The following is a 111,855-nucleotide window of genomic DNA, read 5'->3' as shown; positions in this document are numbered from 1 at the left end:
GGGTTGCATGGCATCGCGCTGCTTGATTCCATGGCGGGCGGAGGTTTCGCCATGGATGATCTGCTGTTGCTGTCCGAGGCGCAGATGCGCCGGATCGAGCCGTATTTTCCGCTGTCTCATGGCGTCCCACGGGTCGATGACCGGCGGGTTCTAAGCGGCATTCTGTTCGTGATCCGCAACGGCTTGCGCTGGCGCGATGTGCCCGCCGCCTACGGGCCGCCCAAGACGATCTACAATCGCTTCATCCGCTGGAGCAGGCTCGGCGTATTCAACCGGATCTTCGCGGAGCTCGCAGCCGAGAGCGATAGCTCGGATCGACTGATGATCGATGCCACCCACCTCAAGGCGCACCGCACCGCCGCCAGCCTGCTCAAAAAGGGGCTCTGCCCCGATCTATCGGGCGCAGCCGCGGCCGCCTGACCTCCAAGCTCCATGCCGTTTGCGACGGCAGCGGTCGCCCGCTGCGCCTGGCGCTGAGCGAGGGGCAGGCCAGCGACTTCAAGGGCGCAAGCCTGGTGTTGGAAGCCCTGCCGGCAGCCAAGGCCATGCTCGCCGACAGAGGCTATGACGCCGACTGGCTCAGAGCCGGTTTCGCCGCGTGCATTCCCTCGAAGATCAATCGCAAAATGCAAATCCCGCACGACCGTGCGCTCTATCGCCAACGCCATCGCATCGAGAACATGTTCGCTCGCCTCAAGGACTGGCGCCGCATCCACACGCGATACGATCGATGCGCTCACACCTTCCTGTCCGCCATCGCATTCGCCGCGGCATTCATCTTCTGGCTCAAACAATGTGTCCTGAGCCTAAGGCGGACCTAACGGACGGGAATGACCGTTGGCGGAACAGAAATCTACAGCACGCACTCGACATATGCCCTCGGTCCGTGGTCGTCGGAAAACGGGTGTGCAGTGCGCGAGCGATGTTAGCGAGATCGCCGTCATTGCGGTTAAATCTCCCGGCTAATTAAATCAGCCCGAGTGTACCGAATTTTCACTCGAGTTTTGCTCAGGGGCGGTTGACGTTTGGCGAAGATCGATGCAGTCGCCCGGCGATTTCGCGCATCCTGATTCGCAAAAAGTGAAAATGTGGAACAGACCCGAAACATCGCTGGACGGATCAGCTTTCTAGTCCATATTTGGCGATAAGCGGCTTCCAACCGCCTCTCTTCACCACCTCAGCCCGTCAGACGGAGCCGGCAAGCCTTGCCGTGCGCCGGATGAGGGAGTGCGCTCAGAATCGGTTCAATATGGTCTCGTACCTGGATAATCTCGCCAATCGTCACCGGCGCTTTCACCAGCAAGCGTCAGGGGCGATTGCTGCCGATGGCGTGGCGTTGGACATCGTGCCAGTCCTGCCGACGCTCCTCGAGCTTCATCGCCAGAGCCTCAGCTCCATCCACGATCCGCGCTACAACTGCCAGCACCAGCCCGTGATAGACGAGCAGGCCATGCGAGAGCTCGTCGACGCCCTGCTGGCAGCCCAGCTGGGTGTCATCGAGGGCGAGGTTGGCCGCCGCATTTCGGTTCATCTCCTGGCCTTCGCTACCGATGTGATGGGGCTCCATCATAAGCCGCAGAAGGAACGATCCCGCCGATCAGCGCGTCGCGATGTTGTCAGAACGGCAGTGTGCGCGGCCATCGTCGAGGCCATGGATGCCGCGCTGAACGCGGTGATCGCCGGCAGGCTGTCCAAAGTGGCGAAGGCGCGGGTCGAGAAGAAGCTGCGCCATGGCTAACCGCAAGAGCTTCCTTGACCTGTTCAAGCCTGGACGGACCCAGGCGCTCCTGGACGTGGCGAGCGGCCCCCTGACGCCCCGTGGAGGCAATGCCGGCGCGGCTCCCGCCAAGAGCAAGCGCAAGGCCAAGCCGACCGATCTGGAAAAGAGGCTTATCCTCGCAGGCCAAGCCGGCGAACTGTCTGATTTCCTCGCGCCTCACCTTCCTCGTCTGTCCAGCATGCACGAATTCTCGCTCGACGAGGCATCCCTGTTTGCGGCCGAACGTGGGGTGACCGTCTATCACCTTATCCGCGATGGGGTGAATGTCGCTGGCCTGCCTCGCGACGATCTCATGGAATTTTCTTCTGAATGCACGGCGGTCGCCTGCGCGCGATCGCAGGCCGTGGCCGACCTGAAAGCCGAAAGCAGTGAACTGAAACAGCCGCCCAAGACCGAGGCGCCTACGAGCGCCCAGTCGAACGAGCCCGCCAAGGTCAGCGACCTCGACCGGCTTCTCCGCAAACTGGGATCGGTGCCCGTCCGCAAAGACGAGTCCGGAACCTTCGAGCTCTAACTCAGACGAGGAGATCAAAAGTGAAACTTCGACCGCCGCTTCGCAACGTCAAGCCGAAAGCCACGTATGATGGCTTCGGCAACCCCATCGATCTGTCTCTCGCCGAAAATGCGACGGCGGATGCTGCGTCGTCAGATTCTGAAGGCGATGATGACCTCTTCGCCGCCTTCGATCACTACGTGGCCGATTTCAAGCGGAATAAGGGTTACGACCCCTACTTCGGAGATGCCGAGTTCGATCGGGAGGCGCTCGCCACTGGGGGGCGCCTGATCATGGTTTCGGGGTTCAAGGGCGGGGTTGGTAAATCGACCGAATGCGCCAGCTTCATCGAGATCGCGATGGAGTTCGGCCACAGGTTCATCGTGATCGAAAGCGACCGCCGAAACAAAGATGTGGGCCCGACCTTCAAGAACATGGCGGAACTGCGCGTCATCGCGCTGGATTTGGCCCTCCAGGAGGGCATGGAGAATCTGCTGAAGATCATGGCGGCCGGACAGTATCTGATCGTCGTGAACACGCCTGCAGGAATGACCCAGCCCTTCGATGAACACGGTGGGGTTCTCAAAGAGGCGCTCAAGATCTTGGGCTATGAGCTGACGGTCTTTTTCCTCATGAACAGCCAGAAGCAGAGCGTCGATGAACTGTCCGATTTCCGGCGCATGATGCCTGATGCGCGCGTTCATCCCGTCCTCAACCTCAAGGAGGCAGCCCGAAACGAGATCGCTGACTTCAAGGACTGGGCCAACAGCGACATTCGCAGCGAAATCGAGGCGCAGGGGCGGACGCTGGTGATGCCGGTAGGGCCCATGGCGCTGATGAATCGGCTTGAGCAGGACAAGGTGCCTTTCGGCACTTTGGCCCAGGATCCACGGTTCGGGCTTTTCGACCGGCACCAGCTGCAGGAGTGGCGTAAGTCCATGCGGGCCGAATTTGAGAGAGTGTTCAAGTTCGGGAGGATTTCTCGATGAGCCAGATCAACACCGTCAGCCTCATCGCTGCGCGCAACATGTCGAACAATGCCCGGAAGGCGATGGCCGAGGCGCACGACGATAGGCGCTTGGCCATGCTGGCCGACGCTGTCGGTATCGACGCAGGCGATCCTCTGTTCAAGATCCTGGTTCTTCAGCACGCAACCGTCGAGCACTCCCGTGATGCCCAGATCGCGTTGCTCCAGGCTGCCGAGGTGTTCAAGGAAGAAGCCGCCGGACTCTTGGAGGAGCGCAAGAACTTCGAGAAGAGGCGTCGACCTTGGGAGCTCGTTAAGGCATTCTGGATGGAGATCAGCCTCGGCTTGGCGACCGCGGCCATCTTCGGAATGTTGATCGGCATTCTGCTGATGAAGGTGAATGGTGTGCCAGCCAATGACGGCCGTGCCGCCGTCGAGCTCGGCCAAGCCATTGAGTCTAAGGTCGCCGCCGCAAGTGACACCGCAAGCGCGGCTCGCCCCAGGCATTCATGAGCCCAACCATGCCGCGGCGCCGAACCATTCACGCAGTCGGCATCGATTGCAGGCGGTGGCACATCGATCTCGACGCAGTGCTGTCATCCTCGGGAGGAGACCGATCGCACGTCTTCTCGCGATTGGCCGAGCAGCTGAATCTCGTCGATGATGCCGCCGTCGCTTTCGTGAAGCTGCAGGTTCAACCTGATGCATGGAGGCACAGCTCCCGCGCCCATGGACCTTGCCGCCGAGCCCTGGTGGTGTTTCCGTTCGATCCGGCCCTGAACCAGGTGCTCAAGGATCTCGGTCCTGACCAGGTCAAATTCGACGGTGCGTCAAAGGCGTGGTCCGTCGTTGTCTACACAGACGCGGCGGTAGAGCGCCTCATCCGGCGGTTGCTTAAAGCGTTCGATGCACTCCTCATCGATGATCTCGGGCGTACGGCTGTCGTCTACCACTAGATGGCAGCCGCCCTCTTCAGGGTCAGCGCGCATATCTATGAAGGCAGATACGGCTACAGAGGGGTTGCCGGCGGCCGACGTTACCCGGTAGACCACCGAGCGGGTTGTCCTGCTCGACCCGGATCAGCATGCGGGCGCTGTCGATGTCGGCGACCTTGAGGTTGGTGATCAGCGAGACACGCCGGCCGCAGCCATAGGCGATACTGAGCGCGCCCCGGTCCTTCAGGCTCCGCGCATGGGCCAGGAGCGCGCGACCTCCTGCGTGTCCGGCGCGACCCGAAGCCGCTCCGGCGTTGGGATCCGCGCCATGCGGTCTCCAAAGCCGGTCCGGCCCGGCGTGACGTGGAAGAAGAACCGTAGCGCGGTGCAGGCCAGGTTCATCCGAGCATAGTTTGCCTCCAGCGAAGCCAGGTGAAGCGGGTAGCGCCGCAGATCCTTCGGCTCGGCCCGATCCGGCGGCAATCCGAGGAAGGCGGTGAACGCGCGGACCTGCCGGCATAGCCGCGCTGCGTATGAGCGCCGAACTGGCGGATGGTCATGTCCTCGATCAACCATCAGCGCTGCCGATCGCGCTGACGGTGCAGTTCACCTCGCCGCGCTCAGCCGTTCAGCTTGCTCAGCGCACCCCAGTCAAATTCCACGCCGTGGCCGGGCCGGTTCGGGGCGAGCGCGTTGCCGTCCCGGATGACCAGGGGCTCAGCGATGTAGCGGTCGAGGCCGAAGCTGTGGACCTCGAGATAGGAGCGGTTCGGGCAGGCGGCGAGCAGATGCACCGTGACGTCATGGGCACCGTGCGAGGTGACCGGCAGGTTGAACGCCTCGGCCAGCCGCGCGATCTTCATGAAGCCGGTGACACCGCCGCAATTCGTGACGTCCGGCTCGGGGAAGGTGACGGCGCCCTCGGCCATGTAGAGCTTGAACTCCCAAGGCGTGCGCAGGTTTTCGCCCGCCGCGATCGGCACACCGCCTTCGCGCACGATCCGCGCGTGGCCTGCGGGGTCGTCCGGAATCGTCGGCTCCTCGAGCCAGACCAACTCCGCCGGCTGCAGCGCGCGGGCGGCGCGGATCGCCTCGTCGACGCTCCACTTCATATTGGCGTCGGCCATCAACGGGAAATCGGCGCCGAGATGGGCGCGCATTGCCTTGACGCGCTCGACATCCTCCGAAAGCCGCGCCCGACCGACCTTCATCTTGATGGCGCGGAAGCCCTTCTCGAGATTGCGGTCGGTCTGCGCCAGCAACGCCTCCAGGCTAAAGTCGAGATCGACGCCGCCTGCATAGCAGGGCACTTCGTCGTCGTAGCCGCCAAGTAGGTTCCACAGCGGCAAGGCGAGCTTCTTGGCCTTGAGATCCCACAAAGCCATGTCGACGGCCGAGATCGCCAGCATGCTCGGGCCACCGCGGCCACCGTAATGCAGCCCCCACCACATCTTCTGCCAGAGATATTCGATCCGGTCGGCCTCTTGGCCGACAAGCATCTCGCCCATCTCGCGGCGGAGGATCGCATCGACCGCCGCGCCGTTGCGGCCGACCGTATAGGTGTAGCCGACGCCGCTGGCGCCGTCCTTGTCGGTCACTACGACCGTATTCAGCTGGAAGGCCGGTATCTCGCCATGCATGCTGTCGCTCAGAACCTGCGGCAGGGGAATGAGATAGAAGCCGGCTTCGACATTCTCGATGGCTGACATGATCGGTCTCTCTTTTGGGACTGCGGAAGGCCGGGCGGCGCCGACGCCGCCCGGCCGTATCGGAAAGTGCCTCAGTTGGTGGCGCGCACCTTGTCGATGGCGGCGAGCAGCTTCGCGACCGTGTCCTTGCCGATCGCCGGAGCATGCTTGTCGAGCACCGACTTGGCGTGGTCGCGCATGCGTGCCTGCTCGGCCTCGGTGAACTCGACCACCTGCATGCCTTGCTTCTTCAGCTTGTCGAGGGCATCGGCGGACTGCTCTCGAGCGATGCGACGCTGCGCATCGCGGCCCGCGATGGTGCAGTCCTGCAGGATCTTCTTTTCCTCGGCCGAGTAGCCGTCCCAGATCGGCTTCGAGAACAGCGCCAGATAGGGCGTATAGGCGTGCCTGGTGACGCTGAGATACTTCTGGACCTCGTAGAATTTCGACGAGTCAATCGTCACGAACGGGTTTTCCTGGGCGTCGATCGCCTTGGTGTCTAGCGCGCTGAACAGTTCGCCGAAGGACATCGGCACGGCATTCGCGCCCATGTTGTTGAAGGTGTCGATGAAGATGCCGTTCTGCATCACCCGGACCTTCATCCCGCTGATATCCTCCCATTTCGTCACCGGTCGGCGGGAATTGGTGAGGTTGCGGAAGCCGTTTTCCCAATAGGCAAGATTGATCAGGCCACGCGAGGGCAGCATCGCCGAGATATCCGCGCCGAACTCTCCGTCCAGCACACCGTCGGCCTCCTTCTCGTTCTTGAAGATGAACGGCAGGTCGAACGCGCCCAGCGCCGGCAGGATGCCGACGAGCGGAGAGGTCGAGGTGATGGTCATCTCCTGCGTGCCGGAGCGCAGCGACTGGGTCTGCTGCTGGTCGGTGCCAAGGGCGCCGCCCCAGAAGGCGGTCATCTTGATCTTCCCGCCCGACTTCTCGGCGATGCACTGGGTCATCACCTTGACCCCGCCGGCGACCGGATGATCCTCGTTGACACCGGCCGAGATACGGATGGTGCGGTTCTTGATCTCGGCCTGAGCGGAGATTGGCAGGGTCGCGAGAACGAATCCCGCGGCAAGGGCAAGCGTCTTCATGGTGTCCTCCCTGGACTTTTTGGGCTGTGGTGGATGGACGTGCGGCGCTAGCGAAGCCAGGCGAGCGGCACGAGGACGAGCTGCGGGAACAGCACGAGCAGCGTCAGCACGATGCAATGCGCGATCAGGAAGGGATTCACCCCCTTGATCACATCCCAGAGCGGGATGCGCGCCACGCCGCTGACGATGTTCAGGACGACGCCGACTGGTGGCGTGATCAGGCCTATGGCGTTGTTCATGATGAACAGCACCCCGAAATAGACCGGGTCGATCCCGGCCTGCTTGATGATCGGGATCAGCACCGGCGTGAGGATCAGGATCGTCGGTGCAAGGTCGAGCGCGGTGCCGACCAGGAAGACCAGCACCATCAGCGCCAGCAGGAGCAGCGTCGGATATTCGATCAACCCGCCGACCAGGCCCATGATCTCCGCCGGAATGTTGGCGGTCGTGATCAGCCAGGCAGAGACCAGCGACGCCGCGACGAGGAACATCACCACCGAGGTCATCTTCGCTGCGTTGAGCAGGATCTCGTAGAGATCGCGGATCTTCATTTCGCGATAGATCGCGAGGCTGACGAAAAGCGCATAGACCGCCGCCACCACCGCGGCCTCGGTCGGCGTGAAGATGCCGAACCTGATGCCGCCCATGATGATCACCGGCATGAGGAGGGCCCAGCCGGCGCGCGTCAGCGCCCGGAGCCGCTCCCGCCCACTCTGGCGCGGCAGCACCGCGACCTTGTCGCGCCGCGCGACGATCTGCCAGGCGACGAACAGGCCGACGCCCATCATTAGCCCCGGCACGATGCCGCCCAAGAAAAGCTGGCCGATCGAGACATTGGCCGCGACGCCGTACATGATGAAGGCGATCGATGGCGGGATCACCGGGGCGATGATCCCGCCGGCGGCGATTAAGCCGCTCGAGCGCGCGAGATTATAGCCGGAATCCCGCATCATCGGGATTAGGATGGCGGCGAGCGCCGCGGTATCGGCGGCAGCCGAGCCCGAGATGCTGGCCATGATGATCGAGGCGACGATGGCGACGATGCCGAGCCCGCCGCGGATATGCCCGACGAGCGACACTGCGAACTCGATGATCCGGCGGGAGAGCCCGCCGCGGTTCATGATTTCGCCGGCCAGCAGGAAAAAGGGGATCGCGAGCAGGGTGAAGGTGTCGGCGCCCTGGATCAGGTTCTGCGCGACGATCTGCGCATTAAACACGTCCATATAGGCCATCAGCGCGATGCCGCAGAAGATCAGGCAGAACGCGATCGGGATACCGATCGACATCGCTCCGAGCAGCGACCCGATGAAGACAACGATGGTCATTCGATGCGCTCCCGCAGCGAGAGGGAGCCACTTTCGAAATCGCCTGCCGCGAAGCGGGCATCGGCCCCGAACCGCAGTGTCGAGACGAGATTTGCCGTTGCCAGGAGGCCGATGCCGATGCTGGTGAAGAAGCCGATGCCGTAGACCCACAGCATCGAGACGCCGACGACCGGCGATTCCATCGTCGCGTTGATCGGCGCCTGTACCCAAGTGCCCCAGAAGAAGATCGCGCAACAGAAGATGATGATCAAGTCGCCGACGATGTAGCAAGCGAGTCGACCCCTGCCGCCGAGCAGGCGCAGCATAATGTCCACGCCGAGATGGCTGTTCTCGCGGAAGGTGACGATCGCGCCGAGGAAGGTCAGCCAGACGAAGAAGTAGCGCGACAGCTCTTCGGAGATCGTGATGCCGGAGTTGAAGCCGTAGCGCAGCACGACATTGCCGAATACCATGACGACCATGCCCGCGAGTAGTGCGACCAAGATGAATTCGAGGCCACGGAAGATCATGTCGGTGACTGTTTTGATCATCGGCGGCTAGTCCTCAGCGATACCGTCGAGCATGTCGGTGCGGGCCTGTTCGACCAAGATCGTCATCGCCTCGCGCGCCCTGGCGCTATCACGCGCCGCGATCGCCTCGATGACCGCGCGGTGGAAGGGGAGCGCGCGATGTGCGTCCTCGGGAGCGCGGATCGACAGCCGGAACGAAAGGCGCAGCGCGTTCTCCACGAACGGGATCAGGTGCGTGAAATAGCTGTTCTGCGTGCCGCGCAGGATCGTCGCATGGAAAGCAAGGTCGGCCTCGGTGAAGACCTGTTCTAGATCGGCCGCCGCAGCCATCCCGGTATACGCGGCCTCGAGAACGGCGATCGGAAAATCCGTCCTCTTGGCCGCCCGCTCGGCCGCGAAAGGCTCGATCGCTAGGCGGAAATCGATCAGATCGCCGATCACGTTCGGCGACATGCCGGCCTCGGTCCGCCATGCCACCACCTGCGCATCGAGCAGCTGCCAGTTCTCAAGTGGCTGGATCCGTGTCCCGTGCCGCGGTCTGGGAGAGACCATCCCCTTTGCCGTCAGGGTCCTGACGGCTTCGCGGACGACGGTACGGCTGACTCCGAGCTCGGCCCCGAGATCTGCCTCGTTCGGTAGTGTCCCCTCCGCGCCGAAGCGGTTTCGCACGATCCAGCGGGCGATGGAGTCGACCGCGTCCTGATGCCGAGTGTTCTGAAGAGCCATGATCCATCATTCGTATGATGATTTTTATCATCATACGAATGATGGATGTGTGAGAAAGCCCCTTTCGTGGAAGCGATGCACCAATTCGATTGTGCGGCGCCGCAGCTACCGCTGGTGACCGCTCTCCGGGACGGAGGATGCGGACGGGGAGGGGGGCTGCTGAGAGCAAATTTCGTCGAGAGCCTATGGAGGCTGGTCGGCGCAGGCGCCCGCAGGCTGGGCTTCAACTGCTCGCTTACGCGCGGTGGATTCGAGAATTTGTTCAGGTGCCCAAATCCAGCGGGCGTACATCAATCGGGGTAACATTGTTGGTAAGAAAGATGGTTATAATCATTGAAGGCAGGCATTCATTAATTTCTTTAAGCATTTGAATTTGTGGTGTATTTTGATATCTGGTTCGATTCCCCATGGGAGCGCCATTCAAGCGCTTAGCTTGAGCGCTGTTCCGATATTCAATCTTCGTGAAATGATGTGCAATGGCTGCCGGCAAGCTTCTGCGGACGCTCTGGGCGCGCATGTTCGGTCGCGCCAATGGCGTCCTGGGGTCAGCCTTTTGGCCGATCGTGATTGCTCTTGAATGATACGCGCCCTGCGCTAGCTGCGCTCGTCCAGCGGAGCCGTGCCTTTGTCTATTGGGTTGATCGCAATCGCCGACCGAAACCTTTTCCGTGGATTTCAGGCCTGTTTCGAGCTGTTCGTATCAGGCGCCGCGAGGATGCTTCCAACCTATCGTCGGCCGCCGGCCCTAGATCGTTGCGTCTAAATAGAAATATTATTTCGATGGGAAATGGGGATGCCTGAGCTTATCAGCGTAAGATTAGAAGGGTGGTTTGGCTGATACGGGTCAATTTCATTATTATGGATACAGTAGATTTCAGTATAACACTGGCGAGAGGGCGTTGGGCGAGCTGACATCGGCAAACCGATGAACCTGGGTCATGGTCATATAGACTCCGCATGGGCCGCCGTGTGGTCCCCAACTACGACCATCCATCCCTCTCCGCCTGCCACGAACTCGCGCATGGCGCCGTCGAAATGTCTTTTGAGAATGCGAGTTCTGATGGCTGGCGTAGTCTGCGGGGTCACCCGGAGGCGCTTCCATGTTGCAGGATGCCGGCCACGATAATGCGAGCAAGGTGATCATTCAGATCACGAGCACCGCGCAATTTCGCCAAGCCTTAGCGAGGCTGCGGTTCCTTGAGAACTCGGCGACGAATTCGACCCTGGGGCGTGAGCGGGCCGCGCTCGAATTGGCAGTGTCGCGATACCTGGCCTGTAGAGAAGGCGGCGCGGCCTGATCCGGCTATATGCCGTCCTCTTCACGCCGCGCGTGACGATGCTAAGGCTGTGCCGGGCTGCGGGACGACCTGGGCGGCCACGTCTAACCTGGCGACCAGCTTGCGCATCGCCTCGATGTTTCGCGTGTGGCTGTAGAGATTGCACATAGCGCGACGCTAGTTGAAGCGGCGCGCTATGTCCGCTCCCAGCCCCAAACGGCCATTACATATGCCGGAAGGCTGGGTCGCGAGTGGACCCACCGTTGGGATCGCGGATTATATGCTCTTCAACTGGAGCGGTGGTCGCGTTTCTTTTAGCCAGCGGAGCGCGGGTGTCGAATGGCACCCTGTGCGTTTCAGCGCCGAGCGGGGCTGGATCGTGAATTGACCCGCCATCGGCGGGGTCGCGGGTTAAACGCCCCAAATTCTGCGCGGAAACGGTTACAGGGATGGCTGCAAGAGCCGCAGCTAACAGAACTCGCTCAATCATGACCGACCTCCGATGTTTGCGTCGCCCGACCATGAGATAGCGATCCCTTTTCGGCACTTTAATGCCGTGAAAATCACAAGAGCGCGAATGGTCCACTCGGGCCGATGGCTGCCGTCAGGCCGTCAGCATTCATCGATATCGCCAACCCTTCGCCTCCGCTCGACCGGCGCCGGCTCCGCCGGCAGCACGTCGCCGCGACCGCCCTCGATCAAGGTCAGGCCGCGCATAGTTGGCGGAAAGTAGGCGCTTCAGGGAAGACGCATGCCTTCCCTGAGTATCCATCAATCGTTACCAGCGAGCCTCGATGATCAGATTGAACGGCGTCTCCACCGCCCTGCGCACCGTGCCAAGCCCCGCTGATTTCAGGATCGCCTCAAGCTGGTTCGGACCCGCCTGGGCGCCGAGAACATGTGTGCCATTCTCCGATATCGCGTGGGCACAGCACATGGTCGTCGATCCAGCATAGTATAGCCGGCCGACCGGGTTGATGTTGTCCTCGACGCGATCCCCGGCGAAGGGTTCGATCAGCATGAGCGTGCCGTCCTCGGCCATCGCCGTGGCGGCATAGCGCGTCGCTTCGATCGGTCGGCCCATGTCGTGCAGGCAGTCAAAGAAGCAAACCAGATCGTAGCCGCGCCTGGCGTAGGTATCCGCCTTTTCGACCTCGAAGATGACGCGATCCTCGACACCGGCCGCCTGCGCCACCCGACGGGCGACCTCAATGGATTCTTCGTGAGCGTCGAAGCCCCAGAACCTGCTCTCCGGGAAGGCCTTCGCCATTAGCACAGTCGAATGGCCGTGCCCGCAGCCGATATCGGCGACCTTGGCGCCCCTCTCCAGCTTGTCCGTCACGCCGGAGAGCATCGGGAGCCACTCCTTGACGAGGTTCGCGCTGTAGGCATTCCGATAAAAGGCTCCGATGCCGCAGAAGAGCCGCTCATCATGCTCGCCCCAGCTCACGCCGTTGCCCGATTTGAACGCAGCAACGGTCTTGGGTTCGTCGGCCCACATGGATGCAACGATCTGCCAGGCATGGGGCAGGAAAACCGGGCTCAGATCGTCGGCAAGGACCGCCGCCTGCTCCTGCGTCAGTTCGTAGGTTCTGGATTTCGAGTGATAGTCGATACAGCCGCCGGCGACCTGCGAATTGAGCCACTCGCGGACGTAGCGCTCCGCGCAACCACTGCGTCTGGCAACCTCCTGCGAGCTCAGAGGTCCGGCGCCCGCCATGGCCTTGTAAAGCCCGAGCTTGTCGCCGAGCCCCACCATGACACCGCCATATCCGGCTGAAATTTCTCCGATGAGGCGCCCGACAAGCGTATCGAGTTTCTGCTGATTGATGGACATTGTTCACCCCGTTGTCTCGATCTCGGGCCCTTTGCGCCGAGGCTCGAAAGCAGGATGGCGATTGGCCGTTCGGCCTTGGAGTGCGAGATCGGCCAGCGACGGTCCGTTCCTGCCAGGAGACTCGCAAATGTCAGCGACGACACGACCGCTGCATGTCAGTTTGATCGCCATTCCCGATGCGGTCATATCGACGCTGGGCGGCATCTACGACGTGCTGAGCGCGTTTCGCATGCTCGGGCGCGCCGAGCCGACACTTCCCGAAGAGCCGCCGTTCTTGGTCGAGATCGTTGCGGCCGAACGCGGCAGTGTCGCTCTGGCGAGCGGCTTGCCTGTAGAGGCCCGGCTGGCGGTATCGGAGGTTGCGGCGACGGACATCGTCATCGTGCCGTCGGTTCTGCTGGGACCCGATGGCTGGACGCCCGGCCGTTATCCCGAAATCGTCGATTGGGCTCGGCGCATGCATGCCGAAGGCGCAGTGCTCTGTTCCGCCTGCTCGGGCATGTTCCTGCTCGCCGAGACTGGGCTGTTCGATGGCCACGAGACGACCATTCACTGGGCTTACGCCGATCCGTTTTCACGCGCCTTTCCGCGCGTGCGGCTGCGGCCCGATCGCGTGCTGGTGATCTCGGGCGAGCGCGAGGAACTCGTTACCTCAGGCGCCTCGATGACTTGGCACGACCTCGTGCTCTACCTGATAGCCCGCTATGTCGGCGCTACGGCAGCGCAGACCGTGGCACGATCCTTTGCGCTTCAATGGCACCACGACGGGCTCGCACCCTATATCGTCTTCCAGGGCCGAACTGATCATGGCGACTCGGCCATTGCAGACACGCAATCCTGGCTTTCGGCGCACTTCTCCATTGCGAGCCCGGTCGAGGAGATGGTGCGGCGTTCAGGGCTGGCCGAGCGCACGTTCAAGCGGCGCTTCGTCGAGGCAACGGGCTTCGCGCCGATCGATTACGTGCAGCGCCTGCGGATCGAGGACGCCAAGCGCCGGCTCGAGCGCACTGATGTACGGGCCGATGAGATCAGCTGGAAGGTCGGCTACGAGGACGCCGCCTTCTTCCGCCGATTGTTCAAGCGCGTCACAGGGATGACGCCGGGGGTCTACCGCCGGCGTTTCCAGGTGCCGGCCTTCACCCGCTCAACAAAGTCGATGTCCGCGAGCGGTTAGAGCAGTTTGTTGCCGCGACGTCCGGTTTCTGGAGTCACGTCAATGTCCGGAACTGGCGCAGGTCGTACGGGCCCACTGTCCCGGTGAAAATCATCGACCATTTGGAGCGCGATATCCGGACGGCTGAAGGCCTACCGATTGGAAGGGCGAGGGAGACATGGCGAGCACGAGAATGCTAGGAATCGCGGATGTCGGATAAGAAGACTGCGCTTCGGCGGAACAACGTGGTGACCGACGGCGGCGGCGACAGGGCGGTCGTCTTCGCTCATGGTTTCGGTTGCGATCAGAACATGTGGCGGCTGGTGGAACCCGCCTTCCGTCCGGATTTCAGGACAATCAGGTTCGATCATGTCGGCGCGGGCAAGTCCGATCTCTCGGCATTCGTCCCCGAAAAGTATTCCACCCTTTCCGGCTACGCGGACGATCTGGTCGAGATCGGCAACGAGCTGGGTCTGGAGGACGCGATCTTCGTTGGACATTCTGTCAGTGCGATGATCGGTGTCCTGGCTTCGCTGAAGTCGCCGGGAATGTTCGGCAAGCTCGTGATGGTCGGTCCGTCGCCGCGCTACATCAACGACGGTGAGTACATCGGAGGCTTCACGCCGGGCGATGTCGAGGACCTACTGGGCTCGCTCGCGGAGAACCACATGGGTTGGTCGAACGCAATGGCGCCCGCGATCATGGGGAACGGGGACCGGCCCGAGCTTGGCGAGGAACTGGCCGCCAGCTTTTGCCGCACCGATCCGGAGATCGCAAAGCAGTTCGCCCGGGCGACCTTCACCGGCGACAACCGCGCCGACCTGCGGCTGGTCTCTGTCCCGACGCTGATCCTGCAATGCCAGGACGACATCATCGCGGCAGAGAACGTCGGCCGTTTCGTGCACAGGAACATCGCCGGCAGCACATTCGTCATGCTCGATGCAACGGGGCACTGCCCCAATCTGAGCGCGCCCGACGAGGTTATCCGTGAAATCCGTGCCTTCCTCTGAGCCGGGGTTCCATTCCGGCGATCTCGACGATCTTTATGAGAATGCACCTTGCGGCTATGCCGTCCTCCAGTCGGACGGCAAGATCGCCAGAGTCAACGCAACGCTATGCTCCTGGCTTGGCGCACCGGCCCATGAACTCTTGGGGAGCAGGTTCCGCGATCGCCTCACGATGCCGGGACGCGTGCTCTATGAGACGCACCTGATTCCCCTTCTGCGGATGCAGGGCTTCGTCACGGAGATCGTCCTCGACCTCGTTACGGCCAACGGCAAGTTCCCCGTGTTCGTCAGTGCCAACGAAAAGCGTGATGCCCAGGAGAACCTGGAATTTACCCGCCTGATCGTCTTCCAGGCCGAGCAACGCCGTACATTCGAACAATCCCTCGTCCGCTCCCGGGATGACGCATTTCAGGGGCTTGCGGACGAAAAGGCGACCGGCGCCCTGCGGGAGCAGTTCATCGCCGTGCTGGGGCACGATCTCCGCAATCCGCTCGCCTCGATCGACGCCGGATTGCGGATGGCAAGCAGGGAACCGTTGAGCCCGAAGCAATCCCGGCTCGTCGGCCTGATGCAGGCAAGCTCCCTGCGGATGTCGGGGCTGATCGACAACGTGCTAGATTTCGCCCGCGGCCAGCTTGGCGGTGGGCTGACGTTATCCCGCGACGCATCGAAACCCCTGGAGCCAACACTTCGCCAGATCGTGAACGAGCTTAGGACCAGCCACGCTGACGTCGAGATCGTCGAGGCGATCTCCATCGAAGTTCCTGTCGACTGCGACCACAGCCGGGTCGGACAGTTGCTGTCGAACCTGCTTGGTAACGCGTTGACCCACGGAGCCATCGGGCAGCCCGTGAGGGTCGAGGTCAGCGCGAATGCCAATGGTCTTGAGCTCTCGGTAGCCAATGCAGGCGACCCCATCCCAACCGCAGCGATGGAGCATCTGTTCCAACCGTTCTTCCGGGGGGACGTCCGGCAGAGCGCGAATGGCCTCGGCCTGGGCCTGCATATCGCCTCCGAGATCGCCAAGGCTCACGGCGGCACGCTGACCGTATCGTCCACCCCGGACGAGACGCGTTTCACCTTCAGGATGCCGCTCGTTGCCTGGCCTGAAGCTGCGCACCCGCTCCCATGACCGTAGGCATTTTCTGGTCTTTTCCGGCCGCTCGCCCGACAGCGGGCTACTTGAGCCTGGGCTTCTGAGCCGGCTGGTTGAAAAGCCGTCGCCCGCGGCGAGGATCGTCACCGGGATCCAGGCTGTGCTTCAGCGAGCCGGCGACCGTTGATCGGCTGGCAATGTCGCCGCGGTGAAGATGCGTTAAGTCAACGCGCCGCTCGGGCCGAAACAGGCCCAGACCAAAGGCGACGCCAAGGAAGAGCTGGATCATCCCGATGTCGCGAACAAAGTGCTGATTGAAGAAGCCGGTATCGGTCACGCCCGGTACCAGCTCGTACCAGGTCAGGGGTGCGACCAACATGAAGGTGCCGTTCGCCGACAAGAACAGCCAACGACCGCCCCAGCGGCTGCTCGGTTTCGAGGCAAGACGGCCTCGCCTTTGAAGAGCGCTTTCATCTCCCGCCTCTTCCAAAAGTGCGCCGACCACCCTGTGGCTAGGAACAGCCCGAAGTAACTCGGCGGCGCGAGGATTGAGAGGGATTGTCCGGGTTCAACGTTCGGACGGATATTGGACCCGCCGACAACCGCTTACGATAATCGCTAGAGGGATCTGTACGAATGTATAGCCAGAGATTAGGTCGCAATTGCTGAAGGTCCGCTTTTGGGCAAGGACCGAGTGTTCGCAGGTCGCGCAGCGCTCCCGCGCTCAAGCAGTGTGGGCAGCGTCATCGCCGAGGCGACGGCTGTTCTCGGCCGAGAACAGCACGGCCTCCGACAGGTTCAGCCCGACCGTAACGGGCTTGCCCCGCGCGAGATCGCTGTAGCCGGATGCCGTGACCATGATCTCGCCTGCGACCTCGCCCTCTTCCTCATGGGCGGTCCGCGCCTGCGCCAGCCCGACCGCAATGACGGACTCCGCGCCGACATGCTCGACGAGGCTGACCGTGCCGGAGAGCCCGCCCGCCTCGCCGGGCGCGCCGATCGTCAACGCGCCTGGGCGGATGCCGAGCAGCAGCGTATTGCCACTCACCGAGCGGGCGGCCGGCAGCAGCCGGGCCGGCAGCGGCAGGAGTGCTTCTCCGATGCGGAGGGCGTCGCCCTCGATATGGGCCTCGATCAGGTTCATCGGTGGGGTGCCGATGAAGCGGGCGACATAGGTGTTGGCGGGCGAGGTGTAGATCTCGCGCGGCGTGCCGAATTGCTGGATGACGCCGTCGCGCATCAGCGCGATGCGCGTGCCCATCGTCATAGCCTCGACCTGATCGTGCGTGACATAGACGAAGGTGCCGCCGACGCGGCCATGAAGCCGCGTGATCTCCGCGCGCATCGCGGAGCGCAGCTTGGCGTCGAGGTTGGAGAGCGGCTCATCCATCAGGAAGACCTCGGGCTTGCGCACCATGGCGCGCCCGAGCGCGACGCGCTGGCGCTGGCCGCCGGAGAGCGTGCGTGGATAGCGATCGAGCATCTCGGTGAGGGAAAGCGTCTTCGCCGTCTTCTCGACGAGTTCGGCCACCTCTGGCGACCGCTCGATGCGCCGCTTGGCGAGACCACCGATGACGGGGATATGGAACCACCACTTGAACTGCCGCATGATCAGCGGAAAGGCGATGTTTCGCCTCACCGTCATGTGCGGGTAGAGCGCGTAGGACTGGAAGACGAAGGCCATGTCGCGCGCGCTCGGCGGCAACTGATCGACCCGCTTTCCGCCGACATGGATTTCCCCGGATGTGACGGTCTCGAGCCCGGCGAGCATGCGCAGCAGCGTGGACTTGCCGCAGCCGGACGGGCCGAGGAGAACGAGGAATTCGCCCTCCTCGATCTTGAGATCGATATCTGCGATCGCGACCTTGGGGCCGAAATGCTTGGCGACGTGATTGAGTGTGATCGAGGCCATGTGGTTGTTCTTTCTCAGCCCAATTCTTGCTCAGCCTTTTACGCTGCCGGCGGTCATGCCGGCCACGACGTAGCGCTGGACCATCAGGTAGAAGGCGACGGCCGGCAGCGTGTACATCACGCCGATGGCCATGACGGTGTGGATCGGTGTCGAGAGCTCGCCGACGAAACTGGCAAGGCCGACCGAGGCGGTCCGCAGTTCCTGGCTCAGGATCAGCGTCTGGGCGAAGACGTATTCGTTCCAGCCGTGGAAGAAGGCGATGACGGCAGCGGCGGCCAATGTCGGCGCCACCACTGGCACGACGATGCCCAGCACGATGTCGAGGCGCGAGCAGCCGTCGATGCGGGCGGCCTCTTCGATCTCCAGCGGCACGCCGTCGATCGCACCCTTCAAAATCCAGGTGATGACCGGGACGGTGAAGGCGGTGTTCGCCAGGATCAGGCCGCCGAGCGTGTCGAGCAGCAGGAGCTTGGCGAAGATCGCATAGAGCGGCACGACCAGCATCGCCTCGGGCAGCATCTGCGTCGCGAACAGGATGAAGCCGAGCACGCCCTTGCCGTGAAAGCGGAAGCGCGAGAGCGCATAGGCCGGGAGGATGGCGAGGAGGATCGACAGCACCATCGTGCCGATCGCGACGATGGCGCTGTTCTTGAGCCAGACCAGCACGCCGGTTTTGCTGAAGGTCTCGGCGTAGTTGAACGCCTGGCTCGGATCGGGAAGCATCTGGGGACGGTCGGCGAAGAGGTTCGCAGAGGAGGTCAGCGAGGTGACGACCATCCAGTAGATCGGGAACAGCGCCACGCTGAGCAGCACCATGATCAGCGCCATGCGCAGCGCGTGTGAGGCGGGTGTCTTCATCAGCGGCGCCCCTGCGCACGCTCGGTGCGCTGCGTGTACCAGAAGTAGACAAAGGTCACCACGAGCGCGATCGTGAGGCCGACCATGCCGACGGCTGCCGCCTCGCCGAGTTCGCGGGCGACGAAGCCGCGCGTGTAGAGTTCGATGACGAGCGTCTTGGTGGCGCCGATCGGGCCACCCTGGGTCATCACCCAGATCAAATCGAAGCGGCGCAGCGACCAGATCGTGACGAAAAGCGCGAGCAGCGCCACCGTCGGCTGGATCGTCGGCCAGACCGCGACCTTGAAGATGCTGAATCGGTCGGCGCCGTCCATCTGGGCGGCCTCGCGCACCTCCTCGGAGACGCCCTGGAGCGCGGCGAGCAGCACGACGGAGGAGAAGGGGAAGATCTGCCAAACGGTGGTGAACAGGATCGCCGGCAGGGCGAGCCTGGGATTGTCGAGCCAGCTTTCATAGCCGACCTCGAGGTCCATCAGCTTCAGGGCATGATTGAAAATGCCGTACTGGGCATTCAACATCCAGACGAAGATCGTCGCCACCGCCACAGGCGGAGCCGCCCAGGGGATCGTGACCAGCGCGCGCGCCAGACCGCGCCCGCGAAACGGCCGGTCGAGCAGGAGCGCCGCGCCGAGCCCCAGCGAGATCGCGAAGACGACGCAGGCGACCGTGTAGATCGCGGTCGTCCAGAGCACGGAGGCGAAGTCGCTCGAGCTTGCAAGGTCGTGATAGTTGCGCAAGCCGACGAAGCGGGCGTCCTGCGGCGCCAGCAGCGAGGTTTGCGTGAAGCTGAGGAAGAACTCGCTCAGCAGCGGATAGCCCTGGAACAGCGCCAGATAGAGCGCGACGGGCGCAACAAAGAGATAGGGCGTCCAGCGGCTCTCCCGGTCCCGCCCCCCGGACAATGGGGGGCGGCCGGTGGGCGCCGTCGCAGCGTTGGCGACCTCGCTCATGGCGTCACTGCCTCTCGATGCGCCTGAGCGCAAGCGACTGCGCCTCGTCGAGCGTCTTCTGCACATCGGCGTTGCCGACGAGAATCTTCAGCACCTGCTCGACGACGATCTGCTGGATTTCGAGGGTCTTGGTCTCGAAGCCGAGGACGAGTTGCGGCAGGGCATAGGGCGTTTGCGCGTCGTAGACGCCGAGCCAGGGCGCGCGTTCCAGATCGGCCTTGGGCCGCTCGACCTGGGTGGCGACGCTGGCAGCGCCGAGGATGCCCTGCAGCTCCTGCTGGGGCGCCTGCTGCAGCACCCAGTTGATGAAGACGCCGCAGGCCTCCTTGTTCTTGGTGTTGGCGTTGACCGAGAGCGAGGTCAGGATCAGCCCCTGCTGGCGGTTCGGGAAGGGCGAGGGCGCCGCCTTGAAGCCGAGATTCGGATTCTGGGCCGCGAAGATGCCGGCGACGCCGCCATTGTCGATGTTCATGGCGATCTTGCCCTCCCAGAACATCCGCCGATAGGTCGCCGCGTCCGCGCCCTTCGGGATCACGCCGGAATCGTAGACCTGCTTGTAGGCGGTGATCGCCTCGACCACCTTCGGGCTGTTGAGGGTAAGCTGCTTGCCGTCGGCCCAGTTCCCGCCGAAGCCGTAGACATAGTTCGTCATGTCCTGCCAGAAGCCGGAACGCTCCGGCATCGTCGCGCGGAAGGCGTAGCCGAAATTGCCCTTGCCGGTCGCTTCCTTGGCCGTCGCGATGAATTCCGGGAAGGTTTTCGGCGGCTCACCGCCCTTCAGCAGCGCCGGATTATAGATGAGCTGGTAATTGGCGAGCTCGAAGACCACACCATAGCGCTTGCCCTCGACGTTGAGGAACTTGTCCGGCGCCTGGAAGCTGTATTTGCTCGCATCGACGAGGTCGTCGATCGGCAGGATGCGCTTGGCCGGCAGGGCGGCAAAAAAATCCGTCTGGTCGAAGCGCACAAGATCCGGCCCGCCGCCGCCGCCCATCTGGGTGAAGACCGTGTTGGCGAGCTGCGAGAACGAGATCGCGACAGGCTGGACCTCGATCTTGTCCTGCGAGGCGTTGAATTTCTCGATCCAGGCTTTCAGCTTGTCGCCGCGGCCGGCTTCCGCGAAGGTCGCTGCAGCGAAGGTGATCGTCGTCTTGCCCTGTGCGAAGGAGCGCGTGGCGGCGAGGGCCGCGGAGGCGCCGGCAGCTGCCAGCATGCTGCGTCGGGTGAGCTTGGACATCGCGTCTTTTCCTCTCCTGTAGTGGCGTTTGTGCCGCTGTTGTTGATTTTTAGGCATCCGGTACGCGCGGCGTGGGCTAGCTGGTCAGCAGCGGCTCGATGCTGCAGTCGAGCCGTGAAGGGTCGATGCGGCTCTCCATCTCGTCGAACATGCCGTCGACAAAGGCGATCAGGGCGTCCGAGGCTGCGACGGCGCGCTCGGCATTGCGCGTGGCGATGGCGTTGAGGACGGAGAGGTGGTGGTCGATGGTGCCGTCGAGGCTGGGCTTCTGCGCCATGTGGGCGTGGTAGATGAAGCCGATGCGCCGGAAGATGGTGTGAAGCGGCCGCAGCGTGTGCTCGAGGAAGGGCTCGCCAGCGGCAGAGAGCACCATCTGGTCGATGCGGCGGTCGAGCGCATTGAACTCGGCCAGCGTCAGCCTGTCGCGCCGCTCGCGCAGCAGCCGCTCCATATGCAGCATCTGGTTACGATGTGAGGGGCCAGCCCGCTCGGCGGCCAGCCTGATGACGAAGCGCTCGATGTCGCGGCGCAGATGCAGCAGCACGCGCTCGCGGGCGAGATCGATCGGTGCGATCTGGAGCCCGTGGCGCGGGCGGATCACGATCAGCGTATCGGCGGCGAGGCGGTTGACGGCGTGGTGGACCGGCGTGCGGCCGAAGCCGGTGATGTCCTGCAGATCCTGCATGGCCAGGAAGCGTCCGGGCGCCAGCTCGCAGCGGACCAGCAATTCCTCGATGCGCTGATAGGCCAGATCGAACAGGTTGACGCGGTTCCGGCGCGGCTGCGCCTGCGGCTCGCTCGCATCGACCAGCATCAGCCGAGATGGGCGCTTGGTCACGTCGCGTCTCCTCCGTTGCGGAACTCGTTATCCGGTTCCAGCTTGGTCTCCACTCTAAACATGTTGTGAAATGTTACAAGCTCTCTTATGGCGACCTCGTCATCCTCGGGAGGAGGCCGATCGTACATCTTCTCGCGATTGGCCCGGCTACGCGCCGAACGACTGGCAGGTCGGTCACCGCTTCGTCCGCGTCACCTGGGCGCATTACTACCAGCGCGACGCCGAGCTTTCGGCTTCGCTCAACGGCCTGCCCGGTGCGAGATTCACGGCGACGGGCGCCCGGCCAGACCGAAGTGCCGCCTTGCTCGCGGCGGGAGGCGACATCAGGCTGAGCCGGAGGGTCAGTCTCGGCATGCGCGTCGTCTCCGAACTCTCCGGAAACACGCGGCGTGTCGGCGGCACCGCTCAACTCGGGGTCAGTTTCTGACCGCCTTCTCTTGTCCTGGGCTTTCGACCTAACCCGTCGGAACCGCACCTGTTTCCGCAATCGACTCAAACTTGCCGCCGCTTCGCAAGGCGCAGCGATTGGCTCTCCATCCACTTCTCAGGCTCCGCCGATCTTGCCGTCCGCTATAGGCTGGACGCAATTCGACGCCCACGCGACGCCATAGATTCATCCGGCCACCTGACGGCCCCGGCGGAACATCGGGCCGATCAGCTCGTCTATTCAACAGATGAGCAGGCGCTCTGCGGGAGCGCGTATCTCGAAGCAGGAGCCCGGATCGATGGAACGACGTTCATTCTTGTTTGGACTGATGGCGCTGGCCGCTGGATCTTCGCTGCCGCTGCGTTCCGATGGCGCGCACGCTGCTCCGGCTTTGCCGGTGCCTGATGTACCAATCGCAGAGGGTCCGGTGCTGCCGGATGGAACGCCAACGGAGTGGTCGCAGTATCGAAGCGGTCATTCGCACCGTGGCCATCATCGCGGGCGGCATCGTCACAGACACCATCATCGATACCGCCGCCGCCACCGTCGGCAGGTCTGTCGAGTGTACCACGACAGGTTCGGCCGGCGGATTCGCCGGTGCCGCTGGGTATAGCTGCCCCGATTTTCCGAGGGTTGGAGCCGACCGCGCCAACCCTCGGGGGTCGCCCCCGCACGATACGCTACCCAGGCCAGTCGACTTCGGCCCTTGGACGCGGGCGTGGTCAGGCCCGCCACAGTTATGGAACGTCGTCGGCCAAGATCGTTCTACAACTCGGCACCTGCCTGTTGCCATACCGGCGGCTGCGCGAAGTCTGACCTGATTTTGGCACGCCGCTTTCGCGTCTCCTGGCACCGTTGAGGGGCGCGGCGTCGCACTCCAAGCCGATCTTCAGCTACATCGGCGCGGCCAGTGCCTCTCAAACGGAGGTCATTCTCACTGCGCTGCTTTCGCCGACGAGGGAGCATGCTTTTCGTCTGGCCAAATCCGAGGGGTGACCGGATCGCAGAACGGCAGGGTGCTGGCCCTGCGGATGGCTTGCGCGAGATGCTCGTTCACTTCCGCCGTGGTTGTCTTCAGCCCGTGCTTCACGGCCGCCAGGCTGACGGTCTCGTCGACGATCCGGATCGCGGCCATCACGGTCGCGGCGCACAGGCGAACCTCGAAATCTCCGCGCGGACGATCGAGGCGCTCGGCGATGATCTCGATCAGGTGCTCCTCGCCGAGGTGACAGGACATCAGCCATGCCGTTCGCAGCGCCGGCTCGTCCGCCAGTCGGGCGAGGAGCCTTACGACGAGAATATCGTCTGCGAGGTCTTGCGGCGCCTGTTTGTCGGGGCCGAGACTCGCATGGAACAGGTCCTCGATGGCGACCTCCCGGGGCCATCGACGCAAGACTGCGGCGAACCGGAGCGACGATTGGGCGAACAGAGGCTCGACCGCGCTCTCCTTCGATCGAAAATATCGCCAGAGGGTGCGCGTCGCGACGCCAGCGGCAGCGGCGATCTGATCGCCGCTGGTATCGGCGATACCTCGTTCCAGGAACAGCCGGGCCGCATGCCGGGAAAGGTCCAGCCGAGTGTTTTCGCGGGCGAGGCTCCTGCTCATGCGGCCCTCTGTGCTCCCAAAAACGGCGTCATTCAAGTCGCCTCAATTTCGACATTTAAAGACATTTACAATGTCATTTAGTGACATGTAACGCTGTGGCGGTCGAGGGCGGGCGGCAGCCAGAGGGACATTGCAGATGAGGACCGGACCGACCATGCGCTCCATCGACTATCCGCGAACACGCCGCGTCGACTTGACCGAGAGCCATTTCGGTCACCGGATCGCTGACCCTTACCGATGGCTGGAGAATGATGCCCGCAGCGACGGCGAGGTGGCCGCATGGGCGCAGGAGCAGAATGCGCTCGCGCGCAGCTATCTCGACGATCTGCCCGCCCAGGATGTGTTTCGCAGGCAGTTGACGGAGCTGTTCGATTTCGAGCAGGCCGGTGTCCCTCTCAAGCGCGGCGAGCGGTATTTCCACACCATGCAGCAAGGCCTGAAAAAGCAGGCTTCGCTCCATGTCAGGCAGGGCGTCGATGGCCCGGACAGGCTATTGCTCGACCCGAACGGCTGGTCCGAGGACGGCGCCGACGCCATTGCGGAATGGGATGCCTCGCGCGACGGCGCCTATGTCGCCTACGCCGTGCAGCGCGGCGGCTCCGACTGGCGCGAGATCAAGGTGCTCGACGTCGCCACGGGTGAAACCTTGGGCGACGAAGTCAAATGGGCTCGCTTCGGCAACATCGCCTGGGCGAAGGACGGGTCGGGCTTCTTCTATTCCCGCTACCCCGAGCCCGAGCTGGGCACGGCCTCGCAGGCCGGCGTCGCCGATCACGCGGTATGCTTCCACCGGCTGGGAACGCCGCAGGCCGAGGACAGGCTCGTCCATGCCACGCCGGATCGCCCCGATCTGCTGCACCTTGCCGGAGTGACCGAGGACGGGCGTTACCTGATCATCCACTCGACGCCCGGATCGTCGATGACGATGCTGAGCGTGGTTGACCTGACAGCAGACGACTGGACGGTCCGAACCGTGATCGGCGAGGATTTCACGGCCGAATGGTCGGCCTTCGGCAATGACGGCACCGTCCTCTACGTCGTCACCAGCCAGGGCGCGCCGCGCCGCAGGATCGTGACCATCGATCTCGTTGAGTCCGCTCCGAAGCCGCTCGACATCGTGCGGGAGGGCGAGGCCACCCTCGAACACGCGTGGCTTATCGGTCGCCGCCTCATGGCCGCCTATCTGGTCGACGCAAGAACCGAGCTTCGGCGCCACAGGCTCGACGGGACACCGGACGGCACCGTCGAGCTGCCGGGTATCGGCAGCGCCGGCATTCGCGGCACGCTGGAGGACGACGAGGCGTTCCTGGCCTTCACCAGCTTCAACGCGCCGCTGACGATCTATCGCTACGAGGTCGCGGCGAGGACGCGCACGGTGTGGGCACAGCCCAAAATCGGGTTCGAGCTGAGCGAGATCGCGGTCGAGCAGCACTTCTACGCCTCGAAGGACGGCACCACGATCCCGATCTTCGTCATCCGGCGCAAGGGCGTGCAGGCACCGGCACCGACGCTCCTCTATGGCTATGGCGGCTACGCCATCAGCCTGACGCCGTATTTCGCTCCGACGCAGCTGGCCTGGGTCGTGCAGGGCGGCACGCTGGCGATCGCCAATATCCGCGGCGGCGGCGAATATGGGAGGGCCTGGCACGATGCCGGCCGCCTGGCCAACAAGCAGAACTCCTATGACGACTTCATCGCCGCCGCCGAGTTCCTGCGCGACGCCGGCATCGCCCGCCCGGACGGTATCGCGATCCAGGGAGAATCGAATGGCGGGCTGCTTGTCGGCGCGGTGACGAACCAGCGCCCGGATCTGTTCGCCGCGGCCTTGCCGGGCGTGGGCGTGATGGACCTGTTGCGCTTCCATCATTTCACCGGAGGAGGCTTCTGGAGGTTCGACTTCGGGGATCCGCAGGAGGCGGCGGCGTTCGACAACCTGCGGGCGCTTTCGCCCTATCACAACGTCGTGTCGGGAAAGGCCTATCCCGCCATCCTCGTCACGACTGCCGATGCCGACGACCGCGTCGTGCCGGGGCACAGCTTCAAATACGCCGCCGCCATCCAGGCCGCCGACATCGGGACGAAGCCGCGTTTGCTGCGGGTCGAGACCCGCGCCGGCCACGGCGCCGGCAAGCCCCTCGACAAGGTCATCGCCGAGGCGGCCGACATGTGGGCCTTCGCCGCACATTGGACAGGTCTCGAAACCGGGCGCCCCTGACGGCAGATGCTGTCAAAGCGACGCAGCCATCGCCTCTGCGTGCCATGATCAGGCGATCCGCGTGACGCGCATTTAACCCGCTCGTCATCGGCCGGACGGCCTCACCGATTTAAGGGTCTGTCGTTCGCCTTCCGGATGTCGGAATGGGCCAGGCGACACATGGCACTCGGAGAAGGTAGGCGAGTGCAGGCGAGGGCCTGCGGAGAGGGGGCGCCTCCGTTGGGAGGCGGATGTCGCCCCCTCTCCATCTCGTAGCCTGGGGCCGTGCCGACACTCGGTTTCGCGCATCGTAGCATTGGCTGCAGGCGTGGGCGGCGGCGCAGGGGTCGCCTCTGATGATGCGGCGTCCTGGTACCTGCGGGGTCTGTCGCGAAGCGCGTCTGCGCTTTCAGGCGGAGCCGTCAGCTCCAGAAGCCCTCTTGATGGGCACGGGGCGAGAAGCCCTCGGAGCTGTCCTGCTCCGTCGTCTCGATCTCATCCTCGCGCTCCGTCTCGAGCACATAGTCTGAATCGTGCCGTTCCAGCATGGGTCTCTCCTTTCAAATTTGGGGGAGGATTGCTTTGGGCAGGCTCGGGATATGATTTTTTGCTGCGTCGCACAAGGCCAACGTGCCGGTACAGTTCGTCCGGCCACGGCAGCATGGTGAAAACCAAGGGACAACACCGCATCCGGCCGGATGTTCCGGAACCCTCAACCGCCATCGGCCTCTTGGACGATGCCCTATTCAGGGCGCTTGAGATGGTGCAGGCGCAGCGGCTGGCGCAGGAGGTAGTCGCCTTCCACGCGCTCCGCGAGCGTGTGGAAGCGCCTCATCACTTTCTCGCGCTCGTGCAGCGCACGCTCCTTCCGCGCAGGATCGACCGCCACGACGCGGTCGATGAAGTCGGAGACGCTCGGATAGATCTCAACCCGGTCATATTCCTGGAATTCAGCCAGAAGCAGCGGCCCGCTGCGGAGCGCAGCCGCGATCGCTTCCTGCGCCGCCAGGCGGATCGCTGTCTCGTCCTCGATCGGGCGCATCGACTCGAAGAAGGTGCCTTCCGGCAGCGGCTCGACGACGATGACGCTGCCGCCGGGCGCGACGATGCGGGCCGCCTCGCCAAGCGCCCTGCTCATGTCGGGGATGGGGACATGATGCAGGCTGTTGACGAAGAGCGCCGCATGCATGGCGGCATCGACGAAGGGCAGGCGCTCGGCGCTGGCCTGCCGCAGGATGGCGCCCGGCGCGGTCCTGCGCGCCACCGAGAGCGCGGTCGCGTCGGGGTCGATGCCCGTGACCTTGGCGCCGCGCTCGGCCAGCGCGTTGAGCAGATCGCCGCGCCCGCAGCCGATGTCGACTATCCGCCGCTCCTCGAGCGGTGCGAGGAGGGTGCGGAGGATCCGGAGCGTGTCGTTCACGGGGCGCGCGAGCATGGCGGCACCCAGCCTAGCTCATGACGTCGGAGGGGTGGCAAGCCTCCGTGCCACGCCCCCTGTTTACGACGTCCACGTCTCAGCCGACGAGCGTGGCGAGCTTGGCCAGGTCTATATTCGCGCCGCAGACGAGCACGCCGAGGCGCTCGCCCGGAGCCGGCTTGTAGGCGCCGCAAAGCAGCGCGCCGAGTGCGGCCGCGCCACCCGGCTCGACCGCAAGCCGAAAGTCGCGCCAGAGCGTCGCCTGCGCCTGCGTGATCGCGGTGTCCGGGACCAGCGCGACATGATCGACCGTGTCGCGGCAGACCTCATGGACCAGCGGGCCGACATTGCGCGCACCCAGCGAATCGGCTGCGATCGAGGCGACCGTGACCTCGACCGGCCCGTTGGCCTGCAAGGCCGCGTGCAGCGCGCGCGAGCCCTCGGGCTCGACGCCGACGACCTTGACGTCGCTATCTGCGAACCAGGCGGCGATGCCCGAGATCAGGCCGCCGCCGCCGACCGCGACGAGGACGGTGTCGAGATCGGGTTCCTGTGCCTCCCATTCGCGGCCGAGCGTGCCCTGGCCGGCCATCGTCTCCCTGGCGGCGAAGGGGTGGATCTTGAGGGCGCCGGTTGCGGCCACGAAGCGGTCGCAGGCCGCCTGGGCATCGTCATACTGCGCGCCGCCGATCACGACCTCGGCACCGAAGCGGCGGATTGCCTCGACCTTTGCCGCCGGCGAGATCTCGGGGACGAAGATCGTCGCCTTTACGCCGCGGGCGCGGGCCGCATAGGCCACCGCCGCGCCGTGATTGCCGCCCGAGGCGGCGGCGACGCCGGCCGTGGGCACCTCAAGCGCGAGCAGATTGTTGAAGGCGCCGCGCGTCTTGAAGGAGCCGGCATGCTGCAGGCATTCGAGCTTCAGCGAGATGTCGGCATCCGAGCCGAAGGCCCCTCGGCCAAGCCGCATCACCGGGGTCACGCGGGCATGGCCCGCGATTCGCAGCGCGGCCGCCTCGATCATCGGGCGGGGAACGGGACGGTCGGTCATAGCGGTATCCTGCGTGGGCGGGGAGGCGGGCCGGTAGGTCCAGATCGCGATCGGAAGTCCGTGGCTATCGCGCCCGGGCGGATCGGGAAAGGGCCTTCCGCGCCCGGCAAGGATGTGTTCGGCGACGATCAGGGCGGCGAGCGCATCAAGCACGTCGTCGCTCGCCGCTCCTCTGGGAGGCCGCGCCTGCAGCGTCGCGGCCGGGACGCCGGCGGCGAGGAGCAGGGCCTGCCGCTCCGCCATGCCGGCCGGATTGACGCTGCCCTTGATCTTCTTGGGATGGAGCAGCGGAGCGCCGCGCATGGTGGCGAAGGCGAGTTCGGGGTGGACCTCGTGGATGCAGCCCAGATGGGCCGGCTCGGAGCGGAGCAGGGCGTCGAGCTCGCGGATTCGTGGAAAGAGGTGAAAGCCCTGCTGCGAAACCTTGCGCGGCGGATACGAATGGGCGAGCGCCAGCCCACAGGCCGCACGGTACTCCGTCGCCTCGATGGCCGCGCGGGCGGGAATGGAGAAGACCGAGGACTGGCGCTCGCCGAGCAGGAGCCGCACCAGTTGCTCCGGGCCGCGCCCGGAACCCGCGATGCGGTCGGGCAGCCCGATCGGCATGTCGATGGCGATGACGGAAGCTGCCGGCCGCCCCGCCAGCAGGTTGTCCAGGCGGGGGATCACACGCAGCTCCGGCTCGCCCTCACCGGGCACTTCGCGGATCGCGGCGATCCAGCCCGCCTTGCAGCCATCCACGCCCGCGATCCAGCCCATCCGCCTCCTCCTTCATCAACCCTTCGCAGGACTGACGTTGCATGGCACTCGCGTCTAGTGTGCAGTGCAGGTGTTGCTGTGCAGTGCAAGAAAGCCATCCGGCGTCAGGAGAACCACATGCCGACGATCCGTCCGCGCCGCAGCGTGCTCTATATGCCCGGCTCGAATGCCCGTGCCCTCGAGAAGGCTCGCGAGATTCCCGCCGATGCGCTGATCCTCGACCTCGAGGATGCGGTCGCGCCGGACGCGAAGGCATCGGCGCGCGAGCAGGTCTGCGCGGCAGTTGCTGCGGGAGGCTATGGCCGGCGCGAGCTGGTGATCCGGACGAACGGCATCGACACGCCCTGGTTCAAGGACGATCTCGCCGCCGCCGTGGAAGCCAATCCCGACGCGATCCTGATCCCGAAGGTCTCGGCTCCCGAGACGCTGCAGCAGATCGGCGCGCAGCTGAACGGGCTCTGGGCCGAGCCGGAACTGCGGGTCTGGGCGATGATCGAGACGCCTCTCGGCATCGTCAATGCGGAAAAGATCGCACGCGCGGCACGCGATCCACGCACGCGGCTGGCCTGCTTCGTCATGGGCACGAACGATCTCGCCAAGGAGACGCGCGCGCGCTTCGTGCCCGGCCGCGCGCCGATGCTGCCCTGGCTGTCCGGCGCCATCCTGGCGGCGCGCGCCCACGGCCTCGACATCCTCGACGGGGTCTATAACGACCTGAAGGACGAGGACGGGTTTCGCGCCGAATGCGAGCAGGGCCGCGATTTCGGCTTCGACGGCAAGACGCTGATCCACCCGAACCAGGTCGCGCTCGCCAATGCGGTCTTCGCGCCCGACGAGGCGGAGCTCGCCCAGGCGCGGTCGATCATCGCCGCCTTCGCCGAGCCGGAGAACCAGGGCAAGGGCGCGATCCAGCTCGGCGGGCGCATGGTCGAGTTGCTCCATGCCGAGATGGCCAAGCGCGTCGTGGCGCTCGGCGAGGCGATCGGGGCGTGAGAGCCTTCTCCCCGAGGGGAGAAGGGTTCAGCCCTGCTTTGCCGCCTTGGCGCGATCCATCGCCTCGACGATCAGCTGCTTGGCCTTGGCGGCATCGCCCCAGCCGGCAAGCTTGACCCATTTGCCGGGCTCGAGATCCTTGTAGTGCTCGAAGAAGTGCTGGATCTGGTCGAGCGTGATCTGCGGCAGGTCGGTGTAGTTGTGGACGTTCTCGTAGCGCTTGGTCAGCTTGGGAACCGGGACCGCGATGATCTTCTCGTCGCCACCACCTTCGTCCTCCATCATCATCACGCCGATCGGGCGCACGGCGATGTAGGAGCCCGGGATCAGCGGGCGCGTATTGGCGACGAGCACGTCGCAAGGGTCGCCATCCTCCGACAGCGTATGCGGGATGAAGCCGTAGTTTCCGGGATAGCGCATCGGCGTGTAGAGGAAGCGGTCGACGAAGAGCGTGCCGGCTTCCTTGTCCATCTCGTACTTGATCGGCTCGCCGCCAATGGCCACTTCGATGACCACATTGACTTCGTCGGGAGGATTCTTGCCGATGGAGATGGCGTCAAGGCGCATGTCTTCGAACCTGTCAAATTGGGAAACGGGCGTCTTATGAGGGTTTGCGCGGCAAACGCCAAGTCCGACCTTCGCAGCCGGGGCATGCTTGTCGATTTGCGCGATGTCCCCGGCGCTGGTATCCGGCGCGGCATGACATGTCATTCGAGCCGCGGCAGCCGTGCGATACGCGGAGCCCGCCCGTGCTGAACCGCTTGCGCCCGGACGAGGAACGCTATGCCCGGCGCATGGCCCGCATCGCGCGCTGGAACCGGCCGATCGAGAGCCGCGGGCAGCGGCTGCGCGCCTGGGCCAACATGCTGCTGGTCGACCACGGCATATTCCGGTTGGCCTATCTCAACGCCCACAAGGTCACGCCGCGGCTGTGGCGGGCGGCGCAGCCGGCGCCGGGACAGATCGCCTGGTTCGCGCGGCAGGGCGTCAAGACGATCATCAATCTCCGCGGTGGGCGCGAGCACGGCTCCTGGCCGCTGCAGCGCGAGGCGTGCGAGCGGCACGGCATCGCGCTGGTCGACTTCGTGCTGCGCTCGCGCGGCGCGCCCGATCGCGAGACCATCCTCGCCTCCAAGGACTTCTTCGCGACGCTGAAGGAGCCGGCGCTGGTGCATTGCAAGTCCGGAGCGGACAGGGCGGGCTTCTTCGCCGCGCTCTACCTGCTCGTCCATGAGGAGCGCCCGCTGGACGAGGCGATGCGGCAGCTGTCGCTGCGCTACGGCCATTTCCGCTTCGCCAAGACCGGTATTCTCGATGCCTTCTTCGATGCCTATCGCGTCGAGGGCGAGTCGAAGGGAATCGCCTTTCTCGATTGGGTCCGGGACGTCTACGACCCGGCAAAGCTGGAGCGGGATTTCCGGCCTGGATTCCTTTCCTCGCTACTGGCCGACAGGCTGATCCGACGCGAATAGCCGCGTCCGCCTCAGCGCGCGAGGCTGTGCCCGCGCAGATCGGGCTCGGCTGCCTCCGGCGCCTGTTCGCAATGCGTCCAGGTGAACCAGACATGCGCCAGCATCCGCGCGACGGAGATGCCCCCCACCACGTAGAGCAAAGCCGGCGAGAGCGCGCCGAACCACAACATCGCTGCGATGATGGCGAGCAGGGCGACGGCGTTGGTCGTGATCTGCCAGGAGGGATGGCGCGCCAGTGCCGCGATGTCGTGCAAGGTGCCAACAGGAGCGATGCCGATATAGAACAGCGTCATGACCGCGACAACATCGCCGACGCCGGCCCATTTCGTGCCGTCGAGCAGGTCGTCGGCGAGAACGGCGCCGAAACCGATCCCGGCGAACAGGGCCGCTGCCGCTGCCATCAGCCCGACCGTCACGACGCGAAGCCAGAAGCGGCGCCGGGGACCGGCCTGGATGCGCAGGCGGTTCAGCACGATCGGGCCTGAGACGGTGCCGAACATCTGCGTCGGCATGTCGAGCAGGCGCATCGCCAGCGCGACGTGGGCCGCCAGCAGCGGGTTGGCCGCATAAGGGAGGGCGAGCAGCGGCGCAACCGTGAAGCCGAAAGAGAGCAGGGCGGATGGCAGCAGGATGCGGGGCGCGTCGCGCCAGCGGTGGGCGGCTTCCCGCAGGCTATGCAGCGACCAGAGCGCCGGCTGCACCAGCGGGAGCAGCGCCGTGCGGCGGCGGCGGACGAGATAGGCCGCTGCCAGGACATGCCCCACCGCATCGGCCATGAACAGCGCCAGCGCCTTTGGTCCGAAGATCGCGATTAGCAGGAGCATTACTGCCGGCTGCACCAGCGCCTGCACGACATTGCTGTTGCCGATTGCGCGGAAATCGCCCTCCGCCGTCGCCTCGGCCCAGAGCAGGCGCAGCAGCGAGCGGGCCGAGAGCGAGATCAGGAAGAAGAACGCGACGGCGGGCGCCACCCAGCCGGTCGCGATCAGGACAGCCAGGACCGCGATCACGAATATGAGGAAGGTCGCTCCCACGGCCATGGCCAGGCGGAAGGCAAGGCCGAGCCGTGCGCGGTCGCTGCTGCGGAAGAACACGGCCTCCAGCCGCATCAGCGCGGCGATCGAGACGAAGGTCGCGACCGCGGAAAAGACAGCGAAGACGGCGAAGACGTAAGGCGGGCAGAACATCGCCGCGACGACGAGGCCCCAGACCGATATCAGCCGCGCCTGCACGAAGCGCAGGCCGAGCAGTATCGCGGAGGCGAAGTTGGAGCGGAGTTGCGGCGCCCGGTCGGCGACGAATTTGCGGCCAGCGGCAAGATTCAGCGAGGGGCGGCTGGGCGGAAACGTCGCCCGTTCCATGACGATATGCGCGGCCACGTCGACATCCACAGCTGGAGCATCGGGCAGGCCGTCTTGGTGCCGCCCGGCCACAGCCGGGCGATCGGCAGGCATGGTCACGAGCTTTCGGCCTTCGAGTGGCCAGACTGCGTGCGGATGGTTAACCGATGGTTGACGGCAGGCATCGTGGAACTGTTGCAGAGAGCCGAGGCTCCGGGGACGGCACGGCGCGACTGAGCACGCCATGCCGTCGTAATTGTGGCTGGATCGCCGCGCGCCCTATCGGGCGCGAAGTGTCGATCGATCTCTTCACTTTAGCCTCGGACCGAAAAGTGGATGCCACTTTTGGTGCCGATGCTTCAGGCGAATGTGGTCTTCAACGTTTCGAAGCGCGCGAGCTGTTCCGGGAGGAGGGCGCGTTCGGCGTCCCGCCGGACGAAGACCTTGAACATCACCTCGCCGGCGCCGTTGAAGAACTGCACCGAGCAGGCGCGCCGGCCTTGGCCGGAGGCGCGATCGACGACGTAGATCGCCTTGCAGTTCTCGGCCTTGATGTGCCCGCCGATCGGGCTGTCGCCATGGATATTGTAGTAGCCATGGCCGAAGCTGCCGACGGGCAGCGCGCCGACGCATTCGAGCACGACATCGGGCGTGTGCATCAGGAACAGCACCTCGCCCCAGCTCGCGAGCTCCTTCCAGACGGCCTCGAAGCGGTCGCCTGCGACGAAGAGCCGCTGCCCGGCCGGCAGCAGTTCGAGCGCGGCCTGGGTCGAGACCCCGGCCTCGCGGGCAATGGCCTCGATCAGGCCGTCGGGCTTGGCGGCGAGGAGGTCGCGGGCGCGCTGGATCGCGTCCGGGGCAACAGCTTCGGTAATGGACATATGAGACGCCTTACTCGGCCGCCTGGAGGGGGCGCTGCGGGTTGATCTCGGTGATGATCGTCTCGAAGCCCTCGAACTCCGGGTGGCCGAGGAAGAGCGGCTTCTCGCGCTTCTCGCCGGCATTGCGGTGAGACTCGCGGAACTGCTCCGACTTCGTCCAGGCGGTGAAGTCCGCCTTCGAGGCCCAGCTGGTATGCGAGGAATAGAGCGTGTGATCCTCCTTCTCCGGGCCCTTCAGGAGGTGGAAGGAGAGGAAGCCGGGCATCTCGTCCAGGCGGGACTTGCGCGAGGACCAGACGGTCTCGAACGCTGCCTCCTCACCCTTCGCGACCTTGAAGCGGTTCATGGCGATGAACATCGGGATTGTCCTGTCTCTGGCTCTGTCTGATGGGCGGGGTCGCGATCGCGCCCGGCTTGGCGGGGGCTACGGCGGCATGCCCCATCGCCACCACCGCATTGCCCTTGACCGCTTCTAGTAAAGCTGAATATCACCGTCAACAATGCCTGAGCATTTTCTCAGTTTTTAATAATTAAAAACTGGATTTACTTGGGCGAATGCTCAAAATTTCCGTCGAGTTGCTGGTTTTCCCTCCGGTGGAAGCCGCCTCGCCGGCTATCAGGAGAACCGCTCATGGTCGCCCATGCCGCCAGCCCGGCAGGCCGTTCCCGGCAACCCGACAGGCGTGAGCTCACGGCTGCGATCGGCTTGACGCTGCTCGCCGCCGGCGGCCTCGTGGCGGGCTTTCCGCGCCTAGCCCTGGCCCAGGCACCGGAGCGCATCGTCTCGGTTGGCGGTGTGATCACGGAAGTGATCTATGCGCTCGGCCTGCAGGACCGCGTCGTCGGCGTCGACACCACGAGCCAGTTCCCGGCGGATGCGCTGCGCGACAAGCCGAGCGTCGGCTATGTCCGCGCCCTTTCGGCCGAAGGCGTGCTTTCGCTCAAGCCCACGCTGGTGATGGTGGTCGACGGCGCGGGACCGCCCGGCGCGGTCTCGCTGCTGGAGGAGTCGGGGGTGAAGATCGCCCGCATATCGGACGACACCAGCGCCGAGGGCGTGGCGGCGAAGATCGAGGCGATCGGCGCCGTGCTTGGCGTGGCCGAGCCCGCCTCGCGTCTCGCCGCCCAGACGCGGGCACGCTTCGACGAACTCGCGACGCTGCGCAGCGCCATTTCCAAGAAGCGCCGTGTCCTGTTCGTGCTCTCGCTGCAGAACGGCCGCGTGCTGGTCGGCGGGCGCAACAGCTCGGCCGACGCCATCATTCGCCATGCCGGCGGCATCAACGTCGCCGACGGCATCGAGGGCTACAAGACGATCACCGACGAGGCGATCATGGCCGGTGCGCCGGACATGATCCTGATGATGCGCAACAGCAGCGCCCACAACCCGACCGCCGAGGAGGTCTTCGCGATGCCGGCCTTCGCCGAGACGCCGGCCGCGAAGGACAAGCGGCTGACGCGCATGGACGGGCTCTATCTGCTCGGCTTCGGCCCGCGCACGCCGCTCGCCGCCCGCGACCTGATGGCGGCGATCTACCCCGAGGCCGCCGTGCCGCAACTGAAGACCGCGAACGCCCCGTGACACTCGCATCGCCTCCCGTGCCGGCGCTGTCAGCCGGCCTTGCCTCGCTGGTCGCGGGGCGACGCCGGCTCGCCGTCTTCGCCGTGGTCGGGCTGGCGCTCGGCTGTGTGCTGCTGGCGCTGGTCGCCGTAGGGCAGGGGGCGATCGCGATCGCGCCCGGGCGCGTGGCCGAGATCCTGTGGGCGCGGCTGACCGGGGACACGGCGCTGCTCGATGGCCGCGACGTTCTCGTCGTGATGAACATCCGGCTGCCGCGCGTCCTGCTGGGGCTGCTCGTCGGTGCGGGCCTTGCCGTCTCTGGTGCCCTGATGCAGGGGTTGTTCCGCAATCCGCTGGCCGATCCGGGCCTCGTCGGCGTCTCCGCCGGCGCCGGGCTCGCGGCGGCCGCGACCATCGTGCTGGGAGACCGCTTCCTCACCGGTACGCTGATGAAGCTGCCCTTTGCAGTGCTGCCCTTCGGCGCCTTCTGCGGCGGACTGATCTCGACGCTGGCGCTCTACCTGATCGCGACGCGCCAGGGCCGTACCTCGGTTGCGACCATGCTGCTTGCCGGCGTCGCGCTCGGCGCCCTTGCCGGTGCGCTCACCGGGTTGCTCGCCTTCATCTCCGACGACCGTCAGTTGCGCGACCTGACCTTCTGGTCGATGGGCAGCCTCGGCGGCGCGAGCTGGACAAAGCTCTCGGCCATAGCGCCGATCATCGTGCCGCTGCTCTTCGCCATGCCGTTGCTGGCACGCGGGCTCAACGGGCTGATGCTGGGCGAGGCCGAGGCCTACCATCTCGGCATTCCGGTCCAGCGCATCAAGGCGCTGGCGATCGTGCTGGTGGCGCTCGCGGTCGGCGCGAGCGTGGCGGCGGCCGGGCTGATCGGCTTCGTCGGCATCGTGGTGCCGCATCTGATCCGCCTCGCGGTCGGCCCCGACCACCGCCTGCTGCTGCCGCTCTCGGCGCTGGGCGGGGCGATCCTGCTCGTCGCAGCCGATATCGTCGCGCGGCTGATCGTGGCGCCGGCGGAACTGCCGATCGGCATCGTCACGGCGGCGATCGGCGCGCCGTTCTTCCTGTGGCTGCTACTGCGTCGCCAGGGGCTGATCGATGTCTGAAGCCGGAACGGGTGATGACATCATCGTCTCCGCACGGGGAGTGGGCTTCAATGCCGGCGGGCGGGCGCTCGTCAGCGAAGCCTCGCTGGCCCTGGTGCCCGGAACGACGACGATCCTGATCGGCCCGAACGGCGCCGGCAAATCGACCCTGCTCAAGCTCATCACCGGCGAGGCGAAGCCCTCTTCCGGCGAAATCCTGATCGACGGCGAGAACCTGCACGCGATCCCGGCCTGGCGGCTCGCCTGCCAGCGCGCGGTGATGGCGCAGCATGCCCGGCTTGTCTTCCCGTTCAGCGTCTACGAGGTGGCGAGCCTCGGCGTCGACGGCATCGGCCGGGCGCTGCCGCGCCAGCGTCGCGAGGCGCTGGTCGGTGAATGCCTGGCGGCGGCGGGCGTGCTCGATCTCGCCGCGCGACGCTACCAGACCCTGTCCGGCGGCGAGCAGCAGCGCGTGCAGTTCGCCCGGGTGCTTTGCCAGATCGAGGCCGGCCGCAGCATCGCCAGCCGGCAGGCGCTGTTCCTCGACGAGCCGATCGCGAGCCTCGACCTCTGCCACCAGCTCGCGCTGCTCGACATGGCGCGCAACATCGCCTCGCGCGGCGTCGCGGTGCTGATCGTGCTGCACGACCTCAACCTCGCCGTGACCTATGCCGACCATCTCGTGGTGATGGACCAGGGCCGGATCATCGCCCAGGGCGCACCGGCGAGGACGCTGGACGACGCGCTGCTGCGCCAGGTCTTCAAGGTCAATCTCTCGCTCGGCCGCGCCCCGTCGCCCGGCCTGCCCTTCCTGCTGCCGCAACAGCATCGGGTCAGCCCTGCCGCCTGAGGCCGGCAAGGCAGGGCGGGGAGGGCTTCACCGCCGATTCATTCTGAATCGACGCTTCACCACGTTGTTCAACCGTCGATTCAGGGCCTCGGCCCCAAACCTGCCGCCTGTGCTTCATGCGGAAGGTTCGGCTCATGGGCAGGCGTTCGATCGACATCTTGCTGGCCGCGGCGACGGTAGCGCTGCCGCTCTCGCTCTCCGGCGGCCCGGCTTTGGCGCGCGAGATGGTGGAGTTGCGGGACGCCCGCTACCATCCCGGCACGATCGTCATCCGGACGGGGGAGCGGCGCCTCTACTTCGTCACCGCGCCGGGAGAGGCGATCCGCTACACCATCGCCGTCGGCAAGGCCGGCAAGCAGTGGCGCGGCGTGAAGTATGTCGAGGAGATGCAGGTCGATCCGGCCTGGAGCCCGCCGGCCTCGGTGAAGCGCGACAATCCGCATCTGCCGGACGTCATCCCCGGCGGCTCGCCGCGCAACCCGATGGGCGCGCGCGTCATCGGCCTCGGGCCCGGCGGCGAATATGCGATCCACGGCACCAACATGCCGCGGTCGGTCGGCACCGCGGCCTCCTATGGCTGCTTCCGCATGCACAATCGCGACGTCGCCGATCTGTACGAGCGTGTCGGCATGGGTACTCCCGTGGTGGTCCTGCCCTGAGTGGCGTCTGGACGATTCGGGAGGGGCGCGCCTCTTCCGAAAAGTTAACCTGCCCCTCGCCTGCCCGATAAAAGCGCGTTAACGTTTGCCCGTGCGACAAGCGACATGCCGGGCACGCCGTTGCTCGGCTTACAGGGGGCTAACGATGGATCACCTCGCCGACGTCAAGAAGTTCGCCAAGAAGCCGCTCAACGAGGCTGCCTTTGCCGGCATGTCGAAATCCTATGCGCTCGTGATGAGCAAGCCGGATACCCGCTACGTTGCCTGTTCCGACCCCGCCGAGATCGAACGCGTCCGCGACAACTTCCTGAAGAAGAAGCTCGGGCTGACGGCAGGCGACCTCGAAGGCTCGATCAAGGCGATCTGCGAGCACATGAAGGCCGACAGGACTAAGTCGCGCCTGACCTTCTACTATCTGCTGGCCGAGCATCACGGAAAGCTCGACCTCTTCGTGAAGAAGTAGTCCACGCGCCGAAAGCCCCGTCCGGCCTCGGCCGCGGGGTTTTCGGGCTGGAGCGTATCCGAGGGGATGCGCGGGGCCTGCAGGCCGGCGGCTTTCGCCGCAGCCGAATGTCGATGTCGAAGCGGCTTGGAACCAGCCGCCTGCCGACCCCGCGCGCGGTTTTCTTTCGGTCCCGCCGCCGCTCCGGGCCTGCCTGTTCGGCCCGTCGCGGCGGCGCGCCCTTCGCAGCGGCAGCCAGCGACGGCTGCCTCCACGAACACCGCTACCCCGCCCGGCCGCACGACGCCTCGCGACAGCCCCCTTGGTCGGGCGGAGCGAGCGGAGAATAGGCACGGGGGCAGGGGGCGGGGATAACATTTCGAGCAGGCGGTCGCGCCTTGGTTGGCCGTCATTGCGAGCGCAAGCGAAGCAATCCAGGGAGGCGTAGAGCGCTGCCGCTCCTGGATTGCTTCGTCGCTTACGCTCCTCGCAATGACGGGACAGCGCGCTTCAACCTGTGCGAGACGCCTCAGCGATAGAGATCCTCGCGCGTCAGCGGCAGACCGGAGGGGCCCTTGCGGCGCTTCGAGACCAGCGTCTGGTTGATCAGCGCGCCGCCGCGTTCGAAGGCGAGCGAGCAGCCGGCGAGATAGAGCAGCCACATCCGCGTCCGCTCGGGGCCGATTTCGGCCTCGGCCTTTGCCTTGTTGGCCTCGAGCCGCTCCCACCACAGCCGCGTCGTGCGCTGGTAATGCTCGCGCCAGCCCTCGACATCGTGGACCTCGAAGCCATGGCGCTCGAGATTGGCGATCGACATGCCGAGATGGTCGAGCTCGCCGCCGGGGAAGATGTAGCGCACCAGCGCGCGGTACTCGGCCGGCATCTTGTTGAAGGCCTTGTCTGTCTTCTTGGCCCGGCGCGAGATGCTGTGGTGGAGATAGAGCCCGCGGGGCTTGAGCAGCCGGTTCACCGCCTGGAAATAGGTCGGGTGGTTGGCGATGCCGACATGCTCGAACATCCCGATCGACGAGATCTTGTCGAACTCGCCGTCCATCTGGGTGAAGTCCTTGAGATGGAGCGTGACCTTGCCCTGCAGGCCGAGCCGCTCGACCTTCTCGCGGGCCAGCGCCAGCTGCTCCTCGGCCAGCGTCACGCCATGCGCCTCGACGCCGTAATGCTGCGCGGCATGGCAGACCAGCGCGCCCCAGCCGCAACCGATGTCGAGCAGCCGGTCGCCGGGTTTCAGGCGCAGCTTGCGGCAGATCATGTCGAGCTTGTCGCGCTGGGCCCGCTCCAGATCGCGATGATCCTCGGTGAAGTAGGCGCAGGTGTAGACCATCTCCTCATCGAGGAAGAGCCGGTAGAAAGCGTTCGAGACGTCGTAATGATAGGCGATATTGGCCTTGTTGGTGGCGGGTGCGCCATCGCGGGCGATCGCGTCGCCCTTGAGATGGCCGACTGTGCTGGGCGCTGCGCCCGGTGCGAAGACGAAGCGGCGGAATACGTCGAGGACGGCGCCCTTGGAGATGGTGCGGGCGAGGCGGCCGACCTTGCCCTCGGGCCGTGCGCTGGCCAGATCGAAGATCGAGCCGTTGAGCAGCGCGATCCGGTCGGTCACATGCAGGTTGAGCAGCGTGTCGAGCCTGGGCTTGCGGACGAGGGCTGCCACAGCGCCGGAATCGTTGATGGCGATGGCAAGCCCGTCGGCGGGCCAGGCTGACGGGACATGGCTGCCGTCCCAGAGCCGGAAGCCGAGCTTGAGGCCGAGCTTCTGATGGGCCTCGGCGAGGAGCCGCCGCAGCGCGGCGAGGCGTTTCTGGTCGCTGTCCATGCTCTTACCATTGATACGCGGTCGCCACGTGTTTGGCGGGGCCAGGAGCGAATGGCAACCTGCGGGAGCGCGCGCGTCGCCCCCTTGGCGGGTCGGGGGCGCTGGTTTACCTTCATTCGTCAGTGAAACGAGCGAGGTGTACGGGATGGCGCGGCCGGCGGATGCGCGGAAGGACCAGGAACTCATCAGCATCCTGACCGCGAATGCACGGACCTCGCTGGCGGAAATCGCCAAGATGCTGGGTGTCTCGCGGGCGACGGTGCAGGGGAGGCTGGCGAGGCTCGAGCGCGAGGGCGTCATCGCCGGCTATACGACGATCATCGGCAAGGACCGGGAGCAGACGGCGTCCCTTTCCGCCGTGATCATGATCGAACTCGAGGTGAAGCAGCAGGGCAATGTCGTGGCGGCGCTGAAGAAACGGCCCGAGATCGTCCAATGCTACACGCTGAGCGGGCCTTTCGACCTGTTCGTCAAGATCCGTTGCACGACCTCGACGCATCTGGACGAGATCATCGACTGGATCGCGGAGATGGATGGCGTGCGTCGGACGACCTCTTCCATCCTGCTCGCCCGCAAATTCGAACGCTGATCGACTGCGGGCGATCAAGCCAGCAGGCGCCTATGGCGGCCGCCGAGCGCCATGCGCTCTGATGGTTTTGCTATGGAATCACGCATTTACCTTTATATTCATCTTATATCCCTCTGAATTTTGTCGTTTCGGCACTTTTTGCCGCCGCGAGGCTCCCGGATAACGGAAAGCCAGATTCGTGCGCGGTGGAGCCGCGGGACGGCAAAGGCCGGGGAGACAGACGATGAAGACGGAACGCAAGCGCATCGCGGTGCTGGGTGCGGGGCAGATCGGTGTGATCATTGCCGGAATGCTGGCCAGGCAAGGGCATGAGGTCACGCTCGCCGATGCTTCTGCCGAGCAGCTGGCTCTGGCCGCCGGGCAGGGCTTCGCCACCGAGACGGTCGATGCGGCCGATCTCGAGCGGCTGCGCGCCTTCCTGGCCGATCGCGACATCGTCGTCAGCGCCTGCCCCTATTTCCTCAACAAGGGCATCGCCCGCGTCGCGGTCGAGACCGGCACGCACTACTTCGACCTGACCGAAGATGTCGCGACGACCGCCTATATCAAGGAGATCGGGGCCGGAGCGAACGTCGCGCTGGTGCCGCAATGCGGGCTTGCGCCGGGCTTCATCTGCATCCTCGGCGCCGACATGGCGGCGCGCTTCGACACCGTGAAGACGATCAAGATGCGGGTCGGCGCGCTGCCGCTCTATCCGACCAACGCGCTGCGCTACAACGTCACCTGGTCGGTCGACGGGCTGATCAACGAGTACTGCAATCCGTGCGAGATCGTCTTCGACGGCAAGCCGATCCTGGTGCCGGCGCTCGAGGGGCTCGAGGGCGTGATGATCGACGGCGTCGCCTATGAGGCATTCAACACCTCGGGCGGGCTCGGCACGCTGACCGAGACGCTGGCCGGCAAGGTCCGCGACATGAGCTACAAGACGCTGCGCTATCCCGGCCATGCCGAGATCATGAAGCTCCTGCTGCGCGGCCTCGATCTCGCCGATGACAAGGAGACGATGCGGCGCATCCTGAAGCAGGCGGCGCCCTTCACCCGCAAGGACGTGGTCGTGATCTTCGTCACCGGCATCGGCGAGAAGGCCGGGCGCCTGGAGGAAGACAGCGTCGTGCTGCGCTATGACGGCAGCGAGGAGATGAGCGCGATCCAGCTCACCACCGCTGCCGGCTGCGTCGCGATGGTCGAGCTGTTCCTCGCGGGCAAGCTGCCGCAGGCCGGCTTCGTGCGGCAGGAGGATGCCTCGCTCGCCGACTTCCTCTCCACGCGCGCCGGCTCTCGCCTGGCGCGGGAAACCCGCAGCGACGACCAGGCGAAGCTCGTCCTCGTCGAGGAGGCCCGCGACGCGGCTTGATCGCGAGCGGGTTCCGGCCGATCAAGGCACGAGGGAGCCACGGCCACGCTGCCGGTGAGCCGAGCAGCGAAAGGATCATGCCATGGCCGGGCTTCAGCGCGCCTATCTGATCACCGGGGCCGCGAGCGGCATCGGGCGGGCGACCGCCCGCCTGATGGCCGCGCCTGGCGTCGGGCTGATGCTGCACACCCGCGCCAATGCGGCGGGGCTCGACGCGGTCGCCGCCCATGCCCGGGCGCAGGGGGCGAGCGTCGCGACCTGCCTCGGCGATCTCGGCGCGAATGGCGTGGCGGAACGGGCGGTCGAGACTGCCGCCGATGCCTTCGGCCGCCTCGACGCATTGGTCCCGGTTGCCGGTGCGGCCTATCGCGGCGGCGCGCTGGCCATGGCGGATGACGACCTGCGCCGGGTGATGGACGAGGCGGTGATCGCCTTCCTGCGGCTGGTGCGCAAGGCGCGCCCGCTGCTTGCCGCCGGTTCCGATGCGCGGGTGGTCGCGACGTCGTCCTTCACCGCGCATGTCCTGAGCCGCGACCTCGATGCCTTCGCGGCGACGGCGACGAGCCGGGCGGCGCTGGAAACGCTGGTCCGGCTTTTGTCCCGCGAGCTTGCCGCCGAGGGGATCACCGTGAACGCCGTCGCGCCCGGCCTGATCCGCAAGGATGAGGGGCGCGGCAGCAAGCTTTCGCCAGAGGCCATCGCCCGGATGGAGGGCCTGATCCCCCTCGGCCGGCGCGGCGGACCGGAGGAGGTCGCGGCTGTGATCGCCTTCCTGGCCTCTCCCGCCGCATCCTACGTCACCGGCCAGGTCTGGCATGTCGATGGCGGGATGAGCTGACGCCGGAGCGCGCCACCCGCGATTGACAGGCCGGGAGCCAGCCGCCCTACTACCGCAAGCCAAGCGGCTATACGGGGGCTATGATGATCTATGAAGAGCGCGACTATCGCATCAAGGCGGGCAAGCTCGCCGAGTTCGTGAAGATTTATGGCGAGCATGGGCTGCCGCTGCAAAAGGAGCATCTCGGCAGCTTCATCGCCTATTTCACCACCGAGATCGGCGAGCTGAACCATGTCGTCGCGCTCTGGGCCTATGACAGCCTCGATCAACGGGCCGCCAAGCGCAAGGCGATGCTCGCCGACCCGCGCTGGCAGGATTATCTCAAGCGCGTCGACGGGCTGATCGACATCCAGGACACGCGCATCCTGACCCCGGTTTCCTACTCGCCGCTGCAATGAGCGTGGCGATCTCGGCGGCGCCGGACGGCGCCTTCACTGCCCGGACGCCCGACGGCGCGGTGCTGCAGGCTTTCTCGGAGGGGGAGGGGCCCGCGCTGCTGCTGGTCAGCGGCCTCGGCGGAACGGCAGGCTTCTGGGCGGGCAATGCCACGACGCTGGCGCGCTCCTTCCGCGTCATCCGCTTCGACCAGCGCGGCATCGGGGCGAGCAGCCGCGGTACGGCGCCCTGCACGATCGACCAACTCGCGCGCGACTGCCTCGCGGTGCTCGATGCGGCGGGCGTCGAGCGTGCGGTGCTGCTCGGCCATTCGACCGGCGGCTGCATCGGCCAGGCGCTGGGGCGGATCGGGCCCGAGCGGCTCGACGGGCTGATCCTCAGCGCGACCTGGCTGAAGCAGAGTCGCTATCTCAGCGGCTTCTTCCAGGCCCGCCGGACCATGCTCGACGACAATCCGCAGGCCTATGCCGCGACCGCCGTGCTGATCGCCTATCCGCCGGCCTGGCTCGAGGCGAACTGGGCCGTCTACGAGGCCGCCCTGGCCACTGCGCCGTCCACGGCCGCAGAGTGCGCGGTGGTGCGGGAGCGGATCGATGGGCTGCTGTCCTTCGACGGCTCGGCGGAGATCGCCGCGCTGCCGATGCCCACGCTGGTCCTGGGCGCGCGCGACGACATGATCGTGCCTTCCTTCATGCAGGACCAACTGGCCACCGCGCTGCCGGGAGCCCGCAAGATTCTCCTCGACAGCGGCGGGCATTTCTTCCCGATCTCGCGGCCGGATGCCTTCACCGCCAAGATCGTCGAGTGGGTCGGAGAGCTCCGGTGACTCGGCATCGCGTCGTTCTGATCGGCTACGGCGCGATTGCCGCCGAGCTGGCGTCGGCGCTGCTGGCGGACGGAGAGCCGGGCTACGAGCTCGGCATCCTGCTGCGTCCGGGGTCACCGTCGCGGATGCGCGTGCCGGCTGTCACGACGGCCCTTTCCGGGCTGGACGAGGTCGCAGCCTTCGCGCCCGATCTGGTAATCGAGGCAGCCGGTCACGGGGCGGTGCGCGAGAGCGTGCCGGGCTGCCTCGGGCTTGGCCTGCCGGTACTGATCGCGTCGATCGGTGCGCTGCATGACGAGGCGTTCTTCGCGGCGCTGGTCGCGACCGCCCGGAAGGGCGGCGGGCGGCTGCTGCTGGCGTCGGGCGCGCTCGGTGGGCTGGACTATATCCGTGCGGCCCGCCATGCGCGGCAGCTCTCGCTGCGCTATGAATCGCGCAAGCCGCCGGCCGCCTGGAGCGCGGAACTTCAGCGGCTCGGCCATGATCCGGCGGCGCTGCCGGAGCCGGTCACGCTGTTTTCGGGAACGGCGCGGGAGGCGGCGGCGCTCTATCCGCAAAATCTCAATGTCGCGGCGGCGCTGGCTCTCGCCGGGCCGGGTTTTGATGCGACCGGCGTCGATGTCGTCTGCGACCCGCAGGCCGACGGCAACATGCATGTGGTCAAGGCCACCAGCGAGTTCGGGACGATGTCGCTGACCATCGCGAACCGGCCGTCGCCCGGCAATCCGAAAACGTCATGGATCGTCGGACAGGCGTTGTTGGCGGCGGTCGAGCAGCATTTCTCGCCGGTGGTGATGCTCTGAGCGCACCGGCGCCGGCCTGTATCGTTCAGGCTGGCGCCGCTTCCGCGCGACATAGAGGATCTAGCATCGGCTTTTCCCGAAAACCGCATGCCACTTCTCGGGCCGATGCCCTATTTCCTACCGGCGCTGACGAAGTTGCGCAGCTCCGGGGTCTGCGGGTTTCCGAAGACATCCTGCGACGGGCCGCTCTCCCAGATCTTGCCCTGGTGCATGAAGACGGTCGTGCTCGCGACGTTGCGGGCGAAGCTCATCTCATGCGTCACCAGCAGCATGGTCATGCCGTCCTTGGCGAGCTTCTCCATGACGAGGAGCACCTCGCCGGTCAGCTCCGGGTCGAGCGCCGAGGTGACCTCGTCGAACAGCATCACCTTCGGCTGCATCGCAAGCGAGCGAGCGATGGCGACGCGCTGCTGCTGGCCGCCCGAGAGGTTGTCGGGATAGCTGTCGAACTTCTCTGAAAGGCCGACCTGGGCCAGCACCTCGCGGGCGAGCTTCTCGGCCTGGGCCTGCGGCACGTTCTGCGTGATACGCGGCGAGAGCATGATGTTCTGGCCCACCGTGAGATGGGGGAACAGGTTGTAGCTCTGGAAGACGATGCCGACGTCCTTGCGGAGCTCGCGCAGCTTCTTCTGGTCCTGGTCGACGACATGGCCGGCGACCTCGATGCGGCCGGAATTGATGGCTTCCAGCCCGTTGATGCAGCGCAGCAGCGTGCTCTTGCCGGAGCCCGAGCGGCCGATGAGCGCGACCACCTGGCCCGACTCGACGTTGAGGGAAACGCCCTTCAGGACCTCGAGCTGGCCGAAGCGCTTGTGGACGTCGTCAATGAGAACGGCTGGCATTCATCACCTTTTCGAGATGGCGGCTGAGCCGGGACAGCGGGAAGCAGATCGCGAAATAGATCACCGCCACCAGCGAGAAGACCTGGAAGGCCTGGAAGGTCGCATTGTTGACGAGCTGCCCGGCGCGGGAGAGCTCGACGAAGCCGACGACCGAGACGATCGAGGTGTTCTTGACCAGCTGGACGAGGAACCCGACCGTCGGCGGCAGCGAGATGCGGATCGCCTGCGGCAGGATGACATAGCGATAGGTCTGCGCCGGCGAATGGGCGAGCGAGGACGAGGCCTCCCATTGCTGGAAGGGCACGGATTCGATCGAGCCGCGCCAGATCTCGGCGAGATAGGCCGAGACGTAGACGGCGAGCGAGGCCGAGGCCGCGAAGAAGGGCGGCAGCTCGATGCCGATGATCGAGAGCCCGTAATAGCTCATGAACAGCACCATGAGCACGGGAATGGACTGGATCACCAGAATGTAGGTGGCGGCGAAATTCCGGACCAGCTTGATCCGCGACAGGCGCATGATCGCGAACGCGCCGCCGATGATGCTGCCGATGGCGAAGGAAATCACCGTGAGCAGCAGGGTCCAGCCGGCTGCACGGAAGATGAACATGGCCTCTGGCCAACCGAAGGTCTGCATCAGGCGGCCTCCGCCTTGGCGTCGAGCCGGGAGAGGCCCGAGACCTGCGGGAACAGCTTGCGGCCGAGCCAGAGCAGGAAGACCTTCAGCGACAGCGCCATCACCAGATAGACGGCGGTGACGATGATGTAGGTCTCGAAGCTGCGGAAGGTGCGCTGCTCGACGATGGCCGCGGCGCCCGACAGTTCCTGAACGGAGATGAAGGAGCAGATCGAGGAGGCGAGCATCATCAGCACGAACTGGCTCGACAGCGCCGGCCAGACACGCGCGAAGGCGGGCTGCAGCACGACATACTGGAAGACCTGGCGGCGCGAGAGCGCAAGCGAGACGCCGGCTTCGAACTGCGACCTGTGGATGGACTCGACGCCGGCGCGGATGATCTCGGTCGAATAGGCGCCGAGGTTCAGCGTCATGGTCAGCAGCGCCGCCTCGACGCCGGACATCCGGATGCCGAGCAGCGGCAGGCCGAAGAAGATCATGAAGAGCTGGATCAGGAAGGGCGTGTTCCGCATCAGCTCGACATAGGCGTCGACGACGATGCCGGCCCAACGCCCGGCCAAAGTGCGCAGCGCAACGAGCAATACCGCGAGCGAGCAGCCGAGCACGATCGCGCTGGCCGAAAGCCAGATCGTCAACCAGATCCCACTCAGGATCAGGTCCGATTCAGCTAGGACGGGGTCGAACTGCAAGGAGGTCTCCTCCCCAAGTCAGGGGCACGCAGGGGCCCGGGCGGCACAGGGCTGACAAGCATGCCCGAAGCCAGGGTGAGAATGCCGGCACGGCGCGCGTTCGCCCCATGCCGGCCTGTTGCGTGTTATCAGAAGACGGGCAGCTGCGGCAGCGGGCCGCCGACCCACTTCTCGGAAACGGCGTTCAGCTCGCCGTTCTGCTTGATGTAGTAGATCACGTTGTTGAGCCACTGCTTCAGCTCATAGGCGTCCTTGCGGACGGTCATCGAATTCGGCTGCATGCCGAAGAAGAACTTGACCTCGGTCTCGGTCTCGCCGCGCGCCTTGATGGCGGCGTTGGCCTGGGCGTCGGGGCCGGCGATGGCCTCGACCTGGCCGGAGAAGAGCGCCTGCATCGTGGTCGAATCGTCCTCGAAGCGCAGGATGGTGAGGTTCAGCTCCTTCTCGCGGTTGACGAATTCGCGCTCGACGCTGGAGCCGCGATTGACGCCGACCTTCTTGCCCTTGAGATCGGCCCAATCCTTGATGGCCGTGCCCTTCTTGGCATAGATGCCCATCTGGAAGGCGCTGTAGGGGATGGTGAACATCACCGCCTTGGCGCGCTCCGGGGTCGGGGCGAGCGTCGCGACGAGGAAGTCGACCTTGTTGGCCTCGAGCGCCGGAATGCGCGAGGGCGGGGTCAGCTGCACGACCTCGACCGGCAGGCCGATATACTTGCCGACGAGCGCGGCGACGTCGGCGTCATAGCCGATGGCGTTGCCGGTGGAATCGACGGAGCCGTAGGGCGGGGCGCCGATCAGCACGCCGATGCGGACTTTGCCGCGCTTGGTGATGTCGGCCATCGTCTGGGCGGAGGCCTGGCTGGCGGCGAGCATGCCGGCGCCGAGCGCGAGCAGCGTTCCTGCGATCTTGAGATGCTTCATCAGGTTCATGGTGCCGTTTCCTCGGTTTGGCGTCTGGTCATGTGTTGTTGCTCCGGCTTCGTTTGGCCGGTTTGCCGGCGGGCAGACGCTAGACGCGTCCTTCCCGCACCACGTTGGTGAGCGCGGTGCCGGAAAAGCACCGCTTGATATTGTCCGCCATGGTCTGTTGCCGGCGGCGGATGGTGCCGCTGGTCCAGCCTGACATGTGCGGTGTCATTAAAACGTTTGAAAGCTCATGGAAAGCCAGTTTAGAGGGCAAAGTACTCGGCTGGGCAGCCTGTGGATAGCGATACCAAGTATCGATGACGGCGCCGCCGATCCGACGGGCCTGGAGGGCTTCGAACAGGGCGGCCTCGTCGATGGTCGGTCCGCGGCCGACATTCACGATCACGGCATCGGGCTTCATCGCGGCAAGCTCCGCGGCACCGATGATTCCGGTGGTGTCCGGGGTGAGGGGGACCGAGACGACCACCGCATCGACCGAACCGCAGAACTCGGCCAGCTTGTCGAGCGTGAAGGAGCGGTCGACGAGCTCAGAGGTCGCGACCGGGCTGCGGTTGGCGACATGGACGTTCATCTCGAAGGCCTTGGCGCGGCGGGCGATCGCCTTGCCGATATGGCCGAAGCCGAGCAGGCCGATGGTCTTGCCGGCGATCTCGCCATGGACGCGATCGGGCGAGCCGGCCCAATAGGCCCAATCGCCCTGGCGCAGCCTGGCATCGGCATCCGCCAGGGGGATGGCGCGGGAGAGCAGCGCGCTCATGACGTATTCGGCGATGGCCTGCTCATGGCCGAAGCAGTTGCAGACGCTGGCGCCCGCCGGCAGCAGCGCGAGATCGACCGAGTCATAGCCCGCGCCGGGGACATGGAAGAGCTTCAGCCCTTCCGGGCGCGGCAGGCCGGCATCGAACTTCACGCCGATGATCGCCTCGGCCTGCGCATAGGCCTGTCGATCCTCCTCCGTACCCAGGGCGTCCGGCAGGATGCGGATGTCGGCCGCGTCGCCGACGAGATCGGCGAATCCCTGGCTGAAGGAGGCGGCGTTTTCGCCGTGGAAGATGATGCGCATGGCTGGCTTCTCGTTGAAACGGGCGATCAGGCGCTCAGCAGCGGCTGGACGCCGCAATCGAGCAGGGACGGGTCGATCCTCGCCTCCATCTCGTCGAACATGGCGTCGACGAAGGCGATGAGGGCGTCGGAGGCGGCGACCGCACGGTCGGGATGGCGGGTCGCGACCGCGTTCAGCACGGCGAGGTGATGGTCGATGGTGCCGGCGAGGTTCGGCGCGCGGGCCATATGGCTGTGATAGATGAAGCCGATGCGGCGGAAGAGCGTGTGGAGCGGCCGCAAAGTATGCTCCAGGAAGGGCTCGCCGGCCGCCGCCAGCACCATCTGGTCGATGCGGCGGTCGAGCTGGTTGAACTCGGCGAGCGCCAGCCCGTCGCGTCGCTCGCGCAGCAGGCGCTCGACATGCAGCATCTGGTTGCGATGGGAGGGGCCTGCGCGTTCGGCGGCGAGGCGGATGACGAAGCGCTCGATGTCGCGGCGCAGATGCAGCAGCACGCGCTCACGGGCGAGGTCGATCGGCGCGATCTGCAGGCCGTGCCGCGGGCGGATAACGATCAACGTGTCGGCGGCGAGGCGGTTGACGGCGTGGTGGACCGGCGTGCGGCCGAGGCCGGTGACGTCCTGCAGATCCTGCATCGCCAGGAGGCGGCCGGGCGCCAGCTCGCAGCGGACGAGCAACTCCTCGATGCGCTCATAAGCGAGATCGAACAGGTTGACGCGGTTGCGGCGGGCGGGCTGCTCTATCTCGGCGAGGCGCGGACGGTCGAGAGGTTCCGCACCCACGGGCTCGGCGGTGCCGCTCTTCGACGTCGAGCTCTCGGCTATGCCAGCCTTGGCCATGCGTTCCTTGCCCTGTCCGGTCGCTTCTCTCAGCCGGAACTCGTTCGAGCGGTCCCGGTCCGAAGGAGACACTAAACATGTTGTGATATTTTACAAGCGCTCCTATGGTCATCACCATCCGGCCGGTGCGATGCCATGAGGCAAGGCTCGCCGGACCAGCAACCACAGCGCCCCACGGTCGAAACGACCGGAAAGGGCGCGCGCCGCCAGGGAGGCAGGCCGTGAAGATCACCGCGATCGAAACGATGCGGACGGACGAGTTCGCCAATGTGCTCTGGGTCAGGGTCCACACCGATGCCGGGATCATCGGCTTGGGCGAGACCTTCTATGGTGCCGGTGCCGTCGAGGCGCATCTGCACGACACGCTCGCCATGCGGCTGCTCGGCAAGAACCCGCTGCATATCGAGGCGCTGCATCGCGAGATGACCAACCTGCCGATGGCGCAGGCCTCGACCGGGGTCGAGTCGCGCGCGACCTCGGCGGTCGACATCGCGCTCTGGGACGTCTTCGGCAAGGTCTGCGGCCAGCCGGTGCACCAGATGCTCGGCGGTCTCTGCCGCGATCGGCAGCGCATCTACAACACCTGCGCCGGCTACAATTATGTCCGCTCGCACAACATCAAGCCGGTCTCGACCTGGAATCTGGGCGCGAGCGAAGGCCCCTATGAGGATCTCGGCGGCTTCATGAACCGGGCCGATGCGGTGGCCGAGAGTCTGCTCGAGAGCGGCATCACGGCGATGAAGATCTGGCCGTTCGATCCCGCCGCGATCGAGAACCACGGCATGTTCATCACGCCGGAGCAGATGCGCAAGGCCTGCGAGCCCTTCGAAAAGATCCGCAAGGCCGTCGGCGACAGAATAGAGATCATGGTCGAGTTCCACTCGCTCTGGAACCTGCCGACCGCGATCAAGATCGCCCGCGTGCTCGAGCAGTACGAGCCGACCTGGTACGAGGATCCGATCCGGATGAACTCGCCGCAGGCGCTGGGCGAATTCGCGCGCTCGACCACGGTCTCGGTCTGCGCCAGCGAGACGCTGGGCTCCCGCTTCCCCTACAAGGACATGCTCGACCGCGACGCGATGCACATCGTCATGGCCGATCTCTGCTGGACCGGCGGCCTGACCGAGGGCCGCAAGATCGCGGCGATGGCCGACACCTATCACCGCCCCTTCGCGCCGCATGACTGCATCGGCCCGGTCGGCTTCATCGCGGCGATCCACGCCTCGTTCAGCCAGCCCAACACGCTGATTCAGGAATCGGTGCGCGCCTTCTACACCGGCTGGTACAACGAACTCGTCACGACGATGCCGGTGATCAAGGACGGCTATGTCCTGCCGATGGAAGGGCCGGGGCTCGGCGTCGAGCTGCTGCCGGCGGTGTTCGAGCGCTCGGACCTGACCGTCCGCCGCTCCAGCCTGTGAGGATGACGATGACCAATCCGCTCTTCGACCTCTCGGGCAAGACCGCCCTCGTCACCGGCTCCTCGCGCGGCCTCGGCCGCGCCATGGCGGAAGGGCTCGCCGATGCCGGCGCGCGCATCCTGATCAACGGCACCGACCCGGTGCGCGTCGCGGAGGCCGTGTCGCAGTTCCACGAGGCCGGCCACGCGGCCGAACCCGCCGCCTTCGACGTGACCTCGGAGGACGCGATCGTGAAGGCCTTCGAGGCCTTCGACGCGGCCGGCATCGCGGTCGACATCCTGGTCAACAATGCCGGCATCCAGTTCCGCAAGCCGATGGTCGAGCTCGCGACGGCCGATTGGCAGCGCGTGATCGACACCAACCTGACCTCGGCCTTCATGATCGGGCGCGAGGCGGCCAAGCGCATGATCGCGCGCGGGCATGGCAAGGTGATCAATATCGGCTCGCTGACCAGCGAGCTCGCCCGCGCCACCGTCGCGCCCTATACGGTCGCCAAGGGCGGCATCAAGATGCTGACCCGCGCAATGGCGGCGGAATGGGCCGAGGCCGGCATCCAGGCCAACGCCATCGGGCCGGGCTACATGATCACCGATATGAACCAGGCGCTGATCGAAAACCCGAGCTTCGACGCCTGGGTGAAGGGCCGCACGCCGGCGCGGCGCTGGGGCAAGCCGGGAGAGCTGATCGGCGCTGCCGTCTTCCTGGCCTCTCCCGCCTCGGACTACGTCAACGGCCAGATCATCTATGTCGACGGCGGGATGTCCGTGGTGCTGTAGGGGGCATCGGCGCTTCGGACCCCGCTGGTCCGACACGTAACCGCGCCGTCATCCCGGGGCAAGCCCGGGATGACGGCGCGGTTTTCGATACAACGCGGCGCGCGAGAGGGACTGACGGAAGCGCCCGGCGCTTCAGCGCGCGTGCAGGTGCGGAAACGCAAAAAGCGCCGGGAGGCCCGACGCTTGTGCAGTCTTCCATGATAAGCTGTCCTGGAGCGGGAGAAGGGATTCGAACCCTCGACCCCAACCTTGGCAAGGTTGTGCTCTACCCCTGAGCTACTCCCGCATCAGGACATGTCCGCGCCGTCTCCGCCGCGGTGGCCGGGTTATTGCCCCAAAGCCGCGCGCAGTGCAAGCGCCTAATTGCGCAAGCCGCCGCTTTTTCCACATGCCGTGGAAAACCGGGCCGCGAACAGCATTTTGCCCCTAAAACGGCGCTTGTGGCGCCCCGGCCGCGAGGTTACGCATTTGCCTGCATCGGGCGACGGCCTCAGTGCCCCGTCCGATCCCCGTCTTGCGGATTCCAGAGTCGAGGCTGATTCCACGCCCATGTCCGACACGCTCACGACCGCCGCCCCTCTGACACCCGACGAACTCTGCGCCTATCTCGCCGGCCAGGGCCTGGCATTCGAGCGCATCGACCATGACGCCGTCTTCACCGTGGCCGAATCCCACGGGCTGCGCGGCTCTTTGCCGGGGCTGCACACCAAGAACCTGTTCCTGAAGGACAAGAAGGGCCGGCTCTTCCTGGTCTCGGCGCGGGAGAATGCCCGCATCGACCTGAAGCGGCTGCACGAGACCATCGGCGCCAGCGGGCGGCTGTCCTTCTGCTCGGCCGAGACATTGATGGAGAAGCTCGGCGTCACCCCGGGTTCGGTGACGGCGTTCGCCGTCGTCAACGACCGGGCAGGGGCAGTGACGATGGTGCTCGACCGCAACCTCGCGACCGGCGAGCCGGTGAATTTCCATCCGCTCATCAATACCGCGACGCTGCGGATCGGCTATGAGGACATGCTGGCTTTCCTGCGCGGCGCCGGCCACGACCCGCTGATCGTCGCTTTGCCCATTCCTGACGATGGACAGAGCGGCTGATCCTCCCCATCTATGGTGCGGCCGCGGGCGGCGGCCCAACCGATCATTCTGTTATCTGAGCTCGACGAAGGACGACCCATGCTGGTCAATGGCGAGGCGGCCGAACAACCCGGCCTGATCAAGGACACCACCACCCAGGGCTTCCGGCAGGACGTCATCGCGGAATCGATGAAGCAGCCGGTGCTGGTCGATTTCTGGGCCCCCTGGTGCGGCCCCTGCAAGCAGCTGACGCCGGTGATCGAGAAGGTGGTCAAGGAGGCGCGCGGCAAGGTCAAGCTCGTCAAGATGAACATCGACGAGTTCCCGGATATCTCGGGCCAGCTCGGCATCCAGTCCATTCCCGCCGTGATCGCGTTCAAGCAGGGCCAGCCGATCGACGGCTTCATGGGCGCGCAGCCGGAGGGCCAGATCAAGGCCTTCATCGAGAAGCTCGTCGGCCCGATGGGGCCGGGCGAGACGGAGGAGCTGATCACGGCCGCCAAGGCCGCCGCCGAGGCCGGCGACGCCGCCGGGGCGAGTGAGCTCTATGCCGGCGTGCTCCAGCTCGAGCCCGACAATGTCGCGGCGATCGCGGGCCTCGCCCGGCTGCATCTCGACGTCGGCGACGTCGAGGGCGCGACCGGCATCCTCACCATGGTTCCCGAGGCGAAGGTTGCGGACCCGGCGATCGTCGCGGTCAAGGCCGCGATCGAGCTCGCCGCGCAGGCGGCTGCGCTCGGCGATACCGCGGAGCTCGAGGCCAAGGTCGTGGCCAATCCGAAGGATCATCAGGCCCGCTTCGACCTGGCGCTGGCGCTGAATGCGCGTGAGCGCCGCGAGGAGGCGGTCGACCATCTGATCGCCATCATCAAGGCCGATCGCACATGGAACGACGATGGGGCGCGCAAGCAGCTGCTGCAGCTCTTCGAGGCCTGGGGGCCCATGGACGAGCACACCATCGCGGGAAGGCGCAAGCTTTCGGCGCTGCTGTTCTCCTGAGCCAAGCCAGATAGACAGAGAGACAGCCGATGAGCATGAACGCCGTCTACAAGGGGCCCGAGGATTGCCCGTCGGTGATCCCGGTCTTCCCATTGGGAGGCGCCCTGCTGCTGCCGCGCGGGCAGATGCCGCTCAACATCTTCGAGCCGCGCTACATCGCCATGATCGATGACGCGATCCGGACGGAACGCGTCATCGGCATCATCCAGCCGGAGCCGGAGAACGGCAAGCAGACGGCGACGCCGCCGCTGCTCGGGGTCGGCTGCCTCGGCCGGATCACGCAGTTCGCCGAGACGGGCGACGACCGCTACATCCTGACGCTGACCGGCATCGCCCGCTTCCGCGTCGAGGAGGAGCTTTCGGTGACGACGGCGTATCGCCAGTGCCGCGTCTCCTATGATGCGTTCGTCACCGATTTCACGGCGCGCGCCGGCGAGGACGAGGTCGACCGCGCCGGGCTGCTCAAGGCGCTGCGGGCCTTCGCCAAGGCGAGCGACCTCAAGATCGACTGGAAGGGCGTCAACCAGGCGCCGAACGAGGCGCTGGTCAACGCGCTCTCGATGATGTGCCCCTTCGGGCCGCGCGAGAAGCAGGCGCTGCTGGAGGCGCCGGACCTGCGCAGCCGGGCCGAGGTGTTGGTCGCGATCACCGAGATCGAGCTGGCGCGCGGCGGCGGCGATCCGGAGACGACGCTGCAGTGAGCCGGCCTCTCGCGAGCGCGCCGGCTTTGCGAGGCGGCTACCCCCCCCGGCGCGCGGTTACGGCGTGGCTGTTCTTCGACTGGTCCGCGCAACCCTTCTTCACGCTGATCACCACCTTCGTCTTCGCGCCGTTCTTCGCATCCGCGCTAGCGTCCGACCCGGCGCAGGGGCAGGCGCTCTGGGGCTATGCCACCGGCTTCGCCGGCCTGTGCATCGCGCTGCTCTCGCCCCTGCTCGGCGGCATCGCCGACCGGACGGGGCCGCGCAAGCCGTGGATCGCGGTGTTCGGCGCGCTGCTGGTGCTGGGCTCGGGCGCGCTGTGGTTCGCCGTGCCGGGCTCGCCTTGGGCCGTGCCGATCGCGTTGACCGGCTTCGTGCTGGCGACGATCGGCGCCGAATTCGCCACCACCTTCAACAATGCGATGATGACGCGCCTCGTGCCGCCGGAACGTCTCGGCTGGCTCTCGGGCACGGGCTGGGCCATCGGCTATCTCGGCGGGCTCCTCTCGCTCGCGATCACGCTGGCGCTGCTGGCCGCCGACCCGCATAGCGGCAAGACGCTGGCGGGGCTGACGCCCCTCTTCGGCCTCGATGCGGCCACGCGGGAAGGGGACCGGTTCTCCGGGCCGCTGACGGCGCTGTGGTTCGTGATCTTCGTCACGCCGATGTTCCTGCTGACGCCCGATTCGGCGCGCACCGGCATGCGGCTCGGCGAGGCCGCGCGCGGCGGCGTCGGCCGGCTGAAGGCGACGCTGGCCGAACTGCCTAAGCTTCCCTCGCTCGGGCGCTTCCTGCTCGCCAACATGATCTATCAGGACGCGCTGGTGGCGCTGTTCGCCTTCGGCGGCATCTATGCGGCCGGGGTGTTTGGCTGGCAGACGATCGAGCTCGGGGTCTTCGGCATCCTGCTGACGGTGACCGGCACGCTCGGCGCCTGGCTCGGCGGCCGGATCGACGATGCGATCGGCGGCAAGGCCGTGATCCTGGGGGCGATCGCCTGCCTGCTGTTCGCCTGTTTCGGCATCCTCTCGCTGGGGCCGGACCGCATCCTGTTCGTGATCGAGGCCGTGCCGCCCGCGCCCGGCGACGGGCTCTTCGCCTCGCTGCCGGAGAAGGTCTATCTGGGCTTAGGGTTGTTGATCGGCCTCGTCGCCGGGCCGTTGCAGGCCTCGTCGCGCAGCCTGATGGCGCGGCTCGCCCCGCCCGAGCGCATCGGCGAGTTCTTCGGGCTGTTCGCGCTGTCGGGCAAGGTGACGTCGTTCCTCGGGCCGACGCTGGTGGCGCTGGCGACGACGATCTTCGCCAGCCAGAGGGCCGGCCTCGCGGTGCTGGTCGTGTTCTTCCTGGCCGGGGCGGCGCTGATCGCGGGTGTGAAGGAGACACGGGCGCCGTAGCGCCCGTTCAACCTCATCGTCATGCTCGGGCTTGTCCCGAGCATCCACGTCTTGAACACGACATTTGACCAGCGAAGACGTGGATGGTCGCCACAAGGGCGACCATGACGGTATCGCGCGTGCTCAGCGAACCAGGATGTTTTTGAACTGCCAGGGGTCGCTCGTGTCGATGTCCTCGGGGAAGAGCCCCGGGCGGCCATCGAGCGGGGTCCAGTCGGTGTAGTAGCCCTTCACCGGCCCAAGATAGGGCATCTGGATCTCGAGGCAGCGGTCGAGATCCATCTCCTCGACCTCGACGATGCCGGCGGTCGGGTTCTCCAGCGCCCAGACCATGCCGGCGAGCACGGCCGAGGTGACCTGCAGACCGGTCGCGGTCTGGTAGGGCGCGAGCTTGCGGGTTTCCTCGGTCGAAAGCTGGGATCCGAACCAGTAGGCGCCCTTGTCGTGGCCGTAAAGCAGCACGCCGAGCTCGTCGATGCCGTCGACGACCTCGTCCTCCTCCAGGATGTGGTGCTCCTCCTGCGGGCGGCCAGCATTGCCGAACATCTCGTGCAGCGAAAGCACCGCGTCGTTGGCCGGGTGATAGGCATAGTGGCAGGTCGGCCGGAAGACGGCCTTGCCGCTCTCGTCGCGCACGGTGAAGTAGTCGGCGATCGAGATCGACTCGTTATGCGTCACCAGGAAGCCGTATTGCGGGCCCGGCGTCGGGCACCAGCTGCGCACCTTGGTCTCGGCACCGGGCTGCATCAGGTAGATCGCCGCCTGCGAGCCGGTCTCATGGGTGCGGGCGTTCTCCGGCATCCACTTCTCATGGGTGCCCCAGCCGAGCTCGGCCGGCTGGACGCCCTCGGAGATGAAGCCCTCGACCGACCAGGTGTTGACGAAGACGCCCGGTGGCTTGGGGTTCTTCGAGCGCTGGGTGTCGCGCTCGGCGATGTGGATGCCCTTGACGCCGACCTGCTTCATCAGGGCGGCCCATTCCTCGCGGGTCTTCGGCTGCGGCACGTTCAGGCGCATGTCGGCGGCGACGTTGAGCAGCGCCTTCTTGGCGAGCCAGGAGGCCATGCCCGGATTGGCGCCACAGCAGGAGACGGCGGTCGTCGAGCCCGCGGGACGCGCGCGCTTGGCGGCCAGCGTCATCTCGCGCAGCGCATAGTTCGAGCGCTCGCCGGGGCCCTTGGTCTCGTCGAAATAGAAGCCGAGCCAGGGCTCGTTGACCGTGTCGATATAGAGCGCGCCGAGGCTGGAGCAGAACTCCATGATGTCGCGCGAGCCGGTGTCGCAGGAGAGGTTGACGCAGAAGCCCTGGCCGCCGCCGGCGGTCAGCAGCGGCTCGAGCATCGTCTTGTAGTTGTCGATGGTGATCGCTTCCTGGATGAAGCGGATGCCGCGCTCGTCGAGGAGGTGGCGGTTCTGGTCGTCGGGAGCGATGACGACGAAACGGCTCTTGTCGAACTTCAGATGCCGCTCGATCATGGGCAGCGTGCCGCGGCCGATCGAGCCGAAGCCGATCATCACGATCGGGCCGGTGATCTCGCCGTAGACGGGCCAATTCGTCATTCTTCCAAACTCCTGCGGTTTCAAGGTTCAGAGCATTGCTTCTGCGAAAGACCGGTCGCCATTTTTCGCGCAAGGCTCAGGGGGAAAGGGTTTCAAAGCTCGTATGGGCGCAAAATCGCGCCGTCAATCGCGGGGGCTTGTGTCCCAGGCGGTGAACCGCATGGAAGAAGCCTCGCGATGACGGCGCGATGACAGCGCGCGAAGGAGGGTCAGGCAGCCTGCGCCATCTCGGCCAGATCGAGGGCGGCCGGGATGGGAGCGCCGCTGGCGACGAGCACGCCGTTCGCGCCCGAAAGCGCGCCGTCGCGCAGCTCGATGGCCAGGAAGCGCGCGCGCTCGACAGGGCCGGGCATGGCGAGGTCACGGGTCAGCTCCGGCGAGAAGCCGAAGCGCTCGTAATAGGCGGCGTCGCCGACCAGGATGACGGCGCCGTGCCCACGGCAGGCGGCGCGCCAGAGCGCCTCGCGCATCATCGCACGGCCGAGGCCCTCGCCCTGGAGCTCCGGCGAGACCGCGAGCGGGCCGAGCAGCAGGGCAGGGCGGCCGCCGGCCTCGACATGCCAGAGCCGGACGGTGCCGACGACGGCGCCGTCGCGCTCGGCGGTCAGCGCCAGGCCCTGCGCCGGCAGGCGGCCCTCGCGCAGGCGCTCGCTCGACTTCGCGCTGCGGCGCTCGCCCAGGCAGCGGTCGAGCAGGGCCTCGCGGGCGGGGATGTCGGCAACGGCTTCGTCGCGGATCGTGATCATGACGCACCTCCGGCCGGAGCGCCCATCCTCATGGACCTACCCGGCGCCGCGCACGCGCGCGGCCACAATGGAACGATGTGGGGAAGAGGGGTCCGGCGGGAGCCACGTCCGCGCGCTCCGTTCTGGAGACGCGGACGCTCCGCCCGGTTTCCCGGGCGGCCTGCCTTGCGACAGGGCGCTTCGCCGGACCCTATAAGCAGGGGCGGCGCGGGCCGCCCCGTCAAGACGTCAGATGACGTACTGCTTCAGCGGCGGGAAGCCGTTGAAGGCGACGGCCGAGTAGGTCGTCGTATAGGCGCCGGTGCCCTCGATCAGCAGCTTGTCGCCGATCTCCAGGCTGAACGGCAGCATGTACGGGGTCTTCTCGTACATGACGTCGACCGAATCGCAGGTCGGGCCGGCCAGGATGCAGGGCACGGTCGCGTCGCCGTCCCGCGTCGAGCGGATCGGGTAGCGGATCGCCTCGTCCATGGTCTCGGCCAGGCCGTTGAACTTGCCGATGTCGAGATAGACCCAGGCGACGTCGTCGCTCTCGGCCTTCTTCGAGATCAGCACGACCTCGGTCTCGATCAGGCCGGCATTGCCGACCATGCCGCGACCCGGCTCGATGATCGTCTCGGGCAGCTGGTTGCCGAAATGCTTCGACAGCGCCTGGAAGATCGCGTCGCCATAGGACGGCACGCCCGGGATCGGCTTCAGGTAGCGCGCCGGGAAGCCGCCGCCGAGGTTGACCATCGACAGCGACAGACCGCGGGTGGCGCACTCCTTGAACACCGCCGAGGCCGAGGCCAGAGCGGAATCCCAAGCGTTCACATTGGCCTGCTGCGAGCCGACATGGAACGAGATGCCATAGGCCTGCAAGCCGAGGCGATGGCCGTGCTCGAGCACGTCCGCGGCCATTTCGGGCACGCAGCCGAACTTGCGCGAGAGCGGCCAGTCGGCGCCGGCACCGTCGCAGAGGATGCGGCAGAAGATGCGCGCGTCCTTCGCAGCGGTCTTGTCGGCGGAACGGGCGACCTTCTCGACCTCGGCCACGCAGTCGACGGCGAAGAGGCGCACGCCGAGCTCCATGGCGCGGACGACGTCGCGCTCCTTCTTGATGGTGTTGCCGAAGGAGATGCGGTCCGCGGTGGCGCCGGCGGCGAGCGCGAGCTCGATCTCGACGACCGAGGCGCAGTCGAAGCAGGAGCCGAGCTTGGCCAGCAGCGCGAGCACTTCCGGAGCCGGGTTCGCCTTCACCGCATAGAAGACGCGGGTGTCCGGCAGCGCCCGGGAGAAGGCGCGATAATTGTCCTGCACGACATCAAGGTCGATGACGACGCAGGGCCCATCCTCACGGCGGGTGCGCAGAAATTCACGGATGCGGTCGGTCATGAGACGCGACTCCCCTTCGGCGCAAGCGGCGCCGATGCGATGTAAAGTGCCGGAAGAGACGTTCGCGGGCCGCGGCGCGATGGAGACGCCGAGGACAGCGGACGAAACGTCCGAACCCGAAACACCGTTCGATTGGGGAAAACCCCGCACGGCCGGCAATGAAGGACAAGCCTCTTCGGTGCCGGCCTGTGGAAAGCCGGCGAGACCAAAAAAGCCCGCTCCGTCGTTGCTTTAAGCTGCGTCCCCCGTGGAGATTCGGGGTTCGCCGGTTTTGCCTCCGGCTGCCGGTCTGTGTCGGGGAACGGCTCTCTTGCGAGATCCGGGAAGCGTGATTTGAGGGATGTCCATCCCCTCCATCCGTCTTCCAATCCCCTGGCGGCTGTCCGGCCTCTTGTCCGGATGCCCACCGACCAGCACGCGGCCACAGGCACGTGCGAATTGGGTGAACGCGATATACGGACGATGACCCCGGGGTTCAAGTTTTTTCTGACGGCCGGGCGTGGATTTTTTGACGAACGCGTCCGGCCCGGCCGCCTTGGGTCATGCTGCGGCTTGGCGCGGTGCCGCTATTCCCGCGCCTCGGCGAAGCGGATGCGGTTTCCGAACGGGTCCGGCACTTCGAGCGTGCGTCCGCCGGGGCCGTCTTCCTGTATGCCGGGCTTGGAATAGGCGTAGCGCTTGCTGATGAGCTCAGCCCGAAAGGCGTCGACGCCGTTCATCCTGACGTAAGCCGTGGAGCCGGGGCTGGCGTCGCCATGATGTTCGGAGAGGTGGAGCGTCAGGCCCGAGCGCGAGACCTGCATGTAGATCGGGAAGTTCGGGCCGAAGCGGTGCTCCCAATCCAGGGTGAAGCCGAGGAAGTCGAGATAGAATTCCCGGGCCTTCTCGACATCGAAGATCCGCATGATGGGGATCGCCTGCTGCAGGCTGACGCCGTCGTATGCGATCTTCGCGCCGCCGGGGCCGTCGAGGTATTCGCCGAAACTGGCGCTGGCGGTGTTCCAGTCGGCATAGCCGAACTGCCGCGCCACGATCTCCAGGGTTTCGGAATGGGTCAGGTCGATCTGCCGGGTGGCCATCGCCTCGCGCAAGGTCCTGGCCATCAGCTTCGCATCGCGAAAGCTACGCATTGTCGTGATCCTTCTCGTGGCGGACGAAACGATCAGGGCTCGCATTGCTGATTGCCGTCCACCGACACGATCGGGATCGGGACATCGCCTCTGGATGCATTCACCAAACCCTTGCGGGCGCGAGCGGCGGGCTGCATCCGGCCCGGATGCGACACTAGGAAGCGGACGAGGAGGCTGTCAACGACCGCCCACGGCCGCCCAGCCCATCCGCCGGCCCCGCGAAGGCGCGCCGCTGCCCTAGACCGGCCCCAATTCCTCGCCTAGGTCACTGGCAGGCCAGCCTTTCACGAGCCGCCGCCCGGCGGCTCGACGAGATCACGGAACGATCATGACCATCACTGACCGCCGCCGCGTCCTGGCGGGGCTTTCAGCCGCGCTCAGCCTCTCGACGGCCCCGACCGTTCTCCTCGCCCAGCAGCCCGAGGCGACGCGGCCGGAGCCCGCGCCCGAGCCGCCGCAGCCGCGCTTCGGCTTCGACGACGTGGTGCGGCGCGCCCGCGAGATCGCCGCCGTTCCCTATGAGCCGGGCCCGAACCTGCCGGAGCCGCTGTCGCGGCTCGATTTCGATTCCTGGCGCGACATCCGCTTCCGCTCCGACAAGGCGCTGCTGGCCCAGAACGGCAGCCCGTTTCGGATGCAGATGTTCCATCCCGGCTTCCTGTTCACCCGCCCCATCGTTGTGAACATCGTGCGCGACGGTGTGGCGACGCCGGTGCCCTATGCCGCGAACCTGTTCGACTATGGCCGCGTCAAGTTCGAGAAGCCGCTTTCGGTCAATCTGGGTTTCGCCGGCTTCCGGCTGCATTACCCGCTCAACGATCCGCGCATCTATGACGAGCTGATCTCGTTCATCGGTGCCAGCTATTTCCGGGTGCTCGGCCGCGAGCAGCGCTACGGCCTCTCTGCGCGTGGCCTCGCCATCGGCGCCGGCCTGCCGGGCGGCGAGGAATTCCCGATGTTCCGTGAGTTCTGGGTCGAGGCACCGACGTCCAATGCCGAGCGCGTCGTCATCCACGCGCTGCTGGATTCGCCCTCGGTCTCGGGGGCCTACCGCTTCCATATCTATCCGGACGTCGATGCGGTCGTCGATGTTCGCGCCACCTTGTTCCCGCGCAAGCCGATCGAGAAGCTCGGGCTCGCGCCGCTGACCTCGATGTTCTTCACCGGCGAGAACGATCGGCGCTTCCATGAGGATTTCCGCATGGAACTGCATGATTCGGACGGGCTGATGATCCATTCCGGCACCGGCGAATGGATCTGGCGGCCGCTGCGGAACCCGCGGCAGCAGGCCGTCTCCTCCTTCGTCGAGCGCAATGTCCGCGGCTTCGGGCTGATGCAGCGCGACCGCGTCTTCGAGCACTACCAGGACCTCGATCTCGCCTATGAGCTGCGGCCCTCCTACTGGATCGAGCCGCAGGGCGATTGGGGCGAAGGCTCCGTCGAGCTGATCGAGATTCCCACCACCGACGAGACCAACGACAACATCGTCGCGCTCTGGGCGCCGAAGACGCCGCTCGAGCCCGGGCGCGAATTCTCCTTCGGCTACAAGCTGACGGCAATGCTCGATTCCAACGACCTGCATCCGGGCGGGCGCATCATCAACACCTACCAGGCCCGGCCGAAGGCACTGGGCTCTGGCGAGCCGGTGCCACCGGGCGCACGGCGCTTCATCGTCGACTTCGCCGGTGGCGACCTCGACTACCATCTCAAGCAGCCGGAGAAGGTCGAGATCGTGCCCTCGATCGCCTACGGCCGGATCGACCGCGCCTTCATCGTGCCGAACCCGAAGACGGAGGGGTTCCGCGCCTTCATCGACATCGTCGTCGAACCCGGGCAAGTTGCCGAGATGCGCGCCTTCCTGAAGAGCGGCGAAAAGACGCTGACCGAAACCTGGAGCTATCCCTGGCGTTCTGACGCCTGACAGCCGGAGCGTCGTGCGCCCGGGCTCATTGCGGAGGAACAGGGATGGATCAGGTCATCGACAACCCGGCGGAGAACCGTTTCGAGCTGGCGCTGCCGGGCGGGATGGCGATTATCGCCTATCGCATCGATGGTGAGCGCATCGTGCTGATCCATACCGAGGTGCCCCAGGCGCTGGCGGGGCAGGGCGTCGGCTCGCGTCTCGCCAAGGGTGCGTTCGAACTGATCCGGACGAGCGGACGCAAGGCCGTGCCGCGCTGCGAGTTCGTGCAGGGCTGGCTCGCCAAGCATTCGGAATATGACGACCTGATCGACGGCTGAGGAATAGCATGGGCCTGCTCATCGACGGCCGCTGGCACGACCAGTGGTACGACACCGCCGAGAGCGGCGGCCGGTTTCAGCGCCAGGACAGCGCCTTCCGGAACTGGGTCACGCCCGACGGCTCGCCCGGTCCGAGCGGCCGCGGCGGTTTTGCCGCCGAGGCGGGGCGCTATCATCTCTATGTCTCGCTCGCCTGCCCCTGGGCGCACCGGGCGCTGATCTTCCGCGTGCTGAAGGGGTTGGAGCGCTTCATCGGCGTCTCCGTCGTGCATTGGCTGATGCTCGACAAGGGCTGGACCTTCGCTGCGGGCGAGGGCGTCGTGCCGGATCCGATCGGCGGGGCGCAGTATCTGCACGAGGTCTACACGAAGGCCGACCCCGACTATTCCGGCCGCGTCACGGTGCCGGTGCTCTGGGACAAGCGGACGGGCACGATCGTCAGCAACGAATCCGCCGAGATTATCCGGATGTTCAACTCCGCCTTCGACGAGCTCGGCGCGAAGCCCGGGGACTACTACCCGGCTACCTTGCGCGCCGAGATCGACGCGCTGAACGAGCGCATCTACGGCACCGTCAACAACGGCGTCTACAAGGCCGGCTTCGCGACGACGCAGGCGGCCTATGAGGAGGCGCTCGGGCCGCTGTTCGAGACGTTGGACTGGCTGGAGGAGCGCCTGGCGGCGCAGTCCTTCCTGGCTGGCGAGGCCATCACCGAGGCCGATTGGCGGCTGTTCACGACGTTGGTCCGCTTCGATGCCGTCTATGTCGGCCACTTCAAGTGCAACATCCGGCGCATCGCCGACTACCCGCATCTCAGCGCCTATCTGCGCCGGCTGCTCGCGGTCGAGGGCGTCGCGCAGACCGTCAATTTCGAGCACATCAAGCGGCACTATTACGAGAGCCACCGGACGATCAATCCCACCGGGATCGTGCCGGTGGGGCCGGATCTGTCGGGGTTGGCCGGCGGCTGAACCACACCGTCATTGCGAGCGCAGCGAAGCAATCCAGAGAGGCGTAGAGCGCTGCCGCTCCTGGATTGCTTCGCTGCGCTCGCAATGACGGAACCGTCGATACCTCAGCCCTTCTTCCGGCGCGAGGTGGGGCGCATCTTGCGGCCGTAGAGCTCCAGCCGGTGGCGGACGAGCTCGTAGCCGAGATCGGCGGCGATGCGGCGCTGCAACTCCTCGATCGCGTCGGACGAGAACTCGATCACCGCGCCGCTCTCGACATCGATCAGATGGTCGTGATGCTGCTGGCCGGCATGCTCGTATCGGGAGACGCCGTCCTCGAAGGAATGGCGCTCGATCGCGCCTTGCGTCTCCAGCACCTTCATCGTGCGATAGACGGTGGAGAGCGACAGCGTCGGGTCGTGGGCGAAGGCGCGGGTGAAGATGCCCTTCGCGTCGGGGTGATCGTCGGACTCCGCCAGCACGCGCAGGATCAGCCGCCGCTGCTGCGTCATCCGCAGCCCCGCATCCCTGAGCTGGCCCTCGAAAACGGCCACGCGCTGTTCGACTCCGGTCATCGCGACGGCATAGCAAACTTTGCGACGCATTTGCAAAAACACCTTATTGCAAATAGCTCGCAACTGCATTGACAGATGCAAGTGCGTTGCAATAGCGTAAGGGAGACTGACGATCCGACAGGAGAAGGCATGGTTTCGCGTCGATCTTTCATGAGCCGGTCCCTCGCGGGGTTGGCTGCCGCAGGGCTTTTGGCGGGCGGCTGGCTCGCGGTTTCCGGCCCGGCGCTGGCGCAGGAGAAGAAGCTGCGCGTCGTCACCACCTTCACCGTCATCCAGGACATCGCGCAGAACGTCGCCGGCGACGCGGCGATCGTGGAATCGATCACCAAGCCCGGCGCCGAGATCCACGACTACCAGCCGACGCCGCTCGACGTGGTAAAGGCGCAATCGGCCGACCTCGTGCTGTGGAACGGGCTCAACCTCGAACGCTGGTTCGAGCGCTTCTTCGAGAATGTGAAGGAGGTGAGGAGCGCGGTCGTCAGCGAGGGCGTCGAACCGATGGGGATCAAGGAGGGGCCCTATGAGGGCAGGCCCAACCCCCATGCCTGGATGTCGACCCAGAGCGCGCTGATCTATGTCGAGAACATCCGCAAGGCTCTGGCCGAGGCCGATCCTGCCCAGGCGGAGACCTATGCCCGCAACGCCAAGGCCTATTCCGAGCAGATCAAGGCGGTCGATGCGCCGCTGCGGGCAAGGCTCGACAAGGTGCCTGAGGACAAGCGCTGGCTGGTTTCGAGCGAGGGTGCGTTCAGCTATCTCGCCCGCGACTATGGCTGGCGGGAGGCCTATCTCTGGCCGATCAACGCCGACCAGCAGGGCACGCCGCAGCAGGTCCGCCGGCTGATCGACCTCGTCCGCAAGAACAAGATCCCGGCGCTGTTCAGCGAGAGCACGATCTCCGACAAGCCGGCGCGGCAGGTCGCGAAGGAGACCGGGGCGGCCTATGGCGGCGTGCTCTATGTCGACTCGCTTTCGGCCGAGGGCGGCCCGGTGCCGACCTATCTGAAGCTGCTCGAAGTCACCGTCGACACCATCGCGAAGGGCTTCGGCCAGTGAATGCCTTTGCCCCCGGTCTGCCCGCGGGGGCAGGCATTTCGCCCTCGATTTCGGTCGAGGGCGTGACCGTGCGCTATGCCAGCGGGGTCACGGCCGTCACCGATGCCTCGTTCTCGCTGGGCGCAGGGACGATCTGTGCGCTGGTCGGCATCAACGGCTCCGGCAAGTCGACGCTCTTCAAGACGCTGATGGGCTTCCTCAAGCCGGCGCGGGGCCGTGTCGCCATCGCCGGCTTGCCGGTGCGCCAGGCGCTCAAGCGCGGGCTCGTCGCCTATGTGCCGCAGGCCGAGGAGGTCGACTGGACCTTCCCGGTGCTGGTCGAGGACGTGGTGATGATGGGGCGCTACGGCCATATGGGTTTCCTGCGCCTCGCCAGGCAGGTGGATCGCGACGCGGTCAAGCAGGCGCTTGCCCGGGTTAACATGCTCGATTTCCGCAAGCGCCAGATCGGCGAATTGTCGGGCGGGCAGCGCAAGCGCGTCTTCCTGGCGCGGGCGCTGGCGCAGGGCGGGCAGGTCATCCTGCTCGACGAGCCCTTCACCGGCGTCGATGTGAAGACCGAGGATGCGATTGTCGCCCTGATGCGCGAGCTTCGGGCGGAGGGGCGGCTGATGCTGGTCTCGACCCACAACCTCGGCTCGATCCCGGAATTCTGCGACCAGGTGGTGCTGATCAATCGCACCGTGCTGGCTGCCGGGCCGACCGAAACGACCTTCACCCAGGCTAATCTCCAGCGCGCCTTCGGCGGCGCGCTCAGGCATTTCCGCCTCGGCGGCGCCGCCCTGCACGACGACAAGGACGAGCGCCGCGTCACCGTCATCACCGACGACGAGCGCCCGCTCGTGCTCTATGGCGAGCGCGACCGTGAGACGCTCGCCAGCGGCGGCAAGGAGAACGGCAATGGCGGGAACGGCGACAAGGATGCGGGCGTAAAGGGCGGCACGCCATGATCGAGCTGCTGCTGGAGCCCTTCGGCTATCAGTACATGATCCGGGCGATCTGGGTCTCGGCGCTGGTCGGCGGGGTCTGCGCCTTCCTGTCCTGCTTCCTGATGCTGAAGGGCTGGTCGCTGATGGGCGACGCGCTCGCGCATGCGATCGTGCCCGGCGTCGCGCTGGCCTATCTCCTCAAGGTGCCATACGCCGCCGGCGCCTTTTTCTCCGGCCTGCTAGCGGCGCTGGCGATGGCGCTGGTCCGGGTGCGCACGCAGCTGCGCGAGGATGCGGTGATCGGCATCGTCTTCACGACCTTCTTCGCCGTCGGGCTGCTGATCGTCTCGATCAACCCGACCTCGGTGAACGTCCAGTCGATCGTGCTCGGCAACATCCTCGGCATTTCCGACGAGGACGTCGTGCAGGTCGCGATCATCGCCGCCGTCTCGCTCGTCGTCCTGGTGGCGCGCTGGCGCGACCTGATGCTGGTCTTCTTCGACGAGAACCAGGCGCGCTCCGTCGGGCTCTCGCCGACGCGCCTCAAGATCCTGTTCTTCATGCTGCTCAGCGCCTGCACGGTGGCGGCGCTGCAGACGGTCGGGGCCGTGCTGGTCATCGCCATGGTGATCACGCCCGGCGCCACCGCGTACCTGCTGAGCGACCGCTTCGGCCGGCTGATCTGGATCGCCGTCGGGCTCGGCGTCGTCACCAGCGCGGCCGGCGCCTATGCCAGCTATTTCCTCGACGGCTCGACGGGCGGGCTCATCGTCGTGTTCCAGACCGTGCTGTTCCTGCTTGCCTTCGTCTTTGCGCCCAAGCATGGGCGGCTCGCTGCCGCCCGCGCCGCCAGAGCCGTGTCGGAGCCGGCGCCATGAGCCTGATCGAAGCTTGGTTGATCGCGCCACTGGCGCATGAGTTCATGCAACGTGGCCTCATCGTCGCCGTCCTGGTCGGCATCGTCTGTGCGGTGCTGTCCTGCTTCCTGATCCTCAAGGGCTGGTCGCTGATGGGCGACGCGGTCTCGCATGCCGTGCTGCCCGGCATCGTGCTGGCGCAGATCGCCGGGCTCCCGCTTGCCGTGGGGGCCTTCGTCGCGGGCCTCGGCTGCGCGCTCGGCATCGGCTACCTCAAGGAGAACAGCCGGGTGAAGGAGGATACGGTGATGGGCATCGTCTTCTCCGGCATGTTCGCGCTCGGCCTCGTCATGTTCGTCAAGGTCGACAGCGACCAGCACCTGCTCCACGTCCTGTTCGGCAACATGCTGGGCGTGCGCTGGGCCGACATCGCCGAGACCGCGGCGATTGCCGTACCGACGGTCGCGATCATGCTGGCGAAGCGTCGCGACTTCCTGCTGCTCGCCTTCGATCCCGCTCATGCGCGGGCGATCGGCCTGCCGGTTCGGACTCTGAATGTCGGTATGCTGATCCTGCTGGCGCTGACGATTGTCGCCGCGCTGAAGGCGGTCGGCATCATCCTCGTCGTCGCCATGCTGATCGCGCCGGGCGCCATCGGTTTCCTGGTGACGCGCCGCTTCGATGCCATGCTGGCGGTTGCGATCGGGGCCGCGACGCTCTCCAGCGTGCTCGGCACGATCCTGAGCTTCCATCTCGATGGGGCGACCGGGCCCTGCATCGTGGTGGTGCAGGCCGTGTTCTTCCTGGCGGCGCTGGGCCTCAACCAGCATCGCGCGGCGCGAGTGGCAGGCGCCGCCTAGCCCCACATCCTGTTCGGTCCGTGTCAGCGGAACAAAGCGACGGCATGGACGATTGGTCTTTGCCGAGCCGTCGGTCGTTATGCCGTTCAGGCTCGGTACATCGCGCGGGGGCATCCCTGCCGGCCACACCGCAAACAGGGGATTCGACATGAAACCCGTTGCAGAGCCACATCGCCGCGGATTGCTGCGCATTCTGCTGGGACTGCCCGTCGCCGCCATGGCCGGAGTCGCCGCAACCACGGCAGCCGCCCAATACTATTATCGCGACGACGACGATGATGACCGTCGCCGCCGGTATGATCGCCGCCGGTATCGCGATGATGACGACGACGATGATCGCCGCCGACGCCAATGGCAGCGCCAGCAGCGCCGCCGGCGGGATTACGATGATGATGACTATGACTGATCGTCGGAAACGATGACCCGTCGAAGCGGTGCTTGTGCTCGTCCTTCGGGGGCCGTTGAGCCGGATCAGGCTGCGCGCGCGGACGCTCCGATCTCCGGGGCGATGCCGGCGAGGATTTCGTAGGAGCGCTTGCGCGCCGCATGGTCGAAGATCGGCGCGGTGACCATGATCTCGTCGGCCCGCGTCTCGGCCAGAAAGGCGCCGAGCTCGCGCTTCAGCGTCTCCGGCGAGCCGATGAAGGCGTAGCGCAGCATGCGCGAGACATGGGCCTTCTCGGCCGGCGACCAGTAGGCTTCGATGTCGAGGGGCGGCTGGAGCTTGCCGCGGGCACCGCGCACCATGCCGACGAAGCGCTGCTGCAGCGAGGTCGCAAGATGGCGCGCCTCGGCATCGGTCTCGGCGGCGATGACGTTGATGCCGGGCATCGCATAGGGCGCATCGAGCTGCTCGGAAGGCTTGAAGCGCTGTCGATAGACCGCCAGCGCCTCCAGCAGCGCATCGGGAGCGAAATGCGAGGCGAAGGCATAGGGCAGGCCGAGCTCGGCCGCGAGCTGGGCACCGAACAGGCTCGAGCCGAGAATCCAGAGCGGTACCTCGAGGCCAGCGCCCGGCACGGCCTGGATCACCTGGTTGGGGCCAGCCGGAGCGAAATAGGCCTGCAATTCAAGGACGTCCTGCGGAAACGTGTCCGCCGACATCGGATTGCGCCTGAGCGCGCGCATGGTGATCTGGTCCGTGCCGGGTGCTCGACCGACGCCGAGATCGATGCGGCCGGGGAAGAGCGCCTCCAGCGTGCCGAACTGCTCGGCGATGACGAGCGGGGCGTGGTTCGGCAGCATGATTCCACCGGCGCCGATCCGCATCGTCTTCGTCGCGGCGGCGAGCTGGCCGATGACGACCGAGGTCGCGGCGCTGGCGATGCCGGTCATGTTGTGGTGCTCCGCTACCCAGTAGCGGCGATAGCCCAGCGCCTCGGCATGGCGGGCGAGATCGATCGAGGCGCGCAATGCGTCGCCGGGCTCCTGGCCCTCGCGGACGGGAACGAGGTCGAGGACGGAGATGGCGACCATGATTGCCTCTGATTCAGTCCCGCTGCGGGAGCCGGTTGCGGAGGCAATCAGATGGGGCGGCTATGGCCGCTGATCCAGAGGCGGCGGCGCTCGCTCATGGCCCGTCTGCGCTGGCGTTCTGGCGCGGCCTACAGGGAACGTGCGGCCGGCTTGCGCGTTTTCCTCAAAAGGAAGCCTGCATCGTCGTCGAGGCAGGCCAATCGAGGGGTTGATATGACGACCAGTACCAATCCGGCCAAGGAAAGCCTGCGCAAGGAGCAGCGCGAGCAGCGCAAGGCCGTTCGCAAGGGCGGCAAGGACGCCGAGCTCGACGAGGCGCTGAAGGATACGTTCCCGGCGAGCGATCCGATCGCGCAGCAGGCGCCGACCAAGCCCGGCGCCGCCGACGAGCGCAAGCACTGATCGGGGCAATCAGGCGCGCTGGTAGAGCAGGCGCGCCCTGATCGTGCCGTCCAGCGAGCGAATCTCCTTCAGGATGTCGCGCGCATCGGCGCCGATGCTGTCGGCTTCCATCACGACATAGCCGACCTCGCCGTCGGTCTGGTAGTTCTGCGCGGCGATGTTGACGTTGCGGCTGGCGAAGACGTCGTTCAGCCGCCGCAGCATGCCGGGCACGTTGCGCTGAACATGGATGAAGCGCGTGCCGACGGCGCGCGCTGCAAGCTGGACCTGCGGGAAATTGACCGCGCCGACTGTCGAGCCGACATCGGAATAATCGATCATCTTTCGCGCGACCTCGGCGCCGATGCGCTCCTGCGCCTCCTCCGTCGAGCCGCCGACATGGGGTGTCAGGATCACGTTAGGCAGGCCCTGCAGCGGCGTGACGAAGCGGTCGGCGTTCGAGGCAGGCTCGACCGGGAAGACGTCGACCGCGGCGCCGGCGAGATGGCCGCTGCGCAACGCGTCCGCCACCGCATCGAGATCGACGACGGTGCCGCGCGAATTGTTGATCAGGTAGGAGCCGGGCTTCATCCTGGCGATCTGCGCGGCGCCGATCATGCCTGCGGTCTGCGGCGTCTCGGGAACGTGCAGCGAGACGATGTCGGCGAAGCCGAGCAGGTCGTCGAGGCTCGGCACCGAATCGGTGTTGCCGTGGCGCAGGCGATCGGTCTGGTCGTAATAGACGACGCGCATGCCCATCGCCTCGGCCAGCGTCGAGAGCTGGCTGCCGATGTTGCCGTAGCCGACGATGCCGAGGATCTTGCCGCGGACCTCGAAGGAGCCGTTGGCGGACTTGTCCCAGCCGCCCTCATGGGCCGAGCGGGAGCGGTCCGGGATCCGGCGCAGCAGCATCACGATCTCGCCGATGGTCAGTTCGGCGACGCTGCGGGTGTTCGAGAAGGGCGCGTTGAACACCGGCACGCCGCGGCTGCGCGCGGCCTGGAGATCGACCTGGTTGGTCCCGACCGAGAAGCAGCCGACGGCGAAGAGCCGGCTGGCATGGGCGAAGATCTCCTCCGTCAGCTGCGTGCGCGAGCGGATGCCGAGCACATGCACGCCCTCGATCGCCTTGAGCAGCGCCTCGCGGTCGAGCGCCTTGGGCAGGCGCTGCATGTTCGTGTAGCCGGCATTGACGAGCAGGTCGGCGGCGGAGTCGTTGATGCCTTCCAGCAGCAGGACCTTGATGCGGTCCTTCGACAGGGACAGGCGTTCGCTGGGTGCGGTCATGGTGCTGTTCGGTCTGGGCAAGGGAGCGCACGCTATAGACCCGGCCCGCCGCCGGAGAAACCGTTTCTTCGCATGGAAGCCGTGCGTCGCAGATGCGTCGGCTCAGCTCTTCTCCACCACGAGCGTCGCGCCCTCGACGCGCACGACCCTGACCTCCGAGCCGGCCAGAAGCTCGGGGCCGACGACGCGCCAGGACGAATCGCCGATGCGGATGCGGCCCTCGCCGCCGGTCATCGTGGCTTCCAGCCGGAAGACCTTGCCGATGAGCTGGCGGCCACGGTCGTTCAGGCCGGTAGCGGCATCGGGCTCCTCGCCCTTGCGACGGGTGAGAAGCCGCCCCACGAGCACGCTGACGAGGCTGAATCCGGCGAAGACGAGCGCTGCCGCCTGCCAGCCGATATCGGTGAGGCCAACGACGGCCCCGGTCACCAGCGCCGCGAGGCCGAGCCAGATCAGGAAGACGCCGGGGGCCAGAACCTCGCCGCCGATCAGGACGAGGCCGAGGATCACCCAACCCCAGGCTCCGAGAATGGAGGACAGCATCGGGCCGCCCTCAGGCGCCGCTGCGGCCGGCCGGCGGGACCGAGCCCTGCCGCCTGGCCTCGGCCGCGTCCGGCCCGAACACCGCCTTGGTCAGCTGGGCGATGCCGCCGACCGTGCCGGCCAGAGAGGCGGCCTCGATCGGCACGATCACCACCTTGCTGTTGGGCGCGCCGGCGATCGATTTCAGCGCATCGGTGTAGCGCTCGGCGATGAGGAAGTTCGCCGCCTGGATGTCGCCCTTGCTGATCGCTTCCGAGACCATCGCGGTGGCGTTCGCTTCCGCCTGCGCCAGTCGCTCGCGGGCCTCGGCGTCGCGGAGCGCCGCTTCCTTGCGGCCTTCGGCGGCGAGGATCTGCGCCTGCTTCTGGCCCTCTGCCTTGAGGATCTCGGCCTGGCGCAGGCCTTCAGCCTCGAGGATCGCGGCGCGACGGTCGCGCTCGGCCTTCATCTGGCGGTTCATGGCGCCGGCGATGTCGGCGGGCGGCAGGATGTCCCTGATCTCGATGCGCGTGACCTTGACGCCCCAGGGCGAAGCCGCGGCATCCATGACGCGCAAGAGGCGTTCGTTGATCTCGTCGCGATGCGAGAGCAGCTGGTCGAGGTCCATCGAGCCGACGACGGTCCGGATATTGGTCATGGTCAGGACCATCAGCGCGTCGTTGAGCGAGGACACTTCGTAGCAGGCCTTGGCGGCGTCGAGGATCTGGTAGAAGGCGGCGGCGTCGATGCGGACGCCGGCATTGTCCTTTGTGATCGCCTCCTGCGAGGGAATGTCGAGCACTTGCTCCATGACATTCACCTTGTGGCCGATGCGGTCGATATAGGGGACGATCAGGTTGAGGCCGGCGCTGAGCGTGCGCGAATAGCGGCCGAAACGCTCGACGGTATAGTTGTAGCCCTGCGGAACCGTCCTGACCAGGAAGGCGATCGTGATGATGACCAGCAGCACCAGCACGATGACGAAGATGCTGAAGCCCGACAACGTATCCATCTAACGCCTTCTCCCGATCCATAGCCTGCCGCTCCGGCAGGCGGGACGGCGGATGCAACCTGACGATTGCGACAGGCGAATGCAAGGTTGAGCGGCGGGGCGTTGCGGAATGGCGGCGGTATTAGCAACTTCCGCCAATCTGGCGCGATTGCTGGCAGGAACGGCCACGGACAGCCGCGACGGGGTCGCTATTTCCGCTCACATTGCCGTGGGATTCGTGCATCATCGCCTCGTTACTGGGAGAGCTGAACATGTCCGATCCGCGCCAATCCGACGATCCTCGCCTGCCGTTCCTGGCGGAGCTCGAGAAGAAGATCCTCTGGCTCGCCTCCTGGACGATCCACAACGCCAACCATCTGCGCCCGAGCGAGGACGGCATGAAGGTCGGCGGGCACCAGGCCTCCTCGGCCTCGCTCGCCACCATCATGACCGCGCTCTACATGGCGGCGCTCAGGCCGCAGGACCGCGTCGCGGTGAAGCCGCATGCCTCGCCGATCTTCCACGCCATCAACTATCTGATGGGGCTGCAGACGCGGGAGAAGCTGGAGAACTTCCGCGGCTACAAGGGCGCGCAGAGCTATCCCTCGCGAACCAAGGACATCGACGACGTCGATTTCTCGACCGGCTCTGTGGGGCTGGGCGTGGCGCAGACGCTGTTTTCGTCGCTGACGCAGGATTACCTGCGCGGCCATGGCTGGGGCACGGACCGTCCCGAGGGTCGCATGGTCTCGCTGATCGGCGATGCCGAGCTCGACGAGGGCAACATCTTCGAGGCCCTGATGGAGGGCTGGAAGCACGGGCTGCGCAACACCTGGTGGGTGATCGACTACAACCGCCAGTCGCTCGATGCCGTCATCCGGGAAGGGCTCTACGACCGCTTCGAGACGATGTTCCGCAATTTCGGCTGGGACGTGGTGACGCTGAAATACGGCCGCCTGCAGCAGGCGGCGTTCAAGGAGGCGGGTGGCGAGCAGCTGAAGGCCTGGATCGATTCCTGCCCGAACCAGCTCTATTCGGCGCTGACCTTCCAGGGCGGCGCGGCCTGGCGCAAGCGCCTGATGGACGATCTCGGCGACCAGGGCGCCGTAACGAAGCTGATCGAAAGCCGTTCCGACGCCGAGCTGTCGCGGCTGATGTGCAATCTCGGCGGGCACTGCCTGCCGTCCATCCTCGAAGCCTTCGAGGCGGTCGACCATGACCGGCCGGTCTGCTTCCTGGCCTATACCGTCAAGGGCTTCGGCCTGCCGCTGGCCGGCCACAAGGACAACCATGCCGGGCTGATGACCAAGGAACAGATGGACGGCTTCAAGGCCGCCAATGCTGTCCGCGCCGGCCATGAATGGGATCTGTTCGAAGGGCTCGACCGGCTCGAGGCCGAGCTCCGCGCCTTCCTCGACAAGGTGCCGTTCTTCGCCGAGGGCCGCCGCCGCTACAGCGCGCCTGCGCTGCCGGTCCCGGCCAAGCTCGAGGCCGGCATCCAGCCGGTGATGTCGACGCAGATGGGCTTCGGCAAGATCCTCGACGAGATCGCCAAGGCGGGCGGGCCGCTCGCCGACCGCATCGTCACCACGGCGCCGGACGTCACCGTCTCGACCAATCTCGGCCCCTGGGTGAACCGCCGCGGCCTCTTCGCCAAGGCCTCGATGGCCGACACCTTCAAGGACGAGCGCATCCCCTCGATGCAGAAATGGGAGTTCTCGCCCAAGGGGCAGCATGTCGAGCTCGGCATCGCCGAGATGAACCTGTTCATCAACCTCTCGGCACTCGGCCTGTCGCACGCGATCTTCGGCGAGCGGCTGATCCCGATCGGAACGCTCTACGACCCGTTCATCTCGCGCGGGCTCGATGCGCTGAATTATGCCTGCTACCAGGACGCCCGCTTCATGGTGGTGGCGACGCCGTCCGGCGTGACGCTGGCGCCGGAGGGCGGCGCGCATCAGTCGATCGCGACGCCGCTGATCGGGATGAGCCAGGATGGGCTCTGCGCCTTCGAGCCGGCCTTCGTCGACGAGCTTTCGGTGATGATGCGCTGGTCCTTCGACTATCTGCAGAAGGACGGGGAGGGCGATCCCGACGAGCGCACCTGGCTGCGCGACGAGACCGGCGGCTCGGTCTATCTGCGCCTCTCGACGCTGCAGCTCGAGCAGCCGCAGCGCGCGATGACGCCCGAGCTCAAAAGCGAGATCATCGACGGCGCCTATTGGCTGCGGAAGCCGGGGCCGAACGCCTCGGTGGTGATCGCCTATACGGGCGCCGTCGCAGCCGAGGCGATCAAGGCGGTCGGGCTGCTGGGCGAGGACCGGCGCGATGTCGGCCTGCTGGCGATCACGTCGGCAGACCGGCTCAATGCCGGCTGGCAGGCGGCCGAGCGGGCGCGCCAGCGCGGCAACCACCGCGCGACGAGCCATGTCGAGCGGTTGCTCGGCGATCTCTCGCGCGATTGCGGCATCGTCTCGGTGCTGGACGGCCATCCGGCGACGCTGGCCTGGCTCGGCAGCGTGCATGGCCACAGGCAGAAGGCGCTCGGCGTCGAGCATTTCGGCCAGACCGGCACGGTCGCGGACCTCTACCGGCATTTCGGCATCGACGCGAACGCGATCGTCCATGCCGCCAATGCCGCCTCGCCGGGACGGCCGGTGCGCTATCTGAAGGCGCTGCCGTAAACGTCATTGCGATGAGCATAGCGACGAAGCAATCCAGGGGTGCGTCGATTGCTGCCCCTCTGGGTTGCTTCGCTGCGCGCGCTGTGACGAGGAGCGCGGTCCCGTGTCCGCGCGGCGGCATTGGATGCCGCAGCGCGCACGAGATGACGGCCGCGGCTCAGTAGCGCGGGGTCGCGAAGGTATTCGCGAAGGGGTTGGCGCCGGCGCCGATGCGGGCCGGGAGCGTGCCTTCACCATAGAACTCGCCGATGCTGGCATAGGCCGGCGCCGAGGCGAAGTGCTGGCTGGCATAGCGGTTCATCGAGCCGACCGGCACGACATTGCCGGCATCGAGGAAGCTGCGCTTCTGGACGGTGACGCGCAGCGGGCCACGGCGGTTCTGGGCTTCCGCGATGGTGGCCAGCACCGTCGAGGCCGTGATGGTCACGGCGAAGACGGCGGCGAGGTGCTTGAGCGAACGCATGGCGACAACATCTCCGGAGTAGCGGCGACCCGCTTGACGTAAGGACGAAAGCTTCGGGAAGAAGCCTAACCTGCCGGAGTTAACGATCTTGTGAGTAAGGACCGCGTTTTCGCGCGGTCAGCGATTGGGCGGCCGCTTCGGCGGGATCGCGGCAGCGCTCCTGGTGCGAGGGGCCGGGACCGACGGCTCGGCCTCGGACTGGGACACCTTGCGGTCCGAGGGGAGGAGCTGTGCGCAGCCCTGCTGCCGGTTCCGCTCGGTCCGGGCGAAGGCGGCGCGCAGCGTGCGGTCCTCGCCGCCGTTGACGAGGTCGATGCGCTCGATCAGACAGGCGAGCTGCGACCGGTCGGCGGGCTTGTCGGCGTCGCCGCACCACCAGCCGCTCAGCGCCATCGGCACGGTGCCGCTGCTCATGCGGAAGGCGATGCAGGGCCGGCTCGCCTCGCCGTCGCTCAGCGTCGCATCGGCGGTCTCGACCGGGCCGAAACGTGTCCGGATCGTAGCCGGCGTGCCGCTGCGCTGGACCGACATGGCGCGTGCCGCGGCTTCGCGCACCAGCGCGATCAGGAAAGGCTGGGAGAGTTCGCGATGCTCGTGCTCCACCATCAGCCGCAGATGAAGATGCGCCGCCTGTTCGCCGAAGCCGCCGAAACCCAGGATTTCCTCGCGGCGCGAGCCGTCCGGACTGCGTCTCGCCTCGAAGCTCGCCGACATGCGCTCGAGTTCGGGCGCTTCCAGCGCGAAGATCGGGTTCGGCTTGATGATCGTAACCCAGCTGTCGCGGCTGGTGAGTCCCGGCAGCGGATCCTTGCGGATCGGGCGGCTGTCCTGTTCGGCTGACTCGGAGAGCGAAGCCCGGGCCGGCTCGCTGCCGGCCGACAGCGCGGCGACGAGGGACGCCGTCAGGCCGAGGCCGGTCGCAGCTGCGGCGCCGCGCCAGATCAGCCCGCTGGTCAGGCGCGGGATCGGTCGTTGCATCAGCGCGGCGAGGCCGCGCAGGCCGCGCCAGAGGTAGCGGCAGCCGGTCTCGATGCCGTCGGCGAGGCGGATCAGCGTGGCGGCGAGATCGATGCGCGCGAGCCGCCCGTGCAGGGCGCGAAGCCAGGCTTCCGGCTGCCCGGGGGGCAGCCGCCCGCGGGCTGCGGAGAACGCCGCCGCGAAGCGGCCCTGCAGACGCAATGCGAATTGATCCGACACGACTCCCATCCCGTTCCGCCGCGCCGCTCCCCAGCGGCACGGTCGTACTCACCCGGCGCGGAGGGTGAGGTGAGGCGAGTCAGCGGGCGGTTACCGGCGGCGGGGAATCGCGCTGCAGCGTGAATGGCGGGTCAAGAAGCAGGGTTAACGTGGCAGGGCTTGTGCCGGGCCGGACGGCACCGCGGCGAGCCGATTGACTTTTATCCGTCGAGGGTGTTCTCAGATCGGCGTGGCATGAGGGGCGTTCCGTTCCGCGTGCCCGCCGCGAAGCTTCAGCCTTTTCGGGATTGGCCCTGTGACTGTCCGTCTCACGACGAAACGCACGACCAAACCGGCGACCGGGACCACCGGGACGCCACGCTGAATTTCGCCTCGGTTCCGGGTCCCTCTCCCCCCGGCGGGGGCATGACGCCGAACCGTCCTTCCCGAGGCGGCCGGCGCCCAGGGGGAGAGCAAACCGGTTCATCCAAGAGGAACAATATCATGAGCTTCAAGGTCGCGATCGTCGGCGCCACGGGCAATGTGGGCCGCGAGATGCTGGACATCCTGGCGGAACGTGCCTTCCCCGTGGGAGAGGTCGTGGCGCTCGCCTCCTCGCGTTCTGTCGGAACGGAAGTCTCATTCGGCGACAAGACGCTGAAGTGCAGGCCGCTCGAGCATTACGACTTCTCCGACACCGACATCTGCCTGATGTCGGCCGGCGGCGAGGTCTCGAAGGAGTGGTCGCCGAAGATCGGCGCGCAGGGCTGCGTCGTCATCGACAACTCCTCGGCCTTCCGCATGCATCCGGATGTGCCGCTGATCGTGCCCGAGGTGAATGCCGCCGCCGCAGCCGGCTTCACCAAGATGAACATCATCGCCAATCCGAACTGCTCGACCGCGCAGCTCGTCGTCGCGCTGAAGCCGCTGCACGACAAGTTCGGCGTCAAGCGCGTCGTCGTCTCGACCTACCAGTCGGTCTCCGGCGCCGGCAAGGAGGGGATGGACGAGCTCTTCAACCAGACGCGCGCGGTGTTCTCGGCCGGTGAGGTCGTCACCAAGAAGTTCCCCAAGCGCATCTCCTTCAACCTCATCCCCCACATCGACGTCTTCATGGAGGACGGCTTCACCAAGGAAGAGTGGAAGATGATGGTCGAGACCAAGAAGATCCTCGACAAGAACATCAAGCTGACCGCCACCTGCGTGCGCGTGCCGGTCTTCATCGGCCATTCGGAGAGCGTCAACATCGAGTGCGAGAAGCCTGTCACCGCCGACGAGGCGCGCGACGTCCTGCGTTCGGCGCCGGGCATCCTCGTGATCGACAAGCACGAGCCGGGCGGCTACATCACCCCGCATGAGGCGGCCGGCGAGGATGCGACCTATATCTCGCGCATCCGCGAGGACGCGACCGTTGAGAACGGCCTCGCCTTCTGGTGCGTCTCCGACAATCTGCGCAAGGGCGCGGCGCTGAACGCGGTGCAGATCGCCGAGGTGCTGGTCAACCGCAAGCTGATCCAGCCGCGGCAGAAGGCTGCCTGAGCCGAGCTCACGATAACGACGTCACCGAGGCGGGCCGGGCGGCCCGCCTTTTTCGTTGGCGAGGGCGCCCGCCGCGCATGGCTGCATGCGCGACGTTCGTTCTTTGCGCAACCAATCCGGCAGAAGCCGTTCTAGGGTCGCTGATCACACCGACGCGAACCGCGCCTTGCCGAATTCTCCTTCCTCCGAACAGACCGCGGCCCCGACGGGCCAGCTGCCGCCGCCCGTGCCGCGCCGCGACGCGCCGTTGCGCGGCATTGCGCTCGTCCTGCTGGCCAGCATCTTCTTCACCAGCGGCGATACGATCTCCAAGCTGCTGACGCTCGAGATCCCGCCATTGCAGGTGACCTGGCTGCGCTACGGCACCTTCACGGCGATCATGCTGGCGATCGTCTGGCGGACGGGCGGGGTCAAGCAGCTGCGAACGCAGCGGCCGAAACTGCAGCTTCTGCGCGCCGTCGGCGTGCTGTTCTCCTCGATCTTCTTCGTGACGGCGCTGCGCGAACTCCCGATCGCGGATGCGACCGCGACGAGCTTCGTCGCGCCGCTCTTCGTCACCGCGCTGTCGATCCCCATCCTGCGCGAGACGATCGGTTGGCGGCGCTGGACAGCGACGCTGATCGGCTTCATCGGCGTGCTGATCGTGGTGCGGCCCGGTGGGGCAGGCTTCCATATCGCTTCGCTACTGGCCGTGGCCTCGGCGCTGTGCTGGGCCTTCGCCATGATCATGACGCGGATGATGAGCCGCACGGAGAGCCCGCTGACGACGCTGACCTATTCGGCGATCATCGGCTTCGTGCTGATGACCCTGGTGATCCCGTTCCTGTGGGGGCCGGTCACGCCCTGGATCGTGCTGCTGGGCATGATCATCGGCGTGACCTCCACGGTCGGCCACTGGCTGATCGTGCTGGCCTATCGCCATGGCGACGCCTCGCTGCTGGCGCCCTTCTCCTACATCCAGCTGCTCTGGGCTTCGCTGTTCGGCTATGCGCTGTTCTCGGTGCTGCCGGACTACTGGACGCTGGTCGGCGCGGTCATCATCGCCGGCTCGGGCCTCTATACCGCGCATCGCGAGCGCGTCAGGGCGAAGCGGCTGGGCTGATCTCGCATCGGCATCTTCCGAAAACCGGATGCCACTTTTCGGGTCGATGCTATCCCGCCTCAGCTCCTGCCCGTGCCGTAGCGCGCCAGGAACATCTCGACCGCCGAGGCGACGACACGGCTGACCTCCTCAGGCGAAGGGGCTTCGCGTGTGGCGTTGAACAGGCGCGGCCGCAGCAGGGTCGACTGGCAGAGATCGAGGAATTGCACGGAAGCGAGATAGGTGTCGTCGATCTCCAGCAGCCCCTGCTCCACCTTTCCGGTGAGGAACTCGGCCAGGCGGAGGCTGCCCTGCTTGGGGCCGCGCTCGTAGAATTCCTGGCCGAGATCGGGCATGCGCTCGGAGACGCCGATCACGATGCGGTGCGCGCTGACAGCGAACTCGCCGGCGAGCAGATGCGCCAGCCCCTCACCGAAGCGAGTGAGGGCCCGGCGCAGGTCGGGGTCGTCGTTCAGCGCGCCGAAGACGGCTGCCTTCTGCGCCTCGCGCTCGCGCTGGATGAGCGCGACGAAGAGATGCTCCTTGTCGGCGAAGTAGACATAGAGCGTGCCCTTCGAAACGCCCGCGGCCGTCGCGATCTCGCTCATGCTAGCGGCGTCGAAGCCCTTGGCGGTAAAGACGGCATGGGCGCCTTCGAGGATCTGGCGGCGCTTGTCCGGGTCCATCCCTGCGACCCGGCGATTGCGCGCCCTGGTGCCGCCCTGCGTATCGGTGCTGCTGGTCATCATCCATGCCCGCGGTTCGGGCAGCCCTTGAAAAAAGAATCGAACCGATTGGTTCGATATGGCTTGATATGCGCGAGAGGCCACGCTAAATCAAGCTCAATCGAACCGTCTGGTTCGAATTGTAATCATCAGGACGAAGCCATGGTTGCCGAGACCGCCAACCGCCAGCGCAGCGAGAGGCTGCAGCTGGTCGAACCCGTTTCCGAGACTGCCGCTCCACTCGCCGAAGCGCGCCGCGGCGCCGACAACGTGCCCGGCGAGGAGAAGAGTTCTGCTGCTGGCTCGCCCGGCCGCAACCGGCTGCGCCGCGGCGGGCTCATCCTGCTCGGCACGGTGGCTCTGGGCGTCGGGCTCTGGTTCGGGACGGATTGGTGGCTGAACGGCCGCTTCATCGTGTCGACCGATGACGCCTATGTCGGCGCGGAGATGGCGACGATCTCGGCGAAGCTCGCCGCCAACGTCAGTTCCGTCTCGGTGGTCCAGAACCAGGAGGTCAGGGCCGGCCAGCCGCTCGTCGCGCTGGATGACGGCGACTGGCGCATCGCGCTGGATAGTGCGCGCGCCAAGAGCGAGACGGCCAGGGCGACCCTCTCGCGCATCGACAGCCAGATCGAGGCCGGCCGCGCCAATCTGGAGCAGGCGCAGGCGCAGGAGAACTCGGCGGAGGCAGCAGTGACCCGCGCGGCCGCTGATTTCGAGCGCGCCAGCAGCCTCGCCGCCAAGTCCTACGGGTCACAGGCGACGCTCGATGCGGCGACCGCGGCGCGCGACCAGGCCAAGGCCGCGCTCGGCAGCGCCAAGGCCGGAGTTTCGGCGGCGCAGGCGAATATCGAGGTGCTGAAGGCCCAGCGCGTCGAAGCGGCGCGCCAGCTCGACGAACTCAGGATCGCCGAGCAGAAGGCCGAGCGGGACCTCAGCTTCACCAGGGTCGCGGCCCCGATCTCGGGCCTCGTCGCCAACACCAATGTCCAGCTCGGCGATCTCGTCAGTGCCGGCAAGCGGCTGATGTCGATCGTCCCGCTCGACCAGGTCTATGTCGACGCCAACTTCAAGGAGACGCAGGTCGGGCCGCTGAAGATCGGCGATCGTGCCTCGATCACCGTCGATGCGCTCCCCGGCCAGGTCTTCGAGGGCAAGGTCAGCGGCATTGCGGGCGGGACGGGCTCTGTCTTCACCCTGCTGCCGCCGGACAACGCGACCGGCAACTTCACCAAGATCGTCCAGCGCGTTCCGGTGCGGATCGCGCTGGCGCCGGAGGCGACCGCCAAGCATGTGCTGCGGCCGGGCATGTCGGTCGTGGTCAAGATCGATCCGCGGCCGGAAGGCCGGCGTTGAACCGAGCAAGAACGTAACGTCGTCCCGGGTGACCGAAGGGAGACCCGGGACCCATTCCTGAACCTCGCCGGTAACGCTCCGGCATGGATCCCGGATCGGCGCCGCTTCGCGGCTTGCCCGGGATGACGAGGAGGTTCACGAAAAGGACGGGCCACCATGGCCACCGCGACCCTGAGCCCCGCCGGCGCGCCGCCGGCCGACGACGCCATCCCGATGCGCCGGATATTCGCCTTCGTGGCGATGATCTTCGGCATGTTCATGGCGATCCTCGACATCCAGATCGTCTCGGCCTCGCTGGCAGAGATCCAGGCCGGGCTCTCCGCCTCGTCCGACGAGATCGCCTGGGTGCAGACGGCCTATCTGATCGCGGAAGTGATCATGATCCCTCTGTCGGGCTATCTCAGCCGGGCGCTATCGACGCGCGTCTTCTTCACCATTGCCGCCGCCGGTTTCACCATCGCCAGCGTTCTTTGTGCGCAAGCCTCTTCGATCAACGAGATGATCCTGTGGCGAGCCGTGCAAGGCTTCATCGGCGGCGGCATGATCCCGGGCGTCTTCGCCGCAGCCTTCTCGATCTTCCCGCCCTCGAAGCGGCCGATCGTCTCGCCGCTGATCGGCCTTGTCGCGACGCTCGCGCCGACAATCGGCCCGACGGTCGGCGGCTATCTCAGCAGCGCCTTCTCCTGGCACTGGCTCTTTCTCGTCAATGTCGTGCCCGGCATCTGCGTGACCATCGCGGCCTGGACGCTGATCGATTTCGACCAGCCGCAGAAGGGGCTTCTGAAGCGCTTCGACTGGCTCGGCCTGATCGGCATGGCCGGGTTTCTGGGCAGCCTCGAATATGTGCTGGAGGAGGGGACGCGGCTCGACTGGTTCGAGAGCCACGAGATCGTGTTCTTCACCGGCGTGATGCTGGCCGGCGCGGTGCTGTTCTTCTGGCGGGCGTTGACGCGGGACGATCCGCTGGTCGATCTCTACGCCTTCAAGGACCGCAACTTCGCCTTCGGCTCGCTGTTCTCCTTCTGCATGGGCATCGGCCTCTACGGGCTGACTTATCTCTACCCGGTCTATCTCGGGCGCATCCGCGGCTATGACGCGCTGCAGATCGGCGAGACGATGTTCGTCACCGGCCTGTGCATGTTCCTGACGGCGCCGATCGCCGGGCGGCTGTCGGCGAAGATCGACCCGCGCGTGCAGATGATGATCGGCTTCGCCGGCTTCGCGCTCGGGACCTGGCTGGCCTCTGGCATCACCGCGGACTGGGATTTCCACGAGCTGCTCGTGCCGCAGATCCTGCGCGGCGTCTCGCTGATGCTGTGCATGGTGCCGATCAACAACCTCGCGCTCGGCACGCTGCCGCCGGCGCAGCTCAAGAACGCGTCGGGCCTCTACAACCTGACGCGAAATCTCGGCGGCGCGGTCGGACTTGCGGTGATCAACACCATGCTCAACGGCCGCACCGATCTGCACATCGCGCGGCTGCACGAGAGCGTCGCGGCCGGCCGGCAGGTGGCGGAGGAGGCGATAGCGCAGACGATGCAGCGCTTCCTCGATTACGGCGATGCCGCCGAGCAGATGGCGCTCGCCCTGATCAACCAGCGCGTCCACAAGCAGGCGCTGGTGATGGCCTTCGGCGACGTCTTCCTGGCCCTGACCGCGATCTTCGCGAGCCTCGTGCTGCTGGCGCTGTTCATGCGCAAGCCGCCAGCGGCGGCGCCAGCGGGTGCAGGGCACTGAGCGGCGGCCTGCGAGATGGCGGAAAGGACTGCAGCTTTCCACCCCGATGACGCCATGCCGCACCCGCGAAGATTGACATTGGCGAAACGTTTCGACAAATATAGCAATAATATCAGTAGTTTAGATGCTTTCTAAACTACGCGCCCCTGGGGCGACATTGTCAAAGGCGTTGTCGATGAGCGTTTCCTCCACGAAGGTCATGGCCCAGCCGCAGGCGGCGGCGGACCACATTCCGTGGCCGCAGAAGAGCCCTGCATCCTGCCCGATCAGCGCCGTGAAAACGCGCTTGCGGACCGCCGGGTTGCGGCCGACTCGGCAGCGCATGGCCCTCGGCTGGCTGCTCTTCGCCAAGGGCGATCGCCACGTCAGCGCCGAGATGCTCTATGAGGAGGCGCTGCGCGCCCGCGAGCCGCTTTCGCTCGCGACCGTCTACAACACGCTGCGCCAGTTCTCGGAAGCCGGCCTGCTGCGCCAGGTTTCGGTTTCGGGCCCGAAGACGTTCTTCGACACCAACGTTTCCGAGCACCACCATTTCTACAACGAGGACGACGAGACCGTCGTCGACATCCCCGGCTCGATGATCCAGGTCGCCGGGCTGCCGGAGGCGCCGGAAGGCATGATGATCTCCTCGGTCGAGGTGATCGTGCGGCTGCGCCGTGCCGACGGTTCCGAGGTGGAGACCTCGATGCCAGTCTCGAAACTGGCCGGCCACCACGCCTGAGTTCCGCATTCGCCGGTGCCCGCGCTCCGGCTTCCACGAGTGATCGTTCCGACGTGATCGTCTGTTCTTGCAACGTCCTGTCCTGCTCGCAGATCAAGGGCACCATCGCGCCGGACGGTACGGGCCCCCGTACTGCGGGCGAGGCCTATGATTGCCTCGGCTGCAGCCCCGATTGCGGCCGCTGCGCCCGCGAGGTCCGCGCGATCCTGGCGGAGGCACGTGCCGCCTGCGCCAGCCAGTGCAACAGCTGCGCCAGCCGCGAGATCGAATGTGCGGTACATGTGTCCGTCGGGCGTATGCTGGACGGCATCGTGGTCGAAGGCGAGCGCAACGCTGCATAGCTGGCTCGCTTGTGATTCTGGCGGTAAACTCCGCTTTCCCTCTTTCCTTCCGCGATTGCTCGGCCTACATTAGGATCATTCTAATGTGGATTTGCGGAGCGCTGCCATGAAGGGCGACAAGAAGGTCATCGAGTACCTGAACAAGGGGCTTCGCTCCGAGCTCACGGCCATCAACCAGTACTGGCTGCATTACCGGATCCTCGACAACTGGGGTCTGAAGGAGATGGCCAAGACCTGGAAGAAGGAATCGATCGAGGAGATGGTCCATGCCGACCGCTTCGTCGACCGCATCCTTTTCCTCGAAGGCTTCCCGAATATGCAGACGCTCGATCCGCTGCGGATCGGCGAGAACGTCAAGGAAGTGATCGAGGCCGACCTCAAGGCCGAGATCGAGGCGCGGGCGCTCTATCAGGAGGCCGCCGGCTATAGCCGCGAGGTCGGGGATTATCCGTCCGAGCAGCTGTTCAAGGACCTGATGGCCGACGAGGAAGGCCATATCGACTTCCTCGAGACGCAGCTGGAGCTCATCGCCCGCATCGGCATCGAGCTCTACACGCAGAAGCATGTCGGCGCGCTCGACGAGGGGCACTGAGCCTTTCGGTCGTTCGAGGTAAAATCAACGAAGCCGGCTCCGTTACGTGGGGCCGGCTTTGTCATATGCGCGTCGCGCCGGTGTGGGGTGTTCATGCCGGAGGTCGTCTATGGCGATGCTGTTATACAAATGCGCGCCGTCATCGCGATCGCAGCGAAGCAATCCGGGGGCATGGAGCGCTACGAGACCGGATTGCTTCGCTGCGATCGCAGYGACGGTTCGCGTGGTTTCAAGAGGACGTTCGACATGAGCGCGACGGTGATCGCGGTGAGCAGCGCCTTGGGGCATCGTTTCAGCAAGCCGAACCAGGCTTCGATCCGGCTGCTGAAGGGTCTCGGCGTCGAAGGCGACGCGCATTGCGGCGAGACGGTGAAGCACCGCTCGCGCGTCAAGGTCGACCCGACCCAGCCCAATCTGCGGCAGGTCCATCTCATCCACGCGGAATTGCTGGAGGAACTGGCGGGCGCTGGCTTCGACGTGGCGCCGGGGCAGATGGGCGAGAACGTGCTGACGCGGGGCCTGGACCTGCTCGGGCTGCCGGTCGGTGCCCGGTTGCGGCTTGGGAACGACGCCGTGGTCGAGATCACCGGGCTGCGCAATCCTTGTTCCCAGATCGAGGCGTTCAAGCCGGGGCTGCTCAAGGCCGTGCTAGGGCGCGACGAGCAGGGGAATATCGTCCGCAAGGCCGGGATCATGGGGATCGTGCTGGAAGGCGGCGAGATCCGCGCCGGGGATGCGGTCGCCGTCACGCTCCCGGCCGAGCCGCACCGGGCGCTCGAACGGGTCTGAGCGCCCAGCCCACCGAAACGAAAAAGGCCCGCTGGCGAACCGGCGGGCCCGAATTCTCGAGTGTGGGCCGCTTCAGATGAAGCTGACGTTCGCCGCTTCCGGGCCCTTCTTGCCGGCGCGGATCGAGAAGCGGATGCGCTGCCCGTCCATCGGCGGCTGCAGGCCGCTGCGGCTCAGCGAGGAAACGTGCAGGAACACGTCCGGGCCGCCCTGGTCCGGCGCGATGAAGCCGAAGCCGCGCTCCGAGTTGAAGAACTTCACGGCGCCGTCATAGGGGCCCTCCATCGGGCCGCTGTCACGGCTGGCGAAGCCGCCACGGTCGCCGCGATCGGAATATCCACCGCCGCCGTAACCACCGCCGCCGCCACCGTAGCCGCCGCGATCACCGCCGCCATAGCCGCCGCGGTCGCCACCGCCACCGTAGCCACCGCGGTCACCGCCGCCGTAGCCGCCGCGATCGCCACCGCCATAACCGCCGCCGCCGAAATCGTCGCGGGGGGCGCGGGGAGCGCGCGGTGCCGCCGGGGTCGCGGTCGAGGCGTCGATCTCGTGGATCGCGACAACCTGGAGACCGCGGCGTCCCTCGCCGAGATCGGCGATGATCGTCGCGCCCGGCTGCAGGTCCTGCTGGTCGAGCGGGCCGATCGCCGAGATATGCAAAAAGACGTCGCCAGAGCCATCGGCCGGCGACGCGAAACCGAACCCCTTCTCGGGGTCGAACCATTTAACCTTGGCTTCGATATTTTCGTGCGTGACGAAGGGTTGAGCGGCAGGAGGCTTGCGACGATCGAACATGGAGCTTCAGGGTTAGGTGACCGGGAGCGCGCAATCTAGCGCAAGCCAAGCGCGCCGTCATCGGGGGTTAAGCGTAAATTATCGAAGGTCGAAAGAGGTCAGCCGGAGCCCTTGGCGGCACCGTCGAAAGGCCTGTTCAGCCTTTCCGGTCGGCGCGCGCCAGCACAGTCTGCAACAGCACGTTCAGCCCGGGTTCGAGGTCTTCCGGCGTGCAGAGTTCAGCGTTGTTGTGAGTGATGCCGCCACGGCAGGGCGTGAAGATCATCGCGGTCGGCGCGTGGCGGGCGACGAAATAGGCGTCGTGCCCGGCCTGGCTGAGGATGTCCTTGTGGCGGTAGCCGAGCGCAGCCGCGGTGTCGCGCACCTGTCCGACCAGATCCTCCGCGAAGATGCGCCCGCCCCAGCTCCAGATGTCGAGGATCTCGACGGCACAATCCGCCTTCGCCGCGGCCTCGAAGGCGGCGCGACGCATCGCTTCCGCCATCACGGCCGAGGTCTGCGGATCGGGATGGCGGACATCGCCGACAGCCTGGGCCCAGTCGGAGAGGATGCCGGGCTTGTTGGGCCAGGCGACGAGGCGGCCTGCGGTCGCCTTGCCGCCGGTGCCGGCATGGACCCAGCCGAGATCGTCGACGGCGACGAGGAAGCGGGCTCCGGCGATCAGCGCGTTCTTGCGCCGCTCCATCGGCCAGGGACCGGTATGGGCGGTCTCGCCCTTGAACTCGATCAGCATGCCGGTGGAGGGGAAGCCGCCGGTGACGACGCCGACCTGCATGCCCTCGCGGTCGAGGATCGGCCCCTGCTCGATATGTAGCTCGAAATAGGCGTCGAAGGCATGAGGCTGCGGCTCCATCTCGCCGAGATAGCCGATGCGGGCGAGCTCCTCGCCGATCGATCGGCCATCCTCGTCGCTGCGTCCTTGCGCCCAGTCGAGCGTGTAGGCTCCGGTGAAGGCGCCGGAACCGACCATCGGCGGCGAGAAGCGGGCGCCTTCCTCGTTCGTCCAGTTGACCACCTCGAGCGGCCGGCGGGTGCGATGGCCGAGCGTATCGAGGGCACGGCAAACCTCCAGCCCGCCGAGCACGCCGAGAATGCCGTCGAAGCGCCCGCCATTGAACTGGGTGTCGAGATGGCTGCCCATCACGACCGGCGGCAGGCTGTCATCCGTGCCGGCACGGCGCGCGAAGATGTTGCCCATGCCGTCGACGCGGACGCTCAGGCCGGCTTCGCGGCACCAGGCCACGAACTGGTCGCGCACCTCCTTGTCGGCGTCGGAACAGGCGAGGCGGGCGAGGCCGCCCGGCCGGCCCTGGCCGATTTCGGCCGAGCGCTCGATCGTCTCCCAGAAGCGTGCCATGTCGATGCGGGCTTTGGCGTGTTGTTCCATCGGTCTCGTCTTCGGTGCCGGTGACTTGATGGCCGGACTATCGGCCACGGCTGGCGAGGCGGGCAAATAGATATTAGCGATGCGGGACATCGCCGGTGGAGCGGAGGCGGGCAAGGCATGCCCGACGCCGGGCCGGCGTCGATACGGATGGGACCATGGCTACGAGCGAAACCGACATCGTCATCCTGGGCGGCGGGCATAACGGCCTCGTTTGCGCCTTCCAGCTCGCGCGCGCCGGCTTGAAGGTCACGGTGCTGGAACGGCGCCATGTCGTCGGCGGCGCCGCGGTCACCGAGGAATTCCACCCCGGCTTCCGCAATTCGACCGCGAGCTACACGGTCAGCCTGCTCCGGCCCGAGATCATCCGCGAGATGGAGCTGGCGCGGCACGGCCTGCGCATCGTCGAGCGCCGGATGGCGAATTTCCTGCCGCTGCCGGACGGGCAGTACCTCGCCGCCGGCGCCGGCCTGACCGAAAGCCAGGTCGCGAAGTTCTCGACGCGCGATGCCGAGCGGCTCGGCGCCTATGAAGACAGGCTGGAGGCGGTCGCCGCCGTATTGCGCGAGCTGATGCTGCGCGCGCCGCCGAACGTCACCGAGGGCGGCTGGCTCGCCGCGCTGCCGGAGCTGCTGGAGGCGGGGCGGCTCGGCCGTCGCCTCGGCGGGCTCGACACGACCGCCAGACGAGACGTGCTCGACCTGTTCACGAAATCGGCGGGCGACTGGCTCGACGGCTGGTTCGAGAGCGATCCGATCAAGGCGCTGCTCGGCTTCGATGCGGTGGTCGGCAACTATGCCAGCCCCTATACGCCGGGCTCGGCCTATGTGCTGCTGCACCATGTCTTCGGCGAGGTGAACGGCCGCAAGGGCGCCTGGGGCCACGCCATCGGCGGCATGGGCGCGATCACCCAGGCGATGGCGAAGGCCTGCGCGGAGGCCGGCGTCGAGATCAGGCTCGGTTCGCCCGTGGCGGAGGTGCTTTCCGAGAAGGGCAGGGCGGCGGGCGCCGTCACCGAGGCCGGCGACATCGTCCGGGCCAAGGCGGTCGTCTCCAACCTGCATCCGCGGCTGCTGTTCTCGAAGGTCGATCCGGCGCTGCTGCCGGCCGATTTCTCCGAGCGCATCGGCCGCTACGCCTCGGGCTCGGCCACCTTCCGGATGAATGTGGCGCTGTCGGAGCTGCCGCGCTTCACCAGCCTGCCCGGTCCGGGCGACCACCACACCGCCGGCATCATCATCGCGCCGAGCCTCGGCTACATGGACCGCGCCCATGCCCAGGCGCGGCTCGACGGCTGGTCGCGCGAGCCGATCGTAGAAATGCTCATTCCGTCGACGCTGGACGACACGCTGGCGCCTGCGGGCGCCCATGTCGCCAGCCTGTTCTGCCAGCATGTCGCGCCGGAGCTGCCGGACGGCATCGCCTGGGAGGATTGCCGCGAGACCGTCGCGGACCTGATGATCGACACCGTCGACCGCCATGCACCGGGCTTCAAGGCCTCGGTGATCGGGCGGCTGGCACTCGGCCCGGTCGATCTCGAGCAGCGCTTCGGCCTGATCGGCGGCGACATCTTCCATGGCCGGCTGACGCTCGACCAGCTGTTCTCGGCGCGGCCGGTGCTTGGCCATGGCAATTACCGCATGCCGCTGCCGGGGCTCTATCTCTGCGGCTCGGGCGCCCATCCCGGCGGTGGCGTCACCGGCGCGCCAGGGCGTAACGCCGCGATGGCCGTACTGGCGGATCGCAAGCGCGGACGCTTCTAGAGGGCTGAGTCAAAAAAGCGCCGTCGTCCCGGGCATGGCCCATGACGACGGCGCAATAACGTCGGTATTCGACGGCGTCAGATCAGACCGTTATCGGTCAGGAACTGGCTCGCGACCTTCTCGATCGGCGTCTTGTCGACATCGACCTTGGCGTTGAGGCCCTGCAGGACCTCGTCCGAGAGCTTGGCGGCGAGCGCGGTCAGAGCCTCTTCGAGCTTCGGATTGGCCTTCAGCGTCTCGGTGCGCACGACCGGCACGGCGGCGTAGTTCGGGAAGAACTCCTTGTCGTCGGCGAGCACGCGGAACTTGAAGCCCTGAATGCGGCCGTCGGTGGCGAAGACGAGGGCGGCATCGACCTGCTTGTCGCGCAGCGCCTGATAGGTCAGGCCGGAATCCATCGACTTCAGGTTGGCGCGACCAGCCTTGAAGCCATAGGTCGTCTGCATGCCGGGCAGGCCGTCGGGGCGCCCCGGGAACTCGGCATTGACGGCGATGGTCAACGGCTTCTTGTCGTTGAAGGCGGCGGCGAGATCCGAGAGCGTCTTGATCGCGTCGGTCTTGGGCTCGCCGTCGCGGACCGCGATGGCGTAGGTGTTGTTCGCCGCCGAAGGCGTCAGCCAGGTCAGGCCGAGCTTGGCGTCGAGCTCCTTGACGCGCTCATAGGTCTCCTTGGCACCGAGGCGCTCGTTGACCTTGTTGTAGGTCACCAGCGAGGTGCCGGTATATTCCCAGTAGACGTCGATCTGGCCGCTGACCTGCGCGTCGCGAACGACCTGCGAGCCGAGGCCGTCTCGCTTGTCGACCTTGAAGCCCTTCTTGGTGAGCAACTGCGAGGTCACTTCCGCGAGCAGCAGCTGCTCGGTGAAGTTCTTGCCGCCGACGACGATGGAATTGGCCTTGGCGGGCATCGCCCAGAGGGCTGCCAGGGCGGCGATGGCGAATAGGCGCGACGAAGGCTTCATGCCCGGTCTCCTTGAAACGACTGCGGGAAGATGCAGGGGGGTCAGCGCAGCGGGTTGACCCCTCGGGGGATGGTCCAGAACTGGAGCTGGGCCATGATGAAATCGATCAGCACCGCCAGCAGGGCGGTGGGGATGGCGCCGGCGAGCATGGTGCCGAACTCGTTCAGCGCGATGCCGGTGAAGATCAGCTCGCCGAGTCCGCCGCCGCCGATCAGGAAGGCCAGCGGCACGGTGCCGACATTGATCGCCAGCGCGGTGCGGATGCCGGTGTAGATCACGAACAATGCGTTCGGCAGCTCGACCTGGAGCAGCATGTGCCGCGGCGACAGGCCCATGCCGCGCGCCGCCTCGAGAAGATGCGGCGGCACGGCGCGCAGGCCGGCCATGGTGTTGCTGACGATCGGCAGCAGCGACGCCACGAAGAGCGCGAAGATCGCCGAGCTGTCGCCGATGCCGAGCAGGCTCATCGACAAGGCCAGCACGGCGAGCGTCGGGATCGTCGCGCCGACATTGAGCACCTGCAAGGCCGCATCGCCGATCGGGCGGAAGCGGGGCCGGGTAAGCAGGATACCGAGCGGCACGCCGAGCGCGATCGCGGCGCCGCCCGAGATCGCGACGAGCGTCACATGCTGCCAGCCGAGGAAGGCGATATCGTCCCATTTGTCGAGCAGGCCCGGCAGCAGGCCGCTGGCCCAGGCCCAGGCGCCGAGCAGGAACAGGCCCAGATGCGCGCCGTTGCGGCGCAGCTGGGTCAGCATGGGCAGGACGCCGTCAGCCATCCCGATAGGTCTCGGAGAGCAGGCGGGTGAAGCCGCGCAGCGTGACATAGCCGACATACATGCCGTCATCGTCGACGCAGGCGAGCCAGGACACGTCGTGGCGGAACATGGTCGAGACCGCGGTGCGCAGGTCCTCATGCGGCTTGATCGTCGTCGGCAGGGTCTCGTGGTTCTCGCTGACGAGGCCGTTCGCGCCGCGCGCCGCCTGCATCGAGACATAGCCGCGGGCCCGGCCGCGCGGCCCGACCAGCACGATCGACTGGTGGCCGTGCTCTTCCATGATCGCTGCCGCCTTCTTCAGCGTGTCGGCTGCGCGGACCCGCGGCGGGTCCGCCTGCATGGCGTCGCGCACCGTCAGCAGCTGGAGACGCTTCAGCGTGCGGTCGCCGCCGACGAAATCGGAGACGAAGCTGTTCGCCGGATGGGCGAGGATGTTGTCCGGCGTATCGTACTGGACGAGCCGCCCGTCCTTGAAGATCGCGATCCGGTCGGCCATCTTCACCGCCTCGTCGATGTCGTGGCTGACGAACAGGATGGTCTTGCGGATCTGCGCCTGCATCTTCAGGAACTCGTCCTGGATGATGACGCGGTTGATCGGGTCGATGGCGCCGAAGGGCTCGTCCATCAGCAGGACCGGCGGATCGGCCGCGATCGCGCGCAGCACGCCGATGCGCTGCTGCTGCCCGCCGGAAAGCTCCCGCGGATAGCGATGCAGGAAGGCGCCGGGCTCGAGCGCGACCATGTCGAGCAGCTCAGCTGCCCGCTTGCGCGACTTCGCCCGGTCCCAGCCGAGGATGTCCGGCACGATGCAGATGTTGTCCTCGACCGTCTTGTTCGGGAACAGGCCGATCTGCTGGATGACATAGCCGATGCTGCGGCGCAGCTGGGTGACGTCGTAATCGGCGGTGTTCTTGCCGTCGATCAGGATCTCGCCCGAGCTCGGCTCGATCAGCCGGTTGACCATCTTCATGGTCGTCGTCTTGCCGCAGCCGGAGGGGCCGAGCAGGACGCAGATCTCGCCATCGGGCACCTCGAGCGAGACCCGGTCCACGGCCGGCGTGGTGCCGCCGGAGAAGGTCTTGCTGACCTGGTTCAGTCTGATCATCTGGTCCTCAGTCCCGGTGAGGTGAGCTTCCGCTGCAGCCAAAGCAGGGCGAGGTCGGCGAGCACGGCGAGCAGGCTGACGGCGAGCGCCCCGGTGATCAGCTGGCGCGGATCGGTCTGGCTGATGCCCCGCGAGATGAAGGTGCCGAGACCGCCGGCGCCGATATAGGCGGCGATCGCCGTGACACCGATATTCATCACCACGGCGACCCGCACCCCGGTCATGATGACGGGCAGCGCAAGCGGCAGCTCGACTTCGCGCAGCCGCTGCCCTCTGGTCAGACCCATGCCACGCGCAGCTTCGCGCAGGGCAGGATCAAGATTCTTGATCGCGGTGTAGGTATTCCGGATAATCGGAAGCTGCGAGTAGAGTATTACCGCGATCACTGCCGGGAGATAACCGATCCCGTGTCCGAACCGGGACAGCAGCGGGATCATCATGCCGAACAGCGCGATCGACGGAATGGTGATCATGATCGACGCCGCATAGAGCACGGCGTCCGCAACACGCCTGTTCTGGCTGATCGCCACGCCTATGGGCACACCGGTCAGCACGGCCAGAGCGACCGCCACCGCGACGATGGCGACGTGCTCGCCGGTCCGGGTGACGATGAGCCCCCAGTTCGAGATAATGTAATTGAGAATGTCCATTGCGTTGACGGGGCTTTTAAGGCAGCTTATCTGCCCTTGGCAACCCATGATGTCGAATTTTTTGAGGCAAATCCGCGTTTTTTCTCAGAGAAATCTATTCGCTGATTCTATTTAATAGAAAAGATTTATTACAGATATTTGAAATATATACTGAATTAGATGTAGATAATTACCTAAGGTGTTTCCAAGTTAACTCTGTCGCCTAACCTTGTGACTTTTCGCGCTCGGCGGATTTTGCGCCGACTGTTGTGACGAGTCGCCAATGACGAGGATGTTTTATGTGTGGCTTCGTATGCCTTTGGGAGATCGACGACGAGGGCGACGCGCTGATCGCGGCGATGCTGTCGCGCCTCGGACACCGCGGTCCCGACGCTACCCAGGTCACCCGCCTGACCGGCGCTCCCGCCTCGATGGGCCACTGCCGCCTGTCGATCATCGGGCCGGACAATGGCGCTCAGCCCATTCTGCAGGATTCAGAGATACTTGTCGCCAATGGCGAGATCTATAATCATGCCGATATCAGGGCGATTATCGGTTCGGAAAACTTCGACACGGCGAGCGATAGCGAAACTATTCTGCACCTCTTCCGCAGTGGTGCGCAGCGCTGGGTGAGCCGGCTCGACGGGATGTTCGCATTCGTGCTGGCGACGCCTGATCGGATCATCGCCGCCCGCGATCCGCTCGGGATCAAGCCGCTCTACATGGCGCGTCGCGGCAAGGGCCTGGCCTTCGCGTCGGAACTCAAGGCGTTCGACGGTCTCGGCTTCGACGAGATCAGTGCGATTCCGCCCGGCGCGCTGTTCGACAGCCGCGGGGGCTTGAGGCAATGGTATCGCATCCCGTCAGGGGCGGCCGAAGCCGAAGCGGGCCTCGACATCGAAGCCACGGCCGGCGAACTGCGCCTCAGCCTGGAAGAGGCGGTGGCGAAGTGGATGATCGCCGACGTCGAGGTCGGATCGTTCCTGTCCGGTGGGCTCGACAGCTCCATCATCGCCGCGATCGCGCATAAGATCAGGATCGATGCGGGGCAGGGGCCGCTCAAGACATTCGCCGTCGGGACGCCCGGGTCCTCGGACCTGATCGCGGCACGGCGCGTGGCGAGCCATATCGGCTGCGACCATCACGAGTTCACCTTCTCGGCGCAGGACATCGCCGACAATCTCCCGCATGTGATCTACCATCTCGAAAGCGCCGATATCGACCTCGTCCGCAGCGCGATCCCGACGCTGTTCGCGGCGCGGTTGGCACGCAGCCGGGTGAAGGCGGTGCTCACCGGGGAGGGGGCCGACGAGCTCTTCGCGGGCTATGCCTATCACCACGGCTATGCCGACGATCCGCGCGCGCTGGCCGACGAACTGACGCGCAGCCTCGGCACCATGCACAACATCAACCTGCAGCGCGTCGACCGCATGACGATGGCGGAATCGCTGGAGGCGCGTACACCCTTCCTCGACCGGGACCTGATCGCTTTCGCCCAGTCCCTGCCGGCCGAGCTCAAGCTCCGCCGGACCGACCCGACGATTGCGGAATCGACGGGGCCGACGACGGAGAAATGGCTGCTGCGCAAGGCCTGCGCGGACCTGCTGCCGGAAGACCTCGTCTGGCGCAAGAAGGCCCAGTTCGACGAGGGCTCGGGAACCGTGGACGCCTTGCGGCAGGCCTTGCGGATCCTGACGGGCTCCAAGGGCGAGGTCGACAAGCAGCGCGAGGCTGCGCTGTATCGCGAGATACTGAGCAGCCGCTTCAGCGATCCCGGAATGATCCTGAGCCAGGCGGGGCAGTGGAACGCCAACCGCGTCGCCGCCTGAGGTCAGGCGTTCGGGGCGCGGGGCTCGGCATGGCATCGGACGATGCCTCGGCCGCGCCCCGCCAATCCCTGCTGTTCACAGGCGTCTCGCCGGCGTGAACCGAGCAATTGACAAAAATCGCCCGTGGACCACTAGATGTGGTGGTCACGGTCTCTCGAATCACCGGTTCGAGAGCTAAGAGGGAAGCCGGTGCGACACCGGCGCTGCCCCCGCAACTGTAAGCGGCGAGTTCTGGTCCCATTCGAGTCACTGAAGCCGGGAGGCTTTGGGAAGACGGGACAAGAGCGATGACCCGCGAGCCAGGAGACCTGCCGCGACCGCGTTGAACGTCCACGGGCGGGGTGTCCCGGTGGTGCGCTGGCAGGTCGCGGCGGATCGTCGTCGCGCACCTTCTCCAAGCGTCCGCTTTGGCCTTTGCCCCCAACATCTTGGGGTTGATGCCATGTCTTCGTCTCTGGAAGCGTCTTCGTCTCTCGAAGCCGACCGGCCTGTCGCGGTTCCTTCGGCCGTCGATCCCGCGGCGGCAAAGCCAGCCAGGACCGAGCCCGGATACCAGCTCATCCGCCGCAACGGCGCCGTGACGCCGTTCGACCCATCGAAGATCGCGGTGGCGCTAACCAAGGCGTTCCTGGCGGTCGAGGGTTCGAGCGCTGCCGCTTCGCGCCGCATCCATGACATCGTCGCGGGGCTTACCCAGCAGATCGTCGCCGGCCTGACCCGTCGCGCGGGCGACGGCCGCACCTTCCATATCGAGGATGTGCAGGACCAGGTCGAGCTCGCGCTGATGCGCTCGGAGCATCACAAGGTCGCGCGGGCCTATGTGCTCTATCGCGAGGAACGCGCGCAGGAGCGGGCGCGCGCCAAGGCGGAGGCCGGGCCGAACGCCGTCACCGCCCCCAGCCTGCGGATGAAGCTTGCCGATGGCGCGCTCGCGCCGCTCGACCTCGTCCGTCTGGCCACGGTCATCCGCGAAGCCTGTGTCGGCCTCGACGGCGTTTCGGCCGAGGCCGTCCTGACCGAGGCGCAGCGCAATCTCTATGACGGCATCAGCCAAGACGAGCTGGCGCAGGCGCCGATCCTGGCGGCCCGCACGCTGGTCGAGACCGAGCCGAACTATTCCAAGGTTTCCGCCCGGCTGCTGCTCGACAAGCTGCGCCGGGAGGCCCTGAGCTTCGTTTCCGGCCGCTCCGAGCAGGCGACGCAGGCCGAGATGGCGACGCGCTACGGCGAATACCTGCACGCCTATGTGAAGACCGGCATCGCCAACGAGTTGCTCGACCCCGAACTCGGCCGCTTCGACCTCGGCCGCATGGCCGCAGCGCTGAGGCCGGAACGCGATCTCCAGTTCGACTATCTCGGCTTCCAGACGCTCTACGACCGCTATTTCCTGCATGTGCGTGGCAATCGCTTCGAGCTGCCGCAGGCCTTCTTCATGCGCGTCGCGATGGGGCTCGCCATCCGCGAGATCGACCGCGAGGCGCGTGCGATCGAGTTCTACGACCTGCTGTCGTCCTTCGACTTCATGGCCTCGACGCCGACCCTGTTCAATTCGGGCACGCTTCGGCCGCAGCTCTCGTCCTGCTTCCTGACCACGGTTGCCGACGATCTCGACGGCATCTTTAAGGCGGTTAAGGACAATGCCCTGCTCGCCAAATATTCCGGCGGCCTCGGCAACGACTGGACGCCGGTGCGTGGCCTGGGCGCTCATATCAAGGGCACCAATGGCGAGAGCCAGGGCATCGTGCCGTTCCTCAAGGTTGCCAACGACACCGCCATCGCGGTCAACCAGGGCGGCAAGCGCAAGGGCGCGGTCTGCGCCTATCTTGAAACCTGGCATGTAGACATCGAGGAGTTCCTCGACCTGCGCAAGAACACCGGCGACGAGCGCCGCCGCACCCATGACATGAACACGGCGAACTGGATTCCGGACCTGTTCATGAGCCGGGTCGAGGCCGGCGGTCACTGGACCCTGTTCTCACCCGATGAGGTTCCCGACCTGCACGACCTCTACGGCAAGCCGTTCAAGGCGGCCTACGAGGCCTATGAGGCCAGGGCCGAGCGCGGCGAGATCAAGGTGTTCAAGCGGGTGGCGGCGCTCGATCTCTGGCGCAAGATGCTGACCATGCTGTTCGAGACCGGCCATCCCTGGATCACTTTCAAGGATGCCTGCAACCTGCGCTCGCCGCAGCAGCATGCCGGGGTGGTGCATTCCTCGAACCTCTGCACCGAAATCACGCTCAATACTTCGGCCGACGAGGTTGCGGTCTGCAATCTCGGTTCCGTCAACCTCGCCGCCCATGTCACGGCCGAGGGGCTCGACCACGCCCGGCTTGCGCGCACAGTGAAGACCGCGATGCGGATGCTCGACAATGTCGTCGACATCAATTTCTACACGATCCCCGAGGCGCGCCGCTCGAACCTGCGCCATCGCCCGGTCGGCCTCGGCCTGATGGGTTTCCAGGATGCGCTGCAGACGCAGCGCCTCCCGACGGCGTCGAAGGAGGCGGTCGCCTTTGCCGATGCCTCGATGGAGGCGATCAGCTTTCATGCGATCCAGGCCTCGGTCGACCTCGCTGCCGAGCGCGGGCGCTATCCGAGCTTCGATGGCTCGCTCTGGTCGAAGGGCATCCTGCCGATCGACTCGCTCGAGATCCTGTCGGAGGCCCGCGACGGGGATGTCGATCTGGATCGCTCGTTCACGCTGGACTGGGATGGCTTGCGCGAACGGGTGAAGACCACCGGCATGCGCAACTCGAACACGATGGCGATCGCGCCGACGGCGACGATCTCCAACATCGTCGGCGTCTCGCAGTCGATCGAGCCGTCCTACAGCCAGCTCTACGTCAAGGCGAACATGTCGGGCGATTTCACCGTAGTGAATGCCGGGCTCGTCCATGACCTCAAGGCGAGAGGGCTCTGGGACGAGGTGATGGTTTCGGACCTGAAATACTATGACGGCAAGGTCAGCCAGATCGACCGCGTCCCGGCCGATCTCAAGGCGCTCTACGCGACCTCCTTCGAGATCCCGACGGAGTGGCTGATCAGGGCCGCGGCGCGTCGCCAGAAATGGATCGACCAGGGCCAGTCGCTGAACCTCTACATGGCGCAGCCCTCGGGCCGGAAACTCGACGAGGCGTATCGGCTGGCGTGGCGACTCGGGCTGAAGACGACCTATTACCTGCGGGCGCTGTCTGCGACCCATGTCGAGAAATCGACGCTGAAGGGCACGGACGGCAAGCTCAACGCGGTCTCGGCTGGCGTTCCGGTGGCGGCCAAGGTCGCTGCGCCGATCCTCGTCGACATCCCGCTGGAGAACGGCATGGCGGTGCCCAACGCTTGCTCGATTGACGATCCGACCTGCGAGGCGTGTCAGTAGCTGCTGCCGCCATCGCCTCCCGCGTCATTCTCGGGCGAAGCGCAGCGCAGACCCGAGAATCTCCGGCAAGACGAGGCGCCAGAGCCTTCTTCGGCATGAGATGCTCGGGGCAGGCCCGAGCATGACGCCCTTCAATTTCAGAACGGAACCCTTCCCCATGCTCGACTGGTCCGACACCAAGCCGGCGCCCGCTTCCAATCCCGCCGTCCTCAACAATTCTCGCGCCGCCGACGCCACAGGCCTTGGCGAGATCGACCGCTCCGGCGGGCGCGTCTCGGTCGACGAGAAGCGGATGATCAACTGCCGCGCCGACGTGAACCAGCTCCTGCCGCTCAAATACAAATGGGCCTGGGAGAAGTACCTCGCCGGCTGCAACAACCACTGGATGCCGACCGAGGTCTCGATGCAGGCCGACATCGCGCTGTGGAAGTCGAAGGGCGGGCTGACCGAGGACGAGCGGCGCATGCTCAAGCGCAATCTCGGCTTCTTCGCGGCCTCCGAGAGCCTCGTCGCCAACAACATCGTGCTGGCGATCTACCGCCACCTCACCAACCCGGAATGCCGGCAGTACCTGCTGCGCCAGGCCTTCGAGGAGGCGGTGCACACCCACACCTTCCAGTACATCGTCGAGAGCCTCGGCCTCGACGAGGGCGAGCTCTTCAACATGTATCGCGAGGTGCCCTCGATCACCGACAAGGCGGCCTGGGCGCTGAAGCATACTCAGAACATCGAGGATCCAGACTTCCGCACGGGGACGCCCGAGAACGACCAGGCCCTGCTGCGCGACCTGATCACCTTCTACGTCATCTTCGAGGGGATGTGGTTCTACACCGGCTTCGCGCAGATCCTCTCGCTCGGCCGGCGCAACAAGATGGTCGGCATCGCTGAGCAGTACCAGTACATCCTGCGCGACGAGTCGATCCATCTGAACTTCGGCATCGACGTCATCAACCAGATCAAGATCGAGAACCCGCATCTCTGGACCAAGACGTTCCAGGACGAGGTGCGCGGCATGCTGAAGGACGCTGCCGAGCTCGAGGCAGCCTATGGCCACGATACGATGCCGAGGGGCTTGCTCGGGCTGAATGCGGCGCTGTGCGAGCAGTACATGCACTTCATCGCCAACCGCCGCTGCGCCCAGCTCGGGCTGGCGCCGGTCTTCGCGGAGACCGAGAACCCGTTCCCCTGGATGAGCGAGGCGATGGATCTGAAGAAGGAGAAGAACTTCTTCGAGACGCGCGTGATCGAGTATCAGAACGGCGGCGCGCTGAGCTGGGAGTGAGCGGTCGATGCACCTGCGGGTTTCGCGCGCGGCTCAGCACCGTAAAATGACATGGCGGCTCCTTGGCCAGTCAGGCTCCCGCAGTGCGTGAAGAGATGCCGACTATGACAACGACCGTGACCATCAGACAGCTGACCACGACCAGCGCGGTGGAAAGGGACACTGCGGTCATCACCGCGCTTGCGATGATGACGCCCGTCGCGTTCGCGGTGCGAAGCAGCGCAAAGACCTCGGGCCGCTTCCTTGGAGGCGCGAGGGAATCGAGGACGAGCGAATAATAGGTGCCCAAGGGCGCGAGGACCGCCCCGATCAGGACAGCGCCCAGCACAGTCACGCCCATCGATAGCTGGAGAGCGGCGAGGATGGCCCCGCAAGCCATGATCGTCAGCAGCACGAGGACGGCGCGCCGGCTCGCCATGCGGTTGCGGACGCTGACCCAGATGCCGCCCGCCACAGAAGCGAGGCACAGGGGAACCGTGAACAGGATCGCCAGGGCCGGTGCGTAGCCGAAATGCAGGGCGAGGGCGACGGCGCCGATTTCGAGGGCCGCGACCGTCGCCCCGCCTGCGGCGGCGCAGGTCAGCCAGAGCAGTATCGCCGGGCTGATGACGGAAGCATCGGGCTGATGCACATCGTCCGTCGGGGTCGCCGTGACGGTCGGAACGAGCAGGGCGGGGATCACGCCGAGGGCCGCGATGGCGAGAATGGCGAAGACGGGCGATACGGTGCCAAGCCCGGACGCCGCCACCGGAGCCAGGACGAAGGTCACCTCGTTGAGCGTGGCCGCGATGCCGAGGGCTCTCGGCAACTTCGCCGCCGGTGCGAGCTCATTGAGCACGGCCCGGAGATTGCCGAACGCCGCCCCGTTCACCGCCCCTGCCAGCGCCGAGAATGCGACCAGCCAGATGAAGGACGCCTCGTAGTAGGCGAAGAGGGCAATGGACCCGAGAGCGATCGTCCGGAAGATCACCAGCAGCCGCAGGAAGGTCGTCGGCGGAAGACGTCTGCCTGCCCGCACGATCGGGATGGCGCCGATCACCTGGGCGAGCGTCATCGCCAGGATCATCGCCGCGCCGCCGCTGGTGTCGCCAGTGAGCGCCAGGGCAACCAGCGCAAAGGCGACCGGCCCTGCCGCCTGGGGGACGTTGAGCGTTGCTGACGAGATGAACCAGCGAACCAGCGGGGCTGCGCTTGCTGTCCTCGTCGTTGAAGTCGTCATGCTCCGGCCCCTGGAAAAAGGGCCGGGCCGTTCCCGGACATTTCAAATCCCGTGATGGGATCGAGGACGTTACCTCGCGGGCCTGATTAGCAGCCTATGCAGTGCTGTCAAATCGGGTCGCCTGGACCTCCACGTGGTTCTGCATGTCCGCTGCATCGAGCCTGCTTTGAGAGCGGGCAACCAGGCCATCTGCATTGCCGCAGGCGTCATCTTCCGGTCGTGAGAACGATTCCTGAGCCCGCCATGCGCGTTGCTAACGCACGCAGAGCCCAAATTGTCTGAGGATCTGACTGGCCTGCTCGTGGGAGATCGTCGCTCCCTTCAGCACCTCAGCATGAGCGAGCCCGATGCCGCCCAACTCGGCGCCGCGCAGGTCGGCCCCCTTGAAGCGGGCATCCTTGAGGATCGCGTCTCGCAACCTTACGCGGTCCATGACCGCATTACGGAAGTCGCATCCCGTCAGATCGGCCTCGGAAAGGTCGAGGCCCTCCATGCGCATGTCCCGGAACGATAGCCCGGCGAGCTTGGCGCAGACCAGGAGACTATCCTTGAACGATGCGTCCAGCACCTGTGCCTGGCACAGGTCGGCGCCCGTCATCCTGCAATCGGAGAAGGACGCCGAGCCCAGTCTCGCACCAGACAGATTGGCGTTGTTGAGGTCGCAAGCCGAGAATGCGGCCTCGCGCAAATCGGCACCACGGAAATCGGCGCCGGGAGCCGAGCAAGACGTCCATCGCGTTTCCTCTAGCGTCGCTCCGTTCAACTGGACTTTCGCCAGGTTGCAACGGTGGAAGGTCCAGAGCGAAAGGTCGAGGCCGGACAAGTCGGCCTGGCCGAGGTCGCACTCCAGAAGGCTCGCTGAAGGCGTCCCGGCAGCAATACGGGTCAGATCCGCACGCCCCAGGACCTCGCCGGAGACTTCTGCCGGTGATGACTTTCCAATCAGGTTCGCGCTCATCTCGACTCCCGGCACCAGCGGCGAATTGGTCGGGACCCGCCCGCCACGAGGGGCGATGGGCGGGCCGGTCCGTCCGCACACGGCCGACGGCCATGCGATCTCGGTGGAAGGGCGGCGAGGATGCTCGCTAACCCGGGGCCGATCGCCGGAACTGGCGTCCGAATGGTCGGCTTGATTTCCGTACGAACGTTCGTATATAAATTGCTGGAGCGTCGCAAGTCGATTTCTCGATGGCGCAACGAGGCTGGAATGGGCAGGCATCGAAAGCACGACCCGGAAGAGGTCCTGAACGCCGCGGAGCGGGTCGTGCTCCGGCGCGGCGCGGCGGGCCTCTCGATCGACGCCGTCGCGAAGGAAGCCGGCATCGCCAAGTCCAGCGTGCTTTACGACTACAAGTCGAAGAGCGCGGTGCTGGAGGCTTTGGTCGGTCGGATTATTGCGGCTGAAGACCGGAAGGTGGCGATCGCGGTGGCGGCCGCCGAGGCCACCGCGAATCCCGAGCTGTTCGGCAGGATCGAGGCAGTCGCCGCGGGGCAGCCTTCCGCCGACGAGCGGGCCGTCGTGATGGCGGTCAGTGCGGCAGCCTCCGCCGAGGACGCCTTCCAGCGCAGCATGCGCGAATGGCTGGCGCGCGACCTCGAGGCGATCCACTCCGGGGGCGAGAAGCCCTTCGCCGCCCTGATGGCGTATCTCGCGCTCTATGGCCTCGCGACCATCGAGTACCAGGGGTTTCGCGAGTTCGAGCCATCCGAACGCGCCGCCATCCTGGATGGCATCAAGAACATCTTCGAACTCATTTCCGAGAAGCCGGTTTCGTCATGAACTCCGCATCCATTCGTATCCCTTCCCACCCTCCGAGGTTCGGGAAGCGAACCTTCATGCGGCGTCTCGGCGCCATCGCGGTCATCTTCTCGATGGCGATGCCTGCGGGCGCCCAGGGTGCGTCAGAAATGCCGCCGCCGGCTATCGCCGTGCTTCAGGTCGAGCCGCGCACCGTTCCGGTCATTCGCGACCTGCCGGGTCGCATCGCCGCGACGCGCGTAGCCGAGGTCCGCGCCCGGGTTTCGGGCATTCTGCAGGAGCGCGTCTTCCAGCAAGGCACGCTCGTGAAGCAGGGCGACGTGCTCTACCGCATCGACCCGAAGCTGTTCGAGGTCAGGGTCGCGAGCGCCCAGGCCGCGCTTCAAAAGGCCAAGGCCCTCAAGATCAACTCGGAGCAGCACCTGGCCCGTCAGAAGACGCTGCGCGACCGGGAAGTCGCAAGCGGCATCAACTTCGAGAACGCGGAGTTGGCGGTTGCCCAAGCCGATGCGGATGTCGGTCTCGCGGAGGCGGCGCTTGCCGAGGCCAGGATCAATCTGGACTATACGCAGGTGCGTGCGCCGATCACCGGCATCATCGGGGCCGCCCTGGTCACCGAGGGCGCGCTGGTCACCGCCGACGCCGCCCAGAACCTGGCGCTGATCCAGCAGATCGATCCGGTCTATGCGGACTTCACCCAGTCGGCACAGGAACTCCTGGCGCTGAAGCGTTCGGTCGATGCGGGCACGCTCGCCAGCCCGGAGCCGGGGCAAGCCCGCGTCGAGCTCGTATTCGACGACGGAGCGACCTATGCGCAGGCCGGATCCCTGCTGTTCGCCAGCGCCAGCGTCGATGCAACGACGGGGCAGGTCACGCTGCGTGCGGAGTTCCCGAACGCGAAGGGCGACCTTCTTCCGGGCATGTATGTCCGGGTTCGTCTCGAGCAGGCCGTGCGTGAGGGCGCGATCGTTGTGCCGCAGCGCGCCATCGTTCGGACGCAGGAGGGGCGGGCGCAGGTCTATGTGATTGCCGCCGAGGATACGGCCGAGCCGCGCGACATCGAACTCGGGGAGGCTATTGGCTCCGATTGGCTCGTCCTGTCCGGCCTCAAGGCCGGTGAGAAGATCGCGGTCGACGGCGTCCAGAAACTCCAGCCCGGCGCGAAGGTCGCCCCGGAGCCGTGGTCTCCGGCGATCGAAGCGAACGGCTCGAAGAGCCAATAGGCATCAAATGGCACAGTTTTTCATTCGGCGGCCGATCCTCGCCTGGGTCTTCGCGCTGTTCATTTGCATCGCCGGCGCGCTGGCGCTGCCCTTCCTGCCAATCGCGCAGTATCCCAAGGTCGCGCCGCCGCAGCTCACGATCTCGACCGCCTATCCCGGCGCCTCGCCTCAGGAAATCTACCAGGGCGTGACCCGCCTGATCGAGGAAGAGCTGAACGGCGTCGCCGGGCTGATCTATTTCGAGTCGACCTCCGACACCTCGGGTTCGGTCTCGATCAACGCTACCTTCCAGCCGGGTACGGATATCGACCAGGCCTCGGTCAAGGTCCAGAACGCGATCAAGCGGGTCGAATCCCGTCTTCCGCGCGCGGTCACGACGCAGGGCGTCTCCGTCGAGGAGGCGGCGTCGGGGTTTCTCATGATCGTCTCGCTGACCTCCTCTGACGGCCAGATGGACGAGGTCGCCCTGGGCGACTACCTCAACCGCAACGTGCTCGGGGAGCTTCGGCGCATCGAGGGCGTCGGCCGGGCGCAGCTCTTCGCCGCCCAGCGCGCGATGCGCGTCTGGATAGATCCGGTGAAGATGGTCGGCCTGAAGCTGACCGCCGACGACATCACGGCAGCGATCACCGCGCAGAACGCCCAGGTGGCGGCCGGTCAGATCGGCGCGGCGCCAAATCCGGTCAGCCAGGACCTGACCGCGACGGTGCTCGTCAAGGGCCAGCTCGCGAACACGGCCGAGTTCGGCGAAATCGTCCTGCGCGCGAACGCCGACGGCAGCACCGTCCGGCTGCGCGATGTCGCGCGCATCGAGCTCGGCGCCGAAAACTACAATTTCAGCAGCCGCCTCAACGGCAAGCCGAGCGCGGCGGTGGGCATCCAGCTTTCGTCGACCGGCAACGCGGTCGCGACCTCGCAGGCGATCCGGGACAAGCTCGCGGAGCTGTCGAAGTTCTTCCCGAGTGGCGTCGAGCAGTCGATTCCCTATGACACCAGCCCGTTCGTCTCGGCCTCGATCAAGAAGGTGCTGATAACGCTGCTGGAGGCCGTCGGCCTCGTCTTCCTCGTGATGCTGATCTTCCTCCAGAACATCCGCTACACCGTCATCCCCACGCTGGTCGTGCCGGTCGCGCTGCTGGGGACCTGCGCGGTGATGTTTGCGACCGGGTTCTCGATCAACGTGCTGACGATGTTCGCGATGGTGCTGGCGATCGGCATCCTTGTCGACGACGCCATCGTCGTGGTCGAGAACGTCGAGCGCATCATGGCCGAGGAAGGCCTGCCACCGCGCGCGGCGACGAAAAAGGCGATGAGCCAGATCACCGGCGCGATCCTGGGCATCACGCTTGTGCTGACCAGCGTCTTCGTGCCGATGGCCTTCTTCCCGGGCTCGACCGGCATCATCTATCGGCAGTTCAGCCTGACGATGGTCGTCTCGATCCTGTTCTCGGCCTTCCTGGCGCTGTCGTTGACGCCGGCGCTGTGCGCGACGTTCTTGAAGCCGATCCCCAAGGGACACCACGAGAAGAAGGGGCTCGGTGGCTGGTTCAATCGCAACTTCGACCGCCTCACCACGGGCTATTCCCGCAGCGTCGTGAGCATGTCGAAGCGGGCGGGCCGCTTCATGGTGGTCTACCTCGCGCTGGTCGTCGGGCTCGGCTACCTGTTCGTCAAGCTGCCGAGCGCCTTCGTTCCCAACGAGGACCAGGGCTACGTCATCGTCGACATCCAGGGGCCGCCGGAAGCGAGCGCCAACCGCACGCTCGCATCGATCAGGCAGATCGAGGACATCTTCCAGGCCGATCCCGCCGTCGCCAATGTCGTCGCGATCCAGGGCTTCAGCTTCTCCGGCAACGGCGCCAATGCCGCGCTCGCCTTCGTGACGTTGAAGGACTGGAGCGAGCGTGGCGCCGACAACTCGGCGCAAGCCGTGGCGGATCGTGCCAACGCCCAACTGTTCGGGCTGAAGGATGCGACGAGCTTCGCTTTGTCGCCGCCGCCGATCGAAGGCTTCGGCACGACGAACGGCTTTGCCTTCCGCCTGCAGGACCGCGCCGGCGCGGGCCAGCGTGCCTTGGCGGCGGCTGCCGCCGACCTGCTCGCCAAGGCGGGCCAGAGCGACGTGGTCACGGGCCTGCGCATCGAAGGCATGCCCGATGCCGCGCAGCTTCTGCTCGTGATCGATCGTGAGAAGGCCAACACCTTCGGCGTCACCTTCACCGACATCAACAACACGATCACGGCCAATCTCGGCTCGTCCTACGTCAACGACCATCCCAACGCCGGCCGCATGCAGCGCGTGATCGTGCAGGGAAGGGATCGTGATCGCCTCCAGGCCGAGGACCTGCTCAAGCTCAACGTGCGCAACGCGCAAGGCGGGATGGTCCCCCTCTCCGCCTTCGCCATCGCACAGTGGCAGAAGGGCGCCCCGCAGATCGTGGGCTTCAATGGCTACCCGACTGTCCGCATCACCGGCGAGCCGGCACCCGGGCAATCCTCGGGCGCGGCCATCGCGGAAATGGAACGGCTAGCCGCCGAACTGCCGGGCGGGTTCGGGTTCGAATGGACCGGGCAATCGCTGGAGGAGATCAAGTCCGGCTCGCAGGCACCCATGCTGTTCGCGCTCAGCATCCTGTTCGTGTTCCTGCTGCTCGCCGGCCTTTACGAAAGCTGGTCGATCCCGCTCTCGGTGATGCTCGTCGTGCCGCTGGGGATCATCGGTTGCGTGCTCGCCGTCATGCTCCGGGGCATGCCCAACGACATCTACTTTAAGGTCGGCCTCATCGCGATCATCGGCCTGTCGGCCAAGAACGCGATCCTGATCGTCGAGTTCGCCAAGGACTACTACGCCGAGGGCCGTTCGCTGCTGGACTCGGCGGTGGACGCCGCCAAGGTCCGCTTCCGGCCAATCATCATGACGTCGCTCGCTTTCGCGCTCGGCGTCGTACCGCTGGCGATCGCGACCGGGCCGAGCGCCGCGAGCCAGAATGCGCTCGGCACCGGCGTCCTCGGCGGCATGATCTCGGCGACCATCCTCGCGATCTTCTTCGTGCCGGTGTTCTTCGTGTTCGTGCTCAAGGTCCTCAGGACGAAGAGGCCGGAGGACCATGACGCAAAGGCCGCTGCCGATGAAGGCGTGACGGTGACGGAGCAAGCGCCCGATCAACGGGACGACCACGCTCCGGGCCCACCCGTCGGCCAGCCCGGTTGACGGGCAATGCGAAGCGCGCCTCGACACGCGATATGGCATGCCGCGTGTCGGGAACGGGGGCCGCGTGATGAGTGAGCCCTCGCGACAGCGAGCGTCGCCATGGCCTGCTCCGTCGCGCCCCGCGCGGAGATCGCGCGCCATGCTGAAGGCGAAGGGATGAACACCAAGGGCCAATAGACGGCGTGCTTTGCAAGGGACTAGCCTTGCGGGCGGCGAGTTTCCCCATGGGGCACCTTGCAGAATGCCGTGACTGCAATCGGGTCGATGTCTGAGATGGGGCAGATCGCGAGCAGGCGACGCTGGTGGATCGTTCTGGCAGGTGCGCTCGTCGGCTACCTGCTGCTTGCCTATGTGATACTGCCTGTCCTGTGGCGTCACCATGAGCACGAGCCCGGGCTTGCTTCGCTGCCCATGGTGACACGCACCTCAAGCGGTATCCCGGGCGACGCGCTGAATGTTGGGTTCGTCGGCAGCAGGGATGATGCCTTCCGCGCCATGCATGCAGCAGGCTGGTATCCAGCCGACCCGATCACATTGCGGACGAGCATCGAGATCATCGGCAGCGTGGTGCTCGACAGGCCCTATCGTCAGGCACCCGTCAGTCCGCTGTACTATGAGGGCAGAAAAGAACAGTTCGCGTTCGAAAAGCCTGAAGGCACCAGCGCGGAACGCCGACACCACGTGCGATTCTGGATGGTTCTCGAGAAGGGGAAGAGTGCGCGGCCGGTCTGGCTCGGCTCGGTTACCTTTGACCGGGGCGTCGGCTTCAGCCGTGACACCGGTCAGGTGACGCATCACATTGCACCCGACATCGACGCCGAACGTGGCATGCTGATGCGTGACCTCAGCAATGCCGGCATGGTCCAGAACATCTTCCAGATTTCCGGCGTGGGCCCGACCTTGTTCGGCCGGAATGGCGAAGGCGATCCCTATTATACCGATGGGGAGATCTATATCGCCACGTTGGTGATCGATGGTGTCAGGCGGGTCGAGCCGCCTGTGATTATTCCCGCGCCTCAGTTTATAATGTTGAAGGATCAAATCTGGCACGGCGTTGGCGATGCAATCGCGGATTGACGCAGCTTTCAGATTGAGAACCGATCTCAACTCCTGGGTCCGTGCCCTGCTTTCAGAGCGGAGGATTTGAGGTCAGATCCCGACGCCAGCAGATCATGCCGGGCAATCCGGCATCCGAGACTGCGCGCCAGGAGCGGCTTCTAATTGTCCGCTCGAGAGCGGACCTCCAGAGCGCCGCTCCGGCGCTGTCGAACGTGCGGCTTGAGGAAATTCGGCAATTGGCGAGTTCGCGCAAGCACTTGGGCTTGGCCCGACCAATCGATCGATCGGGCTGCGATCCCCCTCCCTCAGAACATGTGGAAAGGCGGCTTGGCGTCGGCCGGCAGGAGCGCCTTATAGGGCGTCCGGACAAGACGCTCTTCGAAATCGGCCTTCGCCCTTTCCAGTAGCCCCGGTTCGACGAGCACGTCCGCGGCCACGCCAGCCATGACCTTCGCGACGTGGACCATACCCTTGTGGGCCAGCGGCGACTGCCCATGAGCCGTCAACTGCCAGGAATGCCCCGGTGTGCCGATGGTATAGGTCGCGCCGCGCGCCTGCACCGTCGGCACGACCCAGGAGACATCGCCGACATCGGTCGAGCCCATCATCCGCGGGCCCGGCACCTCCTTCGGTGCGATCGCATTGCACAAGGGGAAGTCCGTCACCGGCAACCCCGAGCGGCGAAATGCGCTTTCGATATGCGCCGCTGTCACGGTCTTCTGCATGCGCGTGGCAAAAGCGACGTCGTCTGCATCGAAAGGCGGCGGGCCAAGCCGATCGAAGTTGCTCTGCATGGCGTCTTCCAGGGGCGAGTTCGCCAGCAAGCTGCTCATCGCGCTGACGACTTCGCTGGTCACGGTGGTTTCCGTCATCAGCGCCGCGCCTTCGGCGATTTTCCGGACACGGGCGAGGAGTTCATGGACCTGGGAGACCATCGTCGCACGGACGACATATCGGAGCCTGGCATTGGCCTGCACGACGTTCGGCGCGATGCCGCCTGCGTCCAGATAGGCGTAGTGAATGCGGGCATCGCTTGGCATGTGCTCGCGCATGTAATTGACGCCGATATTCATCAACTCGGCGGCGTCGAGCGCCGACCGGCCGAGATGCGGTGCGGCGGCGGCATGCGAGGCGCGCCCGGTGAACTCGAAGTCGATCGTCGTGTTGGCAAGGGATGTGGGCGCCGTAACCGCCGCGAAATCCGCCGGATGCCACGAAATGGCGATGTCGACGTCCTTGAAGGCGCCCTCCTTGACCATGAACGCCTTGCCCGCCCCGCCTTCTTCTGCCGGGCAGCCATAGTATCGAACGCGCCCCTTGAGCCCACGCTCCGCGAGGAAATCCTTGACCGCCGCGGCTGCGAGCATGGCGCCGGCACCGAGCAGGTTATGGCCGCAGCCATGGCCGGCCGGCTGGTTCGGAAGCGGCTGGTGCTCCGACACGCCGGGAGCCTGCGAGAGCTCCGGCAGCGCGTCGTACTCGCCGAGGATTGCGATCACCGGGCCGCCTTCTCCCGCTTCGCCCATGACGGCGGTCGGCAATCCGGCGATACCCGTTTCGACGCGAAAACCCTCCCGCTGAAGCTGCTCGGCATGGGCCGCGGCCGACTTGACCTCCCTGTAGTTGAGCTCGGGCATTTCAAATACGCGGTCGCTCAGCTCAATGTAGTCCGCCTGCTTTGAATCGACGATCGTCCAAATCTTATCGGTATTCTGCACAATCTTCTCCCGAAATGGCGTTCGCGCCCTTGGATGCTGCTGACGGCCGCCGTCGCCGCCAATTGCCTGATGTCGGCAGCTCCAGCGTCGAGAGGCTACTACAAGGCGAACGGCAGAACGGCTGAATTTTCTGCCCACGCTGCTGCACGGGGTAGGTTTCAGCCTCGCGCAGCCGATGATCGCCATAGGCCTGATCGGCAAGGTGGGGAACCTGCGACAGCGCCGGGGAGTTTGCCGCGGCCCGGCTTGCGTCCGGATGATGCTGTACATCCCGTCATCGACGACGATGAACAGGATCTTCAGGCCGCACTGCGTGGCCGTCGCCAGTTCCTGCCCATTTATCATGAAGCAGCCATCGCCCGCGACCGAGACCGCCTCCCGTTCGGGGAAGGCGAGTTTGGCGGCGATCGCGGCGGGCGCACCATAGCCCGTGGCGCCGGATGTCGGGGCCTGCTGTGTGCGATAGCTGGTGAAATGCCAGTGCTTGCGCAGCCAGCCGGTATCGCTTGCCGTGGCCCCAAAGCAAAACGGCCACCCTGGAGGGTGGCCGTAAGTCCTTGCGGGGCAAGGAAGAAAATGGTGGGCGCGACAGGGATCGAACCTGTGACCCCTACGATGTCAACGTAGTGCTCTCCCGCTGAGCTACGCGCCCGTCCGCCGCGTTGGAATATCGCGGCTGGCGGAGCATGGCGGCGCCGTTTCGGGCTGACCATGCTGCGGTGAGCGCGGCTATAGCCGCTCGCCTCAAACCTTGCAAGGCGCTTTGTGGAGAAAGCGCACAGGAGGCTCGAAGCCGTCCGAACGTCTCAAGCCGCGAGCAGTTTTTCGACCTCGTTCACGAGTTCGCGCAGATGGAAGGGCTTGGACAGCACCTTGGCATCCTTGGGCGTCTGCGAATCGGGGTTGAGCGCCACGGCCGCGAAGCCGGTGATGAACATCACCTTGATGTCCGGGTCGAGCTCGGTCGCGCGGCGGGCCAGCTCAATTCCGTCCATCTCCGGCATGACGATGTCCGTCAGCAGCAGCTCGAAGGGCTCTTCGCGCAGGCGGTTATAGGCCGAAAGGCCGTTGTCGAAGGAGGCCACGTCATAGCCGGCGTTCTGCAGCGCCTTCACCAGGAAGCGGCGCATGTCGTTGTCGTCTTCCGCGAGCAGTATCTTGGTCATGGGCCTGATGTGTCCGTCCCGT

107 protein-coding genes, 2 tRNA genes and 1 riboswitch are annotated in these 111,855 nt (G+C 66.0%); of the genes, 57 read left to right on the top strand and 52 right to left on the bottom strand.

Features of this window, described 5'->3' with window-relative positions; genetic code table 11:
* The first annotated feature begins 51 nt into the window (after positions 1–51).
* From ASE63_RS27000 to ASE63_RS24170, 6 genes are all read left to right on the top strand, one after another.
* A protein-coding gene (locus ASE63_RS27000; RefSeq protein ID WP_244491579.1) for an IS5 family transposase occupies positions 52–821 on the top strand; the annotation gives its coding sequence in 2 pieces (ribosomal slippage) (positions 52–385 and positions 385–821; 771 coding nt in all).
* A 428-nt stretch (positions 822–1,249) separates the two neighbouring features.
* Positions 1,250–1,738 carry a hypothetical protein gene (locus ASE63_RS27595; RefSeq protein WP_156410583.1) on the top strand — a complete coding sequence of 163 codons (489 nt, stop codon included), beginning with the start codon at positions 1,250–1,252 and terminating at the stop codon, positions 1,736–1,738.
* Positions 1,731–2,294: a hypothetical protein gene (locus ASE63_RS24185; protein ID WP_156410582.1), complete on the top strand. Its 564-nt coding sequence runs from the start codon at positions 1,731–1,733 to the stop codon at positions 2,292–2,294. The genes ASE63_RS27595 and ASE63_RS24185 overlap by 8 nt, the downstream gene beginning before the upstream one ends.
* Positions 2,295–2,314: 20 nt before the next feature.
* Positions 2,315–3,262, top strand: a complete 948-nt coding sequence (locus ASE63_RS24180; RefSeq protein ID WP_056807793.1) for a hypothetical protein — start codon at positions 2,315–2,317, stop codon at positions 3,260–3,262.
* Positions 3,259–3,753, top strand: a complete 495-nt coding sequence (locus ASE63_RS24175) for a hypothetical protein (RefSeq protein WP_056807791.1) — start codon at positions 3,259–3,261, stop codon at positions 3,751–3,753. Before ASE63_RS24180 ends, ASE63_RS24175 begins: the two co-directional genes overlap by 4 nt.
* Positions 3,750–4,196, top strand: coding sequence for a hypothetical protein (locus tag ASE63_RS24170; protein ID WP_156410581.1), 447 nt, complete (start codon positions 3,750–3,752; stop codon positions 4,194–4,196). Before ASE63_RS24175 ends, ASE63_RS24170 begins: the two co-directional genes overlap by 4 nt.
* A gap of 599 nt (positions 4,197–4,795) precedes the next feature.
* On the opposite strand, the gene ASE63_RS24160 is transcribed toward ASE63_RS24170, so the two are convergent.
* The 6 genes from ASE63_RS24160 to ASE63_RS27590 form a co-directional block, all read right to left on the bottom strand.
* Positions 4,796–5,884, bottom strand: coding sequence for a mandelate racemase/muconate lactonizing enzyme family protein (locus ASE63_RS24160; protein WP_056807783.1), 1,089 nt, complete (start codon positions 5,882–5,884; stop codon positions 4,796–4,798).
* 71 nt (positions 5,885–5,955) lie between these two features.
* Complete coding sequence (locus tag ASE63_RS24155) at positions 5,956–6,960, bottom strand: TRAP transporter substrate-binding protein (protein ID WP_056807781.1); 1,005 nt, start codon at positions 6,958–6,960, stop codon at positions 5,956–5,958.
* Positions 6,961–7,007: 47 nt separating this feature from the next.
* The gene (locus ASE63_RS24150) at positions 7,008–8,285 is read right to left on the bottom strand and encodes a TRAP transporter large permease subunit (RefSeq protein ID WP_056807779.1); all 1,278 of its coding nucleotides are present in this window, start codon (positions 8,283–8,285) and stop codon (positions 7,008–7,010) included.
* On the bottom strand, positions 8,282–8,815 hold the full coding sequence (locus ASE63_RS24145; RefSeq protein ID WP_056807776.1) for a TRAP transporter small permease: 534 nt from the start codon (positions 8,813–8,815) through the stop codon (positions 8,282–8,284). The genes ASE63_RS24150 and ASE63_RS24145 overlap by 4 nt, the downstream gene beginning before the upstream one ends.
* A gap of 6 nt (positions 8,816–8,821) precedes the next feature.
* A complete protein-coding gene (locus tag ASE63_RS24140; RefSeq protein ID WP_056807774.1) occupies positions 8,822–9,520 on the bottom strand; it encodes a FadR/GntR family transcriptional regulator in 699 nt (232 codons plus the stop codon).
* Between the two features lie 262 nt (positions 9,521–9,782).
* The gene (locus tag ASE63_RS27590; protein ID WP_156410580.1) at positions 9,783–10,037 is read right to left on the bottom strand and encodes a hypothetical protein; all 255 of its coding nucleotides are present in this window, start codon (positions 10,035–10,037) and stop codon (positions 9,783–9,785) included.
* A gap of 583 nt (positions 10,038–10,620) precedes the next feature.
* Here ASE63_RS27590 and ASE63_RS24135 point away from each other — a divergent pair.
* The gene (locus tag ASE63_RS24135) at positions 10,621–10,818 is read left to right on the top strand and encodes a hypothetical protein (protein WP_056807772.1); all 198 of its coding nucleotides are present in this window, start codon (positions 10,621–10,623) and stop codon (positions 10,816–10,818) included.
* 757 nt (positions 10,819–11,575) lie between these two features.
* Here the strand turns inward: ASE63_RS24135 and ASE63_RS24130 are convergent.
* On the bottom strand, positions 11,576–12,634 hold the full coding sequence (locus ASE63_RS24130) for a class I SAM-dependent methyltransferase (RefSeq protein ID WP_056807770.1): 1,059 nt from the start codon (positions 12,632–12,634) through the stop codon (positions 11,576–11,578).
* A 127-nt stretch (positions 12,635–12,761) separates the two neighbouring features.
* Here ASE63_RS24130 and ASE63_RS24125 point away from each other — a divergent pair, with 127 nt between their 5' ends.
* From ASE63_RS24125 to ASE63_RS24115, 3 genes are all read left to right on the top strand, one after another.
* Complete coding sequence (locus ASE63_RS24125; protein WP_056807768.1) at positions 12,762–13,808, top strand: helix-turn-helix domain-containing protein; 1,047 nt, start codon at positions 12,762–12,764, stop codon at positions 13,806–13,808.
* Between the two features lie 188 nt (positions 13,809–13,996).
* On the top strand, positions 13,997–14,797 hold the full coding sequence (locus ASE63_RS24120; protein WP_056807766.1) for an alpha/beta hydrolase: 801 nt from the start codon (positions 13,997–13,999) through the stop codon (positions 14,795–14,797).
* Positions 14,775–15,926, top strand: coding sequence for a PAS domain-containing sensor histidine kinase (locus ASE63_RS24115; RefSeq protein WP_244491577.1), 1,152 nt, complete (start codon positions 14,775–14,777; stop codon positions 15,924–15,926). Before ASE63_RS24120 ends, ASE63_RS24115 begins: the two co-directional genes overlap by 23 nt.
* Positions 15,927–15,972: 46 nt before the next feature.
* Here ASE63_RS24115 and ASE63_RS24110 read toward each other — a convergent pair whose 3' ends face one another.
* From ASE63_RS24110 to ASE63_RS24085, 6 genes are all read right to left on the bottom strand, one after another.
* Positions 15,973–16,269 (bottom strand): hypothetical protein, encoded by a 297-nt coding sequence (locus tag ASE63_RS24110; protein ID WP_162261826.1) that lies wholly within the window; start codon positions 16,267–16,269, stop codon positions 15,973–15,975.
* A gap of 345 nt (positions 16,270–16,614) precedes the next feature.
* A complete protein-coding gene (locus ASE63_RS24105; RefSeq protein ID WP_056807760.1) occupies positions 16,615–17,802 on the bottom strand; it encodes an ABC transporter ATP-binding protein in 1,188 nt (395 codons plus the stop codon).
* A gap of 30 nt (positions 17,803–17,832) precedes the next feature.
* On the bottom strand, positions 17,833–18,660 hold the full coding sequence (locus ASE63_RS24100; RefSeq protein WP_056807758.1) for a carbohydrate ABC transporter permease: 828 nt from the start codon (positions 18,658–18,660) through the stop codon (positions 17,833–17,835).
* The gene (locus ASE63_RS24095) at positions 18,660–19,610 is read right to left on the bottom strand and encodes a sugar ABC transporter permease (protein ID WP_082610250.1); all 951 of its coding nucleotides are present in this window, start codon (positions 19,608–19,610) and stop codon (positions 18,660–18,662) included. Before ASE63_RS24095 ends, ASE63_RS24100 begins: the two co-directional genes overlap by 1 nt.
* 4 nt (positions 19,611–19,614) lie before the next feature.
* On the bottom strand, positions 19,615–20,847 hold the full coding sequence (locus tag ASE63_RS24090) for an extracellular solute-binding protein (protein ID WP_056807756.1): 1,233 nt from the start codon (positions 20,845–20,847) through the stop codon (positions 19,615–19,617).
* Positions 20,848–20,923: 76 nt separating this feature from the next.
* A complete protein-coding gene (locus ASE63_RS24085) occupies positions 20,924–21,661 on the bottom strand; it encodes a GntR family transcriptional regulator (RefSeq protein ID WP_056807754.1) in 738 nt (245 codons plus the stop codon).
* Between the two features lie 94 nt (positions 21,662–21,755).
* Between ASE63_RS24085 and ASE63_RS27585 the strand changes: the two genes are divergently transcribed.
* On the top strand, positions 21,756–22,112 hold the full coding sequence (locus ASE63_RS27585) for an autotransporter domain-containing protein (protein ID WP_156410578.1): 357 nt from the start codon (positions 21,756–21,758) through the stop codon (positions 22,110–22,112).
* Between the two features lie 934 nt (positions 22,113–23,046).
* Here the strand turns inward: ASE63_RS27585 and ASE63_RS24080 are convergent.
* Complete coding sequence (locus ASE63_RS24080; protein WP_082610249.1) at positions 23,047–23,718, bottom strand: TetR/AcrR family transcriptional regulator; 672 nt, start codon at positions 23,716–23,718, stop codon at positions 23,047–23,049.
* A gap of 136 nt (positions 23,719–23,854) precedes the next feature.
* On the opposite strand from ASE63_RS24080, the gene ASE63_RS24075 reads away from it, so the two are divergent.
* Positions 23,855–25,933 carry a prolyl oligopeptidase family serine peptidase gene (locus ASE63_RS24075; RefSeq protein WP_056807752.1) on the top strand — a complete coding sequence of 693 codons (2,079 nt, stop codon included), beginning with the start codon at positions 23,855–23,857 and terminating at the stop codon, positions 25,931–25,933.
* A 401-nt stretch (positions 25,934–26,334) separates the two neighbouring features.
* Here the strand turns inward: ASE63_RS24075 and ASE63_RS28785 are convergent, their stop codons facing one another.
* The 3 genes from ASE63_RS28785 to ASE63_RS28845 all read right to left on the bottom strand — a co-directional run bounded on the left by ASE63_RS28785 (position 26,335) and on the right by ASE63_RS28845 (position 29,139).
* A complete protein-coding gene (locus ASE63_RS28785; protein ID WP_280137463.1) occupies positions 26,335–26,460 on the bottom strand; it encodes a hypothetical protein in 126 nt (41 codons plus the stop codon).
* Positions 26,461–26,654: 194 nt separating this feature from the next.
* Complete coding sequence (locus ASE63_RS24070; RefSeq protein WP_056807751.1) at positions 26,655–27,347, bottom strand: class I SAM-dependent methyltransferase; 693 nt, start codon at positions 27,345–27,347, stop codon at positions 26,655–26,657.
* 79 nt (positions 27,348–27,426) lie between these two features.
* Positions 27,427–29,139: a serine/threonine dehydratase gene (locus ASE63_RS28845; protein ID WP_082610247.1), complete on the bottom strand. Its 1,713-nt coding sequence runs from the start codon at positions 29,137–29,139 to the stop codon at positions 27,427–27,429.
* Positions 29,140–29,256: 117 nt separating this feature from the next.
* On the opposite strand from ASE63_RS28845, the gene ASE63_RS24060 reads away from it, so the two are divergent.
* Positions 29,257–30,132, top strand: coding sequence for a CoA ester lyase (locus tag ASE63_RS24060; protein WP_056807749.1), 876 nt, complete (start codon positions 29,257–29,259; stop codon positions 30,130–30,132).
* A gap of 27 nt (positions 30,133–30,159) precedes the next feature.
* Here the strand turns inward: ASE63_RS24060 and ppa are convergent, their stop codons facing one another.
* Positions 30,160–30,699 (bottom strand): inorganic diphosphatase, encoded by a 540-nt coding sequence (ppa, locus tag ASE63_RS24055; protein ID WP_056807748.1) that lies wholly within the window; start codon positions 30,697–30,699, stop codon positions 30,160–30,162.
* Between the two features lie 182 nt (positions 30,700–30,881).
* Between ppa and ASE63_RS24050 the strand changes: the two genes are divergently transcribed.
* Positions 30,882–31,604, top strand: a complete 723-nt coding sequence (locus ASE63_RS24050; RefSeq protein ID WP_056807746.1) for a sulfur transferase domain-containing protein — start codon at positions 30,882–30,884, stop codon at positions 31,602–31,604.
* A gap of 11 nt (positions 31,605–31,615) precedes the next feature.
* On the opposite strand, the gene ASE63_RS24045 is transcribed toward ASE63_RS24050, so the two are convergent.
* The 3 genes from ASE63_RS24045 to ASE63_RS24030 all read right to left on the bottom strand — a co-directional run bounded on the left by ASE63_RS24045 (position 31,616) and on the right by ASE63_RS24030 (position 34,183).
* Positions 31,616–33,064 carry a hypothetical protein gene (locus tag ASE63_RS24045; RefSeq protein WP_156410577.1) on the bottom strand — a complete coding sequence of 483 codons (1,449 nt, stop codon included), beginning with the start codon at positions 33,062–33,064 and terminating at the stop codon, positions 31,616–31,618.
* Between the two features lie 239 nt (positions 33,065–33,303).
* A complete protein-coding gene (gene hutX, locus ASE63_RS24035) occupies positions 33,304–33,825 on the bottom strand; it encodes a heme utilization cystosolic carrier protein HutX (protein WP_056807740.1) in 522 nt (173 codons plus the stop codon).
* A gap of 10 nt (positions 33,826–33,835) precedes the next feature.
* On the bottom strand, positions 33,836–34,183 hold the full coding sequence (locus ASE63_RS24030; RefSeq protein ID WP_056807738.1) for an antibiotic biosynthesis monooxygenase: 348 nt from the start codon (positions 34,181–34,183) through the stop codon (positions 33,836–33,838).
* Positions 34,184–34,456: 273 nt separating this feature from the next.
* On the opposite strand from ASE63_RS24030, the gene ASE63_RS24025 reads away from it, so the two are divergent.
* From ASE63_RS24025 to ASE63_RS24005, 5 genes are all read left to right on the top strand, one after another.
* Complete coding sequence (locus ASE63_RS24025) at positions 34,457–35,407, top strand: ABC transporter substrate-binding protein (RefSeq protein WP_082610245.1); 951 nt, start codon at positions 34,457–34,459, stop codon at positions 35,405–35,407.
* An 83-nt stretch (positions 35,408–35,490) separates the two neighbouring features.
* Entirely contained in the window at positions 35,491–36,510 is a 1,020-nt protein-coding gene (locus ASE63_RS24020) for an iron chelate uptake ABC transporter family permease subunit (protein WP_244491583.1), read from the top strand.
* Complete coding sequence (locus ASE63_RS24015; protein WP_056807736.1) at positions 36,503–37,339, top strand: heme ABC transporter ATP-binding protein; 837 nt, start codon at positions 36,503–36,505, stop codon at positions 37,337–37,339. The genes ASE63_RS24020 and ASE63_RS24015 overlap by 8 nt, the downstream gene beginning before the upstream one ends.
* Before the next feature lie 134 nt (positions 37,340–37,473).
* The gene (locus ASE63_RS24010; protein WP_056807734.1) at positions 37,474–37,998 is read left to right on the top strand and encodes a L,D-transpeptidase; all 525 of its coding nucleotides are present in this window, start codon (positions 37,474–37,476) and stop codon (positions 37,996–37,998) included.
* Between the two features lie 145 nt (positions 37,999–38,143).
* Positions 38,144–38,461, top strand: a complete 318-nt coding sequence (locus ASE63_RS24005) for a DUF2853 family protein (protein WP_056807732.1) — start codon at positions 38,144–38,146, stop codon at positions 38,459–38,461.
* Between the two features lie 508 nt (positions 38,462–38,969).
* Here the strand turns inward: ASE63_RS24005 and ASE63_RS24000 are convergent.
* Positions 38,970–40,271 carry a cyclopropane-fatty-acyl-phospholipid synthase family protein gene (locus ASE63_RS24000; protein ID WP_056807730.1) on the bottom strand — a complete coding sequence of 434 codons (1,302 nt, stop codon included), beginning with the start codon at positions 40,269–40,271 and terminating at the stop codon, positions 38,970–38,972.
* Positions 40,272–40,416: 145 nt separating this feature from the next.
* Here ASE63_RS24000 and ASE63_RS23995 point away from each other — a divergent pair, with 145 nt between their 5' ends.
* From ASE63_RS23995 to ASE63_RS23970, 6 genes are all read left to right on the top strand, one after another.
* A complete protein-coding gene (locus ASE63_RS23995; RefSeq protein ID WP_056807728.1) occupies positions 40,417–40,860 on the top strand; it encodes an Lrp/AsnC family transcriptional regulator in 444 nt (147 codons plus the stop codon).
* A gap of 223 nt (positions 40,861–41,083) precedes the next feature.
* Positions 41,084–42,214 (top strand): saccharopine dehydrogenase C-terminal domain-containing protein, encoded by a 1,131-nt coding sequence (locus tag ASE63_RS23990; RefSeq protein ID WP_056807726.1) that lies wholly within the window; start codon positions 41,084–41,086, stop codon positions 42,212–42,214.
* A gap of 82 nt (positions 42,215–42,296) precedes the next feature.
* Positions 42,297–43,052, top strand: coding sequence for an SDR family oxidoreductase (locus tag ASE63_RS23985; protein WP_056807724.1), 756 nt, complete (start codon positions 42,297–42,299; stop codon positions 43,050–43,052).
* A gap of 80 nt (positions 43,053–43,132) precedes the next feature.
* The gene (locus tag ASE63_RS23980) at positions 43,133–43,450 is read left to right on the top strand and encodes an NIPSNAP family protein (protein ID WP_244491576.1); all 318 of its coding nucleotides are present in this window, start codon (positions 43,133–43,135) and stop codon (positions 43,448–43,450) included.
* Entirely contained in the window at positions 43,447–44,274 is an 828-nt protein-coding gene (locus ASE63_RS23975) for an alpha/beta fold hydrolase (RefSeq protein ID WP_056807722.1), read from the top strand. Before ASE63_RS23980 ends, ASE63_RS23975 begins: the two co-directional genes overlap by 4 nt.
* Positions 44,271–45,077: an aspartate dehydrogenase gene (locus tag ASE63_RS23970; protein ID WP_056807720.1), complete on the top strand. Its 807-nt coding sequence runs from the start codon at positions 44,271–44,273 to the stop codon at positions 45,075–45,077. Before ASE63_RS23975 ends, ASE63_RS23970 begins: the two co-directional genes overlap by 4 nt.
* A 110-nt stretch (positions 45,078–45,187) precedes the next feature.
* Here the strand turns inward: ASE63_RS23970 and ASE63_RS23965 are convergent, their stop codons facing one another.
* From ASE63_RS23965 to ASE63_RS23940, 6 genes are all read right to left on the bottom strand, one after another.
* The gene (locus ASE63_RS23965; protein WP_056807718.1) at positions 45,188–45,919 is read right to left on the bottom strand and encodes an amino acid ABC transporter ATP-binding protein; all 732 of its coding nucleotides are present in this window, start codon (positions 45,917–45,919) and stop codon (positions 45,188–45,190) included.
* On the bottom strand, positions 45,900–46,553 hold the full coding sequence (locus ASE63_RS23960; RefSeq protein WP_056807716.1) for an amino acid ABC transporter permease: 654 nt from the start codon (positions 46,551–46,553) through the stop codon (positions 45,900–45,902). The genes ASE63_RS23965 and ASE63_RS23960 overlap by 20 nt, the downstream gene beginning before the upstream one ends.
* A complete protein-coding gene (locus tag ASE63_RS23955; RefSeq protein ID WP_056807715.1) occupies positions 46,553–47,242 on the bottom strand; it encodes an amino acid ABC transporter permease in 690 nt (229 codons plus the stop codon). The genes ASE63_RS23960 and ASE63_RS23955 overlap by 1 nt, the downstream gene beginning before the upstream one ends.
* A gap of 128 nt (positions 47,243–47,370) precedes the next feature.
* Positions 47,371–48,174: a transporter substrate-binding domain-containing protein gene (locus ASE63_RS23950; RefSeq protein ID WP_056807712.1), complete on the bottom strand. Its 804-nt coding sequence runs from the start codon at positions 48,172–48,174 to the stop codon at positions 47,371–47,373.
* A gap of 79 nt (positions 48,175–48,253) precedes the next feature.
* The gene (locus ASE63_RS23945; RefSeq protein ID WP_056807710.1) at positions 48,254–49,234 is read right to left on the bottom strand and encodes a 2-hydroxyacid dehydrogenase; all 981 of its coding nucleotides are present in this window, start codon (positions 49,232–49,234) and stop codon (positions 48,254–48,256) included.
* Positions 49,235–49,260: 26 nt separating this feature from the next.
* Positions 49,261–50,073 (bottom strand): GntR family transcriptional regulator, encoded by an 813-nt coding sequence (locus ASE63_RS23940; RefSeq protein ID WP_082610241.1) that lies wholly within the window; start codon positions 50,071–50,073, stop codon positions 49,261–49,263.
* Between the two features lie 221 nt (positions 50,074–50,294).
* Between ASE63_RS23940 and ASE63_RS23935 the strand changes: the two genes are divergently transcribed.
* Complete coding sequence (locus tag ASE63_RS23935; protein ID WP_056807709.1) at positions 50,295–51,494, top strand: mandelate racemase/muconate lactonizing enzyme family protein; 1,200 nt, start codon at positions 50,295–50,297, stop codon at positions 51,492–51,494.
* An 8-nt stretch (positions 51,495–51,502) separates the two neighbouring features.
* A complete protein-coding gene (locus ASE63_RS23930) occupies positions 51,503–52,270 on the top strand; it encodes an SDR family oxidoreductase (protein WP_056807852.1) in 768 nt (255 codons plus the stop codon).
* A gap of 211 nt (positions 52,271–52,481) precedes the next feature.
* Here the strand turns inward: ASE63_RS23930 and ASE63_RS23925 are convergent.
* Positions 52,482–52,556, bottom strand: a tRNA-Gly gene (locus ASE63_RS23925).
* A 263-nt stretch (positions 52,557–52,819) separates the two neighbouring features.
* Between ASE63_RS23925 and ASE63_RS23920 the strand changes: the two genes are divergently transcribed.
* The 4 genes from ASE63_RS23920 to ASE63_RS23905 all read left to right on the top strand — a co-directional run bounded on the left by ASE63_RS23920 (position 52,820) and on the right by ASE63_RS23905 (position 56,435).
* A complete protein-coding gene (locus ASE63_RS23920) occupies positions 52,820–53,362 on the top strand; it encodes a prolyl-tRNA synthetase associated domain-containing protein (RefSeq protein WP_056807707.1) in 543 nt (180 codons plus the stop codon).
* A gap of 78 nt (positions 53,363–53,440) precedes the next feature.
* Positions 53,441–54,340: a thioredoxin gene (gene trxA, locus ASE63_RS23915; protein WP_056807705.1), complete on the top strand. Its 900-nt coding sequence runs from the start codon at positions 53,441–53,443 to the stop codon at positions 54,338–54,340.
* Between the two features lie 29 nt (positions 54,341–54,369).
* Positions 54,370–55,041 (top strand): LON peptidase substrate-binding domain-containing protein, encoded by a 672-nt coding sequence (locus tag ASE63_RS23910; RefSeq protein WP_056807703.1) that lies wholly within the window; start codon positions 54,370–54,372, stop codon positions 55,039–55,041.
* Positions 55,038–56,435, top strand: a complete 1,398-nt coding sequence (locus tag ASE63_RS23905; RefSeq protein ID WP_056807701.1) for an MFS transporter — start codon at positions 55,038–55,040, stop codon at positions 56,433–56,435. The genes ASE63_RS23910 and ASE63_RS23905 overlap by 4 nt, the downstream gene beginning before the upstream one ends.
* Positions 56,436–56,558: 123 nt before the next feature.
* Here ASE63_RS23905 and ASE63_RS23900 read toward each other — a convergent pair whose 3' ends face one another.
* The 4 genes from ASE63_RS23900 to ASE63_RS23885 all read right to left on the bottom strand — a co-directional run bounded on the left by ASE63_RS23900 (position 56,559) and on the right by ASE63_RS23885 (position 61,245).
* A complete protein-coding gene (locus ASE63_RS23900) occupies positions 56,559–57,995 on the bottom strand; it encodes a homospermidine synthase (RefSeq protein ID WP_056807699.1) in 1,437 nt (478 codons plus the stop codon).
* Between the two features lie 209 nt (positions 57,996–58,204).
* Positions 58,205–58,741 (bottom strand): N-acetyltransferase, encoded by a 537-nt coding sequence (locus ASE63_RS23895; protein ID WP_056807696.1) that lies wholly within the window; start codon positions 58,739–58,741, stop codon positions 58,205–58,207.
* 228 nt (positions 58,742–58,969) lie between these two features.
* Complete coding sequence (locus ASE63_RS23890; RefSeq protein WP_056807693.1) at positions 58,970–60,115, bottom strand: type III PLP-dependent enzyme; 1,146 nt, start codon at positions 60,113–60,115, stop codon at positions 58,970–58,972.
* 566 nt (positions 60,116–60,681) lie between these two features.
* Positions 60,682–61,245 (bottom strand): glyoxalase superfamily protein, encoded by a 564-nt coding sequence (locus ASE63_RS23885; RefSeq protein ID WP_056807691.1) that lies wholly within the window; start codon positions 61,243–61,245, stop codon positions 60,682–60,684.
* Positions 61,246–61,573: 328 nt separating this feature from the next.
* Between ASE63_RS23885 and ASE63_RS23880 the strand changes: the two genes are divergently transcribed.
* Genes ASE63_RS23880 through ASE63_RS23870 form a run of 3 tightly spaced genes read left to right on the top strand, consistent with a single transcriptional unit; the run spans position 61,574 to position 64,457 of the window.
* Positions 61,574–63,166, top strand: coding sequence for a glucan biosynthesis protein G (locus tag ASE63_RS23880; protein WP_056807689.1), 1,593 nt, complete (start codon positions 61,574–61,576; stop codon positions 63,164–63,166).
* 44 nt (positions 63,167–63,210) lie between these two features.
* Positions 63,211–63,486 (top strand): GNAT family N-acetyltransferase, encoded by a 276-nt coding sequence (locus ASE63_RS23875; RefSeq protein WP_056807687.1) that lies wholly within the window; start codon positions 63,211–63,213, stop codon positions 63,484–63,486.
* 8 nt (positions 63,487–63,494) lie between these two features.
* A complete protein-coding gene (locus ASE63_RS23870) occupies positions 63,495–64,457 on the top strand; it encodes a glutathione S-transferase family protein (RefSeq protein WP_056807685.1) in 963 nt (320 codons plus the stop codon).
* A gap of 104 nt (positions 64,458–64,561) precedes the next feature.
* Here ASE63_RS23870 and ASE63_RS23865 read toward each other — a convergent pair whose 3' ends face one another.
* The gene (locus ASE63_RS23865) at positions 64,562–65,011 is read right to left on the bottom strand and encodes a Fur family transcriptional regulator (protein WP_056807850.1); all 450 of its coding nucleotides are present in this window, start codon (positions 65,009–65,011) and stop codon (positions 64,562–64,564) included.
* A 129-nt stretch (positions 65,012–65,140) separates the two neighbouring features.
* Here ASE63_RS23865 and ASE63_RS23860 point away from each other — a divergent pair, with 129 nt between their 5' ends.
* From ASE63_RS23860 to ASE63_RS26990, 5 genes are all read left to right on the top strand, one after another.
* The gene (locus tag ASE63_RS23860) at positions 65,141–66,067 is read left to right on the top strand and encodes a metal ABC transporter substrate-binding protein (protein ID WP_082610240.1); all 927 of its coding nucleotides are present in this window, start codon (positions 65,141–65,143) and stop codon (positions 66,065–66,067) included.
* 17 nt (positions 66,068–66,084) lie between these two features.
* Positions 66,085–67,017 (top strand): manganese/iron ABC transporter ATP-binding protein, encoded by a 933-nt coding sequence (locus ASE63_RS23855; RefSeq protein WP_056807848.1) that lies wholly within the window; start codon positions 66,085–66,087, stop codon positions 67,015–67,017.
* Complete coding sequence (locus ASE63_RS23850) at positions 67,014–67,874, top strand: metal ABC transporter permease (protein ID WP_056807682.1); 861 nt, start codon at positions 67,014–67,016, stop codon at positions 67,872–67,874. Before ASE63_RS23855 ends, ASE63_RS23850 begins: the two co-directional genes overlap by 4 nt.
* On the top strand, positions 67,871–68,713 hold the full coding sequence (locus ASE63_RS23845) for a metal ABC transporter permease (RefSeq protein WP_056807681.1): 843 nt from the start codon (positions 67,871–67,873) through the stop codon (positions 68,711–68,713). The genes ASE63_RS23850 and ASE63_RS23845 overlap by 4 nt, the downstream gene beginning before the upstream one ends.
* A gap of 148 nt (positions 68,714–68,861) precedes the next feature.
* Positions 68,862–69,119, top strand: a complete 258-nt coding sequence (locus ASE63_RS26990; RefSeq protein WP_156410575.1) for a hypothetical protein — start codon at positions 68,862–68,864, stop codon at positions 69,117–69,119.
* 65 nt (positions 69,120–69,184) lie between these two features.
* Here the strand turns inward: ASE63_RS26990 and ASE63_RS23840 are convergent, their stop codons facing one another.
* Positions 69,185–70,189 carry an LLM class flavin-dependent oxidoreductase gene (locus tag ASE63_RS23840; protein ID WP_056807679.1) on the bottom strand — a complete coding sequence of 335 codons (1,005 nt, stop codon included), beginning with the start codon at positions 70,187–70,189 and terminating at the stop codon, positions 69,185–69,187.
* Positions 70,190–70,402: 213 nt separating this feature from the next.
* Between ASE63_RS23840 and ASE63_RS23835 the strand changes: the two genes are divergently transcribed.
* A complete protein-coding gene (locus tag ASE63_RS23835; RefSeq protein ID WP_056807676.1) occupies positions 70,403–70,591 on the top strand; it encodes a hypothetical protein in 189 nt (62 codons plus the stop codon).
* A gap of 9 nt (positions 70,592–70,600) precedes the next feature.
* Here the strand turns inward: ASE63_RS23835 and serA are convergent, their stop codons facing one another.
* From serA to ASE63_RS23820, 3 genes are all read right to left on the bottom strand, one after another.
* Positions 70,601–71,857, bottom strand: a complete 1,257-nt coding sequence (gene serA, locus ASE63_RS23830; protein WP_056807674.1) for a phosphoglycerate dehydrogenase — start codon at positions 71,855–71,857, stop codon at positions 70,601–70,603.
* Positions 71,858–71,959: 102 nt separating this feature from the next.
* A complete protein-coding gene (locus tag ASE63_RS23825) occupies positions 71,960–72,400 on the bottom strand; it encodes an NfeD family protein (protein WP_056807672.1) in 441 nt (146 codons plus the stop codon).
* A gap of 10 nt (positions 72,401–72,410) precedes the next feature.
* Positions 72,411–73,391, bottom strand: a complete 981-nt coding sequence (locus tag ASE63_RS23820) for an SPFH domain-containing protein (RefSeq protein ID WP_200962616.1) — start codon at positions 73,389–73,391, stop codon at positions 72,411–72,413.
* 251 nt (positions 73,392–73,642) lie between these two features.
* Between ASE63_RS23820 and ASE63_RS23815 the strand changes: the two genes are divergently transcribed.
* On the top strand, positions 73,643–76,054 hold the full coding sequence (locus ASE63_RS23815; protein ID WP_056807670.1) for a transketolase: 2,412 nt from the start codon (positions 73,643–73,645) through the stop codon (positions 76,052–76,054).
* Positions 76,055–76,211: 157 nt separating this feature from the next.
* Here the strand turns inward: ASE63_RS23815 and ASE63_RS23810 are convergent, their stop codons facing one another.
* Positions 76,212–76,517, bottom strand: coding sequence for a hypothetical protein (locus ASE63_RS23810; RefSeq protein WP_056807668.1), 306 nt, complete (start codon positions 76,515–76,517; stop codon positions 76,212–76,214).
* A gap of 117 nt (positions 76,518–76,634) precedes the next feature.
* Positions 76,635–77,714, bottom strand: a complete 1,080-nt coding sequence (locus ASE63_RS23805; protein ID WP_156410574.1) for a hypothetical protein — start codon at positions 77,712–77,714, stop codon at positions 76,635–76,637.
* A 483-nt stretch (positions 77,715–78,197) separates the two neighbouring features.
* On the opposite strand from ASE63_RS23805, the gene ASE63_RS23800 reads away from it, so the two are divergent.
* Positions 78,198–79,232, top strand: a complete 1,035-nt coding sequence (locus ASE63_RS23800) for an aspartate-semialdehyde dehydrogenase (RefSeq protein WP_056807664.1) — start codon at positions 78,198–78,200, stop codon at positions 79,230–79,232.
* A 166-nt stretch (positions 79,233–79,398) separates the two neighbouring features.
* Positions 79,399–80,334, top strand: coding sequence for a DMT family transporter (locus ASE63_RS23795; protein ID WP_348271375.1), 936 nt, complete (start codon positions 79,399–79,401; stop codon positions 80,332–80,334).
* 59 nt (positions 80,335–80,393) lie between these two features.
* Here ASE63_RS23795 and ASE63_RS23790 read toward each other — a convergent pair whose 3' ends face one another.
* Positions 80,394–81,059, bottom strand: coding sequence for a TetR/AcrR family transcriptional regulator (locus ASE63_RS23790; RefSeq protein ID WP_244491571.1), 666 nt, complete (start codon positions 81,057–81,059; stop codon positions 80,394–80,396).
* A gap of 141 nt (positions 81,060–81,200) precedes the next feature.
* Between ASE63_RS23790 and ASE63_RS23785 the strand changes: the two genes are divergently transcribed.
* From ASE63_RS23785 to ASE63_RS23760, 6 genes are all read left to right on the top strand, one after another.
* Positions 81,201–82,394, top strand: coding sequence for an HlyD family secretion protein (locus ASE63_RS23785; protein ID WP_082610237.1), 1,194 nt, complete (start codon positions 81,201–81,203; stop codon positions 82,392–82,394).
* A gap of 156 nt (positions 82,395–82,550) precedes the next feature.
* Positions 82,551–84,131 carry a DHA2 family efflux MFS transporter permease subunit gene (locus tag ASE63_RS23780; protein WP_056807660.1) on the top strand — a complete coding sequence of 527 codons (1,581 nt, stop codon included), beginning with the start codon at positions 82,551–82,553 and terminating at the stop codon, positions 84,129–84,131.
* 199 nt (positions 84,132–84,330) lie between these two features.
* Complete coding sequence (gene irrA / locus ASE63_RS23775) at positions 84,331–84,852, top strand: iron response transcriptional regulator IrrA (protein ID WP_082610255.1); 522 nt, start codon at positions 84,331–84,333, stop codon at positions 84,850–84,852.
* 53 nt (positions 84,853–84,905) lie between these two features.
* On the top strand, positions 84,906–85,193 hold the full coding sequence (locus tag ASE63_RS23770; protein WP_200962615.1) for a hypothetical protein: 288 nt from the start codon (positions 84,906–84,908) through the stop codon (positions 85,191–85,193).
* Positions 85,194–85,299: 106 nt separating this feature from the next.
* A complete protein-coding gene (gene bfr / locus ASE63_RS23765) occupies positions 85,300–85,785 on the top strand; it encodes a bacterioferritin (protein WP_056807657.1) in 486 nt (161 codons plus the stop codon).
* 246 nt (positions 85,786–86,031) lie between these two features.
* Positions 86,032–86,574, top strand: a complete 543-nt coding sequence (locus ASE63_RS23760; protein WP_056807840.1) for an MOSC domain-containing protein — start codon at positions 86,032–86,034, stop codon at positions 86,572–86,574.
* A 72-nt stretch (positions 86,575–86,646) separates the two neighbouring features.
* Here ASE63_RS23760 and ASE63_RS28780 read toward each other — a convergent pair whose 3' ends face one another.
* Both ASE63_RS28780 and ASE63_RS23750 read right to left on the bottom strand, forming a co-directional pair.
* On the bottom strand, positions 86,647–87,369 hold the full coding sequence (locus tag ASE63_RS28780; protein ID WP_056807656.1) for a cold-shock protein: 723 nt from the start codon (positions 87,367–87,369) through the stop codon (positions 86,647–86,649).
* A gap of 136 nt (positions 87,370–87,505) precedes the next feature.
* A complete protein-coding gene (locus tag ASE63_RS23750) occupies positions 87,506–88,756 on the bottom strand; it encodes a Zn-dependent hydrolase (protein ID WP_056807653.1) in 1,251 nt (416 codons plus the stop codon).
* A gap of 155 nt (positions 88,757–88,911) precedes the next feature.
* Between ASE63_RS23750 and ASE63_RS23745 the strand changes: the two genes are divergently transcribed.
* Positions 88,912–90,516, top strand: a complete 1,605-nt coding sequence (locus ASE63_RS23745) for an NAD(P)/FAD-dependent oxidoreductase (protein WP_056807650.1) — start codon at positions 88,912–88,914, stop codon at positions 90,514–90,516.
* A gap of 77 nt (positions 90,517–90,593) precedes the next feature.
* Here ASE63_RS23745 and ASE63_RS23740 read toward each other — a convergent pair whose 3' ends face one another.
* Genes ASE63_RS23740 through ASE63_RS23725 form a run of 4 tightly spaced genes read right to left on the bottom strand, consistent with a single transcriptional unit; the run spans position 90,594 to position 94,012 of the window.
* A complete protein-coding gene (locus ASE63_RS23740) occupies positions 90,594–91,478 on the bottom strand; it encodes a glycine betaine ABC transporter substrate-binding protein (RefSeq protein ID WP_056807648.1) in 885 nt (294 codons plus the stop codon).
* Positions 91,479–91,519: 41 nt separating this feature from the next.
* The gene (locus tag ASE63_RS23735; protein ID WP_162261827.1) at positions 91,520–92,257 is read right to left on the bottom strand and encodes an ABC transporter permease; all 738 of its coding nucleotides are present in this window, start codon (positions 92,255–92,257) and stop codon (positions 91,520–91,522) included.
* On the bottom strand, positions 92,250–93,362 hold the full coding sequence (locus ASE63_RS23730; RefSeq protein WP_056807646.1) for an ABC transporter ATP-binding protein: 1,113 nt from the start codon (positions 93,360–93,362) through the stop codon (positions 92,250–92,252). Before ASE63_RS23730 ends, ASE63_RS23735 begins: the two co-directional genes overlap by 8 nt.
* Positions 93,359–94,012 carry an ABC transporter permease gene (locus ASE63_RS23725; protein WP_056807645.1) on the bottom strand — a complete coding sequence of 218 codons (654 nt, stop codon included), beginning with the start codon at positions 94,010–94,012 and terminating at the stop codon, positions 93,359–93,361. Before ASE63_RS23725 ends, ASE63_RS23730 begins: the two co-directional genes overlap by 4 nt.
* A gap of 278 nt (positions 94,013–94,290) precedes the next feature.
* Here ASE63_RS23725 and asnB point away from each other — a divergent pair, with 278 nt between their 5' ends.
* From asnB to ASE63_RS23710, 3 genes are all read left to right on the top strand, one after another.
* A complete protein-coding gene (gene asnB, locus ASE63_RS23720; protein WP_082610236.1) occupies positions 94,291–95,820 on the top strand; it encodes an asparagine synthase (glutamine-hydrolyzing) in 1,530 nt (509 codons plus the stop codon).
* A 130-nt stretch (positions 95,821–95,950) separates the two neighbouring features.
* A riboswitch (cobalamin riboswitch) is annotated at positions 95,951–96,151 on the top strand.
* 111 nt (positions 96,152–96,262) lie between these two features.
* On the top strand, positions 96,263–99,196 hold the full coding sequence (locus ASE63_RS23715; protein WP_056807643.1) for a ribonucleoside-diphosphate reductase subunit alpha: 2,934 nt from the start codon (positions 96,263–96,265) through the stop codon (positions 99,194–99,196).
* 157 nt (positions 99,197–99,353) lie between these two features.
* Positions 99,354–100,478: a ribonucleotide-diphosphate reductase subunit beta gene (locus ASE63_RS23710; RefSeq protein ID WP_082610254.1), complete on the top strand. Its 1,125-nt coding sequence runs from the start codon at positions 99,354–99,356 to the stop codon at positions 100,476–100,478.
* A gap of 70 nt (positions 100,479–100,548) precedes the next feature.
* Here the strand turns inward: ASE63_RS23710 and ASE63_RS23705 are convergent, their stop codons facing one another.
* On the bottom strand, positions 100,549–101,697 hold the full coding sequence (locus tag ASE63_RS23705; protein ID WP_056807641.1) for an MFS transporter: 1,149 nt from the start codon (positions 101,695–101,697) through the stop codon (positions 100,549–100,551).
* Between the two features lie 253 nt (positions 101,698–101,950).
* The gene (locus tag ASE63_RS23700) at positions 101,951–102,655 is read right to left on the bottom strand and encodes a pentapeptide repeat-containing protein (protein ID WP_056807639.1); all 705 of its coding nucleotides are present in this window, start codon (positions 102,653–102,655) and stop codon (positions 101,951–101,953) included.
* Positions 102,656–102,904: 249 nt separating this feature from the next.
* Here ASE63_RS23700 and ASE63_RS23695 point away from each other — a divergent pair, with 249 nt between their 5' ends.
* The 4 genes from ASE63_RS23695 (at position 102,905) to ASE63_RS23680 (ending at position 108,967) form a co-directional block, all read left to right on the top strand.
* On the top strand, positions 102,905–103,477 hold the full coding sequence (locus ASE63_RS23695; protein ID WP_056807637.1) for a TetR/AcrR family transcriptional regulator: 573 nt from the start codon (positions 102,905–102,907) through the stop codon (positions 103,475–103,477).
* A 56-nt stretch (positions 103,478–103,533) separates the two neighbouring features.
* Positions 103,534–104,679, top strand: coding sequence for an efflux RND transporter periplasmic adaptor subunit (locus tag ASE63_RS23690; RefSeq protein ID WP_056807635.1), 1,146 nt, complete (start codon positions 103,534–103,536; stop codon positions 104,677–104,679).
* A gap of 7 nt (positions 104,680–104,686) precedes the next feature.
* The gene (locus tag ASE63_RS23685; protein WP_056807633.1) at positions 104,687–107,890 is read left to right on the top strand and encodes an efflux RND transporter permease subunit; all 3,204 of its coding nucleotides are present in this window, start codon (positions 104,687–104,689) and stop codon (positions 107,888–107,890) included.
* A gap of 273 nt (positions 107,891–108,163) precedes the next feature.
* A complete protein-coding gene (locus ASE63_RS23680) occupies positions 108,164–108,967 on the top strand; it encodes an LssY C-terminal domain-containing protein (protein ID WP_348271374.1) in 804 nt (267 codons plus the stop codon).
* 287 nt (positions 108,968–109,254) lie between these two features.
* Here ASE63_RS23680 and ASE63_RS23675 read toward each other — a convergent pair whose 3' ends face one another.
* From ASE63_RS23675 to ASE63_RS23660, 3 genes are all read right to left on the bottom strand, one after another.
* Positions 109,255–110,667 carry a M20 family metallopeptidase gene (locus tag ASE63_RS23675; RefSeq protein ID WP_056807629.1) on the bottom strand — a complete coding sequence of 471 codons (1,413 nt, stop codon included), beginning with the start codon at positions 110,665–110,667 and terminating at the stop codon, positions 109,255–109,257.
* Positions 110,668–111,244: 577 nt separating this feature from the next.
* Positions 111,245–111,319: transfer RNA gene (locus tag ASE63_RS23665), tRNA-Val, on the bottom strand.
* 154 nt (positions 111,320–111,473) lie between these two features.
* Entirely contained in the window at positions 111,474–111,833 is a 360-nt protein-coding gene (locus tag ASE63_RS23660) for a response regulator (RefSeq protein ID WP_038363805.1), read from the bottom strand.
* Positions 111,834–111,855 lie beyond the last annotated feature (22 nt).

It is taken from the genome of Allobosea sp. Root381, assembly GCF_001429395.1.
In the GTDB taxonomy this organism is placed as follows: Bacteria; Pseudomonadota; Alphaproteobacteria; order Rhizobiales; family Beijerinckiaceae; genus Allobosea.
Note: the sequence above shows the minus strand (reverse complement) of the source record. Positions and strands in the feature narration are given on the sequence as shown.

Excerpts from the sequence above, each read along its gene's own strand:
- ASE63_RS27595 (WP_156410583.1), top strand. The coding sequence starts at position 1,250 with ATGGTCTCGTACCTGGATAATCTCGCCAATCGTCACCGGCGCTTTCAC.
- ASE63_RS24185 (WP_156410582.1), top strand. The coding sequence starts at position 1,731 with ATGGCTAACCGCAAGAGCTTCCTTGACCTGTTCAAGCCTGGACGGACC.
- ASE63_RS24175 (WP_056807791.1), top strand. The coding sequence starts at position 3,259 with ATGAGCCAGATCAACACCGTCAGCCTCATCGCTGCGCGCAACATGTCG.
- ASE63_RS24170 (WP_156410581.1), top strand. The coding sequence starts at position 3,750 with ATGAGCCCAACCATGCCGCGGCGCCGAACCATTCACGCAGTCGGCATC.
- ASE63_RS24160 (WP_056807783.1), bottom strand. The coding sequence starts at position 5,884 with ATGTCAGCCATCGAGAATGTCGAAGCCGGCTTCTATCTCATTCCCCTG.
- ASE63_RS24155 (WP_056807781.1), bottom strand. The coding sequence starts at position 6,960 with ATGAAGACGCTTGCCCTTGCCGCGGGATTCGTTCTCGCGACCCTGCCA.
- ASE63_RS24150 (WP_056807779.1), bottom strand. The coding sequence starts at position 8,285 with ATGACCATCGTTGTCTTCATCGGGTCGCTGCTCGGAGCGATGTCGATC.
- ASE63_RS24145 (WP_056807776.1), bottom strand. The coding sequence starts at position 8,815 with ATGATCAAAACAGTCACCGACATGATCTTCCGTGGCCTCGAATTCATC.
- ASE63_RS24140 (WP_056807774.1), bottom strand. The coding sequence starts at position 9,520 with ATGGCTCTTCAGAACACTCGGCATCAGGACGCGGTCGACTCCATCGCC.
- ASE63_RS27590 (WP_156410580.1), bottom strand. The coding sequence starts at position 10,037 with ATGCGCGCCCAGAGCGTCCGCAGAAGCTTGCCGGCAGCCATTGCACAT.
- ASE63_RS24135 (WP_056807772.1), top strand. The coding sequence starts at position 10,621 with ATGTTGCAGGATGCCGGCCACGATAATGCGAGCAAGGTGATCATTCAG.
- ASE63_RS24130 (WP_056807770.1), bottom strand. The coding sequence starts at position 12,634 with ATGTCCATCAATCAGCAGAAACTCGATACGCTTGTCGGGCGCCTCATC.
- ASE63_RS24125 (WP_056807768.1), top strand. The coding sequence starts at position 12,762 with ATGTCAGCGACGACACGACCGCTGCATGTCAGTTTGATCGCCATTCCC.
- ASE63_RS24120 (WP_056807766.1), top strand. The coding sequence starts at position 13,997 with ATGTCGGATAAGAAGACTGCGCTTCGGCGGAACAACGTGGTGACCGAC.
- ASE63_RS24110 (WP_162261826.1), bottom strand. The coding sequence starts at position 16,269 with ATGTTGGTCGCACCCCTGACCTGGTACGAGCTGGTACCGGGCGTGACC.
- ASE63_RS24105 (WP_056807760.1), bottom strand. The coding sequence starts at position 17,802 with ATGGCCTCGATCACACTCAATCACGTCGCCAAGCATTTCGGCCCCAAG.
- ASE63_RS24100 (WP_056807758.1), bottom strand. The coding sequence starts at position 18,660 with ATGAAGACACCCGCCTCACACGCGCTGCGCATGGCGCTGATCATGGTG.
- ASE63_RS24095 (WP_082610250.1), bottom strand. The coding sequence starts at position 19,610 with ATGAGCGAGGTCGCCAACGCTGCGACGGCGCCCACCGGCCGCCCCCCA.
- ASE63_RS24090 (WP_056807756.1), bottom strand. The coding sequence starts at position 20,847 with ATGTCCAAGCTCACCCGACGCAGCATGCTGGCAGCTGCCGGCGCCTCC.
- ASE63_RS24085 (WP_056807754.1), bottom strand. The coding sequence starts at position 21,661 with ATGCTGGTCGATGCGAGCGAGCCGCAGGCGCAGCCGCGCCGGAACCGC.
- ASE63_RS27585 (WP_156410578.1), top strand. The coding sequence starts at position 21,756 with ATGTTACAAGCTCTCTTATGGCGACCTCGTCATCCTCGGGAGGAGGCC.
- ASE63_RS24080 (WP_082610249.1), bottom strand. The coding sequence starts at position 23,718 with ATGAGCAGGAGCCTCGCCCGCGAAAACACTCGGCTGGACCTTTCCCGG.
- ASE63_RS24075 (WP_056807752.1), top strand. The coding sequence starts at position 23,855 with ATGAGGACCGGACCGACCATGCGCTCCATCGACTATCCGCGAACACGC.
- ASE63_RS28785 (WP_280137463.1), bottom strand. The coding sequence starts at position 26,460 with ATGCTGGAACGGCACGATTCAGACTATGTGCTCGAGACGGAGCGCGAG.
- ASE63_RS24070 (WP_056807751.1), bottom strand. The coding sequence starts at position 27,347 with ATGCTCGCGCGCCCCGTGAACGACACGCTCCGGATCCTCCGCACCCTC.
- ASE63_RS28845 (WP_082610247.1), bottom strand. The coding sequence starts at position 29,139 with ATGGGCTGGATCGCGGGCGTGGATGGCTGCAAGGCGGGCTGGATCGCC.
- ASE63_RS24060 (WP_056807749.1), top strand. The coding sequence starts at position 29,257 with ATGCCGACGATCCGTCCGCGCCGCAGCGTGCTCTATATGCCCGGCTCG.
- ppa (WP_056807748.1), bottom strand. The coding sequence starts at position 30,699 with ATGCGCCTTGACGCCATCTCCATCGGCAAGAATCCTCCCGACGAAGTC.
- hutX (WP_056807740.1), bottom strand. The coding sequence starts at position 33,825 with ATGTCCATTACCGAAGCTGTTGCCCCGGACGCGATCCAGCGCGCCCGC.
- ASE63_RS24030 (WP_056807738.1), bottom strand. The coding sequence starts at position 34,183 with ATGTTCATCGCCATGAACCGCTTCAAGGTCGCGAAGGGTGAGGAGGCA.
- ASE63_RS24025 (WP_082610245.1), top strand. The coding sequence starts at position 34,457 with ATGGTCGCCCATGCCGCCAGCCCGGCAGGCCGTTCCCGGCAACCCGAC.
- ASE63_RS24015 (WP_056807736.1), top strand. The coding sequence starts at position 36,503 with ATGTCTGAAGCCGGAACGGGTGATGACATCATCGTCTCCGCACGGGGA.
- ASE63_RS24010 (WP_056807734.1), top strand. The coding sequence starts at position 37,474 with ATGGGCAGGCGTTCGATCGACATCTTGCTGGCCGCGGCGACGGTAGCG.
- ASE63_RS24005 (WP_056807732.1), top strand. The coding sequence starts at position 38,144 with ATGGATCACCTCGCCGACGTCAAGAAGTTCGCCAAGAAGCCGCTCAAC.
- ASE63_RS24000 (WP_056807730.1), bottom strand. The coding sequence starts at position 40,271 with ATGGACAGCGACCAGAAACGCCTCGCCGCGCTGCGGCGGCTCCTCGCC.
- ASE63_RS23995 (WP_056807728.1), top strand. The coding sequence starts at position 40,417 with ATGGCGCGGCCGGCGGATGCGCGGAAGGACCAGGAACTCATCAGCATC.
- ASE63_RS23990 (WP_056807726.1), top strand. The coding sequence starts at position 41,084 with ATGAAGACGGAACGCAAGCGCATCGCGGTGCTGGGTGCGGGGCAGATC.
- ASE63_RS23985 (WP_056807724.1), top strand. The coding sequence starts at position 42,297 with ATGGCCGGGCTTCAGCGCGCCTATCTGATCACCGGGGCCGCGAGCGGC.
- ASE63_RS23980 (WP_244491576.1), top strand. The coding sequence starts at position 43,133 with ATGATGATCTATGAAGAGCGCGACTATCGCATCAAGGCGGGCAAGCTC.
- ASE63_RS23975 (WP_056807722.1), top strand. The coding sequence starts at position 43,447 with ATGAGCGTGGCGATCTCGGCGGCGCCGGACGGCGCCTTCACTGCCCGG.
- ASE63_RS23965 (WP_056807718.1), bottom strand. The coding sequence starts at position 45,919 with ATGCCAGCCGTTCTCATTGACGACGTCCACAAGCGCTTCGGCCAGCTC.
- ASE63_RS23960 (WP_056807716.1), bottom strand. The coding sequence starts at position 46,553 with ATGCAGACCTTCGGTTGGCCAGAGGCCATGTTCATCTTCCGTGCAGCC.
- ASE63_RS23950 (WP_056807712.1), bottom strand. The coding sequence starts at position 48,174 with ATGAACCTGATGAAGCATCTCAAGATCGCAGGAACGCTGCTCGCGCTC.
- ASE63_RS23945 (WP_056807710.1), bottom strand. The coding sequence starts at position 49,234 with ATGCGCATCATCTTCCACGGCGAAAACGCCGCCTCCTTCAGCCAGGGA.
- ASE63_RS23940 (WP_082610241.1), bottom strand. The coding sequence starts at position 50,073 with ATGGCCAAGGCTGGCATAGCCGAGAGCTCGACGTCGAAGAGCGGCACC.
- ASE63_RS23930 (WP_056807852.1), top strand. The coding sequence starts at position 51,503 with ATGACCAATCCGCTCTTCGACCTCTCGGGCAAGACCGCCCTCGTCACC.
- ASE63_RS23920 (WP_056807707.1), top strand. The coding sequence starts at position 52,820 with ATGTCCGACACGCTCACGACCGCCGCCCCTCTGACACCCGACGAACTC.
- trxA (WP_056807705.1), top strand. The coding sequence starts at position 53,441 with ATGCTGGTCAATGGCGAGGCGGCCGAACAACCCGGCCTGATCAAGGAC.
- ASE63_RS23910 (WP_056807703.1), top strand. The coding sequence starts at position 54,370 with ATGAGCATGAACGCCGTCTACAAGGGGCCCGAGGATTGCCCGTCGGTG.
- ASE63_RS23900 (WP_056807699.1), bottom strand. The coding sequence starts at position 57,995 with ATGACGAATTGGCCCGTCTACGGCGAGATCACCGGCCCGATCGTGATG.
- ASE63_RS23895 (WP_056807696.1), bottom strand. The coding sequence starts at position 58,741 with ATGATCACGATCCGCGACGAAGCCGTTGCCGACATCCCCGCCCGCGAG.
- ASE63_RS23890 (WP_056807693.1), bottom strand. The coding sequence starts at position 60,115 with ATGACCGACCGCATCCGTGAATTTCTGCGCACCCGCCGTGAGGATGGG.
- ASE63_RS23885 (WP_056807691.1), bottom strand. The coding sequence starts at position 61,245 with ATGCGTAGCTTTCGCGATGCGAAGCTGATGGCCAGGACCTTGCGCGAG.
- ASE63_RS23880 (WP_056807689.1), top strand. The coding sequence starts at position 61,574 with ATGACCATCACTGACCGCCGCCGCGTCCTGGCGGGGCTTTCAGCCGCG.
- ASE63_RS23875 (WP_056807687.1), top strand. The coding sequence starts at position 63,211 with ATGGATCAGGTCATCGACAACCCGGCGGAGAACCGTTTCGAGCTGGCG.
- ASE63_RS23870 (WP_056807685.1), top strand. The coding sequence starts at position 63,495 with ATGGGCCTGCTCATCGACGGCCGCTGGCACGACCAGTGGTACGACACC.
- ASE63_RS23865 (WP_056807850.1), bottom strand. The coding sequence starts at position 65,011 with ATGACCGGAGTCGAACAGCGCGTGGCCGTTTTCGAGGGCCAGCTCAGG.
- ASE63_RS23860 (WP_082610240.1), top strand. The coding sequence starts at position 65,141 with ATGGTTTCGCGTCGATCTTTCATGAGCCGGTCCCTCGCGGGGTTGGCT.
- ASE63_RS23850 (WP_056807682.1), top strand. The coding sequence starts at position 67,014 with ATGATCGAGCTGCTGCTGGAGCCCTTCGGCTATCAGTACATGATCCGG.
- ASE63_RS23845 (WP_056807681.1), top strand. The coding sequence starts at position 67,871 with ATGAGCCTGATCGAAGCTTGGTTGATCGCGCCACTGGCGCATGAGTTC.
- ASE63_RS26990 (WP_156410575.1), top strand. The coding sequence starts at position 68,862 with ATGAAACCCGTTGCAGAGCCACATCGCCGCGGATTGCTGCGCATTCTG.
- ASE63_RS23840 (WP_056807679.1), bottom strand. The coding sequence starts at position 70,189 with ATGGTCGCCATCTCCGTCCTCGACCTCGTTCCCGTCCGCGAGGGCCAG.
- ASE63_RS23835 (WP_056807676.1), top strand. The coding sequence starts at position 70,403 with ATGACGACCAGTACCAATCCGGCCAAGGAAAGCCTGCGCAAGGAGCAG.
- serA (WP_056807674.1), bottom strand. The coding sequence starts at position 71,857 with ATGACCGCACCCAGCGAACGCCTGTCCCTGTCGAAGGACCGCATCAAG.
- ASE63_RS23825 (WP_056807672.1), bottom strand. The coding sequence starts at position 72,400 with ATGCTGTCCTCCATTCTCGGAGCCTGGGGTTGGGTGATCCTCGGCCTC.
- ASE63_RS23820 (WP_200962616.1), bottom strand. The coding sequence starts at position 73,391 with ATGGATACGTTGTCGGGCTTCAGCATCTTCGTCATCGTGCTGGTGCTG.
- ASE63_RS23815 (WP_056807670.1), top strand. The coding sequence starts at position 73,643 with ATGTCCGATCCGCGCCAATCCGACGATCCTCGCCTGCCGTTCCTGGCG.
- ASE63_RS23810 (WP_056807668.1), bottom strand. The coding sequence starts at position 76,517 with ATGCGTTCGCTCAAGCACCTCGCCGCCGTCTTCGCCGTGACCATCACG.
- ASE63_RS23800 (WP_056807664.1), top strand. The coding sequence starts at position 78,198 with ATGAGCTTCAAGGTCGCGATCGTCGGCGCCACGGGCAATGTGGGCCGC.
- ASE63_RS23790 (WP_244491571.1), bottom strand. The coding sequence starts at position 81,059 with ATGACCAGCAGCACCGATACGCAGGGCGGCACCAGGGCGCGCAATCGC.
- ASE63_RS23785 (WP_082610237.1), top strand. The coding sequence starts at position 81,201 with ATGGTTGCCGAGACCGCCAACCGCCAGCGCAGCGAGAGGCTGCAGCTG.
- ASE63_RS23780 (WP_056807660.1), top strand. The coding sequence starts at position 82,551 with ATGGCCACCGCGACCCTGAGCCCCGCCGGCGCGCCGCCGGCCGACGAC.
- irrA (WP_082610255.1), top strand. The coding sequence starts at position 84,331 with ATGGCCCAGCCGCAGGCGGCGGCGGACCACATTCCGTGGCCGCAGAAG.
- bfr (WP_056807657.1), top strand. The coding sequence starts at position 85,300 with ATGAAGGGCGACAAGAAGGTCATCGAGTACCTGAACAAGGGGCTTCGC.
- ASE63_RS23760 (WP_056807840.1), top strand. The coding sequence starts at position 86,032 with ATGAGCGCGACGGTGATCGCGGTGAGCAGCGCCTTGGGGCATCGTTTC.
- ASE63_RS28780 (WP_056807656.1), bottom strand. The coding sequence starts at position 87,369 with ATGTTCGATCGTCGCAAGCCTCCTGCCGCTCAACCCTTCGTCACGCAC.
- ASE63_RS23750 (WP_056807653.1), bottom strand. The coding sequence starts at position 88,756 with ATGGAACAACACGCCAAAGCCCGCATCGACATGGCACGCTTCTGGGAG.
- ASE63_RS23745 (WP_056807650.1), top strand. The coding sequence starts at position 88,912 with ATGGCTACGAGCGAAACCGACATCGTCATCCTGGGCGGCGGGCATAAC.
- ASE63_RS23740 (WP_056807648.1), bottom strand. The coding sequence starts at position 91,478 with ATGAAGCCTTCGTCGCGCCTATTCGCCATCGCCGCCCTGGCAGCCCTC.
- ASE63_RS23735 (WP_162261827.1), bottom strand. The coding sequence starts at position 92,257 with ATGGCTGACGGCGTCCTGCCCATGCTGACCCAGCTGCGCCGCAACGGC.
- ASE63_RS23730 (WP_056807646.1), bottom strand. The coding sequence starts at position 93,362 with ATGATCAGACTGAACCAGGTCAGCAAGACCTTCTCCGGCGGCACCACG.
- ASE63_RS23725 (WP_056807645.1), bottom strand. The coding sequence starts at position 94,012 with ATGGACATTCTCAATTACATTATCTCGAACTGGGGGCTCATCGTCACC.
- asnB (WP_082610236.1), top strand. The coding sequence starts at position 94,291 with ATGTGTGGCTTCGTATGCCTTTGGGAGATCGACGACGAGGGCGACGCG.
- ASE63_RS23715 (WP_056807643.1), top strand. The coding sequence starts at position 96,263 with ATGTCTTCGTCTCTGGAAGCGTCTTCGTCTCTCGAAGCCGACCGGCCT.
- ASE63_RS23710 (WP_082610254.1), top strand. The coding sequence starts at position 99,354 with ATGCTCGACTGGTCCGACACCAAGCCGGCGCCCGCTTCCAATCCCGCC.
- ASE63_RS23705 (WP_056807641.1), bottom strand. The coding sequence starts at position 101,697 with ATGACGACTTCAACGACGAGGACAGCAAGCGCAGCCCCGCTGGTTCGC.
- ASE63_RS23700 (WP_056807639.1), bottom strand. The coding sequence starts at position 102,655 with ATGAGCGCGAACCTGATTGGAAAGTCATCACCGGCAGAAGTCTCCGGC.
- ASE63_RS23695 (WP_056807637.1), top strand. The coding sequence starts at position 102,905 with ATGGGCAGGCATCGAAAGCACGACCCGGAAGAGGTCCTGAACGCCGCG.
- ASE63_RS23690 (WP_056807635.1), top strand. The coding sequence starts at position 103,534 with ATGCGGCGTCTCGGCGCCATCGCGGTCATCTTCTCGATGGCGATGCCT.
- ASE63_RS23685 (WP_056807633.1), top strand. The coding sequence starts at position 104,687 with ATGGCACAGTTTTTCATTCGGCGGCCGATCCTCGCCTGGGTCTTCGCG.
- ASE63_RS23680 (WP_348271374.1), top strand. The coding sequence starts at position 108,164 with ATGGGGCAGATCGCGAGCAGGCGACGCTGGTGGATCGTTCTGGCAGGT.
- ASE63_RS23660 (WP_038363805.1), bottom strand. The coding sequence starts at position 111,833 with ATGACCAAGATACTGCTCGCGGAAGACGACAACGACATGCGCCGCTTC.